Origin of the sequence: Paludibacterium yongneupense DSM 18731 (genome assembly GCF_000422925.1) — a bacterium.
Classification (GTDB): domain Bacteria; phylum Pseudomonadota; class Gammaproteobacteria; order Burkholderiales; family Chromobacteriaceae; genus Paludibacterium; species Paludibacterium yongneupense.
Map to the genome: position 1 here is coordinate 1 of NZ_AUGZ01000008.1, position 114,176 is coordinate 114,176.

Annotated in this window: 105 protein-coding genes, 1 tRNA gene, 1 pseudogene and 1 riboswitch (1 of these 108 running past the window's edge); of the genes and pseudogenes, 52 read left to right on the top strand and 55 right to left on the bottom strand. The window is 63.5% G+C overall.

The genetic code is table 11. The features are described 5' to 3' along the window. Window positions 1-238 (top strand): annotated as a pseudogene (locus G520_RS24825) (hypothetical protein); the annotation flags it as partial. Between the two features lie 382 nt (window positions 239-620). Here the strand turns inward: G520_RS24825 and tnpC are convergent. The 11 genes from tnpC to rsmI form a co-directional block, all read right to left on the bottom strand. Next, on the bottom strand, window positions 621-2,168 hold the full coding sequence (tnpC, locus tag G520_RS0104440) for an IS66 family transposase (RefSeq protein WP_028534590.1): 1,548 nt from the start codon (window positions 2,166-2,168) through the stop codon (window positions 621-623). Between the two features lie 44 nt (window positions 2,169-2,212). Next, window positions 2,213-2,557, bottom strand: coding sequence for an IS66 family insertion sequence element accessory protein TnpB (tnpB, locus tag G520_RS0104445; RefSeq protein ID WP_028534591.1), 345 nt, complete (start codon window positions 2,555-2,557; stop codon window positions 2,213-2,215). Next, window positions 2,554-2,919 (bottom strand): IS66-like element accessory protein TnpA, encoded by a 366-nt coding sequence (gene tnpA / locus G520_RS0104450; protein WP_028534592.1) that lies wholly within the window; start codon window positions 2,917-2,919, stop codon window positions 2,554-2,556. Before tnpA ends, tnpB begins: the two co-directional genes overlap by 4 nt. Window positions 2,920-2,956: 37 nt before the next feature. Further along, window positions 2,957-3,145 (bottom strand): RES family NAD+ phosphorylase, encoded by a 189-nt coding sequence (locus G520_RS25800; protein WP_211222764.1) that lies wholly within the window; start codon window positions 3,143-3,145, stop codon window positions 2,957-2,959. A gap of 143 nt (window positions 3,146-3,288) precedes the next feature. Then, window positions 3,289-4,508 (bottom strand): IS3 family transposase gene (locus G520_RS24315; protein WP_211222765.1). Its coding sequence is split into 2 segments (ribosomal slippage): window positions 3,289-4,166 and window positions 4,166-4,508, totalling 1,221 coding nucleotides; the frame shifts between segments, so codons are not numbered across the junction. A gap of 47 nt (window positions 4,509-4,555) precedes the next feature. Beyond that, a complete protein-coding gene (locus G520_RS24830) occupies window positions 4,556-4,969 on the bottom strand; it encodes a hypothetical protein (protein WP_156876875.1) in 414 nt (137 codons plus the stop codon). Between the two features lie 7 nt (window positions 4,970-4,976). Then, window positions 4,977-5,924, bottom strand: a complete 948-nt coding sequence (locus G520_RS0104470; protein WP_248620849.1) for a sce7725 family protein — start codon at window positions 5,922-5,924, stop codon at window positions 4,977-4,979. Further along, window positions 5,924-6,817 carry a sce7726 family protein gene (locus G520_RS24320; RefSeq protein ID WP_084637475.1) on the bottom strand — a complete coding sequence of 298 codons (894 nt, stop codon included), beginning with the start codon at window positions 6,815-6,817 and terminating at the stop codon, window positions 5,924-5,926. The genes G520_RS0104470 and G520_RS24320 overlap by 1 nt, the downstream gene beginning before the upstream one ends. A 232-nt stretch (window positions 6,818-7,049) precedes the next feature. Continuing rightward, entirely contained in the window at window positions 7,050-8,363 is a 1,314-nt protein-coding gene (locus tag G520_RS0104475; protein ID WP_028534597.1) for a tyrosine-type recombinase/integrase, read from the bottom strand. Between the two features lie 162 nt (window positions 8,364-8,525). Next, a tRNA-Leu gene (locus tag G520_RS0104480) sits at window positions 8,526-8,610 on the bottom strand. 55 nt (window positions 8,611-8,665) lie between these two features. Beyond that, window positions 8,666-9,499, bottom strand: a complete 834-nt coding sequence (gene rsmI, locus G520_RS0104485; RefSeq protein ID WP_036665374.1) for a 16S rRNA (cytidine(1402)-2'-O)-methyltransferase — start codon at window positions 9,497-9,499, stop codon at window positions 8,666-8,668. A gap of 45 nt (window positions 9,500-9,544) precedes the next feature. On the opposite strand from rsmI, the gene G520_RS0104490 reads away from it, so the two are divergent. The 4 genes from G520_RS0104490 to G520_RS0104505 are packed head-to-tail and all read left to right on the top strand — an operon-like array spanning window position 9,545 to window position 12,249. After that, complete coding sequence (locus tag G520_RS0104490) at window positions 9,545-10,705, top strand: penicillin-binding protein activator (protein ID WP_248620850.1); 1,161 nt, start codon at window positions 9,545-9,547, stop codon at window positions 10,703-10,705. 1 nt (window position 10,706) lies between these two features. Continuing rightward, window positions 10,707-11,042, top strand: coding sequence for a YraN family protein (locus tag G520_RS0104495; RefSeq protein WP_028534600.1), 336 nt, complete (start codon window positions 10,707-10,709; stop codon window positions 11,040-11,042). Window positions 11,043-11,071: 29 nt separating this feature from the next. Continuing rightward, a complete protein-coding gene (locus tag G520_RS0104500; protein ID WP_028534601.1) occupies window positions 11,072-11,662 on the top strand; it encodes a phosphoheptose isomerase in 591 nt (196 codons plus the stop codon). Next, the gene (locus G520_RS0104505; RefSeq protein WP_028534602.1) at window positions 11,662-12,249 is read left to right on the top strand and encodes a BON domain-containing protein; all 588 of its coding nucleotides are present in this window, start codon (window positions 11,662-11,664) and stop codon (window positions 12,247-12,249) included. Before G520_RS0104500 ends, G520_RS0104505 begins: the two co-directional genes overlap by 1 nt. A 54-nt stretch (window positions 12,250-12,303) precedes the next feature. Here G520_RS0104505 and G520_RS0104510 read toward each other — a convergent pair whose 3' ends face one another. The 5 genes from G520_RS0104510 to G520_RS0104530 form a co-directional block, all read right to left on the bottom strand. Continuing rightward, on the bottom strand, window positions 12,304-12,894 hold the full coding sequence (locus tag G520_RS0104510) for a malonic semialdehyde reductase (protein WP_028534603.1): 591 nt from the start codon (window positions 12,892-12,894) through the stop codon (window positions 12,304-12,306). Window positions 12,895-12,985: 91 nt separating this feature from the next. Then, window positions 12,986-14,185, bottom strand: coding sequence for an EAL domain-containing protein (locus tag G520_RS0104515; RefSeq protein WP_028534604.1), 1,200 nt, complete (start codon window positions 14,183-14,185; stop codon window positions 12,986-12,988). A 172-nt stretch (window positions 14,186-14,357) separates the two neighbouring features. Beyond that, the gene (locus tag G520_RS0104520) at window positions 14,358-15,278 is read right to left on the bottom strand and encodes a Tim44 domain-containing protein (RefSeq protein ID WP_036665376.1); all 921 of its coding nucleotides are present in this window, start codon (window positions 15,276-15,278) and stop codon (window positions 14,358-14,360) included. 58 nt (window positions 15,279-15,336) lie between these two features. After that, the gene (gene tsaA / locus G520_RS0104525) at window positions 15,337-16,059 is read right to left on the bottom strand and encodes a tRNA (N6-threonylcarbamoyladenosine(37)-N6)-methyltransferase TrmO (RefSeq protein WP_246542715.1); all 723 of its coding nucleotides are present in this window, start codon (window positions 16,057-16,059) and stop codon (window positions 15,337-15,339) included. Between the two features lie 21 nt (window positions 16,060-16,080). After that, window positions 16,081-16,830 (bottom strand): GNAT family N-acetyltransferase, encoded by a 750-nt coding sequence (locus G520_RS0104530; protein ID WP_028534607.1) that lies wholly within the window; start codon window positions 16,828-16,830, stop codon window positions 16,081-16,083. 197 nt (window positions 16,831-17,027) lie between these two features. Between G520_RS0104530 and mnmG the strand changes: the two genes are divergently transcribed. The 15 genes from mnmG (at window position 17,028) to glmS (ending at window position 31,573) form a co-directional block, all read left to right on the top strand. Next, the gene (gene mnmG / locus G520_RS0104535) at window positions 17,028-18,920 is read left to right on the top strand and encodes a tRNA uridine-5-carboxymethylaminomethyl(34) synthesis enzyme MnmG (RefSeq protein ID WP_028534608.1); all 1,893 of its coding nucleotides are present in this window, start codon (window positions 17,028-17,030) and stop codon (window positions 18,918-18,920) included. Further along, a complete protein-coding gene (gene rsmG / locus G520_RS0104540) occupies window positions 18,917-19,543 on the top strand; it encodes a 16S rRNA (guanine(527)-N(7))-methyltransferase RsmG (protein WP_028534609.1) in 627 nt (208 codons plus the stop codon). The genes mnmG and rsmG overlap by 4 nt, the downstream gene beginning before the upstream one ends. Next, the gene (locus G520_RS0104545) at window positions 19,540-20,331 is read left to right on the top strand and encodes a ParA family protein (protein ID WP_028534610.1); all 792 of its coding nucleotides are present in this window, start codon (window positions 19,540-19,542) and stop codon (window positions 20,329-20,331) included. Before rsmG ends, G520_RS0104545 begins: the two co-directional genes overlap by 4 nt. A gap of 1 nt (window position 20,332) precedes the next feature. After that, complete coding sequence (locus tag G520_RS0104550; protein ID WP_028534611.1) at window positions 20,333-21,187, top strand: ParB/RepB/Spo0J family partition protein; 855 nt, start codon at window positions 20,333-20,335, stop codon at window positions 21,185-21,187. A 127-nt stretch (window positions 21,188-21,314) separates the two neighbouring features. Next, window positions 21,315-21,644 (top strand): ATP synthase subunit I, encoded by a 330-nt coding sequence (locus G520_RS0104555; protein WP_246542716.1) that lies wholly within the window; start codon window positions 21,315-21,317, stop codon window positions 21,642-21,644. Between the two features lie 2 nt (window positions 21,645-21,646). Continuing rightward, window positions 21,647-22,453 (top strand): F0F1 ATP synthase subunit A, encoded by an 807-nt coding sequence (atpB, locus tag G520_RS0104560; RefSeq protein WP_028534613.1) that lies wholly within the window; start codon window positions 21,647-21,649, stop codon window positions 22,451-22,453. A gap of 63 nt (window positions 22,454-22,516) precedes the next feature. Continuing rightward, complete coding sequence (atpE, locus tag G520_RS0104565) at window positions 22,517-22,804, top strand: F0F1 ATP synthase subunit C (protein WP_028534614.1); 288 nt, start codon at window positions 22,517-22,519, stop codon at window positions 22,802-22,804. A gap of 50 nt (window positions 22,805-22,854) precedes the next feature. Continuing rightward, window positions 22,855-23,325 carry a F0F1 ATP synthase subunit B gene (locus G520_RS0104570; protein ID WP_028534615.1) on the top strand — a complete coding sequence of 157 codons (471 nt, stop codon included), beginning with the start codon at window positions 22,855-22,857 and terminating at the stop codon, window positions 23,323-23,325. Window positions 23,326-23,331: 6 nt separating this feature from the next. Beyond that, window positions 23,332-23,868 (top strand): F0F1 ATP synthase subunit delta, encoded by a 537-nt coding sequence (locus G520_RS0104575; RefSeq protein WP_028534616.1) that lies wholly within the window; start codon window positions 23,332-23,334, stop codon window positions 23,866-23,868. A gap of 8 nt (window positions 23,869-23,876) precedes the next feature. Continuing rightward, window positions 23,877-25,421 carry a F0F1 ATP synthase subunit alpha gene (gene atpA, locus G520_RS0104580; RefSeq protein ID WP_028534617.1) on the top strand — a complete coding sequence of 515 codons (1,545 nt, stop codon included), beginning with the start codon at window positions 23,877-23,879 and terminating at the stop codon, window positions 25,419-25,421. Between the two features lie 45 nt (window positions 25,422-25,466). Then, complete coding sequence (atpG, locus tag G520_RS0104585) at window positions 25,467-26,336, top strand: F0F1 ATP synthase subunit gamma (RefSeq protein WP_028534618.1); 870 nt, start codon at window positions 25,467-25,469, stop codon at window positions 26,334-26,336. Between the two features lie 43 nt (window positions 26,337-26,379). Next, on the top strand, window positions 26,380-27,774 hold the full coding sequence (atpD, locus tag G520_RS0104590) for a F0F1 ATP synthase subunit beta (RefSeq protein ID WP_028534619.1): 1,395 nt from the start codon (window positions 26,380-26,382) through the stop codon (window positions 27,772-27,774). A gap of 15 nt (window positions 27,775-27,789) precedes the next feature. Then, complete coding sequence (locus G520_RS0104595) at window positions 27,790-28,212, top strand: F0F1 ATP synthase subunit epsilon (protein ID WP_028534620.1); 423 nt, start codon at window positions 27,790-27,792, stop codon at window positions 28,210-28,212. Between the two features lie 81 nt (window positions 28,213-28,293). Next, a complete protein-coding gene (gene glmU / locus G520_RS0104600) occupies window positions 28,294-29,658 on the top strand; it encodes a bifunctional UDP-N-acetylglucosamine diphosphorylase/glucosamine-1-phosphate N-acetyltransferase GlmU (protein WP_028534621.1) in 1,365 nt (454 codons plus the stop codon). An 85-nt stretch (window positions 29,659-29,743) separates the two neighbouring features. After that, entirely contained in the window at window positions 29,744-31,573 is a 1,830-nt protein-coding gene (gene glmS, locus G520_RS0104605) for a glutamine--fructose-6-phosphate transaminase (isomerizing) (protein ID WP_028534622.1), read from the top strand. A gap of 149 nt (window positions 31,574-31,722) precedes the next feature. Here glmS and G520_RS0104610 read toward each other — a convergent pair whose 3' ends face one another. The 4 genes from G520_RS0104610 to G520_RS21565 all read right to left on the bottom strand — a co-directional run bounded on the left by G520_RS0104610 (window position 31,723) and on the right by G520_RS21565 (window position 34,938). Next, window positions 31,723-31,932 carry a hypothetical protein gene (locus G520_RS0104610; RefSeq protein WP_156876877.1) on the bottom strand — a complete coding sequence of 70 codons (210 nt, stop codon included), beginning with the start codon at window positions 31,930-31,932 and terminating at the stop codon, window positions 31,723-31,725. Window positions 31,933-31,991: 59 nt separating this feature from the next. Further along, on the bottom strand, window positions 31,992-32,297 hold the full coding sequence (locus tag G520_RS0104615) for a hypothetical protein (protein ID WP_028534624.1): 306 nt from the start codon (window positions 32,295-32,297) through the stop codon (window positions 31,992-31,994). A gap of 326 nt (window positions 32,298-32,623) precedes the next feature. Next, complete coding sequence (locus G520_RS0104625) at window positions 32,624-33,715, bottom strand: aldose epimerase family protein (protein ID WP_051229043.1); 1,092 nt, start codon at window positions 33,713-33,715, stop codon at window positions 32,624-32,626. A 32-nt stretch (window positions 33,716-33,747) separates the two neighbouring features. Further along, window positions 33,748-34,938 carry a XylR family transcriptional regulator gene (locus tag G520_RS21565; RefSeq protein WP_036665380.1) on the bottom strand — a complete coding sequence of 397 codons (1,191 nt, stop codon included), beginning with the start codon at window positions 34,936-34,938 and terminating at the stop codon, window positions 33,748-33,750. A 357-nt stretch (window positions 34,939-35,295) separates the two neighbouring features. Here G520_RS21565 and xylA point away from each other — a divergent pair, with 357 nt between their 5' ends. The 5 genes from xylA (at window position 35,296) to G520_RS0104655 (ending at window position 42,134) form a co-directional block, all read left to right on the top strand. Beyond that, window positions 35,296-36,612 carry a xylose isomerase gene (xylA, locus tag G520_RS0104635; protein WP_028534626.1) on the top strand — a complete coding sequence of 439 codons (1,317 nt, stop codon included), beginning with the start codon at window positions 35,296-35,298 and terminating at the stop codon, window positions 36,610-36,612. A gap of 13 nt (window positions 36,613-36,625) precedes the next feature. Next, window positions 36,626-38,128 carry a xylulokinase gene (gene xylB / locus G520_RS0104640; protein WP_028534627.1) on the top strand — a complete coding sequence of 501 codons (1,503 nt, stop codon included), beginning with the start codon at window positions 36,626-36,628 and terminating at the stop codon, window positions 38,126-38,128. A gap of 143 nt (window positions 38,129-38,271) precedes the next feature. Next, window positions 38,272-39,285: a D-xylose ABC transporter substrate-binding protein gene (xylF, locus tag G520_RS0104645; RefSeq protein WP_028534628.1), complete on the top strand. Its 1,014-nt coding sequence runs from the start codon at window positions 38,272-38,274 to the stop codon at window positions 39,283-39,285. Between the two features lie 123 nt (window positions 39,286-39,408). Continuing rightward, window positions 39,409-40,998 (top strand): D-xylose ABC transporter ATP-binding protein, encoded by a 1,590-nt coding sequence (gene xylG / locus G520_RS0104650; RefSeq protein ID WP_028534629.1) that lies wholly within the window; start codon window positions 39,409-39,411, stop codon window positions 40,996-40,998. Further along, entirely contained in the window at window positions 40,995-42,134 is a 1,140-nt protein-coding gene (locus G520_RS0104655; protein WP_028534630.1) for a sugar ABC transporter permease, read from the top strand. Before xylG ends, G520_RS0104655 begins: the two co-directional genes overlap by 4 nt. Window positions 42,135-42,238: 104 nt before the next feature. Here the strand turns inward: G520_RS0104655 and G520_RS21570 are convergent, their stop codons facing one another. The 3 genes from G520_RS21570 to G520_RS0104670 are packed head-to-tail and all read right to left on the bottom strand — an operon-like array spanning window position 42,239 to window position 44,520. After that, a complete protein-coding gene (locus G520_RS21570) occupies window positions 42,239-43,432 on the bottom strand; it encodes an MFS transporter (protein ID WP_036665384.1) in 1,194 nt (397 codons plus the stop codon). Next, the gene (locus G520_RS0104665; RefSeq protein ID WP_156876878.1) at window positions 43,429-43,791 is read right to left on the bottom strand and encodes a hypothetical protein; all 363 of its coding nucleotides are present in this window, start codon (window positions 43,789-43,791) and stop codon (window positions 43,429-43,431) included. The genes G520_RS21570 and G520_RS0104665 overlap by 4 nt, the downstream gene beginning before the upstream one ends. A 3-nt stretch (window positions 43,792-43,794) precedes the next feature. After that, on the bottom strand, window positions 43,795-44,520 hold the full coding sequence (locus G520_RS0104670) for an isochorismatase family protein (RefSeq protein ID WP_028534632.1): 726 nt from the start codon (window positions 44,518-44,520) through the stop codon (window positions 43,795-43,797). A 701-nt stretch (window positions 44,521-45,221) separates the two neighbouring features. On the opposite strand from G520_RS0104670, the gene G520_RS0104680 reads away from it, so the two are divergent. Beyond that, on the top strand, window positions 45,222-45,650 hold the full coding sequence (locus G520_RS0104680; protein WP_028534634.1) for an Rrf2 family transcriptional regulator: 429 nt from the start codon (window positions 45,222-45,224) through the stop codon (window positions 45,648-45,650). A gap of 326 nt (window positions 45,651-45,976) precedes the next feature. Beyond that, entirely contained in the window at window positions 45,977-48,076 is a 2,100-nt protein-coding gene (fusA, locus tag G520_RS0104685; RefSeq protein ID WP_028534635.1) for an elongation factor G, read from the top strand. 54 nt (window positions 48,077-48,130) lie between these two features. On the opposite strand, the gene G520_RS0104690 is transcribed toward fusA, so the two are convergent. From G520_RS0104690 to modD, 3 genes are read right to left on the bottom strand one after another with little or no spacing between them, the layout of a single operon-like run. Then, window positions 48,131-49,546: an NAD(P)/FAD-dependent oxidoreductase gene (locus G520_RS0104690; RefSeq protein WP_028534636.1), complete on the bottom strand. Its 1,416-nt coding sequence runs from the start codon at window positions 49,544-49,546 to the stop codon at window positions 48,131-48,133. Between the two features lie 60 nt (window positions 49,547-49,606). Further along, a complete protein-coding gene (locus tag G520_RS21575) occupies window positions 49,607-50,437 on the bottom strand; it encodes an AraC family transcriptional regulator (RefSeq protein ID WP_051229045.1) in 831 nt (276 codons plus the stop codon). 52 nt (window positions 50,438-50,489) lie between these two features. Next, entirely contained in the window at window positions 50,490-51,350 is an 861-nt protein-coding gene (gene modD, locus G520_RS0104700) for a ModD protein (protein WP_028534637.1), read from the bottom strand. Window positions 51,351-51,582: 232 nt separating this feature from the next. On the opposite strand from modD, the gene G520_RS0104705 reads away from it, so the two are divergent. The 6 genes from G520_RS0104705 (at window position 51,583) to G520_RS21590 (ending at window position 58,882) form a co-directional block, all read left to right on the top strand. Next, window positions 51,583-52,317, top strand: a complete 735-nt coding sequence (locus G520_RS0104705; protein WP_211222766.1) for a GntR family transcriptional regulator — start codon at window positions 51,583-51,585, stop codon at window positions 52,315-52,317. A 79-nt stretch (window positions 52,318-52,396) separates the two neighbouring features. Further along, window positions 52,397-53,680, top strand: coding sequence for an MFS transporter (locus G520_RS0104710; protein ID WP_028534639.1), 1,284 nt, complete (start codon window positions 52,397-52,399; stop codon window positions 53,678-53,680). Then, window positions 53,677-54,519 carry an amidohydrolase family protein gene (locus G520_RS0104715; protein WP_051229047.1) on the top strand — a complete coding sequence of 281 codons (843 nt, stop codon included), beginning with the start codon at window positions 53,677-53,679 and terminating at the stop codon, window positions 54,517-54,519. The genes G520_RS0104710 and G520_RS0104715 overlap by 4 nt, the downstream gene beginning before the upstream one ends. A gap of 89 nt (window positions 54,520-54,608) precedes the next feature. Continuing rightward, window positions 54,609-56,234, top strand: a complete 1,626-nt coding sequence (locus tag G520_RS21580; RefSeq protein WP_051229049.1) for a methyl-accepting chemotaxis protein — start codon at window positions 54,609-54,611, stop codon at window positions 56,232-56,234. A gap of 276 nt (window positions 56,235-56,510) precedes the next feature. Further along, window positions 56,511-58,454 carry a patatin-like phospholipase family protein gene (locus G520_RS21585; protein ID WP_051229050.1) on the top strand — a complete coding sequence of 648 codons (1,944 nt, stop codon included), beginning with the start codon at window positions 56,511-56,513 and terminating at the stop codon, window positions 58,452-58,454. Between the two features lie 29 nt (window positions 58,455-58,483). Further along, window positions 58,484-58,882 (top strand): type III secretion system chaperone family protein, encoded by a 399-nt coding sequence (locus G520_RS21590; protein WP_211222767.1) that lies wholly within the window; start codon window positions 58,484-58,486, stop codon window positions 58,880-58,882. Between the two features lie 4 nt (window positions 58,883-58,886). On the opposite strand, the gene G520_RS0104735 is transcribed toward G520_RS21590, so the two are convergent. The 4 genes from G520_RS0104735 to G520_RS25195 all read right to left on the bottom strand — a co-directional run bounded on the left by G520_RS0104735 (window position 58,887) and on the right by G520_RS25195 (window position 66,005). Next, window positions 58,887-61,454, bottom strand: coding sequence for an EAL domain-containing protein (locus G520_RS0104735; protein ID WP_028534641.1), 2,568 nt, complete (start codon window positions 61,452-61,454; stop codon window positions 58,887-58,889). Next, a complete protein-coding gene (locus G520_RS0104740) occupies window positions 61,451-64,477 on the bottom strand; it encodes a response regulator (RefSeq protein ID WP_028534642.1) in 3,027 nt (1,008 codons plus the stop codon). The genes G520_RS0104735 and G520_RS0104740 overlap by 4 nt, the downstream gene beginning before the upstream one ends. A 45-nt stretch (window positions 64,478-64,522) precedes the next feature. Continuing rightward, window positions 64,523-65,383, bottom strand: coding sequence for a type 2 periplasmic-binding domain-containing protein (locus G520_RS0104745; RefSeq protein WP_211222768.1), 861 nt, complete (start codon window positions 65,381-65,383; stop codon window positions 64,523-64,525). Window positions 65,384-65,651: 268 nt separating this feature from the next. Beyond that, the gene (locus G520_RS25195; RefSeq protein WP_028534644.1) at window positions 65,652-66,005 is read right to left on the bottom strand and encodes an arsenic metallochaperone ArsD family protein; all 354 of its coding nucleotides are present in this window, start codon (window positions 66,003-66,005) and stop codon (window positions 65,652-65,654) included. A gap of 322 nt (window positions 66,006-66,327) precedes the next feature. On the opposite strand from G520_RS25195, the gene G520_RS0104755 reads away from it, so the two are divergent. Then, a complete protein-coding gene (locus G520_RS0104755) occupies window positions 66,328-66,903 on the top strand; it encodes a hypothetical protein (RefSeq protein ID WP_156876879.1) in 576 nt (191 codons plus the stop codon). 69 nt (window positions 66,904-66,972) lie between these two features. Here G520_RS0104755 and G520_RS0104760 read toward each other — a convergent pair whose 3' ends face one another. Further along, the gene (locus G520_RS0104760) at window positions 66,973-68,193 is read right to left on the bottom strand and encodes a beta-galactosidase (RefSeq protein ID WP_028534646.1); all 1,221 of its coding nucleotides are present in this window, start codon (window positions 68,191-68,193) and stop codon (window positions 66,973-66,975) included. Window positions 68,194-68,598: 405 nt separating this feature from the next. On the opposite strand from G520_RS0104760, the gene G520_RS21595 reads away from it, so the two are divergent. Continuing rightward, window positions 68,599-69,201, top strand: coding sequence for an ABC transporter ATP-binding protein (locus G520_RS21595; RefSeq protein ID WP_036665427.1), 603 nt, complete (start codon window positions 68,599-68,601; stop codon window positions 69,199-69,201). Further along, window positions 69,194-69,997: an ABC transporter permease gene (locus G520_RS0104770; protein WP_028534647.1), complete on the top strand. Its 804-nt coding sequence runs from the start codon at window positions 69,194-69,196 to the stop codon at window positions 69,995-69,997. The genes G520_RS21595 and G520_RS0104770 overlap by 8 nt, the downstream gene beginning before the upstream one ends. 12 nt (window positions 69,998-70,009) lie before the next feature. On the opposite strand, the gene G520_RS0104775 is transcribed toward G520_RS0104770, so the two are convergent. From G520_RS0104775 to G520_RS24835, 10 genes are all read right to left on the bottom strand, one after another. Continuing rightward, window positions 70,010-71,761: an ABC transporter ATP-binding protein gene (locus G520_RS0104775; RefSeq protein ID WP_028534648.1), complete on the bottom strand. Its 1,752-nt coding sequence runs from the start codon at window positions 71,759-71,761 to the stop codon at window positions 70,010-70,012. Beyond that, window positions 71,751-73,502, bottom strand: coding sequence for an ABC transporter ATP-binding protein (locus G520_RS0104780; RefSeq protein ID WP_036665429.1), 1,752 nt, complete (start codon window positions 73,500-73,502; stop codon window positions 71,751-71,753). Before G520_RS0104780 ends, G520_RS0104775 begins: the two co-directional genes overlap by 11 nt. An 83-nt stretch (window positions 73,503-73,585) precedes the next feature. Next, entirely contained in the window at window positions 73,586-76,726 is a 3,141-nt protein-coding gene (locus G520_RS0104785) for an efflux RND transporter permease subunit (RefSeq protein ID WP_028534650.1), read from the bottom strand. Then, window positions 76,723-77,892, bottom strand: a complete 1,170-nt coding sequence (locus G520_RS21600; RefSeq protein ID WP_051229054.1) for an efflux RND transporter periplasmic adaptor subunit — start codon at window positions 77,890-77,892, stop codon at window positions 76,723-76,725. The genes G520_RS0104785 and G520_RS21600 overlap by 4 nt, the downstream gene beginning before the upstream one ends. A 261-nt stretch (window positions 77,893-78,153) precedes the next feature. Beyond that, window positions 78,154-78,426, bottom strand: coding sequence for a hypothetical protein (locus G520_RS0104795; protein ID WP_028534651.1), 273 nt, complete (start codon window positions 78,424-78,426; stop codon window positions 78,154-78,156). A gap of 34 nt (window positions 78,427-78,460) precedes the next feature. Then, the gene (locus G520_RS0104800) at window positions 78,461-81,592 is read right to left on the bottom strand and encodes an efflux RND transporter permease subunit (RefSeq protein ID WP_028534652.1); all 3,132 of its coding nucleotides are present in this window, start codon (window positions 81,590-81,592) and stop codon (window positions 78,461-78,463) included. Next, on the bottom strand, window positions 81,589-82,899 hold the full coding sequence (locus G520_RS21605; RefSeq protein WP_051229056.1) for an efflux RND transporter periplasmic adaptor subunit: 1,311 nt from the start codon (window positions 82,897-82,899) through the stop codon (window positions 81,589-81,591). Before G520_RS21605 ends, G520_RS0104800 begins: the two co-directional genes overlap by 4 nt. Before the next feature lie 10 nt (window positions 82,900-82,909). Continuing rightward, on the bottom strand, window positions 82,910-84,142 hold the full coding sequence (locus G520_RS0104810) for a TolC family protein (RefSeq protein ID WP_028534653.1): 1,233 nt from the start codon (window positions 84,140-84,142) through the stop codon (window positions 82,910-82,912). A gap of 16 nt (window positions 84,143-84,158) precedes the next feature. Then, the gene (locus tag G520_RS25500) at window positions 84,159-84,602 is read right to left on the bottom strand and encodes a DUF411 domain-containing protein (protein WP_028534654.1); all 444 of its coding nucleotides are present in this window, start codon (window positions 84,600-84,602) and stop codon (window positions 84,159-84,161) included. 140 nt (window positions 84,603-84,742) lie between these two features. After that, window positions 84,743-85,048 carry a DUF2946 family protein gene (locus G520_RS24835; RefSeq protein WP_156876880.1) on the bottom strand — a complete coding sequence of 102 codons (306 nt, stop codon included), beginning with the start codon at window positions 85,046-85,048 and terminating at the stop codon, window positions 84,743-84,745. Between the two features lie 74 nt (window positions 85,049-85,122). Then, window positions 85,123-85,233, top strand: a riboswitch (TPP riboswitch). A gap of 59 nt (window positions 85,234-85,292) precedes the next feature. Here G520_RS24835 and thiM point away from each other — a divergent pair. Beyond that, window positions 85,293-86,144 carry a hydroxyethylthiazole kinase gene (gene thiM / locus G520_RS0104825; RefSeq protein ID WP_051229058.1) on the top strand — a complete coding sequence of 284 codons (852 nt, stop codon included), beginning with the start codon at window positions 85,293-85,295 and terminating at the stop codon, window positions 86,142-86,144. Further along, the gene (gene thiE, locus G520_RS0104830) at window positions 86,137-86,766 is read left to right on the top strand and encodes a thiamine phosphate synthase (RefSeq protein WP_028534657.1); all 630 of its coding nucleotides are present in this window, start codon (window positions 86,137-86,139) and stop codon (window positions 86,764-86,766) included. The genes thiM and thiE overlap by 8 nt, the downstream gene beginning before the upstream one ends. Here the strand turns inward: thiE and G520_RS0104835 are convergent. Continuing rightward, window positions 86,761-87,684, bottom strand: coding sequence for a LysR substrate-binding domain-containing protein (locus G520_RS0104835; RefSeq protein ID WP_028534658.1), 924 nt, complete (start codon window positions 87,682-87,684; stop codon window positions 86,761-86,763). The two genes, thiE and G520_RS0104835, sit on opposite strands and share 6 nt — an antisense overlap. A gap of 103 nt (window positions 87,685-87,787) precedes the next feature. On the opposite strand from G520_RS0104835, the gene G520_RS0104840 reads away from it, so the two are divergent. Beyond that, a complete protein-coding gene (locus G520_RS0104840) occupies window positions 87,788-88,396 on the top strand; it encodes an FMN-dependent NADH-azoreductase (RefSeq protein ID WP_028534659.1) in 609 nt (202 codons plus the stop codon). A gap of 26 nt (window positions 88,397-88,422) precedes the next feature. Beyond that, entirely contained in the window at window positions 88,423-88,785 is a 363-nt protein-coding gene (locus tag G520_RS0104845) for a DnaJ family domain-containing protein (RefSeq protein ID WP_028534660.1), read from the top strand. Between the two features lie 8 nt (window positions 88,786-88,793). Here the strand turns inward: G520_RS0104845 and hemF are convergent, their stop codons facing one another. The 4 genes from hemF to G520_RS0104870 form a co-directional block, all read right to left on the bottom strand. Continuing rightward, window positions 88,794-89,708 carry an oxygen-dependent coproporphyrinogen oxidase gene (gene hemF / locus G520_RS0104850; RefSeq protein WP_028534661.1) on the bottom strand — a complete coding sequence of 305 codons (915 nt, stop codon included), beginning with the start codon at window positions 89,706-89,708 and terminating at the stop codon, window positions 88,794-88,796. Between the two features lie 77 nt (window positions 89,709-89,785). Then, window positions 89,786-90,613 carry an alpha/beta hydrolase gene (locus tag G520_RS21610; RefSeq protein WP_051229059.1) on the bottom strand — a complete coding sequence of 276 codons (828 nt, stop codon included), beginning with the start codon at window positions 90,611-90,613 and terminating at the stop codon, window positions 89,786-89,788. Window positions 90,614-90,734: 121 nt separating this feature from the next. Next, a complete protein-coding gene (locus tag G520_RS0104865) occupies window positions 90,735-92,090 on the bottom strand; it encodes an ATP-binding protein (protein WP_028534662.1) in 1,356 nt (451 codons plus the stop codon). A gap of 3 nt (window positions 92,091-92,093) precedes the next feature. After that, on the bottom strand, window positions 92,094-92,789 hold the full coding sequence (locus G520_RS0104870) for a winged helix-turn-helix domain-containing protein (protein ID WP_028534663.1): 696 nt from the start codon (window positions 92,787-92,789) through the stop codon (window positions 92,094-92,096). Between the two features lie 164 nt (window positions 92,790-92,953). Between G520_RS0104870 and G520_RS0104875 the strand changes: the two genes are divergently transcribed. Next, entirely contained in the window at window positions 92,954-93,691 is a 738-nt protein-coding gene (locus G520_RS0104875; protein WP_028534664.1) for a DNA/RNA non-specific endonuclease, read from the top strand. Window positions 93,692-93,719: 28 nt separating this feature from the next. On the opposite strand, the gene G520_RS0104880 is transcribed toward G520_RS0104875, so the two are convergent. Further along, window positions 93,720-94,727, bottom strand: a complete 1,008-nt coding sequence (locus tag G520_RS0104880; protein WP_036665388.1) for a YeiH family protein — start codon at window positions 94,725-94,727, stop codon at window positions 93,720-93,722. Between the two features lie 103 nt (window positions 94,728-94,830). Between G520_RS0104880 and G520_RS0104885 the strand changes: the two genes are divergently transcribed. Then, complete coding sequence (locus G520_RS0104885) at window positions 94,831-95,718, top strand: LysR family transcriptional regulator (RefSeq protein ID WP_028534666.1); 888 nt, start codon at window positions 94,831-94,833, stop codon at window positions 95,716-95,718. Between the two features lie 30 nt (window positions 95,719-95,748). Here the strand turns inward: G520_RS0104885 and G520_RS0104890 are convergent, their stop codons facing one another. The 3 genes from G520_RS0104890 to G520_RS0104900 are packed head-to-tail and all read right to left on the bottom strand — an operon-like array spanning window position 95,749 to window position 97,796. Beyond that, the gene (locus tag G520_RS0104890; RefSeq protein ID WP_028534667.1) at window positions 95,749-96,687 is read right to left on the bottom strand and encodes a homoserine kinase; all 939 of its coding nucleotides are present in this window, start codon (window positions 96,685-96,687) and stop codon (window positions 95,749-95,751) included. A gap of 10 nt (window positions 96,688-96,697) precedes the next feature. Continuing rightward, complete coding sequence (locus G520_RS0104895; RefSeq protein WP_028534668.1) at window positions 96,698-97,048, bottom strand: DUF2782 domain-containing protein; 351 nt, start codon at window positions 97,046-97,048, stop codon at window positions 96,698-96,700. 19 nt (window positions 97,049-97,067) lie between these two features. Beyond that, window positions 97,068-97,796, bottom strand: coding sequence for an LOG family protein (locus tag G520_RS0104900; protein ID WP_028534669.1), 729 nt, complete (start codon window positions 97,794-97,796; stop codon window positions 97,068-97,070). A 13-nt stretch (window positions 97,797-97,809) separates the two neighbouring features. Here G520_RS0104900 and polA point away from each other — a divergent pair, with 13 nt between their 5' ends. After that, window positions 97,810-100,575 carry a DNA polymerase I gene (gene polA / locus G520_RS0104905; protein ID WP_028534670.1) on the top strand — a complete coding sequence of 922 codons (2,766 nt, stop codon included), beginning with the start codon at window positions 97,810-97,812 and terminating at the stop codon, window positions 100,573-100,575. A 92-nt stretch (window positions 100,576-100,667) separates the two neighbouring features. Beyond that, window positions 100,668-101,708 carry a glycosyltransferase family 9 protein gene (locus G520_RS0104910; protein ID WP_028534671.1) on the top strand — a complete coding sequence of 347 codons (1,041 nt, stop codon included), beginning with the start codon at window positions 100,668-100,670 and terminating at the stop codon, window positions 101,706-101,708. A gap of 38 nt (window positions 101,709-101,746) precedes the next feature. Here G520_RS0104910 and bcaP read toward each other — a convergent pair whose 3' ends face one another. Next, window positions 101,747-103,150 (bottom strand): branched-chain amino acid transporter BcaP, encoded by a 1,404-nt coding sequence (bcaP, locus tag G520_RS0104915; protein WP_028534672.1) that lies wholly within the window; start codon window positions 103,148-103,150, stop codon window positions 101,747-101,749. Window positions 103,151-103,724: 574 nt separating this feature from the next. Between bcaP and G520_RS0104920 the strand changes: the two genes are divergently transcribed. The 8 genes from G520_RS0104920 (at window position 103,725) to G520_RS0104955 (ending at window position 108,702) form a co-directional block, all read left to right on the top strand. Continuing rightward, window positions 103,725-104,246, top strand: a complete 522-nt coding sequence (locus G520_RS0104920; protein ID WP_028534673.1) for a pilus assembly FimT family protein — start codon at window positions 103,725-103,727, stop codon at window positions 104,244-104,246. Beyond that, complete coding sequence (locus G520_RS0104925) at window positions 104,213-104,626, top strand: hypothetical protein (RefSeq protein WP_028534674.1); 414 nt, start codon at window positions 104,213-104,215, stop codon at window positions 104,624-104,626. The genes G520_RS0104920 and G520_RS0104925 overlap by 34 nt, the downstream gene beginning before the upstream one ends. Continuing rightward, a complete protein-coding gene (locus G520_RS0104930) occupies window positions 104,623-105,321 on the top strand; it encodes a hypothetical protein (RefSeq protein WP_028534675.1) in 699 nt (232 codons plus the stop codon). The genes G520_RS0104925 and G520_RS0104930 overlap by 4 nt, the downstream gene beginning before the upstream one ends. Beyond that, a complete protein-coding gene (locus G520_RS0104935; RefSeq protein WP_028534676.1) occupies window positions 105,290-105,889 on the top strand; it encodes a hypothetical protein in 600 nt (199 codons plus the stop codon). The genes G520_RS0104930 and G520_RS0104935 overlap by 32 nt, the downstream gene beginning before the upstream one ends. A gap of 5 nt (window positions 105,890-105,894) precedes the next feature. Then, complete coding sequence (locus G520_RS23875) at window positions 105,895-106,284, top strand: type IV pilin protein (protein ID WP_051229060.1); 390 nt, start codon at window positions 105,895-105,897, stop codon at window positions 106,282-106,284. Window positions 106,285-106,405: 121 nt separating this feature from the next. Continuing rightward, complete coding sequence (locus tag G520_RS0104945; protein WP_084637483.1) at window positions 106,406-107,473, top strand: NAD(P)-dependent oxidoreductase; 1,068 nt, start codon at window positions 106,406-106,408, stop codon at window positions 107,471-107,473. Between the two features lie 124 nt (window positions 107,474-107,597). Further along, a complete protein-coding gene (locus G520_RS0104950; RefSeq protein ID WP_028534678.1) occupies window positions 107,598-108,257 on the top strand; it encodes a hypothetical protein in 660 nt (219 codons plus the stop codon). Between the two features lie 61 nt (window positions 108,258-108,318). Further along, window positions 108,319-108,702 carry a hypothetical protein gene (locus G520_RS0104955; RefSeq protein WP_028534679.1) on the top strand — a complete coding sequence of 128 codons (384 nt, stop codon included), beginning with the start codon at window positions 108,319-108,321 and terminating at the stop codon, window positions 108,700-108,702. A gap of 23 nt (window positions 108,703-108,725) precedes the next feature. Here the strand turns inward: G520_RS0104955 and G520_RS0104960 are convergent, their stop codons facing one another. The 4 genes from G520_RS0104960 to G520_RS0104975 all read right to left on the bottom strand — a co-directional run. Next, window positions 108,726-110,051, bottom strand: a complete 1,326-nt coding sequence (locus tag G520_RS0104960) for a phenylacetate--CoA ligase family protein (protein ID WP_028534680.1) — start codon at window positions 110,049-110,051, stop codon at window positions 108,726-108,728. Between the two features lie 120 nt (window positions 110,052-110,171). Continuing rightward, the gene (locus G520_RS0104965) at window positions 110,172-111,710 is read right to left on the bottom strand and encodes a DHA2 family efflux MFS transporter permease subunit (RefSeq protein WP_028534681.1); all 1,539 of its coding nucleotides are present in this window, start codon (window positions 111,708-111,710) and stop codon (window positions 110,172-110,174) included. Between the two features lie 55 nt (window positions 111,711-111,765). Beyond that, window positions 111,766-112,917, bottom strand: coding sequence for an HlyD/EmrA/EmrK family protein (locus tag G520_RS0104970; RefSeq protein WP_028534682.1), 1,152 nt, complete (start codon window positions 112,915-112,917; stop codon window positions 111,766-111,768). Between the two features lie 13 nt (window positions 112,918-112,930). Then, window positions 112,931-114,176 carry the 3' portion of an efflux transporter outer membrane subunit gene (locus tag G520_RS0104975; protein WP_028534683.1) on the bottom strand. Its footprint extends 206 nt past the window's final position, so 1,246 of the gene's 1,452 nt are visible here — the last part of the coding sequence; its start codon lies beyond the right edge, outside the window — the gene reads right to left on this strand; its stop codon occupies window positions 112,931-112,933.

Sequence of the window (114,176 nt, forward strand, 5' to 3'; positions counted from 1 at the left end):
CTGGTATTGCCACGCCCATCGTCACAGCGGCATCCAATTCGTGACCCCGGCTCAGCGGCACCAAGGGCTGGATAAAATCTTGCTGGCGAAGCGCCATCTGGTCTATCAAGCGGCTCGCACCGCACGGCCAGAACGCTGGCAAGGAGAGACACGAAATTGGGCCTGGAACGATGCGGTTCAGCTCAATCCGGATCGACCGATTACGCAGGAGAAAACCGATAATTTATTGGCTGCATAAATCGTAAAATTATCTCAACACCTTTGACAATCGCCGGAGCTTCGATATACAACTCCATTGTACCCACTTTTTTTGATGAACTCACACAAGTACTGACTCGGTATATAGTCGAGAGCAGCTCTACGTGGGAGGACTGGTCTGGTCAGCTCCTCCCCTAGTTTTTCAAGAAAAGGGATATCTGCCCTCATCTGTCCAATCGCACTGGCATCGGCAAGAACAAATGGTGAAACTAACCGTCGTGGATCACGGAGATCGACTGCAGTTAAAGGTTTTTCAATTATAAACTCTGCAACACATGCAATTTCACCCGTATGTGGTCTGATCGTAAGCACCCGGCCAAGACCGTCTTGCCGGGTGTTTTCATTTACGGCAGGGTGTCAGGTCAGGCTGCGGGCGGGGGCTGCAGGGATAGATTCCAGGGCAGCAGTTCGCAGACCCGATTGACGGGATAGTCGGCAATCTTGCTCAAGACGGCCTTTAGCCAGGCTTCCGGATTGTGCCCATTCAATTTGGCGGTGCCAATCAGGCTGTAGATCGCAGCGGCGCGTTCGCCGCCCGCATCAGAGCCGAGGAACAGATAGTTCTTGCGGCCGAGCGCCACACCGCGTAGCGCTCGTTCGGCCGCATTGTTATCGATCTCCATGCGTCCGTCGTCCACGTAGCGCGTCAGCGCTTGCCATTGATTCAGCGCGTACTGAATGGCAGCAGATGCCGTGGATTTGCCCGATCGCTGATTCAGTTGCGCCTTCAGCCAATCATGCAAGATGGCCAGACGTGGTTGGCTGTGTTCTTGCCGTACCGCTCGGCGTCGTTCTGGCGGGCTGCCACGGATGGCGGTTTCGATGTCGTATAGCGCACCGATTTGTTCGAGTGCTTCACGGGTCAGGTCGGAGGCGCGACTGATGTGCAGATCGTGGAACTTCCGTCGCACATGCGCCCAGCACGCCACTTCTACAATGTCGCCATCCTTGTAGAGTTCGTTGAAGCCCGCATAGGCGTCGGCCTGCAGGATACCCTTGAAGTCCTTCAGGTGCGTTTGCGGGTGAATGCCCTGCCGGTCGGGCGAGTAGGCAAACCAAACGGCAGGAGGGGTGTCGTCGCCGGAGGGACGGTCGTCGCGAACGTAAGTCCATAGGCGTCCGGTCTTGGTTTTGCCCTTGCCTGGCGCCAGAACTGGCACCGTCGTATCGTCGGCATGCAATTTGTCGCCGCTGAGCACATGCTGGCGCAGGGCATCAGTCAGCGGGCGCAGCACGCGACTGCAGCCGCCGACCCAGTCCGCCAGCGTGGCGTCATCCAGTTCGACGCCTTCCCGTTGGTAAATCTGGCTCTGCCGATAGAGCGGCAAGTGGTCGCCAAACTTGCTCATCAGCACATGGGCCAGCAGGCCGGGACCGGCGAAGCTACGTGCAATGGGGCGAGAGGGGGCTGGGGCTTGGCCCATGCATTCGCAGCCACGGCAGGTGTATTTGGGCCGCACATGGCGCACGACCCGGAAGCTCGCCGGCACATACTCCAACACTTCCGCGACGTCTTCACCGATCTGGCGCCAGTCGCCGCCGCACGCCGGGCACACCGGCGCCTCGGGTTGATGGGTGAGCACCTCGCGCGGCAGGTGTGGCGGCAAGGGCTTCTTCACCGGAGGCCGTGTCGTTGCCGTGACCGGGGGCGCTGCGACGGACGGCGTTTCGGCCTCGTCGGCCTGCAGTTCTTCCAGCTCCAGCTGCAACTGCTCGATCTGGCGCACCAGCTTCTCGGAGCTGCGGCCGAACAGCATGCGGCGCAGCTTGGCGATCAGCAGGCTGAGGCGTTCAATTTCGTGCGAGCGGGAAGAAACCGCCTCTTGCAGTTGCTGGACCTGTGCCGACATGGACCGTACCAACGCCTTGAGGGCGTCGATGTCGTCGGGAAGTTTGGTGGCGGTCAGCATGTCGACATGCTGCCAGAGCGAAAGGCCGGAGCGAAACTGTCTGCTCAGACAGTCTCGGGCGCCCAACTGCGCCGGGGCTGGCGCCAGTCGATGCCCTCGAGCAGCATCGATAGCTGTGCCGTGGTCAGATAGACACTACCGGAATCGGCGGCGGGCCAGACGAAGCGCCCCTGCTCAAGACGCTTGGCGAGCAGGCACAGCCCATCGCCACTCCACCACAACAGCTTGACGCGGTCCCCGCGTCGCCCGCGGAACACGAACACATGGCCGGAGAACGGATTCTTCTCGAGCGTATCCTGGACGATGCTGGCCAGCCCGTCGAAACCACGACGCATGTCGGTGTGGCCGGCGATCAACCAGACCCGGGTACCGGCCGGCAGGCTAATCATGGCGCAAGCTCCCGCAACAGTAAACGCAAGGTATCCGGGTCCGGTCGCCCTTGGATGCGTAGCCGGCCCTTCGGCAAGAACAGTTCGATCTCGCTGGATACGACCGCGGCAGAAACCGGTGCGTCATCGCGGATCTGCACGGGCAACACTATCGGCGATGCAAGCTGAGGCAAGGGAAGCAGCTTGCCGGTCTTGTACTGGTGGCGCCAGTTGAACAGCACATTGGCGTTGAGGTCATGCTGGCGAGCCAGCATCGCCACGGAGACGCCAGGCTGCAGGGAGGCCTCGACCAGGCGCAGCTTGAAATCGAGTGGGAAGTTCGGCCGACGGCGGGGCTTCTTCCTTGGCGGAGAGGTATCCAAAAAATGATGTCCATTAAAAATTTGATGGACATCATTCTCACTGAATTATGGCGGAAATCCAGACGGTGCTGAGCGGGTGCTTACGTCTGATCTCTGCGATTGCAGTAGCTGGGTGAGAGCCTAAATAAAGATAAGGAATGCCAGTGGGATTCGCACGGCCATGAGTTGCTAACTGTTTTGGAGGGGCTCCCATCTTATCTATTGGGTAGGGGGCATCCTCTGTCATTATTCGAGCCCTGTACCAGAGTTCCGGTAAACTGTCGGCAATTAGGTGATCTAACAGCTCTTTGAGTCTGTCTGTATCAAGATCAACGTCCAGAAAATATCTGTTGTGGATTTGCCCCCGTATAACAGGACACCGATCAACGCTTAAGTTGATGAAGCCGCCAGGCGTCGAAACTCTCGTGGAGAGCGGTATTTCAACGCACTATGCGGGTGAAACTCGTTGTAGTGCTCAATGGCAATCGCCAGATTCCGGTAGGCCGTGTGGGCATCCGGTTTCGGCATATGGCCGACGTAGTCCCGCTTCAGCGTCTTGACCATGCTTTCCGCCATGCCGTTACTCTGCGGGCTGCAGACGGGCGTGGTTAACGGCTTGAGGCCGATTTCTCGCGCAAACAGCCGCGTGTCGGCGGCAATATAACTCGAACCATTGTCGCTCAGCCATTCCACCTCGGGCGAGATGCCCAACTGAATGCCGCGTTTCTCAACAGCTTCCAACATGACATCTCGAACCATGTCGCCCGTGTAGCCCCCGGTCGAGGCTGTCCAACTGATGATTTCACGGTCGCAGCAGTCCTCCGCAAACACGACACGCAGCTTTTCGCCGTTATCGCAGCGAAATTCGAAGCCGTCAGAGCACCAGCGGCGATTACTGTCGGCAACAGCAACCCTACCATCATGGCGCCGCGGGGTGCCTGGTTTCTTGATCCGCCGCTGAAGCAGCAGACCATGCTGGCGCATGACGCGATAAACGCGCTTCACGTTGACCGGCGGCAAGTGACCGGCCTCTCGCTGCCGGCGAATCACCCCCCAAGTCCGGCGGTAGCCGTAGCTGGGCAACGGAGAAATGGCAGCTCGGATCTCCTCGACCAACTCGCTATCATCGGATGGTCGACAAGAACGACCATCCCGCCAATCGACAGGACGCGACACACGGCGAATCACATTCGAACGCGCCAACCCAAGCGAAGCACAGACCGGTGCTACTGGTCTTCCCCCGGCAATAAGGGTGAGCGCGCAATCCACTTTTTTGCGCGGGCGATTTCCACGGCTTCTTTGAGGATTTCGTTCTCCATCGTCTTCTTGCCGAGGAGTCGCTGTAGTTCGCGTATTTGCTTGATGGCAGAAGCCAATTCAGAGGCGGGCACGACTTCTTCTCCCGCGGCAATCGCCGATAGGCTGCCTTCCTGATAAAGCTTGCGCCACTTGAACAGCTGATTGGGATTGAGCCCATGACGGCGGGCAACGAGGGAAACCGACTGGCCGGGCATGAAGCTCTCGGCAACGATGGCCTGCTTCTCTTCGATGCTCCAGCGGCGACGACGCTCGGGTCCGAGCACGTCTGTCTTGTTGTTGGTGTTAGTCATAAACATAGCCTTAAACCTATCCCTTATTCTAAGCGGGAATCGGTGTCCTATGTTTCAGGGGGCTCGTCCATGTTGTGATACATGAGCTCATCACGCAGGGTTTCCCAGCGAGCAAGCCCTTCACTCTGATATGTTTCTGATGGAGAAAATTTCTTACGAACAATTTCGCCATCATCAAGAATCTCACCCAGCAGTTCTTTTGCATGAGCGTTGTCCATGCTTTCATGCGAAAATATCCGCCAGTCATCCCTCATCCATTCAACGAGAGATTTTCCTGTTTCATCCTGCTCATATATTCCAATGAGCATTTCGAACACATCTGCAAGTTTTCTGGGTTCAATCAAATCAACATTTGATGATCCACAAAAGCTGCATTTACCATAATCTGGGTCAAGAGATGGAATAATACTATTTCGTAAACCTCGGTCACCAAAGCATTCAGGGCAACATAATGTAGACATGATCAAATCATACGAGGGAGAAAAAGTTTGCTAAAGTCTCGATATGATGCTTCATCGATAGTTTCTTGATATGACCGAGGCCAGGGAAATGCCTTTTTGCATGGAGCTCTCTAAACTCTTTGATTGCTTCCCCTTCAAATATTTTAGATGAGCCAGAGTCTAGTTTAGTTATTAGCTTGTCAAGGGCTTGGCTAAACTTACCTGCGGGGTCTGTTGGGGTATTATTGCTTGTCGAGACGAAGTGATAGATATACATCACGTCATCCTGATCAGGATCAATAAAAGTGAGGTGAATTGCTACCGCATAAGCAGGCCCGCCTCCCTCTCTAAAATCGTCGCCAACAATAAGAAAATCACCGAATCCATCCATGCCCTCATCTTCATATGTAATGTGAAGATCCGAGAATTTCTCAATGGACGGATAATCCGAGTTTTTCATTTTGTTGAAGCCGTCATAAAGGAGAACTCGTTGCGCCCCTTTAAAATGCTTTCGATAAGGTTTGCTACAATATTTTTCGAAAAAAATATGGCGCGTTTCAGCGAGTTTGTCGCCAATTGCCTCAGATAATAAACGCCCTTCAGTGAAGCCCGCATGCACGAAGGACGGGCTGTGCGTGGCGTGCTCTTCGTAACATTGGATGGCCTGACCCACTGTCATATCATCTGTCAATAGAATGCCAGCGGTAATGTTATCTTTCTCTAGGAAGCTATCATCTAGTAACTTTGATATGCCATTGCCGTTTCCTGCATGGTCGCCGTAAGCTGGATTGACAATTACAATCGCTTGACCATGCGCATCGCATATAGATTTTAGAGCGCGTTCAAGGCCATTCAGTGAGTCCTTCACCGGCTCGATAATCGGCACGAAACCAGATATGGTCAATAATTCTGCGGTTTCACGAATCGCAATTAACTCAAATTGCTTGCTCCGAAAGTATGGATGGTACATGTTCATTATGTCCAATTAAGCGCTTCATCTAAAGGCGTATTTATTGCCATAATTAACCGTTCATGGTCTGCTCGTCGTAGCTGAGTAGTGAGGACTGCTGGCTGCAATGACTTTGGCATTTTGTCAACGAGGCTACTAAGCGACACAAGTTTCCGTGTCTTTTTTAACGTTTGAACCATTTGTTGGTGTACATCTTCTGGCGCTAAGCGGGAAAAACACTCTCGCATCACACTATACAGCATAGTGTTCGGTACATCAGGTACATCAATTCCTAGGTTTCTAAGTATCATCGATGCTTCAGTAGATCTTAGAGACTCAAAGATCGTGACAGGACAGATAGAATTAATTTGCTCAGTTGCTTCGCGTTTAGTGCTAATTCGATTTCTGCATCCTAAACTCATTACACCAATATCACTCGATGTGCAGTTAATTATATCTTGCACATGTGACTCTGCAGCTATCACGTAAATTTTTGCAAATACTTTACGGTAGTTGAAAATCTGGTTTTCGAGCCGTGCTAATGAATCTCGCTCGGATTTTATTTCATATACTGTACTGGTGCCATTCAAGATGACTACGTCTGCTTTTGAATTGCCAACTCTAAATTCAGTTAGCATGCTAGCAGTGTTGAGTGAATGAATCCCCAGTAAAATTTTGTGGGTCAGGGCTGCACGATAGACATACTCGTCGCGCTTGCCAAGTTGGTTTAAATCAGCAAATGCCGCCTCAAAGGCTGCACTGACTGTTTGCATAGCTGTTTGTGCTTGGCGAGTCAGAAGTCCCGTGTCTACAAGCAACCGCGCGAACAAGGGCGAATTGCCTTTTTTCGCCATCTCTCGAAGCACGCTTGCCGAAAACAGGCGAGATAGTGCTGAAAGTTGGGTTGCATTAAGTGCCATATCTCTCCTAAGCCCTCATTTCAAAAACAAATATTAAAAGTAGGGCAACAATACGTTTAACTATACAGCATTTATGCCCGGACAGGCACTTTGAGGAGATCTTCCTGATTGGAACGGTGATGCTTTGGCCAGATACTTCACGCGCACACCAAAGGTTTGCCGTATAGGAAAACTTCATGATCTAAGGTGGTTGTGTAGTTGAGCATATCCCTTATCAAGAGCGTCTAGGCTCTCAACGCAATGGGCGAGCAAACTCAACCGCCTGAACATACTCCCCGCCCCGTTGCACATCCAAGAAATCCGCCCACCACTGCATCATCTGGCTGCGTTGGGTCAGGTACTCCGCCTTGTGGATGTACGCCGCCCGCACGCCGTTGCGTTCCTGATGGCTCATCTGCCGCTCGATGATGTCCTGCGCCCATAGCCCGGATTCGTTCAGTGCGCTGCAGGCCATCGCCCGGAAGCCGTGGCCACAGATGTCCTGTTCGGTGTCGTAGGCCATCAGCCGCAGGGCTTTGTTGATGGTGTTCTCCGACATCGGCTTGTTGGGGTTGTGGTCGCCGGCGAAGACGAACTCACCATGCCCAGTCATCAGTTTGATTTCCTCCAGCACGGCCATGGCCTGCCGCGGCAGTGGGACGACATGCGGCGTGCGCATTTTGGCGCCACGTTGTGAGTGCTTGATGCCGTCGATGGCTTCGCGCTCGGCAGGAATGGTCCAGGTGGCGCGTTTCCAGTCGATTTCGTTCCAGCGCATGAAGCGCAGTTCGCTAGAGCGGACGAAGGTCAGCAGGGTGAAACGTAGCGCTGCTTGGGTCAGTTTGCGACCATTGAATTGGTTGATGCGGCTGATCAGTTCGGGCAAGCGTGCCAGCGGCAGGGCCGGGCGGTGTTTTGCTTTTGCGACCGTCAGTGCGCCTTGCAAGTCAGCGGCCGGGTTGGACTCGATACGGCCGATCTGCACGGCATAGCGCATGATGGCGGTGATGTATTGCTGCAGACGGCTGGCGACGTCCAGGTGTCCACGTTCTTCGACGGGGCGCAGCGCCATCAGCAGGTCGCGAGTTTTCAGTTCGTTGACTGATCGTTTGCCTAGGGTAGGGAACAGCTCAACTTCAATGCGACGCAGGATTCTGGCCGCATGGTCGGCGGACCAGCGTGCGGCGGATCGGGTGTGCCATTCACGCGCCACAGCTTCAAAACAATTTTCGGCATCGAAGATCGCTTGTTGCTTTACCTGCTGTTTTGCCTGGTTGGGGTCGATGCCGTCCTTGATCTGCTTCCTGGCTTCATACGCCAGGTCACGGGCTTCGGTGAGCGAGACCTGAATCTTCTCAGTCTTGGCTTTGCCGTTTTCGTCGTACTGGGTGGGGCCGCAGTAAACGCCGATCGCCAGCAATTTTTCTTTGCCGTCGATGCGGTATTTCAGGCGCCAGTACTTGGAGCCGTTCGGGTTGATCAGCAGGAACAAGCCTTTTTCGTCGGCAAGCTTTCTCGGCTTGTCCGTAGGCCTGGCATTCTTGATGGCTAAGGCTGTCAGGGGCATTTGGGGGTAACTCCCTAATCGAACCGGGTATACCCCCAATTCTACCCCCAGGTACCCCCGGATTCCTATGGATTTGAGTGGACGACTCTGGAAACAAAAAACCCGCAGAGCTTTGTGCTGTGCGGGTTTTAGGTCGATATCGGATCACCTTGGACTTGGTGATGGTGCCCAGGGCCGGACTCGAACCGGCACACCTTGCGGCGGGGGATTTTGAGTCCCCTGCGTCTACCAATTTCGCCACCTGGGCCAAGTCAGAGGAGGGCAGTTTACCCAAAGCGCGGCGGCTTGTAAACGGGGACGGCTTATTCGCGTTCGGGTTTCAGGCTCAGCGCGAGGTCGTACAGCTTTTTCTTGTTGGCGCCGGTGATGCGGGCGGCCAACTGCGCGGCCTGGCGGGTCGGCAGTTCGGCGGCGAGGATCTCGAGCGTCTTGACCGCGTCCGGCGGCAGCGCCTCGTCGTCGTCGACGCGCGGGACGGCATCGATGATCAGCACGATCTCGCCGCGGCGCTGGTTGGCGTCGGAGCGGACCCACTCGAGCATCTCGCCGGCCGACTGCGCGCGCAGGGTCTCGAAAGTCTTGGTCAGCTCGCGGGCCAGCAATAGCGGGCGGTCGGCGCCGAGTTCGGCTACGATGTCGCTCAGGCTGTCCTCGATGCGGTGCGGGGCTTCGTAGCACACCACGCAGTAGGGGGCCGCGCTCCATTGCGCGAGCGTGCGCCGCCGCTCGCCGGACTTGGGCGGCAGAAAGCCGTGGAACAGAAACGACGGCGCGGTGAGCCCGCTCGCGGACAGCGCGGCGATCACGGCCGAGGGGCCGGGAATCGGGCAGACGCGCAGGCCGGCGGCGCGCACCGCCTGCGCGAGGCGCGCGCCGGGGTCGGACACGGCCGGCGTGCCGGCATCGGAGACTTGCACCACGATCTGGTCTTCCCTGAGCCAGTTGATCACCTGTTCGGCCATGCTGCGCTCGTTGTGTTCGCGCAGGCTGACCAGGCGGGTGGCGTGGATGCCGTAGGACTTCAGCAGCTGTCCGGTGACGCGCGTATCCTCGGCGCAGACCACATCGGCCACGCCGAAGGCGGCGAGTCCGCGCGCGGTGATGTCAGCCAGATTCCCAATGGGGGTGGCCAACACATATAATGTCCCGCGAGCAAAACTTTCTCGGGAAGATTCAATCAAGTGAGCAAACGACGTATGCAAAAACTGGCTCCGCTGGTGGTTGGCATCGTGTTGACATGGCTGGGCGCACATGCGGCCGCCCAGCAACCCGACTATATCATTCAACTCAACGCGGCGCCGCTGCAAAGCCTGAATGAGCCGCCGCTGCCGCGGCCGGCCGCGGCGGCGGCAGCAGCGGCGGTGACGTCCCTGCCTGCCAGCGCACCGCAGACGGTGCGGGCCGGGCATACGCCCGCGCATATCCGCATCGGTCTGTTGCTGCCGACCGAGTCGCGGACGCTGGGCGAGGCGGCCCAGGTGGTGCGCGCGGGCTTCGAGGCCGCGGCCGCCACCGAGCAGAATGCCGAGGTGGTGTTTGTCGACGAGCAGGAAAACAATGTCGCCGCGCGTTATCGCGAGGCGGTCGCCGGCGGCGTCAACGTGATGGTCGGTCCGCTCACGCGGCAGGGCATCGCCGCGGTGGCGCCTTTCGTCAAGGTGCCGACGCTGGTGCTCAATACGCTGGAGCCGGGGACGCCGGCCAGCCCGCGCTTGCTGAGCCTGTCGCTGTCGGTCGAGAGCGAGGGGCGCCAGATCGCGCGCCAGATGCATGAGGATGGTCGCATGGCCCCGCTGGTGGTCAGCGACGACGAGGCCTTGTCGCGCCGCTTGCAGCAGGCTTTCGCCGACGAATGGCGGCGCCTGGGCGGGCACGCGCCGGCTGCGCTTGTCTGGAACGGCGGCGCGCCGGCCGGGCTCGCGGCGGCGGTGGCGGCCAGCGATGGCGTGTTTGTGGCGCTGGAGCCGCATGCGGCCGCGGTGCTCAAGGCCGGCCTGTCGCCGGATCTGGCGGTGTACGCGACCTCGCAGCTCAATACGCGCTCCCCGGAGGCGGGGTTGGCCGGTATCCGCTTCATCGATATGCCGTGGTTTCTGATGCGCGAGCAGTCCGAGGTCAAGCGTTACCCGCGGCCGCAGAGCACGCTGACGTTGCAGACGGAGCGTCTGTACGCGCTGGGCATCGATGCCTACCGTCTGGCGGTGATGATGGCGCAACCGCGCTGGACCGCGTCCGGTCTGCGACTGAATGGCGTGACCGGCGACTTGAAGCTGGGCCGCGACCGCCAGTTCGAGCGCAATCTGCCGTTGTCCATCATGACGGCGGATGCGCCGGCGAAATGAGATGAATAGCGCCGGTCGCGCGGCGGAGGATCGCGCGCTGGTTTTTTTGCAACAACACGGACTACGGTTGGTCGAACGCAATTGGTGCTGCCGCGGCGGCGAGATCGATCTGGTCATGCGCGACGGGGCGGTCTGGGTGCTGGTCGAGGTTCGTCACCGCAGCGCCTCGCGTTTCGGCGGGGCGCTGGCCAGCATCACCCCGGCCAAGTGTCGCCGGCTGCGGCTGGCGGCGAACGCGTATTGCCAGGCTCGCGGCGTGACCGACAACTGCCGCTTCGACGCGGTGGTCAGCGACGGCGAGTCGGGGCCGGTCTGGCTCAAAAACATTCAGGTGTAGCAATATGCCGCATCACACAAGGAAGAATCATGGATCTCATCGATCGCGTTAACGGGCATTTTCTGGAAAGCATCGCCGCCAAACAGACCTCGATGGAGGCACTGTCGCCGGCCGTCGCGGCGGCGGCGGAGCGCATGGTCTCCTGCTTCATGAACGAAGGCAAGGTACTGGCCTGCGGCAACGGCGGTTCGGCCGCCGATGCGCAGCATTTTGCGGCCGAGATGGTCGGCCGTTTCGAAAAAGAGCGCCCGGGTCTGGCGGCGATCTCGATGGCGACCGACACCTCGGCCTTGACCGCGATCGGCAACGATTACGATTTCGACATGGTGTTTTCCAAGCAGGTGCGCGCGCTCGGCCATACCAACGATCTGTTGCTGGCGATTTCGACCTCGGGCAATTCGGCCAATGTGATCGAGGCGATCTATGCGGCGCACGAGCGCGGCATGGGCGTGATCGCGCTGACCGGCAAGGATGGCGGCAAGATCAGCGAGATTCTGTCGCCGGAAGATATTCTGCTCAATGTGCCGGTGATGCGGACCGCGCGTATCCAGGAGGTGCATATCCTGCTGATCCATGCGCTGTGCGACGCCATCGACTACATGCTGCTGGGAGGCGAGTGATGCGACGGGGCTGGCTTGCTCTGGGCTGCGCCGCGGTGCTGGCCTCGACCTTGTCCGGCTGCCTGTTCCCGCTGGTGGCGGGCGGTGCGGTCGGCGCGACGCTGGTCGCCAGCGACCGTCGTTCGACGGGGACCTATGTCAACGACCAGACGATAGAGTTGAAGGCGGGTAACCAGATCTCGACGCGTCTGCCGACGGCGCATGTGAATGTGACCAGTTTCAACCAGACCGTGCTGATGACCGGCGAGGTGCCTAGCGACGAGGCGCGGCGCGAGGCGGAAACCATCGTGCGTGCGCTGCCGAATGTGCGCCGGGTGCAGAATTACACCGTGGTGGATGTGGCATCGACCCTTGGTCAGCGCAATAACGACGCCTGGATCACGGCCAAGGTGCGCGGCCGCCTGCTGGACGGCAAGTATGCGTCGCAGGCGCTCAAGGTGGTGACCGAGCGCGGCGTGGTGTACCTGCTGGGTCTGGTCTCGCACACCGAGGGCGATGCCGCGACGACCGTGGTCAGCGAGACGTCGGGCGTGCTGAAAGTGGTGACGCTGTTCGAATATATTTCGGACGTCCCGTCCGCGCAGTAAGGCGCGGCGGCAAGGGACAGGAAGCGAGGCGACCGTGGTCGCCTCGCCGTGCCGTCACAGGACCTTGACGGCGGTGTCGAAGGGCAGGCGCGGGCCGCGCGGGTGGTTGCCCGAGGCGTCGCCGTAGCCGAGGTTGACGATGAAGTTGCTCTTCCATCCGCCATCCGGAAAGAATTCGGCATCGACGCGCGCGTTGTCGAAGCCGCTCATCGGGCCGGCATCCAGCCCGAGCATGCGGGCGGCGATGATCAGGTAGGCGCCTTGCAGCGTGCCGTTGCGCAGTGCGGTCAGGCTGGCCAGCTCGGCGTTGGCCTCGAACATCGGGCGGGCGTCGTAGGCGGGAAACTGAGTCGGCAGCTGGTCGTAAAAGCGGGTGTCGTGGGCGATGATCACGGTCAGCGGCGCGAGCCTCGTCTTGTCGACATTGCTGGGGCCCAGCGCCGGCAGCAGGCGCGCGCGCGCTTCGGCGCTGCGCAGCACCAGGTAGCGCCCGGGCTGGGCGTTCATCGAGGTCGGGCCCCATTTCAGCAAGTCGTACAGGCGTCGTACGGTTTCGTCGTTGACGGTGCGGTCGGTGAATTTGTTGAAGGTGCGTGCAGAAACAAAAATCTGTTCTTGCGCGGCCTGATCCAGTGATGCTGCCATTGTCGTCGTCCTTTCATTGGGCTCGTTCCACGGGAGCGAACCTGCAAGCCTTGCGGCACGATTCATTACGGTACTCGATGCTGCACCCTGTTTAACGGGTGACGGTCGGCGTCAGCATGTCGGCGCACAACACGTGCATGGCTTCGTTGATTTCGATGGCCATGGACAGGGTGACGCAACTGCGGGTGTCGGTCATCGACAGATAGGGATCGCTCATATACAGCACGCCCGGCTGATCGATGGCGTGTTGAAAATACGGCCGCCGCGACCAGACGGCGCCGGTGGTGTCGGCCAGCGGCGCAAAGCGCGGGCTGATCTTGCGCGCCTGGCGGGTGTTGAGGTTGCGTCCGATCTGGCGGCCTTCGCTGTCGAGCAGAAAACAGCGGATCACGTCGGGGATGGCCAGCATCGGTTTGGCGGCTTCGTCGAAGGCGGTGTTCTGCATCAGCGAGATCGCGCTTTGTACGAAAGACTGGCGGGCGAGTTCGAGCTGGCGGCGCGTGAGCTTGCGCTTGAGCAGGTCGCGCACCATCAGGTCGTCCCAGCGTGCGTCGATGCGCGGCGTAATCAGCGCATCGGAGTCGGGTTTGAGCGCGGGGCGGGCGACGTAATAGCCCTGTACCAGATCGCACCCCGATTCCAGGGCCAGCAGCACGTCCTGTTCGGTTTCCACCCCTTCCTGCACTACCATGGCCCCGGTTTCATGCATCAGGTGCACCAGCCGCTGCAGCAGGTCGCGCATGCGCGGCTGGGTGGCGGCGCCGCGCAACAGGTGGCGGTCGAATTTGACCATGTCGGGCATCAGCTCGCACACCCGGTCAAAGTTGGAGTGGCCGACGCCGAAGTCGTCGATGGCGAGCGAGAAGCCCTGCGTTTTCAGATGCCGGATGCCGGATACGAGTCTGTCGTCCAGTTCCAGGACATGTTCGAGGACTTCGAGCACCACGCTGCTCGGTTCCACCCCGCTGGAGGTGATGATGTCGGCGAGTTCGGCCGTGCGCTCGGGTTCGGTCAGCGAGGCGGCGTCGATATTGAGGAACAGCCAGCGCGGTTCGTGCTCCTGCGTCGCGAAGCGCGCGGTATGGGCGGCACAGACCACCATGTCCATATGGTGGCGCTGCTCGGCTGTCGACATGCGCAGAAACGCATCTTCGGGTTCCAATGGCTGGCCATCGACGCTGGCTCTGAGCAAGGCTTCGACGCCGACCGTGCGCCGGTGCGCGAGGCTGTAGACAGGCTGGAAATGACTACCGAGCACCATCCCGGCATACGTTGGCGATGCAAGCGTCATTGATGAATCCTTGGAGAATATGGCGTAAATAGGGGAGTATTACCCCGTACCGCAGTGCAAGCAATAGGCATTCCAGTTTAGTTCAAGCGGGACAGCTAGCCGACTTCAATATGCAAAAAGCCCGGTCAGGCCGCGAGTGCGGCGTAACCGGGCCGGGTCGTTCCAGGCGGGATCAGTCTTGCTGGATGCCGGCGACCAGCCATTTGGTGCCGGCCGGATCCTTCACGTAGTGCCAGGTCTCGTTGAACGGAACCGGGGACGCGTTGACCGACTCGCTGACTTGCCCGCTGAAGCGGACGCTGGCGATATAGCGCCCGGCTTCGGCCGCCGAATCGATCAGCCTGCAATCGAGGTTCTGGAAGTCGGCCACGTCGCCGTTGCCGGCGATGGTGCCGCGCAGTTCGTCGAACAGCTCGGGCGTCATGTAACGGCGGACTTCTTCGACGCTGTCAGGCGTGTTGAGGCTCTGCAGGTGCAGGAAGGTCGCCTTGGCCTGGCGCAGGAAATACGGCGTTTCGGTGCCGTCCGGCAGGCGCGAGACCGGTGCTTCGGCCGTCGCGAAACCGCCTGCGGCCGGGAAGCCGGAGCCTATCTTGGGGATGGGTTCGAAGCGGTTCTGGCCGGCGGCCGGCGATTGCAGCGGCTGCGTGCGCGGGTCTTCAGGGGTGCCCGCACGGCGGCGGAACCACATCAAGCCGACTGCCAGCAGGGCGACCAGACCGGCGATCAGGCCCCAGGGTATGCTGCGCTCGGGTTCCTGTACCGGAGCGGCCACCGGTTGCGAGGCATTGGCCGGCGCCGGCGCGGCGTTGGCCTGGTTGCCGTGCGAGGAGCCTATCATGTAGCCGACGGCGGCGCCTGCAGCACCGGCCGCAACGGCGGTGCCGATGCCGGGGCCGCGACGCGGGGCGGCTTGTGCGGGGGCCGGTGCCGGCGCCGCCGGCGCGGCCGGAGCCGGAGTATAGGTCTGGGTCGGCGCAACGCGGCGCATGCCGGCACTACGTCCGCCGCCAAGGCGTGCGGCCTCGGCCAGGGGGGCTGCCAGCACCGAAACCATGGTGAAGGCGAGCAAAATCGTCTTCGCGCGAATCATAAGGGGGTTTTCTCCATTGAGAGGTCAGAATGCCACGGTGTGACTACTGGCCTGCCTGTTAGTTCAGGCCGATTTCTGTTATTTCAAGTATTTCCGCGCATTCGTCTGCAATGCGAAACCGAATGTTGTAATTCCACAGCGCGATTCCATATTCGCGTGCCGGATCGTCCTGGTAGGCCGGACGCGGGTCCTGCGCGAGCATCTGTTCGATCAGCGGCTGCAGCTCGGACGGCGGCGAGGCCAGGGCCACGCATTGTCGGCGCGCGGCTTCGCTCCAGCGCGTCGCCAGCGTGGGCGGCGGTCCGTCGACGAATCCGCCGCGCGCGTCGGGGCGCGATTCGACAAACGGAATATAGGGCTTGATATCGAGCACCGGGGTGCCGTCGAGCAGATCGGCGCCGCCGAGGATCAGGCTGAGCCCGTGTTCGCGCTCTATGCCTATCAGTTCGACCAGCGACAGGCCGAGCGGGTTCGGACGGTGGGATGAGCGGCTGGCGAACACCCCGACGCGCGTATTGCCGCCGAGACGGGGCGGGCGCACGAGCGCGCTCCAGCCGCGGGCGGCGGTCTCGTGAAAGACGAAGCTGATCCAGACATGCGAAAACGCGTCGAGGCCGCGCACGCAATCCGGGTGGTCGTAGGGCGGCAGCAGTTGCAGGCGCAGGCGTGCCGCCGGCGCCAGCGCCGGCTGGCGCGGGATGCCGAATTTTTCCCGGAACGGGGAGTGGATGATGCCGATGGTGTCGAAAGAATGGCGCATGGCGATATTGTATACCGCCATGCGGGCCGGCCGGGTGTCGCGTCAGGCGACAAAATGCCGGTTGTAGCGGCCGTTGAGGCGCGACATCGGCAGCAGCATGAAAAAATCGGCGCAATTGAAATCGGGGTCCCAGGCCGGCTCGCCGCAGACGTAGGCGCCGGCGCGCAGATAGCCCTTGATCAGCGGCGGCATCGGGGCCGGGGCCGCATCGTCCTGGATGCGATCCAGCGGCAGCGGCAGATGCGGGAAGACGCGCCAGTCGGTCGGCGACAGATGGCTGGTTTCGAGCTGGCGGTACAGGCTGACGGCCTGGTGGCCGCCGTCGGCGAGGCTGACGCTCGCGCAGCCGGCCAGGTATTCGCCGCCATGCTGGTTGACGTAATCGGCGAGTCCCGACCACAGCAGGGCGATCACGGCGCCGCTGCGATATTTCTTGTGCACGCAGGAACGACCGACTTCGATCAGGCTGTCGCGCAGGTGGCCGAGGCGGGCGATATCGAATTCATGCTCCGAGTACAGGCTGGGCGCGCGGCGCGCGGCGGCCGGGGACAGCATGCGGTAGGTGCCGACCACGCGGCCGGTGCTGCGGTCTTCCACGATAAGGTGATCGCACAGCTCGTCGTACTCGTCGCGGTCTATGCCCTGCGCGGCCGAGGCGAGCTGGGCGCCCATTTCGCCGGCAAAGACCTCGAAGCGCAGCTTTTGCGCGCGCTGTACGTCTTGTGCCGTTTCGGCGACACGGACCGTGAGCCGCTGTTCGCGACGGGGGGCAATGCCTTCTGTGAGCTGCATGATCTATCCTCCGGCGTAATTTGTGACCAAATGTTAACGGCGGGGCTTGAAGGTTCTATGTCCGCAGCGTGACTTTGTCGTGACGCGGCGATGACGGCGTGGTTACGGTGCGATGGTTTGTAAATCAACGACTTACAAAAATTGTCGTTTTGGCGTAAAATAAGCTGTTTTTTTGCTGCGATTTTTCAGGCCAGACCATGATTTATCCGACTCGCTTTGACGTGATAGTGGTGGGCGGCGGCCACGCCGGTACCGAAGCGGCCCTGGCGGCTGCGCGCATGGGGCGTTCCACCCTGCTTCTTACGCATAACATCGAAACGCTGGGGCAGATGTCGTGCAATCCGTCGATAGGCGGCATCGGCAAAGGTCATCTGGTGCGCGAGGTCGATGCGCTCGGCGGCGCGATGGCGCTGGCCACCGATATCGGCGGCATCCAGTTTCGCACGCTCAATGCGTCCAAGGGACCGGCGGTGCGCGCGACGCGCGCCCAGGCCGATCGCGTGCGTTATAAGGCCGCCATCCGTCATATGCTGGAAAATCAAGAAAACCTGATGCTGTTCCAGCAGCCGGTTGACGATCTGCTGGTCGAAGGCGATCGCGTCGTCGGTGCGGTCACGGCCATCGGCCTCAAGTTTTACGCTTCCAGCGTGGTGCTGACCGCCGGGACCTTTCTGTCGGGCAAGATCCACGTCGGTCTGGAGAACTACAGCGGCGGGCGTGCCGGCGACCAGGCCGCCTCGTCGCTCGGCGCGCGTCTGCGCGAGCTGGATTTGCCGGCCGGCCGTCTCAAGACCGGGACGCCGCCCCGCATCGACGGTCGCAGCATCGACTTTTCGGTGATGGAAGCGCAGCCGGGCGATACGCCCGAGCCGGTGTTCTCGGTGCGCGGCTCACGCGAAATGCATCCGCGCCAGCTGCCGTGCTATGTCACTCACACCACGCTCGAAACGCACGCGATCATCCGTTCGGGCTTCGATCGCAGCCCGATGTTCACCGGCAAGATCGAGGGCGTCGGCCCGCGCTACTGCCCGTCCATCGAAGACAAGATCAATCGCTTCGCCGACAAGGACAGCCACCAGATCTTCCTGGAGCCGGAAGGGCTGGATACGCACGAGTATTACCCCAATGGCATTTCGACCAGTCTGCCTTTCGATATCCAGCTGGCGCTGGTGCGCAGCATTCCGGGCATGGAAAACGCCCACATTCTGCGCCCCGGCTATGCCATCGAGTACGATTTCTTCGATCCGCGCGGTCTGAAGTCGACGTTCGAAAGCAAGCATATCCGCGGTTTGTTCTTTGCCGGCCAGATCAACGGCACCACCGGTTACGAAGAAGCCGCCGCGCAGGGGCTGTTCGCCGGTCTGAATGCCGCACGCTATGCTTTCGAGGAAGAAGGCTGGTGTCCGCGTCGCGACCAGGCCTATCTCGGCGTGCTGGTCGACGATCTGATCACCAAGGGCGTCGCCGAGCCCTACCGCATGTTCACCAGCCGCGCCGAGTTCCGTCTGCAGCTGCGCGAGGATAACGCCGACCTGCGGCTGACCGAAGCCGGACGCGAGCTGGGGCTGGTCGGCGACGCGCAGTGGGATGCGTTTTGCCGCAAGCGCGATGCGGTGGAAGCCGAGAAGGCACGCCTGAAGGCGACCTGGCTGCATCCGTCCCGCGTCGATATGGCCGCGGTCGAGCGCCTGCTGGGCCGCGCGATCGAACGCGAGTACAGTCTGCACGATCTGCTCAAGCGCCCGGATGTCACTTATCCCGGCCTGATGGCGCTGGCCGAGGCCGGCGCCGGCGTCGATGACGCAGTGGTTGCCGAGCAGGTGGAAATTCAGGTCAAATACCAGGGCTATATCGACAGGCAGAATGACGAACTCGCGCGCCGCGACGATCTGGAGCAGGTCCGCCTGCCTGAGGATATCGACTACGCTCTCGTCTCCGGCCTGTCCAAGGAAGTACAGCAGAAACTTAATACGCACCGTCCGGAAACATTGGGTCAGGCGTCGCGCATCCAGGGCGTCACCCCGGCCGCCGTGGCGCTTTTGATGGTCCATCTGAAACGTGGCTTCACCGACGCCAAGAAAATTGCATGACTCATATCTCCGAATTGACCCACGGGCTCGCCGGGCTCGGGCTGGATCTCTCCGCCGCGCAGGTCGCCCTGCTGGATGGCTATCTGGCGCTGCTGGCCAAATGGAATCAAACCTATAATCTGACCGCCGTGCGCGACGAAGAGCGCATGGTCAGCTATCACTTGCTCGACAGCCTGAGCCTGGTGCCGCGGCTGGACGGCGGCGAGCGTCTGCTCGATGTCGGTTCGGGCGGCGGCATGCCCGGTATCCCGGCGGCCATCGCGCGTCCCGATCTGCAAGTGGCGGTGCTCGATTCCAATCACAAGAAAACGACGTTCCTGCGCCAGGCCGTGATCGAACTGGGCCTGTCCAATGTGGAGGTGGTCACCTCCCGCGTCGAGCTTTATCGACCGGATTTTCGTTTCGACCGCATTACCAGCCGCGCTTTTTCCGAATTGTCGGAGTTCGTGAAGCTGACGCGCCATCTGCTGGCCGAGGGTGGCCAGTTCCTGGCGATGAAGGGGGTCTACCCCTACGAGGAAATCGCCTCCTTGCCGGCCGACGTCCGCGTCGCGGCGGTCGAGACGCTCGTGGTGCCCGGTCTCGAGGCCGAACGGCATCTGGTGAGAGCGGTACTGCAATGACCACTCGCATCATCGCGGTAGCCAATCAGAAAGGCGGCGTCGGCAAGACCACCACCGTGGTCAATCTGGCCGCCAGCCTGGCCGAGCTCGGCCGCCGCGTGCTGATCGTCGATCTGGATCCGCAGGGCAATGCCACCATGGGCAGCGGCATCGCCAAGCAGAAGCTCGAACGGACCGTGTATCAGGTGCTGCTCGGCGACGCGACCGCCGCCGAGGTGCGCCAGCCTGCGCGCGAGGGCGGCTACGATGTGTTGCCCGCCAATCGCGATCTGGCCGGGGCCGAGCTCGAGCTGGTGCACGAACTCGCGCGCGAGCAGCGGCTGAAGACCGCCCTGTCCGAGGTGGCCGGCGCCTATGACTACATTCTCATCGACTGCCCGCCGTCGTTGAATCTGCTGACCCTGAACGGTCTGGTGGCGGCCGAGAGCGTGCTGATTCCGATGGTGTGCGAGTACTACGCGCTGGAAGGGCTGTCCGATCTGGTGACGACGCTGCGCAAGGTGCGCGCCGCCGTCAACCCGTCCATCGAGATCGTCGGCTTGTTGCGCACCATGTTCGATGCGCGCAGCAATCTGTCGCAGCAGGTGGCCGCGCAGCTGGCCCAGCATTTTCGCAATAAAGTGTTCGACACCGTCATTCCGCGCAATATCCGCCTGGCGGAGGCGCCGAGCCATGGCCTGCCCGGCCTGGCGTACGACCGTGGCGCGCGTGGCGCGCAAGCCTACCTGGCGCTGGCGCAGGAATTGCTGGCCCGTCTCGAAACCGCAACCGTAGCTGACACCCACTGACATGGCCAAACTCAAAGGACTCGGGCGCGGTCTCGACGCGCTGCTATCCGCCTCCGACGGAACGGACGACCGTCTGCAGACTCTGCCTCTCGACTCTATCCGCCCCGGCAAGTACCAGCCGCGCACCCGCATGGACGAGGCCTCGCTCGACGAACTGGCCGCCTCCATCCGCGCCCAGGGCATCATCCAGCCCGTGGTCGTGCGCGAGATCGGCCTCGGCGAGTACGAACTCATCGCCGGCGAGCGCCGCTGGCGCGCCGCGCGCCGCGCGGGCTTGAGCGAGATTCCCGCCGTCGTCCGCGTCGTGGCCGACGAGGCCGCGCTGGCGATGGCGCTGATCGAGAACATCCAGCGCCAGGAACTCGATCCGCTCGAGGAGGCGCAGGGCATCAAGCGTCTGATCGACGAATTCGGGCTCACGCATGAAGCCGCCGCCTCTGCGGTCGGCCGCTCGCGCAGCGCGGTATCCAATCTGCTGCGCCTGCTGGCCCTGCCGCAGGCCATCCAGCAGATGGTGCACGAGGGCCGGCTGGAGATGGGGCATGCGCGCGCCGTGCTGCCGCTGCCGGCCGGGCGTCAGCTCGCGCTGGCCGAAGAGGCGGCCGAGCAGGGCTGGTCGGTGCGCGAGGTCGAGCGGCGCGCTCAACTGGCGCCGGCGGAGCCGCCTGCGCCGCGCGCGGCCAAACGCGTCGACCCCGATGTGGCGCGGCTGGCGGAGACGCTCGCGCAACGGCTGGGCGCACGGGTCGGGATCGCCCATCGTCCGAACGGCAGCGGCCGGATCAGCATCGATTATTCGAGTCTGGATGAACTGGATGGCTTGCTGGAAAAATTCGAAGTAGAATCAGACAAATAACCAACATAATAGGCTATTGGCATAACGGGAGTTTGGTTGACTGAAATCAATGCGTCTGACTATAATCAAATGATTTGGCGGCGTCCCTATGGCTAAATCCCCGGTTGGGCGCATACTGCGTTTGCAAATGCAACTAATTCTGGGTGCGGTATTGTTGGGGGCAATACTGAGCAGGGGTTCCACGAGCGTTTGCGTGGCTATCCTGCTGGGCGGTTTCATTGCCTGGATCCCGGCGTTCGCGTATAGCCGGGTTGCTTTTGCCCACCGTCATGTTCCGCCTGGCCAGTTGCTGCTGGCTCATTTTAAGGCCGAAGCGGTCAAGATCGCATTGACCGCGCTGTTATTTGGTGCGGTTTTGATGTGTTTCAATGGTTTGTCGGTTGCCGGTTTGTTCGGGGGCTATATCGCTTCCGCTTCCGCATACTGGCTCGGGCTTCTTAACAAGATTGAGAAATAGCAATGGCAAGCAACGCCTCTGAATATATCAAGCACCATCTGACGCACTGGAATTCGTCCACCGGATTCTGGAGCCTCCACGTCGATACCTTCACTGTCTCCCTGATTCTCGGTTTTGTGTTCGTGGCCGTTTTCGCGACGGTTGCGCGGCGCGCTCGCGTCGAGAATCCGGGGCGCCTGCAATTGTTCGTCGAGATGATCTTCGACATGGTCGACAATCAGGTCAAGGAGACCTTCCACGGCAAGAGCAAAGTGCTCGCGCCGATGGCGTTGACGATTTTCTGCTGGATCTTCCTGATGAACGCGATGGACATGCTGCCGGTCGATTTTCTGCCGATGATCGCGCAGTGGATCGGCCACACGGCGTTCGGCGCCGATCCCGAGCATGTGTTCCTGCGCGTGGTGCCGTCGGCCGACGTGGATGCGACGTTCGCGATGTCGCTGTCGGTGCTGGTCTGCATCATCGGGTTTTCCATCACATCCAAGGGCCTCGGCGGCTGGGGCAAGGAGCTGCTGACCGCGCCCTTCCATGCCTCCGGTGCCGTCGGGACCGTTATTCTGGCTCCGGTCAACCTGTTGTTCCAGCTGGTGGAACTGGTGGCCAAGCCGATTTCGCTTTCTTTGCGGTTGTTCGGCAATATGTACGCCGGCGAGCTGATCTTCATCTTGATCGCCTTGCTGCCGTGGCAGGTGCAATGGATTCTGGGGGCGCCGTGGGCGATTTTCCACATCCTGATCATCACGCTGCAGGCTTTCGTGTTCATGATGCTGACCATCGTGTATATGAGCCTTGCCGCCGAGAATCATTAATTCAGTCGTAGTCGCGTTACTTTTTTTCTAACCGTCTTTTGTATGAAGTTTTAGGAGACATAAATGGAAGCATTCGTTTCTCAGATTCAGTCGATGACCGCTATCGCTGCAGCCCTGATCATTGGCCTTGGTGCACTGGGTGCCGCAATCGGCTTTGGGATCCTGGGGGGCAAATTCCTCGAGTCGTCGGCTCGTCAGCCCGAGATGATTCCAGTTCTGCAAACCAAGCTCTTCATTATCGCCGGTCTGCTCGACGCGATCGCCATGATCGGTGTGGGTATCGGCATGCTGTTCATCTTCAACAACCCGTTCCTGTCCGCTGCCCTGGCAGCTCTGAAAGCGGCTCACTAAGCTGTTGGCCGTAATGCGGTAGTTGCAGATAAAACAGGAGGGAAACAAACGTGGAATTCAACGTATCACTACTGGGGCAGGCGCTGACCTTTGCCATCCTGGTATGGTTCACCATGAAATTTGTTTGGCCTCCGCTTACCAATATGATGGACGAGCGTGCCAAGCGCATCGCCGACGGATTGTCGGCGGCCGAGCGTGGCCGTCAGGATCTGCAGGCTTCCGAAAAGCGCGTTGCCGACGAGCTGCGCAAAGCTCGGCAGCAGGCTGCGGAAATCGTCGCGGGGGCGGAAAAGCGTGCGAACCTGATCGTGGACGAGGCCCGCGTGGCCGCGGACTCGGAAGGCGCGCGCATCATCGCCGAAGCCAAGGGCCGGATCGATCTCGAAGTCCTGCGCGCCAAGGATGTCTTGCGCGAACAGGTTGCCATGCTGGCGGTGTCCGGCGCAGAGAAGATCCTGCGCAGGGAGATCGACCCTGCCGGGCACGCCGATCTGCTGGCCTCCATCAAAGCGGAGTTTTAACTATTCATGGCAGAACTCATTACCGTCGCCAGGCCCTACGCCGAAGCGGTATTCAGCCTGGCCACCGAAAAAGGGCAGCCGGATCGCTGGTCTGATGCGCTCGTTTGGTTGGCTGCCATGGTGAACAACCCCGACGTGGTCGAGCTGATCACCAGTCCCAAGCACACGGCTGAAGAAGTCGAGTCCTTGTTGCTGGACATGGTCGGCAGCCAGGTTGACGACGATGTCAAAAACTTCATCGTCCTCCTGGTCGAAAACCACCGTCTGTTGCTGTTGCCGGAGATCGCCAGCCAGTTCGAGCAGCTCGTGGCTCAGGCGGCCAACATCCTCGACGCCAAGGTGGAAACGGCTTTCGGGCTGAGCGATGAGCAAAAAGCCGAGCTGACCGCGACGCTTTCCAGGAAGTACGGCAAGACCGTGCGTCTTGATGTGCGCGAGAATCCTGACCTGATCGGCGGGGTGCGGGTGCTGGTCGGTGATGACGTCATCGATGCCTCCGTGCGCGGCAAACTGCAAGCCATGGCGGCAAGCCTCAAGAATTAGGAGAGAACATGCAGTTGAACCCCTCTGAAATCAGCGATCTGATCAAGGCCAAGATCCAGAATCTGGCTGAAGGCGCTGAAACCCGTACCAAGGGTACGGTGATTTCCGTGACCGACGGTATCGTTCGAATTCATGGTCTTGTCGATGTGATGCAGGGCGAAATGATCGAGTTTCCGGGCAATACCTTCGGGTTGGCCATGAACCTCGAGCGCGACTTTGTCGGCGCGGTCATTCTGGGCGAGTACGAACACATTTCCGAAGGCGACGAAGTGCATTGCACCGGGCGCATTCTGGAAGTGCCGGTCGGCCCGGAACTGATCGGTCGCATCGTCAACGCCCTGGGTCAGCCTATCGACGGCAAGGGCCCGATCGATGCGAAGCACAGCGCCCCGATCGAAAAGATCGCCCCGGGCGTGATCGCGCGTCAATCGGTGTCGCAGCCGATGCAAACCGGGCTGAAGTCGATCGACTCGATGGTGCCGATCGGCCGCGGTCAACGCGAACTGATCATTGGCGACCGCCAGACCGGCAAGACCGCCGTGGCCCTGGATGCGATCATCAACCAGAAGGGCACCGGCGTCGTCTGCATCTATGTGGCGATCGGCCAGAAGGCCTCTTCGGTCGGTAACGTGGTGCGCAAGCTCGAAGAGCACGGCGCGCTGGCCCACACCATCGTGGTGGCCGCGACCGCTTCCGAAGCCGCGGCGCTGCAATACATCGCCCCGTACTCGGGTTGCACGATGGGCGAATACTTCCGCGACATCGGCGAAGACGCTCTGATCATTTACGACGATCTGTCCAAGCAGGCTGTCGCCTATCGTCAGATTTCGCTGCTGCTGCGCCGTCCGCCGGGCCGCGAAGCCTACCCTGGCGACGTGTTCTATCTGCACTCCCGTCTGCTGGAACGGGCGGCCCGCATCAATGAGGTCGAAGTCGAACGTCTGACCGGCGGCGCCGTCAAGGGCAAGACCGGCAGTCTGACGGCCTTGCCGATTATCGAAACGCAGGCCGGCGACGTGTCCGCCTTCGTTCCGACCAACGTGATTTCGATCACCGACGGCCAGATCTTCCTGGAAACCGACTTGTTCAACGCGGGTATCCGTCCGGCCATCAACGCCGGTATTTCGGTATCGCGCGTCGGCGGTGCAGCCCAGACCAAGGTCATCAAGAAGCTCGGCGGCGGTATCCGTCTGGCTCTGGCGCAATACCGCGAACTGGCGGCGTTCTCGCAATTTGCCTCCGACCTCGACGAAGCGACGCGCAAGCAGTTGCTGCATGGTGAAGTCGTGACCGAACTGATGAAGCAGAAGCAGTTCGCGACGCTGTCGATCGCCGAAATGGCGTTGACGCTGTGGGCGGTCAACAAGGGCAGTTACGAAGACGTGCCGGTCAAGAAGGCGCTCGATTTCGAAGCAGGCTTCCTGTCGCATGTACGCACGAACCACGCGGACCTGCTGCAAGCCGTGAACGAGAGCGGCGAGCTGGGCGGCGAGCAGGAAAAAGTGCTTGTTGGCGCGATGGATGCGTTCAAGAGCGGCTTCAGCCTCAACTGAATCTTTTGACTCACTAAATCATCAGGCAAAAGAAAGGTTCAGGATATGGCTGTCGGGAAAGAGATACTGACCAAGATCCGAAGCGTGCAAAACACGCAGAAGATCACCCGCGCTATGCAGATGGTGTCGACGTCCAAGATGCGCAAGACGCAGGAGCGCATGCGCGCGGCGCGTCCGTACGCGGAAAAGGTACGTACCGTCATGTCGCACCTGGCTCACGCCAATGCGGCCGAGACGGCGCATCCGCTGCTGGTGCGGCGCGATGTGGTCAAGCGCGCCGGCATCATCCTCGTTTCGTCGGACAAGGGCTTGTGCGGGGGCCTGAACGCCAACGCGTTCAAGCGCTTCTACGCCAAGGTCAAGGAACTGAACGAGCAGGGCGTCGAAGTGGACGTGTGCTGCCTCGGCCAGAAGGCGGTGGCTGCCTGCCACCGCACGCGACTGAACATGGTCGCCAGTGCGGTGCAGCTGGGCGACCTGCCGGTGATGGAGCGCCTGATCGGGCCGTTGACGGTGTTGTTCAAGCAGTATGCGGCGGGCGAGATCGATGCCGTTTACCTCGTCTACAACCGCTTCGTGAATACGATGAAGCAGGAGCCGACGCTGGAACAACTGTTGCCGCTGCCGGCCGAGCACATGGTCGTCGAGCACAATCACGCCTGGGACTACATCTACGAGCCGGATCCGGCCTCGCTGCTGGAGTTCCTGGTGCGACGCTACATCGAGTCGGTGGTGTATCAAGCCGTCGCGGAAAACATGGCCGCCGAGCAAGCCGCCCGGATGGTCGCCATGAAGTCCGCCACCGACAACGCGGGTAATGCCATCAAACAGTTGCGCCTTGTGTACAACAAGTCGCGGCAGACGGCGATTACCACAGAGCTGACCGAAATTGTGGCCGGTGCCGCCGCGGTATGACCGCGTGCAGCCGGCACCCGTTTATTGAGTTTAGGAACCGATAATGAGCCAAGGCAAAATCGTACAAATCATTGGCGCGGTCGTCGACGTGGAGTTTCCGCGCGATGCCATGCCGAAGATTTATGATGCCCTGAAGCTGGTCGACACCGATCTGACGCTCGAAGTCCAGCAACAGTTGGGCGACGGCGTGGTGCGTACCATCGCCATGGGCAGCTCGGACGGCCTGAAGCGCGGCCTGGCCGTGAGCAACACCGGCGCGGCGATTTCCGTCCCGGTCGGCACCGCCACGCTGGGTCGCATCATGGACGTGCTGGGCAACCCGGTTGACGAAGCCGGTCCGGTTGCGACCGACAAGCGTCGCGCGATCCACCAGACCGCGCCGAAGTTCGACGAGTTGTCGAACTCGACCGAGCTGCTGGAAACCGGCATCAAGGTGATCGACTTGCTGTGCCCGTTCGCGAAGGGCGGCAAGGTTGGCCTGTTCGGCGGCGCCGGCGTGGGCAAGACCGTGAACATGATGGAGCTCATCAACAACATCGCCAAGGAACACTCGGGTCTGTCCGTGTTCGCGGGGGTGGGTGAGCGCACGCGTGAAGGCAACGACTTCTACCACGAAATGAAGGACTCGAACGTTCTGGACAAAGTGGCCATGGTGTACGGCCAGATGAACGAACCGCCGGGCAACCGTCTGCGCGTGGCGCTGACCGGTCTGACCATGGCCGAGCACTTCCGCGAAGAGAAGGACGAAAACGGCAAGGGCCGCGACGTGCTGTTCTTCATCGACAACATCTACCGCTACACGCTGGCCGGTACCGAAGTGTCGGCGCTGCTGGGCCGGATGCCGTCCGCGGTGGGCTACCAGCCGACGCTGGCGGAAGAAATGGGCCGGCTGCAGGAGCGGATCACCTCGACCCGCGCGGGTTCTATCACCTCGATCCAGGCGGTTTACGTGCCGGCGGATGACTTGACCGACCCGTCTCCCGCGACGACCTTCGCCCACCTGGACGCGACCGTGGTGCTGTCGCGCGACATCGCGTCGCTGGGTATCTACCCTGCGGTGGATCCGCTGGACTCGACTTCGCGTCAGCTCGATCCGCTGGTGGTAGGGGAAGAGCACTACAACGTGGCTCGCGGCGTGCAGTCGACGCTGCAACGCTACAAGGAACTGCGCGACATCATCGCGATTCTGGGTATGGACGAACTGTCCGACGAAGACAAGCTGGTGGTGTCTCGTGCGCGCAAGATTCAGCGCTTCCTGTCGCAACCGTTCCACGTGGCCGAAGTGTTTACCGGTTCGCCCGGCAAGTACGTGTCGCTGCGCGAAACGATCAAGGGCTTCAAGGCGATTCTCAACGGCGAATACGACCACCTTCCGGAGCAGGCGTTCTACATGCTCGGCGGGATCGATGAAGCTGTTGAAAAAGCCAAGACCCTGTAATCAAGGAGAGGGTCTATGGCCAAGATGCGTGTGGAGGTGGTTAGCACCGAGCAGCTGATCTTTTCGGGCGATGCGGAGTTTCTGGTCGCACCGGGACAAGAGGGCGAGCTGGGTGTCTACCCGCGGCACGTGCCGCTGCTGACCCGCATCACGCCGGGCGTGCTGCGTTTGAAGGTACCCGGGCAGAAGGAAGAAGTGCTGGTTGCGGTCTCGGGCGGGATGATCGAGATCCAGCCGACGCACATCACCGTTCTGGCCGATACCGCTGTGCGCTGGGAAGATCTGGACGAGGCTCGTGCGAACGAAGCGAAGCGTTCTGCCGAGACGGATCTCAAGCACGCGACCGACGATATGGGAATGGCAAGAGCGCATGCGGCACTGGCGCTGGCGATTGCCGAACTCAAGGCGCTGGACTACCTGAAAAAGCGTGTCCACTAAAAGCGCGACAGCGAATCGTGTATAGTTCAGGCTGCCACTTTGATGTGGCAGCCTTTTTTACATATTGACTCCAAATAAATCATGGATCGCCTCAGCGTCGTAATTCTCGCAGCCGGTAAAGGCAAGCGAATGTATTCGTCCCTTCCCAAGGTCTTGCATCCCATCGGCGGCGAGCCGATGCTGGCGCGCGTGATTCGCGGCGCGCGCGAGTTGTCGCCCGAACGCCTGATCGTGGTCTACGGCCACGGCGGCGAGGCCGTGCGGCAAGCGATACCGGACGAGGATATCGTCTGGGTCGAGCAGGCCGAGCAATTGGGCACCGGCCATGCTCTGAAAATGGCGCTGCCGGCGCTGCCGGCCGAAGGCAGCACGCTGGTGCTCTACGGCGACGTGCCGCTCACGCGCAGCGAGACGCTGCGCGATCTGGTCGCGGCCGGCGGCGAGGGCATGGCGGTGCTGATCGACACGGTGGACGATCCGACCGGCTATGGGCGCATCGTGCGCGGCATGGACGGCACAGCGGTTGCCATCGTCGAAGAAAAAGACTGCACAGCGGCCGAAAAGGCGATTCGCGAAATCAATACCGGCATGCTGGCTTTGCCCAATTCGCAACTGGCGGGCTGGCTGCACGCCCTCGGCAATGCGAATGCGCAAGGCGAATACTATCTGACCGATGTCCTCGCCCTGGCCGCCCGCGACGGCGTGCGCACCGCCACGGTCGATGTGGCTCACGGCTGGGAGGCTGCCGGCGTCAACAACAAGCGCCAGCTGGCCGAACTCGAGCGTATCCTGCAGCGCAACAATGCCGAGGCCCTGCTCGATGCCGGCGTCACGCTGGCCGATCCGGCGCGCATCGATATCCGTGGCCGGCTCGAGCACGGCCGGGATGTCGCCATCGACGTCAACTGCGTGTTCGAAGGCCGGGTGACGCTGGGCGACGATGTGCAGATCGGCGCCAACTGCATACTCAAGAACGTCACGGTCGCGGCCGGTACCCGGATCGCGCCGTTTTCCCTGCTCGAAGACGCGACGGTCGGGGCCGACTGCCGCATCGGACCGTATGCGCGCTTGCGCCCGGGTGCCGAACTGGCGGCCCAGGTCCATATCGGCAACTTCGTCGAGATCAAGAAGAGCCGGGTCGGCGTCGGCAGCAAAGTCAATCATCTGACCTATATCGGCGACACGAGCATCGGCAGCAAGGTCAATGTCGGCGCGGGTTGCGTTACCGTCAATTACAACGGCGTCGACAAATTCCGCACCACGATAGGGGATAATGTCTTTGTCGGTTCCGGCACCTTGATGGTGGCGCCGGTGACGCTCGAAGACGGATCGACCGTCGGCGCCGGCTCGGTGATTACCCGCACCGCGCCGGCCGGCGAACTCACGCTGTCGCGCGCGCGCCAGGTGACGATTCCCGGCTGGCAGCGTCCGCTGAAAAAGAAATGATCGTGGCGGCTCCCCTCGTCCGGGGCGCCACTCACCGGTAGACGGCATCGGCAACACGCCGGGTGCCCTGAGCAAGGAAGCAACTATGTGTGGAATCGTTGGCGCCATCGCCTCGCGTAATGTGGTCCCGGTCCTGGTCGACGGGCTCAAGCGTCTTGAATATCGCGGCTACGATTCGGCCGGCATCGCCGTGCTGGTCGATGGCGCGATTCGCCGCGTGCGGCGCGTCGGGCGTGTGGCCGAGATGGAGAACGCGGCGGCGGCCGAAGGCCTGTCCGGTTTTCTCGGCATCGGACATACGCGCTGGGCGACTCATGGCGGCGTGACCGAACCCAATGCCCACCCGCATGTGTCGCATGACAGCATCGCGGTGGTGCACAACGGCATCATCGAGAACCATGAGCAACAGCGCGAAGCGCTGCGCGCGCTCGGCTATCGCTTCGAATCGCAGACCGATACCGAAGTCATCGCCCATCTGGTGCACTACCACTATCAACAGGACGGCGACCTGTTCGCCGCGACCCGGCGCGCGGTGTCGGAACTGACCGGCGCCTACGCCATCGGCGTGATCGCCATCGACCGCCCGCAACAACTGGTGTGCGCGCGCATGGGCTGCCCGCTGCTGATCGGCCTGGGCGAGGGGGAAAACTTCATCGCATCCGATGTCTCGGCCGTGATCTCCGCCACCCGCCGCGTGATTTTCCTGGAAGAGGGCGATCTGGCCCTGCTCACGCGCGACGAAGTCAAAGTTTTCGACCGCGACGAGCGCGCGGTGGAGCGCAAGATTCACGTCTCCGACGTGTCGCTGGCTTCGCTCGAACTCGGGCCGTACAGCCACTTCATGCAGAAAGAGATCCATGAGCAGCCCAAGGCCTTGTCCGACACCATCGAGGCGGTGCTGGAAGACGGCTTCGTGGCCGGCCTGTTCGGGCCGAATGCGCCCGCCCTGCTGCCTACGCTGACCGGGGTCAAGATCCTGGCCTGCGGCACCAGCTACTACGCCGGGCTGACCGCCAAGTACTGGATCGAGAGCATCGCCGGCATTCAGTGCGATGTCGAGATTGCCAGCGAATACCGCTATCGCGAGGCATGGGCCGATCCCGACCATCTGGTCGTCACCATCTCGCAGTCCGGCGAGACGCTGGACAGCATGGAAGCGCTCAAGTACGCGAAGAGCCGCGGCCACAAGACGGCGCTGTCGATCTGCAATGTGCGCGAGAGCGCGATCCCGCGCGCGTCCGAACTCGTGTTCTACACCCGCGCCGGCGCCGAGATCGGCGTGGCGTCGACCAAGGCCTTTACTACGCAGCTGGTCGCGCTGTTCACGCTGGCGGTGACGCTGGGCAAGATGCGCGGCCGCGTCGATGCCGCCGCCGAAGCGGGTTACCTCGACGATCTGCGCCACCTGCCGGGCAGCGTGCAGCATGCGCTCAATCTGGAGCCGCAGATCAAGACCTGGTCGGAGCGCTTTGCCAGCAAGAGCGATGCGCTGTTCCTCGGACGCGGTCTGCACTATCCGATCGCACTGGAAGGCGCGCTCAAGCTGAAGGAAATCTCCTATATCCACGCCGAGGCCTATCCGGCCGGCGAGCTCAAGCACGGCCCGCTGGCGCTGGTCGACAGCGATATGCCGGTGGTCGTGATCGCCCCCAACGACAGCCTCCTGGAAAAAGTGAAGTCGAACATGCAGGAAGTCCGCGCCCGCGGCGGCGAGCTGTTCGTGTTCGCGGATCTGGACAGCCACTTCAGCGAATCGGACGGCGTGCACGTGATCCGCACCCCGCGCCACGTCGGCGTGCTCTCGCCGGTCGTGCATGCGATCCCGGTGCAGTTGCTGGCCTACCATGCCGCGCTTGCGCGTGGCACCGACGTCGACAAGCCGCGCAATCTGGCGAAGAGTGTGACGGTGGAGTAAGGGCGGTCGGTGTTTTTGGCTAGAGTAAATAAAGTCCGTCTGATCCGAATAAAGTTGGTCGGAGTCTGATCAAGTAAAAGGGGCCGTTGGCCCCTTCTTCTTTGTCATGTCGTATCAATTCATTAGATGCCCGCTTTTTCCGGCGTTGCTCAAGCCGGGCGATCGCAGGCTCCATCCGTCCGTCGGAACGTGCCGCACGCGCGGCCGGGAGCTTCGCTGGCAATGACGCCTGGCATCAGGGCCTGGCCACATCCGGAACGGCAGGTCGGCAGGGGCCAGTCGTCGCCGAACTCCTCGGCGGGATCAAGCAGGATCACCCCGCGCGGCATGCGCGACACGCGGTGTCCCTTTTGTTCCATACCGTTCTCGTACCGGCGCCATCGCCGGTCCGGGCGCGCGTCGTCGCCGATCCCTGCCTTCATGCGACACGCATCGTGGTCGATGCGAAAGCCGATTTCGCTCGCGTCGCGCCCCGGCATCGCCCCCGGCATGGGGGCACCCGGTTGCCGTGCTCCTCCATGCATTGATAGAACAGGCGAGGGTAGACGGCGTCGATGTGCGCCCAACTGCCGGCCTTGTCAGTACACAACCGGACGTCGATATCGAAGGCAATCTCGCTCTTGTCGGGCCCGGGCTCGGCCAGATGGGTTGCCCCTGCGGCTTCGGCGTTGAATGCGAGCAGCAGCAGGGCGCACAGCGGATTCTCGTGCGGGGTGACGGACATTGCGGGCTCCAGGTCGGACCGGGGCAAGGCGCATGGGGTCACGGACGCTAGAATGTCACGGCCCGGCAGAGAGGACTCTCCGTTTTTGCTCACCAGGCCGATGCTCGGACGCAGCGTCAGTGTTTCGTCCGATCGCGGCGGGAAGTCCCCTCGCCGCGTTCGTGCACGCGAGGATTGCCGCGCAAAACCGGTCGCTGTTCATCGTCCGGGCTGCGGCGCCCGCGGCCGCGCCATTGGCCTGCCCGGGCGCTGCGCAGCGCCTGATTCATCCGCACCCCTCCCCGCCGCGCCGGCGAGCCGAACCCGGTCGGACGCGGCGGACGCCGTCAATTCTGAATGCCCAGCGTATAGGTCGTGGTCTGGCGGTAGATCTGCCCCGGACGCAGGATGACGTCCTCGGCATGGGGACCGTTGATCTGGTCGGGATAGGCCTGGGCTTCCAGGCAGAAGCCGTCGTGCTTGCGGTAGGGCGTCTGGCCGCGCCCCTGGATGCCTGCGAGATAGTTGCCGCTGTAGAACTGCAGTCCGGGCTCGGTCGTGGCGACAGTGAGGCGGCGGCCGCTGCCCGGGTCGAACACGGTGGCGGCTTCGCGCAGCACGTGTTCGGACGTGGCGCCGGTGCGCAGGGGATTGAGGCAGAAGCAATGGTCGAAGCCGTTGCCGAGCGCCAGCTGCGGGTCGGGCCAGGTGAGCCGGGGGCCGATGGGGGCCGGCTGGCGGAAGTCGAAGGCGCTGCTGGCGACATCGGCGATGCCGGTCGGAATCGCCTGCGCGTCGATGGCCAGGTAGTGGTCGGCGTCGATGGACAGGATGTGGTCGTAGATGTCGCCGGTGCCGCCGTTGAGGTTGAAATAGCCATGCGAGGTCAGGTTGATGGGGGTCGGGGCATCGCTGGTGGCGGTGTAGTCAATGCTCAGGCAGCCATTGTCGTCGAAGCTGTAGAACACCGCGACCTGCAGCGTGCCGGGAAAGCCGGCGTCGCCTTCGGGCGAGGTATGGGTCAGGCGCAGGCCGCCGCTTTCCACCCGGGCTTGCCACATCGCCAGATGAAAGCCGGTGTCGCCGCCGTGCAGGTGGTTCTCGCCTTCGTTGTGGTCGACCCGATAGTCGAGGCCGTCGAGCATGAAGCGGGCGCCGGCGATGCGGTTGCCCCAGCGGCCTATCAGCCCGCCGAAGAAGACCGGATTGCGTTCATAGCCGCCGGCGTCCGGATAGCCGAGCATGATGTCGGCCACCCGGCCGTAGCGGTCGGGGGCGAGCCAGGACACCAGTGTCGCTCCCCTGTCGCTGATGACGACGCGCGCATCGTGCGCGTTGCGCAGGGTGTAATGGGTGCAGCCCGGGCCGGCAGGCGTGCTCGTGATCGGGTAATGGATCGCGCCGGCCAAAGCGGCGTCTTCGTGTCGGGAGGGGGTCATGGTTTCTGCCTGTAGTGTGGGCTGTGTTTCGTTCAAGGCTGGGCGATGGCCGTCGTTCTTTCCTGGTATCCGCGCGGAGTGCAACCCAGTTCGCGTTTGAAAACCGCATGCATGTATTGCACCGAGGTGAAGCCGCAGCGCACGGCGGTATCGGCGATGCTCTGTTCTTCGTGTTCGAGAATGTGTTTGGCCGCTTCCAGCTTGAAATGCAGTATTTCGTTATGCACGCTGTGTCCGCGGCTGCGCCGGAAGTAGGTTTCGAGCGAGGAGCGTGAAACGCCGACGTAGTCCGCGACTTGCTCGGTCTTGATGCCCTGGCACGCGTACTGGCGGATGAAATGCAAAGCCTGCATCACATAGGGATGGTTGGGGGTTTCGTGCCGGCTCGAGGCCTGCACATTGATGCCGGCCGGCGGCACGATGATGCGCGTTCCGGCCAGTCGGGCGCCATGCAGCATCTGGTGCAGCAGGTGGCCGGCCGTGCGTCCCATTTCCTGGGCGCCCTGCGCGACCGAACTGAGCGGGATCCGGGTCAGGGTCCGGGCCAGCGGGTCGTTGTCGATGCCGATCAGTGCCACCTGCTCCGGCACGGTGATGCCGGCGCTCAGGCAGGCTTGCAGCAGCTGGCGGGCGCGGGCGTCGGTGACGGCGACGATGCCGATGGGTTTGGGCAGGGCCTGCAACCATTCGATCTGCTGCTTCACTGCCGTGTCCCATGAGGGCGCGCTGGTCCTGACGCCACGGAAGATTTCACACGGCATTCCGTCCTTGCGCATCAGCAGTTCGAACGCTTTTTCCCTTTCCTGGGCCCAGCGGTTGGTCGGGTCTTCGGGCAGGCTGAAACAGGCGAAACGTTCCAGCCCCGCTTCGATCAGATGGTCGAAGGCCAGCTTGACCAGCTTGAAGTTGTCGGTCGCGACATAGGGGACGTCGGCTGGATAGTCGCTCTCGTCGGTGTAGGAGCCGCCGACCGCCACCACCGGCAGGCGGCTGTGCGACAAGGCGGTGCGTACGTCGGGGTCGTCGAAGTCGGCGATGATGCCATTGCCCTGCCAGCGTTCGATGCCGTTGAGCCGGCAGCGGAAGTCTTCCTCGAGAAACAGGTCCCAGCTGGCGCGCGTGCTGCTCAGGTAGGAGCCTATGCCGGTGATGATTTCCCTGTCGTAGATCTTGTTCGCGTTGAACAGCAATGCGACCCGGTAGGCGGTGGGTGCTTTGGTCATCGTTCTTCTCCCCCTGTCCTGTTCGACCTTGCCCGGATATCGATCGCGCGGCATCCGGGCCCGATCTCGTGACTGTGGGGTGATTGTAATCAGCTTCCGAAGCTGTCGTCTGCGGGCAAAAGGCGAAGTTTGCACACCTTGCCAAGAATCGCTACGAGGGTTGGCGGATTTCGTAATTGTGAGGCCGATCAGGGGGTTGCTAGTATGGCGCAACTTCAATGCACCAGGGCGGCGGCGCGACCACGGGGGTAGCGCCATCGCCGGATGATGCGACGGAAGCCATGGCAAACGGACAGCCGGGCAAGCCGGTTGACCGCCGCAATTCGACACGATTTCGACACGATCAGGAGCTGCCAAATGAGTTACTTCCCCACTGTGACACCGATCCGCTTCGAGGGCGTCGACACGACGTCCTCTCTCGCCTATCGCCATTACGATGCCGATAAAATCGTGTTGGGCAAGCCCATGCGCGAACATCTGCGCCTGGCGACCTGCTACTGGCATACCTTCGCCTGGGGCGGCGGCGACATGTTCGGCTCCGGAACCTTCAAGCGTGCCTGGCATCAGGGTGGCAACGAGATGGAGATGGCGCGCATGAAGGCGGATGCGGCGTTCGAATTCTTCTCCAAGCTGGGCGTGGATTTCTACACCTTCCATGACGCCGATGTCGCGCCGGGCGGAGCGAACCTGAACGAGTACCGCAGCAATATGGCGGCCATGGTCGATGTTCTCGAACGCAAGCAGGCCGAGACCGGGGTGCGTCTGCTGTGGGGCACGGCCAACTGTTTCAGCCATCCGCGTTACGCTGCTGGCGCCGCCAGCAATCCGAATCCCGAAGTCTTCGCCTATGCCGCGACGCAGGTGTTTACCGCGATGAACGCGACGCAGCGCCTGGGCGGCATCAATTATGTCTTGTGGGGCGGCCGTGAAGGTTATGAAACCCTGCTCAATACCGATCTGAAGCGCGAACGCGAACAGCTCGGCCGTTTTCTGGGCATGGTGGTCGAGCACAAGCACAAGATCGGCTTTGGCGGGACCTTGCTGATCGAACCGAAGCCGCAGGAACCGAGCAAGCATCAGTACGATTACGATACGGCGACCGTCTATGGTTTTCTCAAGCAATTCGGCCTGGAGAACGAGGTCAAGGTCAATATCGAAGCCAATCACGCGACGCTTGCCGGGCACAGCTTCCAGCACGAAATCGCGACCGCGGCCTCGCTGGGGCTGCTGGGCAGCATCGACGCGAATCGCGGCGATCTGCAGAACGGCTGGGACACCGACCAGTTCCCCAATAGTGTCGAAGAACTCTCCCTCGTCGTGTACGAAATCCTGAAGGCCGGCGGCCTGAGCACCGGCGGCTTCAACTTCGACGCCAAAGTGCGGCGCCAGAGTCTGGACGGGGTCGATCTGTTCCACGGCCACGTCGGCGCCATCGACGTGCTGGCGCTGGCGCTGGAACGCGCGGCCGTCATGATCGAAAACGATGTGCTGGGCCGCTTCAAGGCCGAGCGCTACGCCGGCTGGGGCGACACCTTCGGCCAGGATGTCCTCGCCGGCAAGCTGTCGCTGAGCGATGTCGCCGATTTTGCCTTCGCCGGGCAGATCGATCCGCAGCCGGTCAGCGGCCGTCAGGAAATGCTGGAAAACGCCGTCAATCGCGCCATTTTCGGTTGATCCGGGAGCTGCCATGTTCATTGGTATCGACCTGGGAACCTCAGGCGTCAAAGCGATCCTGCTGGATCGCAGCAACAGGGTGCTGGCCAGTGCCAGCGCACCGCTGGCACTGCTCGCGCAGACACCCGGGCACAGCGTATGGCGCGAACAGAATCCCGACGATTGGTGGACCGCGTCCGAGCAGGCTATCGTCGGCCTGCTCGCGCAGGCGCGGGAGCGGGGCATCGATCCCGCCGCGATCGAAGCGATCGGCCTGACCGGACAGATGCACGGAGCGACCGTGCTGGATGCCGGGGGCAGGGTGCTGCGCCCGGCCATTCTCTGGAACGACGGCCGTTCTTTTGCCGAGTGCGCCGAGCTGGAACGGCGGGTGCCGACCTCGCGCCAGATCACCGGCAATCTGATGATGCCCGGCTTTACCGCACCCAAGCTGTTATGGCTGTCGCGGCATGAGCCGGAGATCTTCGGCCGCATCGCCATGGTGCTGTTGCCCAAAGACTGGTTGCGCTACCGGTTGACCGGCGTCTATGCCAGCGATGTTTCCGATGCCGCCGGCACCTTGTGGCTGGACGTCGGCCGCCGCGACTGGAACGACGCGTTGCTGGCGGCCACCGGGCTCACGCGCAGGCAGATGCCGGCACTGTTCGAGGGAACGCAGGTGACCGGCACGCTGGCCGCCGATCTCGCGCAGCGATGGGGGCTCAAGCCGGTTCCGGTCGTGGCGGGGGCGAGCGACAACGCCGCCGGCGCGATCGGCGCCGGGGTCGTCAAGTCGGGACAGGCGATGCTGTCGCTGGGGACCTCGGGCGTTTATTTCGCCGCCTGCGACGGTTTTCATGCCAACCCCGAGCGGGCCGTCCACAGCTTCTGCCACGCGCTGCCCGGAACCTGGCATCTGATGTCGGTCATGTTGTCGGCCGCGGCCTGCCTCGACTTCAGCGCCCAGCTGACGGGCTACCACGATGTGCCGGCGCTGCTGGCCGATGCCGAGGCGCTCGATGCGCAGGGGCTGGTCGCCGGGGCTCCGCTTTTTCTGCCCTATCTGAGCGGGGAGAGAACCCCGCATAACGATCCCCATGCGCAGGGCGTGTTTTTCGGTCTGCACGCGGCGACCACGCGTGCCGATCTCGCGCGCTCGACGCTGGAGGGGGTCGGCTTCGGTCTGTGCGATGGTATCGACGCGGTGGAGGCCGCAGGTTTCATTGCCGATGACATCACGCTGATCGGAGGCGGGTCACGCAGCGCGTATTGGGCGCAGATGCTGGCCGATATCAGCGGCCGCAGGCTCGCGCGGCGGCAGGGGGGCGATGTCGGCCCCGCTCTGGGGGCCGCGCGTCTGGCCTGGCTGGGCATGGTCGACCCGAGCGCAGGGCATGACGTGCTGGCAGAGATCTGCCCGGTGCCGGAATGCATCGCGGTGTATGAGCCGGATGCCGCGCGCCATGCGGTCTACGGCGTGCGACGGCAGAAATTCCAGCAGCTGTACCGGCAATTGCAGTCCCTGTTCGCGCAGTGAGGCATGCCGCTCCGGGGTCGGGGGGCCGTTTCCCGGGGGCATGAGGCAAGGCGGTATGCAGGGGCTGGGCCGGATCGTTTCCGCTGTCCCCGCGCATTCCGCCACGCCATGTAGTGATAACCAACACACAGGAGTCACAACAAATGAATACGTTCATGAAAAACGCGGTGCTGGCGGTGGTAGCGACAGCCAGCCTGATGCTATTGGGCAATGCGGCCCAGGCCGATGCCAAGAACCCGAAAATCGGTTTTTCCATCGACGATCTGCGCCTCGAACGCTGGGCGCGAGATCGCGATTTCTTTACGGCGGCAGCCGAAAAACTGGGGGCCAAGGTCTATGTGCAATCGGCCGATGCCAGTGAGCAGCGCCAGATCTCCCAGATCGAAAACCTGATTTCGCGCGGCGTCGATGCGATCGTGATCGTGCCGTTCAATGCCACTGTGCTGACCAATGCCGTCAAGGAAGCGAAAAAGGCCGGTATCAAGGTGCTGTCTTACGACCGCTTGATTCTGAATGCCGATGTCGATGGCTATATCTCGTTCGATAACGAGAAGGTCGGCGAGATGCAGGCCGCGGGCGTGGTCAAGATCCGCCCGAAGGGCAACTACTATCTGCTTGGCGGTTCGCCCACCGACAACAATGCCAAGATGCTGCGCGAAGGGCAGATGAAGATACTCAAGCCCCTGATCGACAAGGGGGACATCAAGGTTGTCGGGCAGCAATGGGTGCGCGACTGGAACCCGACCGAGGCCCTGTCCATCATCGAGAATGCGTTGACGGCCAACGGCAACAAGATCGACGCCATCGTCGCCTCCAACGACGGGACGGCCGGCGGCGCGATTCAGGCGCTGGCGGCGCAGAAACTGGCCGGCAAGGTGCCGGTGTCCGGGCAGGATGCCGACCTGGCCGCGGTGAAGCGCGTGATCGCCGGGACGCAGGCCATGACCGTCTACAAGCCACTGAAACTGATCGCCTCGCAGGCCGCGAAGCTGGCTGTCGACATGGTTCGCAAGCACAAGCCGGGCTTCAATTCAACCTATGACAACGGCTTCAAGAAGGTCGACACTTTGCTGTTAAAGCCGACAGCGCTGACACGCGGCAACGTCAATCTCCTGGTTCAGGACGGCTTTTACAGCAAAGCCCAGATCGGCGAGTGATCGCAGGGTAGAAGAAGACCGGCCTGCCGTGCCGCGGTCCGCCGGCGCCCTCTCCGGGCGCGGCCGGATCGCGGCCGGGGGCGGATCGATTCTTTGTCTGGATGAATGACTGCGAGAACAAGCATGTCCGATTATCTGATGGAAATGAAGGGCATCGTCAAGGCGTTCGACGGTGTCCGCGCCCTGAATGGCATCGATATCAAGATCAAGGCCGGCGAGTGCATCGGTTTGTGCGGCGAGAACGGCGCAGGCAAGTCGACGCTCATGAAGGTGTTGTCGGCGGTTTACCCGTACGGTAGCTGGGAAGGGGAGATTCTGTGGGAGGGCAAGCCGCTGATGGCGAGTTCGGTGCGCGATACCGAGGCCGCGGGCATTGTGATCATCCACCAGGAATTGATGCTGGTCCCCGAGCTGTCGGTCGCCGAGAACATCTTCATGGGGCACGAGCTGACCTTGCCGGGCGGGAGGATGAATTATCCGGCCATGTACCGGCGCGCAAGCGAGCTGATGCAAGAGCTGAACATGCCGGATATCAACGTCGCCTTGCCGGTCATGAATTATGGCGGGGGCCACCAGCAGTTGGTCGAGATCGCCAAGGCGCTCAATAAAAAAGCCCGTTTGCTGATTCTCGACGAGCCGTCCTCATCATTGACCTCGTCCGAAATCGTCGTATTGCTCGGTATCATCCGCGACCTCAAGGCCAAAGGCGTGGCCTGCGTCTATATCTCGCACAAGCTCGATGAGGTGGCCGCCATCTGCGACACGGTCGCTGTCATCCGGGATGGCAGACACATCGCCACCACGCCGATGGACGAAATGAATATCGACCGCATCATCACCCAGATGGTCGGTCGCGAACTCACGGCCCTGTACCCGAAGCAGGAACACGCTATCGGCGAACGGGTGCTCGATGTCCGCCACGTCACCTGCTACGACGTCGACAATCCGCAGCGCAAGCGGGTCGACGACGTGTCCTTTTCCTTGCGCAAGGGCGAGATCCTGGGCATTGCCGGGCTCGTGGGCGCCGGGCGGACCGAGCTGGTCTCCGCGCTGTTCGGCTCCTACCCCGGCCGCTACGAGGCCGAGGTCTGGATCGAGGGCGAACGGGCCGATACGCGCTCGCCGCGCAAGTCGATCCGGCAGGGCTTGTGCATGGTGCCCGAGGACAGAAAACGGCACGGCATCGTGCCCGATCTGAGTGTGGGGCAAAACATCACGCTGGCCGTGCTGGACGATTTTTCGCGCTATACCCGCATCGATTCGGCCGCCGAGCTCAAAACCGTCGGCGATGAGATCGCGCGCCTGCAGTTGAAGACGGCCAGCCCCCATCTGCCGATCACCAGCCTGTCCGGCGGCAATCAGCAAAAGGCGGTGCTCTCGAAAATGCTGCTGGCGCGGCCCAGGATCCTGATCCTGGACGAGCCGACGCGGGGGGTCGACGTCGGTGCCAAGGCCGAGATCTATCGCCTGATCGCCGAGCTGGCGCGGCAGGGGGTGGCCATTATCATGGTCTCATCCGAAATGGCCGAGGTGCTCAGCATCTCGGACCGGGTCCTGGTCATGGGCGAAGGCGTCCTGCGCGGCAATTTCATCAATAAGGATCTGACCCAGGAAGCCGTCCTCGCTGCGGCCATCAATCCGCAGGCGCGGGCCGATGGCGACAGTCCCGCGAGCGATGCCGCGGGAGCGCATGAACACATGGAGTTCATATGAAAAACATCAATTTCAAACAGCTGTTCAGCCAGTACAAGCTCATGGCGCTGCTGATCGCCATTGCCATCATCTGGGCCTTTTTCAGTTGGGAAACCGAGGGCGGTTTCGTGTCGGCGCGGAATCTGTCCAATCTGCTGCGCCAGATGTCGGTGACCGGCATTCTTGCCTGTGGCATGGTGCTCGTCATCATCGCCGGCGAGATCGACCTGTCGGTGGGGTCTCTGCTCGGCTTGCTCGGCGGGGTGGCCGCGGTCCTGGACGTCACCCGCGGCATGCCGCTGCCGCTGAGCCTGAGCATCGTCATGGTCATGGGCCTGGCGCTGGGTCTGTTCAATGGCTATCTGACCGCCTATCTGCGCATCCCTTCGTTCATCGTGGGGCTGGGCGGGATGCTGGCGTTTCGCGGGATCCTGCTCGGCGTGACCGGGGGCCAGACCATCGCACCGGTGTCCAGCGGCATGGTCTACCTCGGACAAGGCTACCTATCCGCCGGGGTCGGCAGCAGTGTGGGCATTGCCCTGTTCATGATCGCCGTCCTGCTGACCTGGCGCCAGCGTACCAACCGTGCGCAGCATGGTCTGCCTGTCGCGCCGATGTGGCGCGCCGTCGCCCGTATCCTGATCATCGGTCTCGTCCTCTCCGGTTTTGTCCGGACCTTGAACAGTTATGACGGCATCCCGGTTCCGGTATTGCTGCTGCTCGCCCTGCTCGGACTGTTTTCCTATATCGCTTCGCAAACCGTGTTCGGTCGCCGCATCTACTCCGTCGGCAGCAATATGGAAGCGACACGCCTGTCGGGGGTGAATGTGAAGGCGGTCAAGCTGTGGATCTTCGGCATCATGGGCACCATGTGCGCGCTGGCCGGGCTGGTCAATACGGCACGGCTCGCGGCCGGTTCGCCTTCGGCCGGCACCTCGGGCGAACTGGATGCCATCGCCGCCTGTTTCATCGGCGGCACCTCGATGCGCGGCGGTTCGGGTACGGTCTATGGCGCCCTGATCGGGGCGCTGGTGATGGCAAGCCTGGATAACGGCATGTCCATGCTCGATGTGGATACCTTCTGGCAGATGATCGTCAAGGGCAGCATCCTGATTCTGGCGGTGTGGGTGGATGTGAGCACGCGTTCCGGTCGCTGAATCGTCGTCCCGGCCGTCAGGAAAGGCGGCCTGGCGCGATTTCGACGTTCCGGACGCGCGCCGCCGCCAGCCGGGGGCTCCGGTTTGGAAAATATCGGCTCATGCTAATGGCTACGCGGACGCATGCTGAACAACAGACAGGTCAAAACAGCGCCGGTCAGGAACAGCCAGCGTGCCGCGTTCCAGTTGCCGCCGCCGTCGATCAGGGCGGCCAGCAGCAGTGGCCCGAGCAGTTGCCCGAGATTTGCCAGTAGCATGAAATAGCCTTGCAGTATGGCCAGCTGCACTGGACCTTGGCTCAGCCCGTGCGCCGAGGACAGTACGGCGGGCGGTAACGCCCCGCCCAGCAGCGATAGAGCGATGCACAGTAGACAGGCGGCATCCGTCGCGACGCCGGGCCAGAAAGCGAGCAGGCCACAGAGGGCCATCAGTCCCAGCGTGCTGCAGACCAGTGCCTCGCGCCCGATATTGCGGTGCAGCAGCCAGGCTCCAGCCAGATTGCCAGGAATGTTGACCACCACCGCCATGGCCGACAGCAGGGCGATGCGGCTGCCTGTCAGTCCCGAACGCGCCTGCAGCATCGTCGGCAGCCAGACCAGGGTTGCCCATAACATCAGCGTGTACAGCATGAAGGCAAGCCCGTGACGCCAGACGGCAGACTGGCGCAGCACGCCCAGTCCGTTCCAGAAGCCATGCCCGCCTGCTGGCGCTGACAGACCGCCGGCCCGGTCGAACACCTCGCGGCAAGACCGCAGCAGGAGCAAGGCCAGCAGCTGGATAGCCATGAAAACCAGCCACGCCAGGCGCCAGCCCCCCAGCGTGGCAAGCCAGGGAGTCAGCAGCATGCCGACAGCCGCACCCAGCGGCAGGTTCAGCGCCCACAAGCTGAGCGCAAGCCGCTTGTCCTGATCGCTGCTTATGGCGCTGATCATGCTGGGCATGGACACGGAAACCAGCAGAAAGCCGATGCCCTCGATGACACGCGACGCCAACAGCAGCCCCAGCCCGTGTGCGGGTAAGGCCAGAGCGGCGCCAAGCAGCAATGACACCAGACCGGCCACGCCGGTCTGCAATGCATTCCAGCGTGCCAGCAACAAACCCGGAAACAGGGCCAGCGCAATGGCCAGGCTATTGAAGGCCGATGCAATCCAGCCGCCTTGCACCAGACTCAGCCCCATCTCGTCACGCAAGAGCCCGAGTACGGCGGGAACCTTGCCCAGACAAACCGCTCCGGAGGCGCCGGCAAAAACGGCGATCAGCAGAGTGGGCCAATGCGTCTTCTGCGCGATGCCGCTCATGATGGTTCATGACCATTGTGCCGCCAGTCGTCATTCGATGGGCCGAATTCGCCGCGTTGACAGGCACGGATGCGATCATTGATTTGCTCACGGTTGTTCAGCGCGAAGGGGCCGTGCCTGACTCGTGGCTCGTCTGGCGCCGGGTCGGGCAGCCGCACGGAATCATTTCTGGCCGCCGCGTGCCGTTGCAGGTTTTGGGCCTGTCCGGCCGCTGCAGGCAAGCCGAAGCCCAGGGTACGGCCGGACGTCGGCATATGGTCGCGCACCGGCGTCGAAATTTTCGATCGCGTGTTCATGGCTTCGTCCCGATGGCGGCCGGGCCAGGCGGTCTCAGTGTTCCTCGCGCCCTGGCGGCCCACGGCTTATTTCTTGCTGAAGCCACTCTGGATCTGCCATACCAGGGTGGCAAAAGGCATGTCCAGATCGGCATAGACTTCATTCGCCTTGGGGTCGACATTGCTGCGCAGCATTTCCACTGCGGCAGTGGCATAGTCGGTCACCGGGACGCCGGCCCCCTGCAGGCGCTGCAGGCCGGCGGTGCGCTTGGCCTCATTGAAGGTTCCCGAGGCATCCAGCACCACGCGGGAGTCGTAGCCGGCGGCCTTGGCCGACAAGGCCGGGAAGCCGGCGCAAATTTCCAGGGACACCCCGGCGATGATGATCTGTTTGCGGCCCGTCTTTTCGATCGCAGAGCGGACTTCGGGGTCTTCCCAGGCATTGATCACGGTGCGGCTGATCACGCGCACGCCAGGCAAGGCTGCTGTCAGTTCCGGCATCGTGGGTCCCCACATGCCATCCGGCATGGTGGCCGTAACGATCACCGGCACGCCAAGACTGCGCGCAGCCTTGGCCAGCGCGACGACATTGTGTTTGAGATCTCCAACCGTGGTGTCGCGTACGCCGCTGATCAGGCCCACCTGATGATCGACCAGTAGCAGCACGGCTTTGTCACGCGACAGCATATCGAGATACGCATTTTTCTCGGTGCGCTCGGGGGCGGCGGCGGCGGCCGGCATTGCCGCCACTGCAACGGCAGACAGGGCGACGAGGCCGAGCAGGGCGGGGCGTACTCGTTGACTGATTTTCATGGTTCTGTCCTTGGGGTAAATGGATTGCGCAAATGGGCGGCGGCAGGTGGGGTATTCATGGCCTGATTGCAAGGGGATGTTATGACTAAGGCCGGGGCGGTGAAAATACAGGAAAATCCCTATTCATCGCTCAAATCCGGTATAAATTCAGTCAAGATGACGTAAGATTTTGGCCAGGGACGTCTGCTCCGGTTTCCGCTTGCCGCCTCCGCCGTCAGTGCCGCGCGCCAGGCAAACGCTACCCGGGATGCGCCTGGCTGGCGTCAGATCCACGGGGGGGCACTACCCCCGTCTCTCTCTCTTTCGATGATGGCGCCCGCCATGCGGGGGCCTCCGATTCGGCTACTGGCGGGGATGGCGCTTCTGGCGCTCGCGCAAGTCGCCCGGTCGGGTTTCGGCCTGCCCGGTGCGCACGGGTTCGGCGAAATGGCCCGTGCCTTCTCCCTGGCGCCCGGCTGTGACGGCCGCGCTCCCTCCGGGTTGTCGGTCGATATGCCTACTGCAATGGAATGCTGGCGGCTGCGCCGTGATTTGGCCGCTTTCAGGTGATCGGCTATGGCCCGCGTCGCCGGTCTTGCTATGTGTAACAGAGTCTGTTACACTGTTGCACAGTAACCGCCCGCCTGAACCGGGCAGGTGGCAGCACACATGACGCGGGGGAGCCGGCTTGCCGGCATGCCCCCGGGCCGGAGACCCCGCAGGTGTCGACATCTACTCGTTTCGCCGTGGCGATACATATTTTGACCAGCCTCACCTTGCGCGAGGGGCAGGCGGTGCGTTCGGAAGACATCGCCCACAGCGTGAACACCAACCCGACCGTGGTGCGCCGTATTCTCGGTGCACTGGCAAGCGCCGGGTTGACCCAGGCGCAGCTCGGGGTGGGCGGCGGAGCCTTGCTTGCCAGGCCGGCCGGGCAGATAACGCTGCTGGATATCTACCGTGCGGTAGAAGAACCGCCGTATTTCGCGCTGCACCGTGTGCCGCCGAATCCGGCCTGCCATATCGGGAATCGCATCACGCCAGTGCTGGAGCAGGAATTCGCCCGCCTGAGCCGCGATCTCGAACTGTCGCTCGGGCAGACCACCATGGCCGATATTGCCTCGCGGGTCGAAGAGCGTCGCGGCGCGTGAGTCGCCGCCGGTCCGCTGGTGTCGGCTGGCGTGGACCGGACGGTTTTTTTGAGGGTAGTGTGTATTTGTGTTTGTTACACGATTACTTTTGTCATGTCACCGCCGAAGCGGCCGCAATCAGTGGCGGCCAAAACGGCAACCAGCACGTATTGTTAAAGGAACTCCGATGCACGATGACGCCATCGCACAGCACGCGCGGCCGGGCCGCGCAGACGCAAACCGCTTGAGGATTGCGCCAGGCACGCCGACACCGCCTCACGGAGGCGGGCGGCACAGATGAATTGAATACCCCGGATCCGGTATCCGGACCCCTGGAGACACCCATCATGGATCGTAAAACACCACTCGACCGTTACCGCAATATTGGCATCAGTGCTCACATCGACGCAGGCAAGACCACGACGACAGAGCGCATCCTGTTCTACACCGGCGTCACGCACAAGATAGGCGAAGTGCATGAGGGCGCCGCCGCCATGGACTGGATGGAGCAGGAGCAGGAACGCGGCATAACGATCACCTCGGCCGCCACCACGGTTTTCTGGCGTGGCATGGCAGGCAATCGGGCCGAGCATCACATCAATATCATCGACACGCCCGGGCACGTCGACTTCACGATCGAAGTCGAACGCTCGATGCGCGTGCTCGATGGTGCGGTGATGGTGTACGACGCCGTGGGTGGGGTTCAGCCGCAGTCGGAAACCGTCTGGCGGCAGGCCAATAAATACGCGGTACCGCGTCTCGCCTTCGTCAACAAGATGGATCGCGTCGGCGCCGATTTTTTCCGGGTGCAGGCGCAAATCGAAGAACGTCTGCATGGCAAGGCGGTGCCGGTCCAGATACCGCTTGGCGCGGAAGAAGACTTTCACGGCGTGATCGATCTGGTGACGATGCGCGCGATCGTCTGGGACGATGCGAGCAAGGGCGTGCGCTTCAGCTATGAGGCGATTCCCGCCGATCTCATGCCGACCGCGCAGCTGTGGCGCGAGCGGATGGTAGAGGCTGCCGCCGACGGCAGTCGCGAGCTGCTGGATAAATACCTGGACGGTCAGGCGCTGAGCGAAGACGAAATCAGGCGCGGCCTGCGTGCGCGCACGGTGCGCAACGAGATCGTGCCCATGCTGGCCGGCAGTGCCTTCAAGAACAAGGGGGTGCAGGCTTTGCTGGATGCGGTGCTCGACTATCTGCCTTCGCCGCTCGATGTGCCGGCGGTCGGCGGCCACGATGAAGACGATCAGCCGGTCCTGCGCCATCCGGGCGATGACGAGCCGTTTGCCGCGCTGGCGTTCAAGATCATGACCGATCCCTTCGTCGGCCAGCTGACGTTCTTCCGCGTCTATTCCGGCGTGGTGAAGTCGGGCGATATCTTGTTCAATCCGCTCAAGTCGCAAAAGGAAAGGCTGGGCCGCATCCTGCTGATGCATGCCAACGAACGCACGGAGATCAAGGAAGTGCGCGCCGGCGATATCGCGGCTGCCGTCGGGCTGAAAAGCGTGACGACCGGTGACACCTTGTGCGCGCCCGAGCATGTGATCGTGCTGGAAAAGATGAACTTCCCGGAACCGGTGATCGCGCAGGCGCTGGAGCCGAAGAGCAAGGCCGACCAGGAAAAGATGGGGGTTGCCCTGAACCGTCTGGCACAGGAGGATCCGTCCTTCCGCGTCCATACCGATCAGGAGTCGGGGCAGACCATCATCGCGGGCATGGGCGAGTTGCACCTGGAAATCCTCGTCGATCGCATGCGGCGCGAGTTTGGCGTGGAGGCCAATGTCGGCAAGCCGCAAGTGGCCTATCGCGAGACGCTGGGTCAGGCGGTGGCGGAGGTCGAAGGCAAATTCATCAAGCAGACCGGCGGCAAGGGCCAGTACGGCCATGTGCTGCTGAAACTGGAGCCGCTGGCTGCAGGCAAGGGGTATGAGTTTGTCGATGCCATCAAGGGAGGCGTGGTGCCGCGCGAGTTCATTCCCGCCGTGGACAAGGGCGTGCGCGAGTCGCTGCAGAACGGCGTGCTGGCCGGTTATCCGGTCGTGGACGTGCGGGTGACGCTGACTTTCGGTTCCTACCATGATGTGGACTCGAACGAGAACGCCTTCCGCATGGCCGGATCGATGGCTTTCAAGGAAGGCATGCGTCGCGGCGCCCCGCAGTTGCTGGAACCGATCATGCAGGTCGAAGTGGAAACGCCCGAGGTTTTTCTCGGCAATGTGGTCGGCGACCTCAATACGCGGCGCGGTTCGATCCAGGGCATGGATGATATCCCGGGCGGGGTCAAACAGCTGCGCGCGCTGATGCCGCTGGCCGAGATGTTCGGTTATTCCACCACGCTGCGCTCGATGACCCAGGGGCGTGCGACTTACACGATGGAGTTCAAACACTACGCCGCGGTGCCGAAGGCTGTGCTCGCACAGGTACAAAGCAGCGCACGCTGAGTGCCGAACGAAGCATGGCGCCGAACCCGCCCGCATACTGCGGGCGGGTTTTTTTCATGGCGCCGGCACCGGCGGTTCCATCAGTCTTTCCATCGCATCTGCCCAGTGTTGCGACAGCCGCCGCAGCCAAGGCGGGGTGGCGGGCCGGCTCAGCAGGAAATCCTCCACGGCGAAACTGCGGCTGATCGCATGGTAGGCGAGCCAGCGCAGCGGCTCCGGTTCCCAGTTTCGCAGTGCGTCCGCCGGCACGACCCAGGGCTGGCGCACTAGCCGGCTGTCGCGCCCCAGTATCAGATCGGCCAGCGTTCTGCCGGCCAGATTGCTCGCGCCGACGCCTTCGCCACCATATCCGCCGGCCCAGGCGAGGCGGCGCTCCGGGTCGCAGACCATATGCGGGTGAAACTCGCGCGCCACCCCGAGATTCCCGCCCCAGGCATGGGTGATGCGTGCGCCTGCCAGCGGCGGAAACAAGTCGACCAGCAGGCGCCGGCGTTGCTCGACCTCGTCCGGCGTCAGGACGAAGTCCTGACGCAGCCTGCCGCCATAGCGATAACCGCCGCGCGCGCCAAAGACCATGCGGTTGTCGGCGGTGCGCTGGCCATAGCTGACCAGGCGGCTGCTTTCGCTGAACGCTTGTCCCTGCTCGAGTCCGATCTGCCGCCAGAGCCCGGGCGGCAGGGGTTCGGTCGCAATCATCAGACTCTGCACTGCCAGCTGGCAGCGGGCAAGCGGCGGCAAGCCGATGGCATGGGCCTCGATGGCCGGAACGATCCAGTCCGCGCGCAGCATGCCTGCCGGAGTCCGCACGCAAGCCGGGGTCAGTTCCAGGGCCGGGCTGTGTTCGTACAGATCCACCCCGAGCCGCTCGAGACAGGTCGCCAGCCCGCGCACCAGCCGGGCCGGGTGAATCGTGGCCAGATGCGCAAAGTGCACCGCACCGTAGGCGCCGGCGATATGCAGCTGTTGCGCGAGCTCGGCCGGATCGAGCCAGGCGTAATCGCTCGTGCCGTGCCCGGCCCGGTGCCAGTCGTCCAGCTGCCGGCGCAGGCGCGTTTGCTGTTCCGGGTAGCGGGCGGCGCAATAGAGGCCGCCGCCCTTGCGGAAGTCGCAGGCGATCGCTTCGCGCGCCACGACCCGCCCGACCTCGTCCGGGATGTCCTGCAGCAGCACGCGGCTTTCCTTGCGCTGTTGTGCTTCCAGCCTGGCCAGCAACCTGTCTTCGCCGGCCAGTTCGCCTATCAGCCAGCCGCCGTTGCGGCCGGATGCGCCAAATCCGGCGATCTGTGCTTCCACTACGGCGACGCGCAACTGCGGCGCCTGCCGTTTCAGGTAGTAGGCCGTCCATAAGCCGGTGTAACCGGCGCCTATGATGGCGACGTCGACCTCGCGCTCGCCGCTGAGCGGCGCCCGCGCCGGCGGCGGGGCGCCGAGCTGGTCCATCCACAGGCTGACGGGGGGGAATGCGGTCATGTGGAACCTCCTGCGCAGGGTCGGGCTGGCACCGGCAGGCGCCGGTACTCCGCCGCCAGACTAGATCGGAGCGCTGTCGTCTGTCGTGCCGGCGGACCCGCAGGCAAGCGCGCGCAGATAGGCCGTCGGCGACTGCCCTGTATGGGCGCGGAAGCTTCGGTAAAAGGCCGATAGCGAATTGAAGCCGGCGGCAAATGCCAGGCTGTCGATGCGGGAACCGGGCGGCTCATGCGGCAGGCGCGCGAGCAGGTAGTCGAGGCGCGCCTGATTGATATAGCGGTAAAAGCTCTGCCCGAATACCTGGTTGAGCAGATAGGAGATCTGGTTGCGGCTGTAGCCGGTCTGTGCGGCGACGCGCTGCAGCGTGCAATCGGGATCGAGAAACGGGCGCTGCTCGGCGAAATAGCGCTGCAGATCTTCGACCATGCCGCCCACCTGCCTGGCCGAGAGTCCCAGCCGTTGCAGCGGGCTGCGGCCGCCGTCGGCGGCGAGCGGGTCTCGACTTTGCAGCGTTGCGTATTCCCTGATCTGCCAGATCAGGCCGTCGCGCACCGTGATGGCTTCGCTGCTGCAGAACGATACGGCGCGGGCGCCGTCCGAGAGTATCAAGCGGTACTGGATGAATGCCGTATCGCCATCGACGCGTATGCGGTCCGTGTGTTCGATCCGGTCCGCTTCTCCGTGCGGCAGCGCAGAGCGTACATAACCGGCCAGTTCCGCATGCCGGAAGACCCGGTTTTGCAGAAAGTCGTGGTAGGCGATCTGCGGGTGATACAGCGCCAGAATGGCATCCGGATCGCGGTTTTTCCAGGCCAGGTGGTAGCGCAGCACCACCTCGTGCGTGTCGGACCGGGCGCCGGGCGCCGGTTGGGATTCGGGGCGGTTCGTCATCGGCGTCGAACGCTCCCGTCGCCGATGACGGCATAGGCGAGCGGTTTCATCTTCATCCGTGTCCGGGGAGTGCGTAAAACCTTACCTGAACGTCGGCCGGCGCGGCAAGGTAGGGCGAGGAGCTAACCAGCAGATCCGCCCCTGCTGCCGCATAGTCGACCGCATTGCCGGCATGGATTCCGCCCGTGGCGGCGAGCAACGGGCGCTTGTCCCCCATGGCCGCGATCAGCCGCATCCTGCAGTCGCGCAGCGCGGCAGGGGTGAATTTATCCAGCTGCAGCACATCGATGCCAGCCTGAGCCCATTCCAGCGCGCTGGCCTCGTCCCTGGCTTCGACGACGATTTTTTTCTCCGGCTGGCGCGCGCGGATGGCCTGTACCGTGGCCGCCGGGCCGGTTTCGAGAAACATTCTGTGCTCGGCAAACAGCAGCAGGGTTTCCGACAGGCCGAGACGGTGTAGTGTCGCTCCGCCCGCCTTGACCGCCTTGATCGATAAGGCCTTGGTTCCCGGGAAATTCTTGCGGGTGCAGGCGAGGGGAACCGTCATGCCGGCGGCGTGCAAGGCCGCCGTGATCGCACGGGCGGCGCCGGCGATGCCGGAGGTCGCTTCCATCAAGGTCTGCGCGACTTTATAGGTCTGATGCAATTGTTGCGCCGAGCCATTCGCTTCCAGCAGCACGGTGCCGGCCGCGACCGTGTCGCCGGATTCGGCGCGAACATCGACCCGGGCGCCGTTGAGCGCGAACAGCCTGGCCGCCTCTTCGCTGCCGCACACGGTCATCGCTTCGCGTGCGCAGAAGGTCAGCCGTGCGGCCCGCTTGCCTATGCCCAGCGTTTCTGTGGTCAGATCGCCGCCTGGACAGTCTTCCTGCAACAGCGCATGGAGGGCGGCGTCGGAGAGAACGCAATTCATGTTTTTACTCCGCGTGTTGGCATTTCGCCATCCTATGCCATTCGGTTGCCGGCATGCAGCAGGTTTCGCGTTTTTCTTCTCCTCGCCCGTGGCCGGTGCTTCGGCTGGGCTCGACCTGCGCGTGCGATGGGGCCCGGCATCCGGATTTAATGTCATTTGTATTTAAAATTGACAGCTGATCGATAACAATGGGAAACTAAATGTATATTCATATATATGAATAGAGGATGAGATGAGTTATTCCATGCCCCATGACGACCGCTTGCCCTTGTACCAACGCCTGCGCGACGAGTTCGCCGCGCGCATTGCCGGACAGCAGTGGCGGCCGGGGGATGCGATTCCCACCGAAGCCGAACTGGTCAAAGCGTTCGGGGCCTCCATCGGCACGGTGCGCAAGGCCATCGACATGTTGGTCGCCGACGGCATGCTTGAGCGCTTCCAGGGGCGGGGAACCTTTGTGCGCCGCAAGCGCTTCGAGTCCACGATGTTCCGTTTTTTCCGTTTCCAGAACGAAGCGGGCGAACGCCGCATCCCGCAGGCGCGCATTCTGCGGCGCGAGTGCGTGGTCGCGCCTTCCGCCGTGGCCGCCGCCCTGCGTCTGCCTGCCGGCGCCGAGGCCATCCAGATGACCCGCTTGCGCTTGCTCGATGACACGCCGCTGCTGGTGGAGTCGATCTGGCTGCCCAGGGAGCGCTTTGCCGCTTTGCTCGATATCGACACCCACGACTTCGGCGACCTGTTGTACGCGTTGTACGAGGAGCGCTGCGGTCAGGTGGTGGCATCGGCCGAGGAAACGCTGACCGCCGAGTCGGTCGATGCCATGCATGCGCGGCTGCTGCAGATACAGGCCGGAGCGCCGGTGATCGTGGTGGAACGCCTCGCCTATGGCTACGACCGCCAGCCGCTCGAGTGGCGGCGTTCGCGCGGGCCGGCCGATCAGTTCCGCTATCACGTCGAAATTCGCTGAGTGCAAGCCCGCAGCGCGGCAAGCGCTGCTTTTCCGGGTGCGTGCGCCCCCCCGTCGAATGCGTTTACAGGAGAATCAAATGTTCAGTTGGTATCGCGAAATCTCGGCAGTCGAACGCAAGACGTTCTGGAGTTGTTTCGGCGGTTGGGGTATCGATGCGCTTGCCACGCAGATGTTCAGTCTTGCGATTCCGGCCCTGATCGTCGCCTTGAGTCTGAGCAAGGCCCAGGCCGGGATGATCGGCGGAGCGACCATGGTGGCGTCGGCGCTCGGCGGCTGGATCATGGGTGCGATTTCCGACCGGATCGGTCGAGTGCGCGCCTTGCTGTTTTCGATTGCCTGGTTTGCGATTTTTGCGCTGCCATCGATGTTTGCGCAGGACTTTCAGCAGTTGCTGGTTCTGCGTGCCTTGCAGGGGTTCGGCTTCGGGGGCGAGTGGGCGGCCGGAGCCGTGCTGCTGGCCGAAGTGATCCGGTCCAACCACCGCGGCAAGGCGATGGGCATGGTGCAAAGCGCCTGGGCCGTGGGCTGGGGCGGTTCGGTCGTGCTGTACCTGGTGCTGGACCGGCTGATCTCGCCTGACATGGCGTGGCGCGTGATGTTCGGCGTCAGTTTTATCCCCGCCTTGCTGGTCGTTCTGTATGCGCGCACGATTCCCGAGCCGGACAGCTTTGCCCGGCGCAAGACCGTAGCCAGTGCAAGCCGCTTCAGCGAGCTGTTCAGTATCTTCAGGCCGGAAGTCGTGCGCATGACCGTGATCGGGGCCTTGATCGGCGTCGGCGCCCACGGCGGCTACTACGCCTTGATGACCTGGCTGCCGACGTTTCTCAAGACCGAGCGTCACCTGTCCGTACTGAGTACGGGGGGGTATCTGGGCGTGATCATCATCGCCTTCTGGTTCGGTTGCATGGCCAGCGCGCATCTGCTCGACCGGATCGGCCGCCGCTATACCGTGGTCCTGTTCGCGGCCTGCTGCGTGATAACCGTGCTCGGCTACGTCTTTCTGCCACTGAACAATACCGCCATGCTGTTCCTCGGCTTCCCGCTGGGCTTTTTCGCCGCCGGCATTCCGGCCAGCCTCGGGGCGCTGTTCAATGAGTTGTATCCAAGCGGTATGCGCGGTACCGGGGTCGGTTTCTGCTACAACTTCGGCCGCATCGTCTCGGCCGTCTTTCCCGCCCTGGTCGGCTTGATGAGCGATCGCATGACCCTGGGGGCGGCCATCGGTCTGGATACGGCGCTCGCTTATTCGCTGGTCGTGCTGGCCGTGCTGGCCTTGCCGGAGACCCGCGGCAAGGATCTGGCACACGACGCCCCGGTGGCCGCCGGGGCCGCGCGCACGCTTGGGAATGTGGCGGAATGAGCGATACCCGGCCTGTGGATGGGGGACGGATCGTGCTTGCCGTCGATACGCACGCGCATATTTTTTGTCGCGGCCTGCCCTTGGCCGCCGACCGCCGCTACGCTCCCGACTATGACGCTCTGCTGGAAGACTATTTGTCCCAGCTCGACCGGCATGGCATTGCCTATGGCGTGCTGGTGCAACCGAGTTTTCTCGGCACCGACAATCGCTATATGGTGCGCGGGCTGCGCGAGGCGCAGGGGCGACTGCGCGGCATTGCCGTGCTCGAGCCGACCACCGCGCCGGAGGAACTCGAGCGCTTGAACGGCGAGGGCGTGGTCGGGGTGCGTCTCAATCTGATCGGCATGTCCGTGCCCGATCTGGAGGCCGGGCCCTGGCCGGTTTTTCTGCAGCGCCTGGCCGCGCTGGACTGGCAGGTGGAAGTGCATTGCGCGGCCGGTTGCTTGCCCCTCTTGCTGCCGCCCTTGCTCGATGCCGGGCTGAAGGTGGTGGTCGATCACTTCGGCCGCCCCGATCCGCAACGCGGCATCGGCGACCCCGGTTTCGATTTTTTGCTGCAGAGCGCGGGCAGCGGCCGCGTCTGGGTGAAGCTGTCCGGCGCCTACCGCAACGGGGGCGACGGCGAGCTTATCGCACAACGAGCCATGCCGGCCTTGCTCAGCCATTTCGGCGTCGGCCGGTTGCTGTGGGGCAGCGATTGGCCGCATACCCAGTTTGAAACACGAGTGGACTACGCTCATGCACATGCACTGAGCGTGAGTTGCCTGCCCGAAGCCGCTGCACGATTGTCTGTCCTGGCGGAGACGCCGGCGGCCTTGTTCCGTTTTACCCACGCCTGAGATTGTCGGGCGTCCGAGCCGAGTCGGGTCGTGCCGGGATTTCATCCTCCCGGCCTGCCCGCTCTGTCCGAATCCTTGGAGAATGTATCGTGCCTGCTCGATTTACCATCAAGCTTCGCATTGCCGTACTGCTTGCGTTGTCGATCTTTTCTTTTTTTGCCGTCGGGGCGCTCGGTATTTCGCGCTTGCTGCAGGTCCAGCAGCAGCTGCGGTTTATCGATGAAGTGTCGCTCAATGCCGTCGATCTTTCGCGCCGCATGAATACCGAACTGATCGAGATGCGTTTGCGCGTGGTGCGCCACAAAGCGGTCACGGTGCTGCCGGCCAAGCTGCAGGCGGAGAAGGAGCTCAAGCAACACGCCGATGCCTTGCTGGCGCTCGTCGATAGCTATGACAAACTGCCTGTGTCGGAGGGCGACCGCCAGCGCGTCGAATCGCTGCGCGGGCTGGTCGGCGAATATTTGAGTGCGGCGGAGCCCATTCTCGCACTGTCGCGGCAGATGGATCCCAATCACCCGCCTCCCAACGCCGACCCGCGTTCGGCCGCCGTTGCCAAACAGGTGGATGCCACGGTCAATGACATTGTCGCCACGACCCGGGCATCGGCGACAGCCAAACGCGCGCAAGCCGAGGACGCGTACGCCTCCGCCCGCAATTTGCTGATCGGGCTGATCGCCGGTGGCGCCTTGCTGGAGCTCGTTGTCGGTCTGTACCTGATGCGCTCGGTCACGCGTCCGCTCGACGCGGTGCGCCTGAGCATGGGGACGATCGCCGAGAAACTGGATTTTACCCACCGTACACGGCTGGGGGGTAACGATGAGCTGACCGATACCGCGCGGGCCTTCGACCACTTGATCGAGACTTTGCACGGCAGCTTCAGCGAATTGGGTCGCGCGGTGGCCGGTGTCAGCGAGTCGTCGCGCGCGATGAGCGGGACGTCGGCCGATATGGCCGCCAGCTCGTCGGGAACCGCCGATGCCTCGGCCAGGATCGCCAGCACGGTCGAGCAATTGACGGTCAGCATCAGCCATGTCGGCGATCGCGCTCACGAGGCGAGCGAACTGACCCAGGATGCCGGGCGTCTGGCTCGCGACGGGGAAAAGGCGATTCTGGAAACCGTCCAGCGGATTGAGCATGTGGTCGAGGTGGTGCAACTGGCGTCAAAAGATGTGAATGCCTTGCGCGACCAGGCGGCTGCCATCGGCGCGGTCACCAATGTGATCAAGGATATTGCCGACCAGACCAATCTGCTGGCATTGAATGCCGCCATCGAAGCCGCGCGCGCGGGCGAGCAGGGCCGCGGTTTTGCCGTCGTGGCGGATGAGGTCCGCAATCTAGCCGCACGGACGGCGCACGCGACGCTGGAGATCGACACGATGATCCAGGCGGTGCAGAGCGGCGCGATGCAGGCGGTCGGGCGCATCGATGTGGTGGTGGCGGATGTGACCGACAGCGCCGAGAGCGCCACAGGCGCCGGCGGCACCATCGTGCAGATCCGCAGCCGTACCGACGAAGCGGTGACCCTGGTGGCCGATATCGCGATGACCATCGGCGAGCAGGCCGCTGCCAGCACGACCATCGCCCAGCAGATCGAACAGATTGCCCAGATGTCGGAAGAGAACCATGCGGTGGCGGGCACGGCGGCGGAGTCGGCGACCCGGCTGGCCGCGCTGGCCGGCGGCATGCACCAGGCGATGGAGCGTTACCGCGTGTAGGCGGGTGCGCGCTGCCGTCGCCCTGCCGGTGCGGTCGTCCGAGAAATTCATGACTCGCGCAGAAAAACCGTAAGACAGCCCCGTTCCGGGTCTCCTATGATCGCCGCACCACTGACGAATGCGGCAGGATACGAAGGAGGCGGACGGAATGACAATACGCGTTGCAGAACGAGAGCAGGCAAGCTTCAAGTCCGTGGAGGAGGCGGGCAGGGTGGCGCCTGGCGACAGGCCGAAAACACGGCGCAAGCGGCCGTCGGGAGCAAGCCGGGGATACGTGTGACGCTGGTCGAGGGCTTGAAGGTCGATCTGGCGGAGCGTGCGGCGCAGGGCGATGTTCCCGTTTCTGTCTTCGGCCCGCTGCCGGCGCAACCGTGCGGGCAGGGAGCCGATCTCAATCTCCCGGCCGGTTCGCGCCAGGTGGTGTTGCGGCGCTATGAAAACGGCGTGGTCGAAGTCGAGTTGAGCAAGCCCCCGGTCACCAGTCTGGTGCTCAGCGGGGGCGGTGCCAAAGGCGTTGCCTATCCGGGTGCGATCAGCGTGCTCGAACAGCGCAAGGTGATGGATGGCATTCGGACTCTCTCCGGTTCGTCGGCCGGCGGCATCACGGCGGCATTGCTGGCCTCGGGAATGGATGCCGCGTCTTTCAAAACGCTGTCCGACCGGATGAACCTGATCAGCCTGCTCGACAGCGATCGGCCCGCGCAGCGTTTTCTACAGAATATCGCATCGCGGCTGGGGACGTTCTTCCGCAATCTGCTGGGGGGCAAGGTGGGGAACCTGGCCGAGGTGATATGCAATATCGTGCCGCGTCTGCAGTCGGATGCCGTGCCGCTGCAAACTCTGATCCGCAATGAGATGCGCAGGTCGGTGCTGGAGCGCATCGCCGCCAGCCCTGCCGCCATCGATGCCGGGGTGGCGGCGATTGAGCAGCGGCTGCTGCAAGGCGGGGGGGTGACCTTCGGCGACTTGGATATTCTCGGCCGGAGCATCCCGCAGATCAAAGCGCTGAATATCACCGGGACCGCCATGTTTGCCGGACGGCCGCAACTCGCGCTGTTCAACGCCAGCAGCACCCCGGACATGGATGTTGCCACGGCGGCGCATATTTCAGGCGCCTTTCCCATCGTGTTCAAGCAAGTCGAACACCGTCTGCCGTTCATGAAACAGGATGCGGGCGGCGGGGAGGCGACCCGTTTCCAGGACGGCGGGGTGATGCTGAATGTGCCTGTGCCCGAACTGATCGACAGGCCGTTCGTTCCGGGGCCGATCGCAGAAGGGGAGAATCTGATTCTGGTGTTCGATGGGGCGACCGATCCCGTCCCGGAGCGAGTCGGCATCGGCGGGGCCGCGATCGACTGGATCGCCGGCGCGCCACAGCAGGCGCGCGAGGCGTTGCAGGCCGCCGGCCTGAAAGAATTGTCCGCCCAGATCGTCAAGGTTCCGCTGAAGTGCAAGAGCGGCGACTATGGCGGGATGCTGTCGGGAACCCTGAATTTCACCATGAACGACGCGGTCAAGGCCGAGTTGCAGCAGGGCCTGGCGGCGGCGGTGGATACGCATCTTTCCCTGCGTCAATCGGGGAGGGAGCACCATTATTTCAAATCGCTGGACGATGCGCTGCTGGCTCTCGACGATGCCAGCGTAAGCGCGCTGGCGGCCGCGTGTCCCGACCCCGAGGGGGTCCGGGCCGTCATTCGCTTCCGCGAGGCCGCGCTGGCCGAGCTGTCGCAGCTGACCGCAGCCATTGAAACCGCCGAAGCCAGGGGAGAGGGCACGCAGCCTGGCACTGCGGCGCAGCCGATCCTTGTCCGGCTCGATGCCTTGGCCGATACCGATGCCAAGCGCGGATGGGTCGTCGGGCAACTCAACCGTTCCGGCAACACCGATCATGCGCGCCTGTTGAATCTGGCCGCCGGCTGGCCGGAGAACGGTTCGGCCGTGTTTCGGGATGCCCTCTCCTGCCGCGAACGGCTGGATGTCGCGACGATCGCCGGCCACATCCGCCAGGAGTTGATCTTCCCGGCCATTTATACGCGCGGGCAATCCGAGGCCAATATCGCCGTACTGCGCCGCACGCACTATCAACTCGAGAATGCGATGACCCGGCAGCAGATCAATCTGGCGCTGGAGGGACTGGCCAGCCATTATGTCGCGCGCAGCCGCACCGACGGCTTTGCCGATCTGGCCCGCTCCTACGTGCTGCCGGCGAGGTCCGCCTGATGGTACGCGATTGGTTGCAAAGGCGGGGCGTGTCCGCCGCCGCCGGCCCGCGCGGCGAGTTCCGGCTGCAGAGTCCGGACGGGCGGTCGCTGGCTTTGCTGCCAGGAGCGCAGCAGGGCGACTGGGTGTTGCTGATGCGGCTCGGCCCTTGCCCCTCCACGCCGGGACAGGGGGTCGTCCTGCTGTTGCTGCAGGCCAACAGCCCGTTCTCCGATCTGGCGCCGGTACGCTTGACGGCGGATGGCGCGGGCGAGCTCGCGCTCTGGGTCGGCGTCCGGGACGGACCGGGCAGTGCGGCGGCGCTGGACGACGGATGCCGCAAGCTGTCCATCGCGCATGCCTATTTTGCGCGCGTCCTGAACGCGACTGCCGCGGCGAAGGCGGCGGAGTCGGCGCGGAGCCGGCATCGCCGTCTGGGCTGGAGCTGAACGTTCACTCCCCCGTTCCTGCCCCGATCGCCATGGGCACGAAGTCCCGCAGGAAACGCGTCATGTCGTCGGCCGGCAACGGCTTGCTGATCAGATAGCCCTGCATCACATCGCAATCGAGCGAACGCAGGTACTGCGCCTGCTCCTGCTCTTCCACCCCTTCTGCGATGATCTCCAGCCCGAGCTTGTGCCCGAGCGCGATGATGGCTTTGACCAGCGAAGCGTTGCCGCTATTGGTGGTGACGTCGCGGACGAAGGAGATGTCGATCTTGAGTTTGTGGACCTTCAGCTTCTGCAGATAGGCGAGCGAGGAATAACCGGTACCGAAATCGTCGATGGACAGCCGCACGCCAAGCTGCCGCAGCTCGGCCAGCGAGCGGGACGACTGGTCGGTGTCGCCCATGGCAATGCTTTCGGTGATTTCGAGTTCCAGCCTGTCGGCGGCGATGCCGGTGCGCGCGAGCGCGTCTTTGACCGACCCGAGCAGCTGGCCGCGGCTGAGCTGGACCGTCGACACATTCACCGCGGTCTGGCGTGGCGCCAGGCCGGCATCGGACCAGGCCCTGATCTGCAGGCAGGCGGCATTCAGCACCCAGTCGCCGAGCTGGACGATCAGGCCGCTCTCTTCCGCCAGCGGGATGAACTCGGCCGGCGACACCAGTCCCCGCGACGGATGCTGCCAGCGCACCAGTGCTTCCAGCCCTACGATACGGCCGCTGCCCAGGTCGATCTGAGGCTGGTAATGCAAACGCAATTCCTGCCGTTCGAGCGCGTGGCGCAGATCGGCTTCCAGCGTCAGCCTGTCCTTGGCGCGCCGGGTCATCTCCGGCGAAAAAAAGCGCAACACGCCGCGCCCCTGCAGTTTGGCTTCGTGCAGCGCCGAGCCGACGCTGCTCTGCAAGGTGCCGGCATCGCGGCCATCCGTCGGGTAGAGCGCGACACCGATGCTGGCGCCGATGTAGACATTGTGCCCGTCGATGGTGAAAGGCTCGGCCAGCGTGTCGATCAGGCGCTGTGCGACCAGATCGATACCGAGCGTGTGCACGCCATCGTGCTCGACGATCAGGTTGAACTGATCTCCGCTGATACGCGCCATGACGTCGACATCCGGCAGGCTCTGTCGCAGCCGCTTGACCACTTCGATCAATAAGTGGTCGCCCACGCGATGTCCGAGCGTCTCGTTGACGGTGGTGAAATTGTCGAGGTCGAGCGACAGCAGGGCGAAGCGTTGGCGCGAATGCTCGGCCTGCCCTATCGCGTGACTCAGCAGTTCGCTGAACAGGGTGCGGTTCGGCAAGCCGGTCAGGAGGTCGCGGTGGGTGATGAAATCGAGTTGGCGCTCGGTTTCGCGCCGGGCCGTGATGTCGCGATTGGAGCCGCGGCGACCGAGATACCGCCCTGCGGCGTCGAATACCGGGCGACTGACGTGCTCGATCCAGCGTTCTTCGCCGCTGCGTGTCCGGATGCGGATATCGAGCCGGCACGGGTCTGCCGCTGGCGGCGACTGGCCGTAGGCCCGCCAGTCGGCGATATCGTCCGGGTGGATGATCTTGTCCATCAGCTGCGGGTCGGCGAAGAAATCATCGGGCGAGTAGGCCGAGACATCGAAGCTGGCCGGCGAGACGTAAAGGTATCGACCGTCGGGTGCGATCCAGTATTCCCAGTTCGGGGAGTAGTCGGCCAGAATGCGGTATTTCTGCTCGCTCTGCTCGAGCAGGGCGGTGCGCTGTGCGACCAGACCCTCGAGAATCGAGCGCAGATGCGCGAGTTCGAGATGAGTGCGCACACGGGCGCGGACTTCGTCGATATCGAACGGTTTGGTGATGAAGTCGGCCGCACCGGTGTCGAATCCTTTGACCTTCTGCACCGACGCATCGATGACGGTGACGAAAATCACCGGGATGCGCTTTCCGATCGGGGTCGACTTGATGCGGCGGCAGACCTCGTAGCCATCCATTTCCGGCATGACGATGTCGAGGAGGACCAGGTCCGGCGGCGAGTCGCCGGCTATCATCTCGAGTGCCCGGCTGCCGGAGCGGGCAACCGTCATCTGGTAGTCGTCCTTGAGCGCTTCGAGCAACTCGTGAATATTCTCCGGAATGTCGTCGACGACCAGCAGCGTCGGGCGGCGGCAGGAGTCGTCATATTCGGCGACCGAAAACAGCGCCGGGTTCTGGCGGTAGCCGCGCAGTTCGAGTTGGGTGCGGACGCGCAGACGCACCAGCTCCGGGCTGACCGGCTTGGTGATGTAATCGGCGGCGCCGAGTTTGAGACCGCAGGCCTCGTCGGTGGCTTCGGCCAGGGCGGTGACGAAGATCACGGGAATACCCGACGTCGCGGGGTCCGCTTTCAGCCGGGTGAGTACCTCGTAGCCATCCATATCCGGCATCTTGATATCGAGCAGGATCAGATCGGGCCCCGGATCGCGCCGGGCCAGTTCCAGCGCCTTGTCGCCGCTGGTGGCGGCAACGATGGCGTAGTCGTCGCGCAGGATATTCATCAGTGCGTGCAGGTTTTCATGCACGTCGTCGACGATGAGAATACGGGGGCGTGCGGCGGCGATGGCTGTCATGGCGAGGTGATCCGGGTGGTGTTTTTCAGTTGCTCTTGCAGCGCGGCGATATGTGCGAGGGCTTCGTCGATGGCAAAAACGTCTACGAGGGCGGCAATGGCGTCGATTTCGTTTACCAGCTCGCCGCCGCCGCGCAACTGGACGAGCAGGGGTTCCGCCGCGCCGAGGTCATAGGACAGCGCGTGTGCGAGTTGCCCCAGCAGAGCGAGCACCGCATCGCGATCGAGTGCGGCGACAGCCGCGGCCTGAGCCCCGCCGGCCGGCAGGGCGTCGATCTCGCACAGCACCTCCTGCAGCCGCTTGCCCATGCTTTCAAGGGCCGTGCCATCCGGGCGCTGCCCGAGTTTGAGACTGGCATCGATATCGTTCACCCGCTCGAACAGGGCCGTGGCGCCGATATTGCCGACGACGCCCTTGAGTGCATGGCAATAGGCTTCGGCCTGGACCAGGTTCTGCTGCCCGATCAGAGCACGCAGTTGATCCGTCGCACCGGCATAGTGTTCGCGAAAGCGTCGCAGTTGTTTGCGGTAGGCCTCGACCCGGCCACCGATGCGGCGGACGCCGGCGGCGGCGTCGAGGCTGAGCAGCCGGGCGAGCTCGGGCGGCAACCTCGACGCCGCCGCCGGCGCCGGTAGGGGTGGGGCGGGCCGGCGGGCGGGCTGCCACTTGGCCAGAACCTCCATCAAGTAGTCTGGCAGCACCGGCTTGGTCACATGATCGTTCATGCCGGCCAGACGGCTTTTTTCGGCGTCCTGTTCCATTGCCAGCGCCGTCATGGCGATGATGGGCAGGCTGGCGAAACGTTCCGCGCCGGGGGCGGCGGCCAGGGCGCGGATCTGACGCGCGGCCTCCAGACCGTCCATGACCGGCATCTGGATATCCATGAGAACGATGTCGTAGTCTTTTTCCTGTACCCGTTCGACCGCTTCCCTGCCGTTCACGGCCTGGTCGACCACGATGCCTTCGCTGTGCAGCAATTCGGTGGCGAATTCGCGGTTGATGCTGTTGTCTTCAACCAGCAGCAGGCGCAGGCCGACGAAACGCCCCGCCAGCGTGTCGCGCGCTTCCGGCAGCTGCGATGCATCGTCCAGACCCCGCAGGCGTCCGCGCCCGAGCGCGGACAGGATGGCATCGAGCAGCGTCGATGGCGAAACCGGCTTGATCAGGAATCCGTCGGCATCGGCCTGCCGGGCGAGCCGGATCACGTTCTCGCGGCCATAGGCGGTCACGATCACCACTTTGGGCTTGTGGGGGATCAGCGGGTCATCCTGGATGCGCAAGGCCGCTTCGTCGCCGTTCATGCCGGGCATATGCCAGTCCATCAGCACCAGGTCGACAGCAGGGCTCGCTTCGGACAGTTTTTTCAGCGCGGCGGGTCCGCTGGATGCGATGCTGACCCGGATATGGAAGAAGCGCAGCATTTCGGCGAGGATTTCGCAGGAGACCTGATTGTCGTCGACCACCAGGACATGCACGTCGCGCAGCATCGGGCCGACTTGCGCCAGCAACTGGTGGCGGCGGGCCTGCGCCTGGCGGGCGATCTGCAGGCGGATGGTGAAGCAGATCGTCGTTCCTTTGCCGGGCTGGGAGTCTTCGACCCAGATGCGCCCTCCCATCAGTTCGACCAGATTCTTGCTGATGGCCAGGCCGAGGCCGGTGCCTCCGAAGCGGCGCGTGGTGGACTGATCGGCCTGGGTGAATTTCTCGAACAGACGTCCCTGTGCTTCCTCGTTCATGCCGAGTCCCGAGTCGCGCACGCTGATCTGCATGGCGATATCGTCGCCGCGGGTGGAAATATGCTGAAATGCGAGTTCGATTTCGCCATTTTCGGTGAACTTGACGGCATTCCCGCACAGATTAAGCAGAATTTGCCCGAGCCGCAGCGGGTCGCCCACCAGCATCGTCGGAATGCTGGTGTCGTAGCGGATGAGGAATTCGACGCCCTTGCGTTCGGCCTGCAGGCTGATCGCATCGGTCAGCTGTTCGAGCACCGCATCGAGACCGAATTCGATGTGTTCGATTTCCAGTTTACCGGCTTCGATTTTCGAAAAATCCAGAATGTCGTTGATGATGCCGAGCAAGGAGTGTGCGGCTTCCTGCGCTTTCAGCATGTGCTTGGCCAGCTCGGGCGGCGGATTGTTCTTCAACGCAAGGTAGAGCATGCCGAGAATCGCATTCATCGGCGTGCGGATTTCATGGCTCATATTGGCCAGAAACTGGCCTTTGGCCTGGTTGGCCGCCTCGGCCGTTTCCTTGGCCAGCTGCAATTCCTGTGTACGCAGGGCGACGACGGCTTCCAGATCGAGATTCAGGATATTGAGTTTCTGCAGGGAGTCGACCAACTGGGCGCGGTTTTCGTTGAAAGCGAGGACCAGTTGGCCCAATTCGTCGTGATAGGGGTAATCGATCGCTTCGACCGGCGCGTCCGGCGACTGGAGCCGCCAGCTTTCCACCGCCCCGGCGATGCGGGTGACAGTGCGCGACAGGCGGTAGCGAATGGCCCAGGAAAAAATCAGCCACGAACCGGTGCTGACTAGCAGCGAGTTGAGCAGCACCAGCCAGAAGCCGTACCGGGTACGGTCCCACACCACATCGCTGTCCGCGTAAAGCTTGAGGGTGCCTATGATGCGGAGATCGCCGCGGGGAGTGATATGGGTGAGCACCAGAGAGGACTGTTTGGACGCCGCCTGGCTGAGAGGCTGCTCGTCGTCGGCCGCGGAGAGGCTTCCTTCCGTGATCAAGGCATCGCCGCGGGCGGTCTCGATGCGGACGGCGGAGACGATGGCGTTCTGTTTCAGTCCGTGCGCGATCGAGGCGAGCTGAGCCGTATCCAGTTCCCACAGGGACTCGGCGATTCCCGGCTGTACCGTCCGGCCCAGCGACTCCAGATCGCGGCCGATGTCGCGGCTGGTGCCGAGGTACTGGATGCCGAATTGCAGCACGATCATGCTGAGAGTCAGCAGCAGATACAAGGGGAACATCGTATACAGCAGTCGTCTGGAAAGCGTCTGCGTTAAAAACATCGATCACCCTTCCCGTCTGTGTGCCTTACTTGCCCGGCCGACGTGTCACTGCCACCACCAGCTGGTGTCCACCATCGGCGTTCCGGCCGGCAGCATCGGGTTCTCCAGTCGGATTACATGGCGTTTTTCGGCTTTCATCATGGAGATTTCAGCCGCGTAGTAATGCTGAAACAGCGTACGCATCGATCCGTCTGCCATGGCCAGCCGCATGCCGCGATCGATTCGGCGCGCGAGCTCGATATTGTGGCGGTTGACCCAGAAGTAAATCGGGTACGGGAAGTACAGCGCCTTTGTCTGCTCTACGGCCAGTCCCTTGTAGTGTTGGCGAAGCGGCGCCTCGTGCCGTATTTCGTTGATTCCGCGCGGAAGGGCATCGAAGCGCTGATCAGCCAGCATGCCGAACAGATTTTCGTAACTGGTGGCCGTTTCGACGGTATAACCGGCCGCCTGCATGACGGCGAGGTCCGCCCACTGGGCATTCGAACCGAAAATCAGCCGCTTGCGCAGCTCTGCATCGCTCATGGCCGAGATTCGCGCCTGCTCCGCAGCGCGGATGATGAAGATGCGATAGCCGACCATGCCGCGCAGGATGTCGATTTTCACCGGCAACATATGCGCTTCGCGAACGGCATTGGTCCCGAGCGCTATCACATCGATCGCTCTCGATTCCAGCAACTGCTGCGCCCTGTCCTGGGTGACATCTTCGGCATAGGGCTCGAAGCGGACTTCCCTGCCGCTATCGCGAGTATGAGCCATCGCCAGTTCAAGCACCTTCCAGCGATAGTCGTATATCGGTCCGCTCGGATAGTAATGGATCGTTACACTGGCGGGCGGAGGGGGGGCGGGCCATGCGTTCGGGAACATGGCGCTGAGGATGATGCCGACGCACAGGCCGAGTCGGCGCATGCGCGGGGCCGGGCTGTCCCCGCGCGCGGACCGACCAGGGCTAGCAGTCGTTCGGCGGCGAGCCGGATCAGCCAGTGACGATCGCATGCTCATTCTCGGGCTTCCCTCCCGGCGCGGAATCTCGATTCGGGCGGGATACGATGATAATAGAAGACAGCTTACCTGTAATTTATGTCAGCTGTGTTCCGTCAGCAAGCCGGGTTGCGGGACCGGGGCCGGCATCTGGCGAAAACGCCGGGTTTGCGCCGGACCTGCCCGCCGACGACTCTCAGCCGCAGCCCAGGCCGCCGCAATTGTCCTGTTCCGACGGTCGTGCGGCATCGGTCAGTGCCAGCTGGCGCCAGCCCATCCAGTCCATCAGCTCGATGCGCTTGGGAAAGCGGCCGCTCAGAGCGACGACACCATCGATCAGGGTCAGCGGCAGCCCCGCCAATCCGTGTTGCGCGACAAAGGCGTTCGCGGTCGCATTTTTGAAGAAACCTTTGTGCTGCGGGTCGAAGCGTTCGATCTCGCAGCCATTCTTGCGCGCCCACTCCAGGTCGGCGGCGAAGGCGATGCGTAGCGGATCGGTTTCGGTTTCTGTTTCAACCGTAACCGGGTCGAAGATTTCGATCTTGCTCATGGTGCGGCTCCTGTTTACTGGCATATCTGCCCATTTTACGGCGGAAGTCGGCAGGCGGGGGGCGGATTTTCCGTCGGCGCGCCGGGTGTGGCTGCCCCGATTGCCGGGGGCGGCAATGTCGATTGAATACGATAATGCACCTTGTGACACAAACGTAGATCCCTTGGCCTGGGTGGTCGCCCAGGAGGGAAGGCCGGGGGCGGGGGGCTGTCGCCCTGGTTCAATCGGGATGCGAGCGGCCGGTGGGCCAGGGGGGAGGCCTTGACCACGCCTGTGCATCCCTGGGGGCGGCGGTGGGCGCAGAAGATCACAGGGAGCCGCGATGAGAATGAAATCGGGAGGGGAGCCGATGCTCGCCTTGCGTAGTTTTACCCTTGAAGACGAGCCTGCGCTGGCGCAGCGCTTTCTTGTCCTGCGCGAGGCCGCCCTGGGGCGCCATGCGTGCGCAACGGCTCAAGGCGAGGTCGGCGGCGCCGCACTGAGCGTGCGTTTTCTGGCCTGCTTCGCCGCTCAAGAGCATGAACCGGTCGGTGGCTTGATCCTGACTCTGCCCGAGCATGAGGGCGCGCGTCTGCCGGTCGAGAGCATACTGGAGTCGCGCGGCATGCTGGCGCCTGGCGAACGCATCAACCGGTCCACATGGCGCACCGGTTACGTGGGGGCACTGTGGCTGGCGCCCGGCATCGCCGGCAGCGGCGCGCTGCGCGCGGTGATGGATGCCGGTTTCGAACTGTGTTGCGCGGCGGGGATGGAGCGCATGGTCGGGCTGTGCTCGCCGCCTATGCTGACCGCTACGCTGCAGTATGGTTTCCGGGTCGACTTGCGCTTTGGCTGCGAGGGGTTTTTTCCGTATCCGGACGCACGCTATATGACGTCGGTGGTTTACCGGGACATGTAGGGACGGCGACATGAAAAAGGCCGGTCGGGAGGCGGCGATTCCGCCCCCCGACCGGCTGTCGCGTTTGATTTACTGAATGATCAGCGGCTGATAGCCAAGGGTGACCGTCTGCCCGGCCGCCATCGTCGACAGCAGGCCGACCTGGTAGACGCGGCTTGCGGTAGCGGGAATGGTGTAGCTGAGCGAGCCGACCGCCGAGTCGGCCCAGACTACGGTTTGCGGGCTGCCGGTCGCCGTGGCCAGCGTGCATTTCCACAGATAGTTGGTTTCTGTGCAGCCGGTTACCGTTTTGCCGGACAGGAAGGCGATGACACTGCTGATGGCCGGTTTCGCGCCCTGCGATGCATAGCTGGTCGGTTGTGCCATGCCGAAGGTTCCGTCGTCCCAGGCATACCAGAAGACGCGGCTGACACCGAAGGCGGCATCGATCAGGTAGCTGCGCAGCAGCAAGGCGTAGTCGAGATTGCTCGGGGTCTGTGTCTGGGCCACCGTGGTTTCAAAGATGGCGAACGGGACTCCGACTTCACTGTTCCAGATCGGCTTGGTCGTCAGGCCGTAGCTGTTGAGAATGCTGCGCAGACGTTGAATGTGTCCGGCCGATTTTTCCGGCCAGGCCGGGGCGTAGTACAGATGCCAGCTCAGAACGTCGAAGGTGCTTCCGCCGCCTGCATTGAGGAAGGACTGCAGCTTGAGGAACCAGTCGCCGGTGACATGGAAGGACGGAGACAGCACGCAGGCGCTCGGATCGGCTGCCTTGATTGCCTGGTAGGCCAGACGCGACAGCTGAACCAGGTCGTAGGGCTTGCCGGAGAAGAAGGACGTGCTGCCGCCGCCGTATACGGTCGGGAAGCTGACTTCGTTCCAGACTTCATAGCATTGGATCCGGCCGCGGTAGCGCAGGGCAACCTTGGTCACATAGTCGGTCCAGTCCTGAAGATTGGCCGGCGGCGCGGCGCAGCCGCTGCCGTAGGCACAGGATTCTGTCGGGCGGGAGGAAGCCCAGGCCGGGGTGCTGCCCAGCGTCAGGGTGATGCCTTGTCCTTGGCCTTGCGCCCGGGTTACCAGGGTGTCGAGCGTTGTGAAATTATAGACGCCGCGCTGGGGCTCGAGATCGGCCCAGCGCGTATAAGTGTCCCAGAACCGAACCTGCCCGAAGCCCATGCCGTTAGCTTGCGACTGTTGCGCGGACGCGTGGAAGTGGTAACCAAAGAAGGTGCTGTTGAACACCGGGTTGGCGTGAGCGGCGAGGCTGATGCACAGTGATGCGAAGAAGAGGCGAAGCACAGACATTTGAATCTCCAGTACCAGGGCTCCAGACGGCCCGAGAGTCTGTGTGTTCCGATATCCAGCGCTCCGCAGAGTGGCCGGGGATCAACAGGTTTAAACACACAGTCACTGTATAGGACACTTATTTTAAATATGTAATTGAATATGATTTAGTTTGAGGCGCGATGCGGCATCCGCAATGCATAAACCGTTGCGCTGCAAGGGTTGCGGCTTGGCGACGCCGGCGAGGAGGGCAAGATTTTATTTGTGAAGTTTTTGTGACACAACATTTGTCATGGATAAAATATTAAAAATTTCCTTTTGTGCTGAATTGTTCCCTTGGGAGGCACCGTGGCAGGAAGGACGCCAGGGCTTATAATGCCGCCAATCATGCCGGGCGGTTTGCAGCGGCGTTTCGATGGAGTGGTCATGCTGGAAGTCCGAAATTTGACGCGCTCCGGAGTGCACGGCGCCAGTTTCCGCGTTGCTCCGGGGGAGTGTCTGCTGATTCAGGGGCCTTCCGGGGCTGGCAAGAGCCTGCTGCTGCGCGCGATCGTCGATCTCGATCCCAATGCAGGCGAAGTGTGGCTGGACGGGGTGGAGCGCGCACGTTTTCCCGCGCCCCAATGGCGGCGCGCCGTCGCGTATCTGCCGGCCGAGCCCGGCTGGTGGGGCGATACGGTCGGGGAGCATTTTGCTTCTCCCGCCGCCGCATTGCCCGGTCTTGCGGCCCTGGGTCTGCCCGATGCCGCACTGACATGGCCGGTGGCGCGGGCTTCCACCGGCGAGCGCATGCGGCTGGCATTGGTGCGTGCACTGGCGGGCGCTCCGCGCGTGTTGCTGCTGGACGAGCCGACGGCGGCACTCGACCCGGCGTCGGTCGCGGCGGTGGAAGCCCTGATCGCGCAGTACCGGCAACGGGGTTTGACGGTGATCTGGGTGAGCCACGATGCCGCCCAGGCGCGGCGGGTCGCCACGCGCACCCTGTATTGCCGCGATGGCCGTTTCAGCGATGAGGACGAAAATGAATAGTTATATCTCACTCGGCTACCCCGAACTCGGATGCGCCAGTGTGCTGGTGTTGGCCAACGCCGGCCTGTCGCTGTGGCTGGAGCTCGGCATCGAACGCCAGCTGCTGCTCGCCGCCCTGCGGATGGTGGTGCAGCTGACCCTGATGGGGCTGGTGCTGGCGACGCTGTTTCGTCATGCCTCGCCGCTGTGGACGGCGGGAGCGGCGCTGGGCATGGTGGCTTTTGCCGGCTACGAAGCGGCAGCGCGGCAGGAGCGGCGTCTGGCAGGCATCTGGGCTTACGGGCTGGGTACATCCTGTCTGCTGGCCGCCGCGACACTGGTGACGACGTTTGCGCTGACCGGAGCCTTGCGCCCCGATCCGTGGTACGACCCGCGCTATGCGATACCCCTGCTGGGCATGATTCTAGGCAATACCATGACCGGCATCGCGCTCGGGCTCAATGGCCTGAGCAGCGGGCTGGTGACGCGCCGCGTGGCGATCGAGGTTCGCCTGCTGCTCGGCCACGACCGGCGCTCGGCGCTCGCGCCTGTCGTGCGCACCGCGTTGCGCAGCGCATTGATGCCCATCATCAACACCATGTCGGCATCCGGCGTCGTGGCCCTGCCCGGCATGATGACCGGGCAGATCCTGGGCGGCGTCGCGCCGGCCGACGCGGTGAAATACCAGATACTGATCCTTTTCCTCATCGCCGGCTCCTGTGGTCTGGGGGCGCTGGCGGCGGTGATGGCGGGCGTCTACCGGCTGACCGATGCCCGCCACCGGCTGCGACTGGACCGGCTGGCGCCCGCGCGCTGATGCCGGCTGGCGCTAGCGCGATGCCAGCGGTTCTTCGAGTTGCTGCAATTGGTAGAGCCGTTGATAGACCCCTCCCTCGAGCGCCAGCAATTGCTCGTGCGTACCGCGTTCCACGATGCGGCCGCGCTTGAGCACGATGATGGTGTCGGCACTGCGTATCGTCGCCAGCCTGTGTGCAATGGCGACCAGGGTGACCTTGCCGTGCAGCGCCGCGAGTGCGAGTTGCACTTTCTGTTCGGTTTCGGTGTCGATGTGCGAAGTGGCTTCGTCGAGCAGCAGAATGCGCGGCTCGCCGGCCAGCGCGCGCGCGAATGCCAGCAACTGCCGCTGCCCGCCCGACAGCCGGGCGCCATCGGCACCGAGCTCGGTGGCGTAGCCTTCGGGCAGCGCAGCGACGACCTCGTCCAGTCCTGCCGCGCGCGCCGCGCGCTCAATCGTCTCGCGCGCGAGGCCGCGCCCCATGTCGATGTTTTCCAGTACGCTGGCGGATAGCAGGAAAGGCTCCTGCGCAACCAGGCCGACGTCGCGGCGGAACGCGGTTTCGGCGATGGCGTTGATATCGACGCCATCGAACTCGATATGGCCGCTCTGCGGCGAATAGAAACGCAGCAATAGCGACAGCAGCGTCGATTTGCCGCTGCCGGTATGGCCGACGATGCCGACAAAGCCGCCGGCCGGAATCTCCAGGTCGATGCCGTTGAGCACCGCCGGGCCAGCATGGTAGGCAAAACCGAGCCCGCTCAGGGATATGCGCCCGGCGCCGATGGTGGCGGCAGCGCTCGGTGCCGGGGCGGAGGGTTCCTGCAGCAGGGTGTTCAGGCGCGCACTGGCGATGATGGCTTGTTGCAGCTGTCCGAATTGCATCGTGATCTGGATCAGGGGTTCGACCACGCGCGCGATATAGCTGACGAAGGCGTACAACACGCCGATCTCGAGCCCGCTGAGGTGGCGCAGGCCGAAACGGTAGAGCACGCCGGCCAGCAGCAGTACATTGAGCAGGTCCAGCGCCGGCCGCAGCAGCCAGGCGTTGGCGGCAAGTTCGACCCGGCGCGAGCGGTAATGGTCGCGGTTGGTGGCGGCGAACTGTTCGGCAAAGCGTGTCTCGGCATTGCTGGCTTGCAAAACGCTCATGCCGGCGATGCTCTCCGCCATGCGGGCATTGATATCGCTGCGCAGTTCCCGCGTTCGCGACACGGCCGGTGCGCTCAGCCGCTGGTAGCCATAGACGATGGCGAGAACGGCCGGAAACAGCGGCAGAACGATCAGCATCAAGCTCCAGTCCAGCCAGGCCATCGCCCCCAGCGCGCCGGTCAGCACGATGCTGCTGTCGAGCAAAACGAACAGGACCTGCACGTAGAGGGTCTTGGCGGCTTCCGTATCGTTGGTGACGCGGCTGATCAACTGGCCGGTGATGGCGCGGTCGAAATAGGCGAGCGGCAGGCCGAGCACGTGGCGGTAGACTTGCTCGCGCAGGCGGCGGACCGAGCGCATGGCGATGGCGGCCAGACGCACCAGTTGCAGGTAGCGCAGGCCGGACGCCGCGTAACCGCTGCACAGGGCGACGCCGAGCAGCAGCGCCATGGCGGCGAAATCGCTATGGCGCGGCAGAAGATAGCTATCGATATAGCGTTTGCTCAGCACCGGGCCGACCACTTCCAGCAAGGCCGCCAGAATCAGCCAGGCCAGGCTGGCGATCAGACCGCGCCGTTCGGGCGCGGCCGCATGCCCGAGCAGGCGCAGCGCCGAGCGGGTATCAGTTTGCATCGAGGCTGGCCTCCAGTTGTTGATAGCGCCACTGGCGCGCATACCAGCCGTCCGCGAGCAGTAGATCGTCGTGGCTGCCCTGGGCCGCGATGCGGCCATCCTTGAGTACGAGTATCCAGTCGGCATCGGCGACCGCACTCAGACGATGGCTGACAATGATGGCGCGCCGCCCGCGCCGCGCTTCGCGCAAATGCGCGAGGATGCTGGCCTCGGTTTCGGTATCGACGGCGGACAGGGCGTCGTCGAGCATGAGCAGCGCGCTGTCGGCCAGCAGCGCCCGCGCCAGCGCGATACGCTGCCTCTGTCCGCCGGACAGGGTGACGCCGCGCTCGCCGACCGGCGTGGCGTAGCCTTGCGGAAAGCGTTCGATATCCTGATGCACGGCGGCCAGCCGCGCGGCCTGCTCGATTTCGTCGCGGCGCGCGCCGCGGCGGGCCAGTGCGATGTTCTCGGCGATGGATGCCGAGAACAGGAAGGATTCTTGCGGCACCCAGGCGATGGCGGCACGCAGCTCGGATAGCGGGTAAGCCTGTATCGGGTGCATGCCCCAGCACGCGTGTCCTGCATCGGGATGGTAGTGCCGCAGGAGCAGACGCAGCAGGGTCGATTTGCCTGAACCGGTGGCGCCGACCACGCCCAGCGTCCGGCCGGCGGCCAAGGTGAAGCCGATTTCGCTCAGGGTCGCTTGTGCGGCGCCCGGGTAGCGGAATCCCAGCCCATCGACGCGGATATCGCCGTCCAGCGGCAACGGCGTTTCCAGCCCGCTATCGTCGACGCCGTCCGGCGCCGACAATACCGGCTCCAGCCGCGACCAGGCGGCGCGGCCGCGTTCGAACAGGGTCAGCACCCAGCCGGCGGCGAACATCGGCCAGATCAACTGGCCGAGGTACATCGAAAAACTCGTCAGTTGCCCGATGCTGATATAGCCATGCCATACCAGCCATGAGCCCGCGCCCAGCGCGAGGACGGCGGCGCTGGTGAGCGCCACGCCGACGACCGGCTCATAGGCGGCCTCCCAGCGCTGAGCCTTGAAACTGGCGTCGGCGGCGTCCTCGGCCAGCGCCGCGAAGGTGGTGGCGGCGCGTTCGCATTGGCCGAGTGCGCGCAGGGTCCGGATGCCGGTCAGGCTCTCCTGGACCTGGGCGTTGAGCGCGCCGAAACAGTTCAGCGCGCGATGCGAGGTACGAAATACCTGGCGCGAAATGCGGTTAAACGCGAGCGCCATCAGCGGGAAGGGCAGCAGCGCGCACAGGGTCAGCCGCCAATCCACCCCCAGCGTCATCATCGCCAGCACCATGAGCAAGGTGAGTATGCCGTCGAAGCCGGCGAGAACCGCCTCCCCGGCGGCCATTTCCACCGCATCGATATCGTTGGTCGCCAGCGCCATCAAGTCGCCGCTCGATTGACCGAGGTAGAAGGTCGGGCCTTGAAGCGTCAGGCGCAGGTAGAGACGTGTGCGCAAATCCATGCCGAGCTGGTAGGCGGCGCCGTAAAGCCGCTGTCGCCAGCCTACGCGCAGAAAGTAGATGGCGAAGCCGGCGGCCACGAGTTCGGCCAGCGCGATGCCGAGCGCGGCATGGGTGAGGCGGTGCGAGGCCAGCGCGTCGACGACGGCGCCGACATGGCGCGGGATCCATACGGTCAGCGCGGCGACACCGGCGAGCATCAGGGCCGATGAGGCGTAATTGCGCCATTTCTGGCGGATAAAACGGGCGACCAGGCCGAACAGGGACGTATGCATGCTCTCTTCGCCGGAAAATGGAAATGGCGGACACCCGGTATCCGCCATCGAAAGAGCGATGATGACTTAAGACGCTGGCCGGATCAAGCCGCCGTCTTGCGCCGTTCGGCGCGGGCGGCCTTGCGGCTCATATACCAATAATGCGCGCGGTCGAGGTAGAGGTAGACCACCGGCGTGGTGAACAGTGTCAGCGCCTGCGATACCACCAGCCCGCCGACCATGGCGTAGCCGAGCGGCCGGCGCAATTCCGATCCGGCGCCATGGCCTAGCATCAGGGGCAGCCCCGACAGCAGTGCGCACATCGTGGTCATCATGATGGGCCGGAAACGCAGCAGGCAGGCCTGGTAGATCGCTTCGCGCGGGGACATGCCGCGCTCGCGTTCGGCATGCAGCGCAAAGTCGATCATCATGATGCCGTTTTTCTTGACGATGCCGATCAGCAGAATGATGCCGATCAATGCGATTACCGACAGGTCGTAGCCGCCCAGCATCAATATCAACAGCGCGCCTATCCCGGCCGAGGGCAGGGTGGACAGAATGGTCAGCGGATGGATATAGCTCTCGTATAGCAGGCCGAGCACGATATACACCGCGATCAGGGCGGCCAGGATCAGATAGGGCTGGGTCGACAGCGAGTCGCCGAAGGCCTTGGCGGCCCCCTGGAAATCGCCTGTCAGGGCCATGGGCACGCCCATTTTCGCCTGTTGCTTGTTGATGGCGTCGACCGCGTCGCCGAGTGCAACGCCCGGGGCCAGGTTGAACGAAATCGTCACTGCCGGGAACTGGCTCTGGTGACTGATGGACAGATAGGCCGTTCGGGAGGTATCGAGCTTGACGAAGTTCGACAGCGGAATCTGGGTGCCGTTCAGGGGAGACGTCACGTAGATCTTGTCGAACAGTTGCGGGTCCTGCTGGAGCTTGGGCGTGGCTTCCAGTACCACATGGTAGCTGTTGACCTGGGTGAAGAACTGCGCGACCTGACGCTGCCCGACCGCGTCGTAGATCGTGGCGTCGATCAGCGCCGGGGTGATGCCGAAACTCGAGGCGCGCGCACGGTCTATGGTGAACGATGCGGCGGCCGCCTGGTTCTGCTGGTCGGAGGCGACGTCGGTCAGCTGCGGCAGGGTGCGGAAGGCATCCAGCAGTTTCGGGGCCCAGGTGTTGAGCTCGTCCAGATTGGCGTCGGTCAGCGTGTACTGGTACTGGGTCCGCGCGAGGCGTCCGCCGACGTTGATGTCCTGGCCGGCCTGCAGGAACAGGTTGACGCCGGGGACTTTGGCCAGCTTCGGCCGCAGGCGGGCGATGACTTCATCGGCGCTGGCGGTGCGTCCCTGGTCCTTGGGCTTGAGGCTGATGTAGAAGTTGCCGGTATTGTAGGTCGTCTGTCCGCCGGACATGCCGAAGGCCGTCACATCGGGGTCGCGTCTGACCACGTCGGCGAGCGCGATCATGCGTGCATTCATCGCCGCGAAACCCGAGTCTTGCGCCGATTCGGCAAAACCGAAGACAAAGCCGGTGTCCTGCTGCGGGAAGAAGCCTTTGGGAATGAACCAGAACAGCAGGACGGTCAGCGCGAGCGTCGCGAAAAACACGCACAGTGTGACGAACTGGTGGCGCAGCACGACATTGAGACCGCGCTTGTAGCCGTCGAGCATGATGTCGAAACCGCGCTCGAACCACTGGTAGAGCTTGCCGTGGTGCTCGGCGTGGTGATCCTTGAGAAAACGCGAGCACAGCATGGGCGTGAGTGTCAGCGAGATCAGCACCGATACGCCTATGGTCAAGGTGACGGTGATGGCGAATTCGCGGAACAGCCGACCGACGATGCCCCCCATCAACAACAAGGGGATGAAGACCGCGACCAGCGATACCGAAATCGAAATGATGGTGAAGCTGATTTCGCCGGCCCCCTTGAGAGCCGCTTCCATCGGCGACATGCCGTCTTCGACGTGGCGGTAGATGTTTTCGAGCATCACGATGGCATCGTCGACGACGAAACCGACCGCGATGGTCAGCGCCATCAATGACAGATTGTCGAGACTGAAACCGGCGACGTACATGGCGGCGGCGGTGCCGAGCAGCGACAGCGGAACCGTGGCACTGGGGATCAGCGTGGCCGGAATATTGCGCAGGAACACAAAAATGATCATCACCACCAGCGCGATGGTCAGCACCAGGGTGAACTCGACGTCGGTGACCGAAGCGCGGATGGTCTGAGTGCGGTCGATCAGGGTATTGACGTGCACGGTCGGCGGAATCGCCGCTTTCAGCTTGGGCAGGGCCGCGTTGATGCGCGCGACGGTTTCGATCACGTTGGCACCCGGCTGCTTGGTGATGGCCAGTACGATCGAGCGGCCGTTGGTGATGTTGCTGTCAGGCGGCGCCGCGCGCCCGGCGAAGGCCCAACCGGCCTGTTTCATATTCTCCGGCGCATCGACGGCGACCCCGACGTCGCGCACCCTGATCGGTGCGCCGTTCTTGTAGGCGAGCACCACATCGTTCCACGGAGCGGCTTTCAGCAACTGGTCATTGGTGTAGACGGTGAAACTTTGCCGCGGTCCGTCCACCGTGCCCTTCGGCGAATTGACGGTCATATTGGCGATGACCGGCCGGATGTCTTCCAGCGACAAGCCGAGCGAGGCGAGCTTGGCCGGGTCGACCTGGATGCGGACCGCCGGTTTTTGCGCGCCGCCGATATTGACCAGCCCGACGCCGGGGATCTGCGAAATCTGCTGCGCGAGAATCGTGTCGGCGTAGTCGTTGACCTGAATCAGCGGCAGGGCATCGGACTGAACCGACATTACCATGATGGGCGAGTCGGCCGGATTGACTTTGCGGTAGGTCGGCGGGTTGGGCATATTGCTCGGCAACTGCCCGGTCGCCGCGTTGACCGCCGCCTGCACGTCGACCGCCGCCGCGTCGATATTGCGGTTGAGGTCGAACTGCAGGGTGATCTGGGTCGACCCCAGCGTGCTGGTCGACGTCATCTGCGACAGGCCGGCGATCAGCGAGAATTGCCGTTCCAGCGGTTGCGCCACGTTGGAGGCCATGGTCTCCGGGTTGCCCCCCGGCAGGCTGGCCGAGACCTGGATGGTCGGGAAATCGACTTGCGGCAGCGGTGCGACCGGGAGCAGCGGCCAGACCGCGGAACCGATCAGCAAGATGGCAAAGGCCAGCAGCGAGGTGCCGATCGGACGCTTGATGAAATTGGCGGAGATACTCACTTGCCGGCCCCTTGCGTCGATGGTGCGGCGATTTCAACGCTGCGGGCGCCCGGTTTCAGCTTGTACTGGCCGTCGACCACGACCCGCTCGCCGGGCTTGAGGCCGGATTCGACCAGAGCGAAGCCGTCCTGGATCTGGGCGATTTTGAGTGCGGCCATGCGTACGCGGCGGTCCGGATTCAGGACCCAGGTGTAAGGTCCGTTCTGGTTGCGCACGACGGCGGCGGCGGGGATGGTCAAGGCGTGGGCGCGGGTGCCGAGGCTCAGATGGACATTGACGTACTGGCCCGGCCACAGCGTGTGGCCGGCATTGGCGAAGGTGGCCTTCAATTGAATCGTGCCGCTGCTGCTGTCGATCTGGTTGTTGACGAGCGTGAGCCGTCCGCGCGCCAGCACCTGATCGCTGATGCGATCGATGGCCTCGACCGCGAGCGGGGTGGGGCTGGCGGCCTGCGCCTGATTGATCGCGCCGATCTTTTCGCCGGGCAGGGTGAAAGTCAGGGAAATCGGATCGATCTGATTGATGACCACCAGACCGGTCGTATCCGAGGCATGCACGATGTTGCCCGGGTCGACCAGACGGGCGCCGACGCGTCCGGACAGCGGCGCGGTGATGGTGGTATAGCTCAGTTGCACCTTGGCGTAGCTGACGGCGGCTTCGTCGTTCTGCACCGTGCCCTCCAGCTGCCCGACCTGAGCACGCTGCGTGTCGTAAGTCTGTTGCGTGGTCGAATTCTGCTTGAGCAGGGTGGCATAGCGTTGCAGGTCCAGTCTGGCATTTTCCAGCGTGGCGCTATCGCGCGCGCGTTGCGCCTCGGCCTGTTGCAATTGCGCCTGCAGCGCGCGCGGATCGATCCTGGCCAGCAACTGGCCGGCTTTGACGGTCTGGCCTTCGCTGAACGCGACCTGCTGCAGCTTGCCGTCGACCTGGACTTTGACCGTGACCGTGGCATTGGGCTGTACGGTTCCGACCCCGGTCAGATACAGCGGCACGTCGCCCTGCGTCACAGCGGCGGTGCTGACCGGAACCGGGGCATTGGCGGGATTGCCGGCGGCCGGTTTGCCGGACTTGTGGACGTTGTTCCAGACAAGAAAAACCGCCAACAGAGCCAGGGCCAGGCCCAGCCAGTGGACGGGGCGCCATGTCGACAAATGCTTGCTTACCATCGTGCTGTTCTCACCGTGATCATCGTCGCTTCGGGGGAAGTGTGTCTTAAGCGGCCGGCCATAAGCGGGCGGCAGACATCAACCTGGGGGAGCATACCGTCATTGACGTGAACTGAGCGTGTGTTTTTATTAGTAAATATGTCATCGCCGTGTTCCGAGCTGCGACGGCGTTACAGGAAGCGGCTCTCCGACCTGGCAAAATTTGGGAAAATACCGTTTTCGCGCGTTATCGGCGCGAAAACGGCAGTCGGCAGAATGTGTTTAATTGGCCGGTGCCATCGGCATCATTTTGCCATCCTTCATCGGCATCATTTTTCCGTCTTTCATCGGCATGGACGCCATCATTTGCTGACATTGGGCCGAATAGCTCTTCATATGCTGCAAGTGTTTTTGCAACAGGGCGTCGCGCTGTTTGGCATCGGTCGTGTGTGCGATCTGCGTCATTTCCTGCTGCATGCTTTGCAGGTCCGGCGCGGCGGCCTGCGCGGCGGCGGTGCCCAGCAGGGCGACGAAGGCAAGTTTTGAAATAAGCATGATGTTTCCTTTTCTACGGGGTGGATGAAGCGGGTCAGTGCTTCAGGGAGCGGCCATGCCACAGCAGATAGATCGTCGGCATGACAAACATTGAAAGCAGGGGGGCGGTGATCATGCCGCCGACTAGCGGGGCGGCGATGCGCTGCATCAGATCGTTGCCGGCGCCGCTGCCGGCCATCACCGGCAGCAGGCCGGCGACCAGCATGAGTACGGTCATGGTCTTGGGGCGCACGCGAAGCACGGCGCCTTCGACGATGGCCTGCTTCAGTGCCGTGCGATCGGTGAGGCGACCTTCCGCCCGGAAACGGGCCAGCGCCTGGTCGAGGTAGAGCAGCATGATCACGCCGAATTCGGCGGCGATGCCGGCCAGCGCGATAAAGCCGACCGCGACCGCCACCGACATGTTGTAGCCGAGCAGATAGATCAGCCACAGCCCCCCGACCAGCGCGAACGGCAGCGAGGCCATGATCAGCCCGGCCTGTGCGGCGCGGCGGAAGGTCAGATAGAGCAATAGAAAAATGATCGCCAGCGTGGCGGGAACGACCAGCGTCATCCTTTCTACCGCGCGCTGCAGATACTCGAACTGGCCGGACCAGGTGATCGAGTAGCCCGGAGGCAGCTTGACCGTGCCCGCAACGCGCGCCTTGGCCTCGGCGACATACGAACCCAGATCGCGGCCGTGGATATCGACGTAGACATAGGCGCTTGGTCGCGAGTTATCGCTGCGTATCATGGCCGGTCCGTCCGCGACGCGAATATCGGCCAGCATGGACAGCGGTATGCTGCCGCCGCCGGGGGCGATGACCGGTAGCGCTCTCAGCGCCTCGAGGCTGTCGCGCAATTCGCGTGGAAAGCGCAGAGAGATCGGGTAGCGTTCCAGGCCTTCCACCGTCGAACCGATTTGTTCGCCACCGATCCCGCTGGCGATCGTTTCCTGGATTTCGGCGATGTTCAGCCCGTAACGCGCCGCAGCCGCGCGGTCGATATCGACGGTGACATAACGGCCGTTGCCGAGACGCTCGGCGCTGGCCGAAGACGTGCCCGCCACGCCTTTGACGCTGCGTTCTATCTCTTGCGCCAGGCGGCCGATCACGCCCAGATCCGGTCCCGATACCTTGATGCCGACCGGGGTCTTGATCCCGGTCGCCAGCATATCGGTACGGTTGCGTATCGGTTGCACCCAGACATTGGAGAGTCCGGCGACGCGGACCTTGCCGTCGAGCTCGGCGATCAAGCTGTCGGTCGTCATGCCGGGACGCCATTCGCTTTTCGGCTTGAGCGCGATCGAGGTTTCGAACATCTCCAGCGGTGCCGGGTCAGTCGCCGTCTCGGCGCGTCCGGCCTTGCCGGTCACGCGTTCGACTTCGGGCACGCTGGCGATCAGGCGGTCGGTGATCTGCAATAGCTCGCGCGCCTTTCCCGCCGACAGCCCTGGCTGCGCGGTGGGCATATACAACAGGTCGCCCTCGTCCAGCGGGGGCAGGAATTCGCTGCCCAGGCGGTGAAGCGGCCATGCGGTGGCCAGCAGCATCGCCGCCGCCAATGCGAGCGTGCCGATCGGGTGCTTCAATACCCAGTCTATGGCTGGCCGGTAGAGGCGGACCAGGATCCGATTGATCGGGTTGTCATGCTCGCTGCGGATTTTGCCGCGAATGAACAGTGCCATCAGCACCGGCACCAGGGTCACCGACAAGCCGGCCGACGCCGCCATGGCATAGGTCTTGGTGAAGGCGAGCGGCGAGAACAGCCGCCCCTCTTGCGACTCCAGGGTGAAGATGGGCACGAAGCTGACGGTGATGATCAGCAGGCTGAAGAACAGAGCCGGCCCGACCTCGGCTGCCGCCTGCGACATCAGGCGCAGGCGGGTGGCGGTGTCGGGTTCGTGCGGTCCGTGCCGATGTTTCCAGGCTTCCAGATGCTTGTGCGCGTTCTCCGTCATCACGACGGCGCCGTCGACCATGGCGCCGATGGCGATGGCGATGCCGCCGAGCGACATGATGTTGGCGTTGATGCCCTGGTATCGCATCACGATGAAGGCGATCAGGACCCCGAGCGGCAGCGACAGAATGGATACCAGGCTGGAGCGCAGGTGGAACAGAAACAGTACGCAAACCAGCGCGACGGTGACGAACTCCTCGATCAACTTGTGCGACAGATTGTCGACAGCGTTTTCGATCAGGCGCGAGCGGTCGTAGACCGGCACCAGCTCCACGCCCGGCGGCAGGCTTTTCTTGAGCTCCTCCAGCCGCTCCTTGACCCGGCGTATCGTGCCATCCGCGTTTTTGCCGGCGCGCAGAATCACCACGCCGCCGACCGTCTCGCCGTTGCCGTTCATTTCTTCGATGCCGCGGCGCATCTCGGGGCCGACCTGGACCGTGGCGACGTCGCCAAGACGGATCGGTGTGGCGTTTGCCGTGGTCTGCAGCACGATGTTGCGGATGTCGTCGAGCGATTTCAGATAACCGCTGGCGCGCACCATATACTCGGCTTCGCCCATTTCCAGCACCGAACCGCCGACTTCGTTGTTCGACTTGCGAATCGCTTCGGCGACGGCGGACAGGCTGATGCGGTAGGCGCGCAGGCGCTCGGGTTGCAGCACGATCTGGTACTCGCGCACCATGCCGCCGACGGTGGCCACTTCGGCGACGCCGGGCACGCTGCGCAGCTCGTATTTGAGGAAAAAATCCTGAATCGAGCGCAGTTGCGCGAGATCGTGTCCGCCGCTGCGGTCGACCAGCGCGTACTGGTAGATCCAGCCGACCCCGGTGGCATCGGGGCCTATCCCGGGCTTGACGTCGGCAGGCAGCCTGGCCGCCGCCTGGTTCAGGTATTCGAGCACCCGCGAACGCGCCCAGTACAGATCGGTGCCGTCGTCGAACAGGACATAGACGTAGGAATCACCGAAAAATGAAAAGCCGCGCACCGCCTTGGCGCCCGGTACCGACATCATGGTGGTGGTGAGCGGATAGGTGATCTGGTCCTCGACCACGCGCGGCGCGCGGCCGGGCGCGCTGGTCTTGATGATGACCTGTACATCGGACAAATCGGGTAGCGCGTCCAGCGGCGTGGTCTTGACCGCCCACACGCCGAGACCGGCGAGCAGGATGGCGACGATCAGCACCATGAAGCGGTTGCGTATCGACCAGTGGATCAGGCGTGCGATCATGGTTTCACCCCTGCGCTGCCGGCGGCGTCGAGTGTGTCGAGGCCGTGTTGCAGATTGCTTTCCGAATCGAGCAGGAACTGGCCGGAGGCGACAATGCGCTGACCGGCGGCAAGCCCGCTCAGGATTTCGGTGCGTCCGCCCGCTTCGCGCCCGGCGACAACGGCGACCGGCGCGAACTGCCCGTTCTCGCGCGCCAGTACGACCAGGGTGCGGCGACCGGTGCGGATCACCGCCTCGCTCGGCACGAGCAGATGCGGCCGGCTGTCCGAGTTGAAGGCCAGTTTGGCCAGCATGCCGGGCTTGAGCTGCCCGCCGGGGTTGGCCACGCTGACGCGCAGCGGCAGGGTGCGGCTGTCGGGGTTCAACTGCGGCAGCACCGCTTCGACCTTGCCGTGCAGGGTTTGCCCCGGCCATGCGGGGAATGTCACGGCCACGCTGTCGCCGCTCTTGACGCGAGCGCTATCGTTTTCCAGCAGTTCGCCGACAATCCACACCCGGTCCAGATTGGCCAGCGTCAGCAAGGGTTGGCCGGCTTCGAGCCGGGCGCCGGGGCGGGTGAACACTTCGGTGACGGCCCCGCTTTGCGGCGCGGTGACGCTGACTTGTCCGCCGGCGGCGACGCCCCAGGTCGCCAGCCTTTGCCGTGCGGCCCGGCTCAGCGCCGCATCGCCTTGCGCGAGCGCCAGTTCGGCGGCCATCTGCCTCGCTTCCGGCGAGGCAATGCTGGCGATGGTCGTTCCGGCGCGCACCGTTTCCGAAACGGCGCGTATCGGCATGGAGCTCACCCAGCCTCCCATTTTGCTGATGACGGTCACAACGCGGCGGTCGTCGATCTTGACTGTCCCCACCACCGCGAGCGTGTCGTCAAGGCGGGCGGATTGCACCTCGGCGTAACGGACTGCGCTGTGCTGCAGCGTCGCCGGTGCAATCGCCACCTCGCCCGGCAGCGCGGTCGCGCTGTCCTGGGCATAGACGGGCACCAGATCCATGTCCATCAGCGGCGATTTGCCGGGTTTGGCGTAGTGCGAACCCGCTTGCATCGGATCGGTCCAGTAGGCGATGCGGCGCGCGGGCCGGCTTTTCGCCGCCGCGGTTTCGTCATACTTCGGCAGCAGGTCCATGCCCATATCCGGCGATTTCCCTGCATGGTCGTAATGCGTGTCCGGGGCCATCGGGTCGTACCAGTACAGTATCTTGCGTGCCGGCGCGGTCTGTGCCGGTGCGGCGGCAGGGAACGCGCGCCAGGCGATGACGGCGGACGCGGCGACAGCGGCGGCCAGCGAAGCGGCCAGAATTTTCTTGTTCATCTTCGTATCCTTAGCGGTCGTTGCCGGCCGGGTCGAAATAGTCCAGCGCCAAGCGCGCCCGCTCGCGCTGGTAGCGCATTTCCAGCAGTTTCATCGCGTCGTCGATGGCGTTTTCGCGCGCCTCTTGCACCTGGGCCAGGGCCCCCGCTCCGCTGGCATAAGCGGCGAGGCGGGTGTCGACCAGGCGTGCGGAGCGGGCGTTCAGACCCGGTTCGAGCAAGGCGAGTCGGCTATCCAGGCTCTTCCAATCGGCGTAGGCCGCGAGCAGGCCGGCGCGCAGTTCGCGCCAGGCGGCTTCGCGCTCTGCTTCCGCCGCCGCGGCATCCAGCGTGCGCGCCTGGTATTGGCGGTCCTGGCGCCGGACGGAGAGGATGGGAAGGTTGAAGCTGACCAAGGCGGTGAGGGTATTGGGCATGCCGGGAGTCCGCGCTCGTCCGTAGGACAACTCGACATCCCAGTCCGGTTTTTTGGCTTCGCGTGCGAGTTCGGCCGCTTTGGCGGCGATGGCGATGCCGACGTCGCGGGTCTGTATGGCCGGGTGGCGCGCGAGCCGGCTCTCCAGGGCGAGCAAGGAGGGGGGCGGCGCTTGATGCGGCAAGCTGTCTGGCAGGTCGACCGTGCCGAACCAGCGTTCGGCCTGGGCGTCGGCGCGGACCTGATCGGCGCGGGTCGCGGCGATGCGATCTTCCAGCAGCAGGCGTGTCCGGGCGACGAGCTCGCTGTCGACCAGACCGGCGCGGCCGGCGGCCAGTGCCAGGCGTTGCGCGCCGGCGCGCCGATCGAGCTCGCCCAACTGGCGCGCCAGCAGCTTGAGTTGAGCGCGCGGATAAACGGCATCGAGCCAGGCCTGGGCCGCATCGCGGCTCAGGGTCAGACGCATCAATTCGCCGTCGCGCCGCATTTTTTCGGCGCCGAGACGGCCGCTTTGCGCGGCCAGTTCGGTTTTGCGCCCGCCGGGCACCCTCTGTTCGATGCCGATTACATCCATGGTCTGGTCGTTGGCGCGCAAGGTAGCGATCGGCAGCTTTTCTTCGCCGAACCTGAGCTGGGGATCGGGCCATTGCCCTGCGGCGATGGCGTCCTGCTCCTGGGCCTGGCTAGCCGAATCGAGTGCCGACAGCTGCGGCGCCCGGCGCAGCGCAAGGGTGCGGGCCGTGTCGAGATCGAGGGGCGCGGCGGATGCCTGCAGTGCGAGCACGGCCGCGCCGCATGCTGCCGCGAGCAAGCGGTATGAAGTCTTCATGTCGTCTCCCGTCGCGTCAGCGTTGTGCGTAGAGCGAGGTCTTGCCGTTGCGCTCGAAGGCAATGACTTGCCACGGTCCGGCTTTGACGCCGGGGACTTCCATGCCCGGTGCCCCGGCCGGCATGCCGGGGACGGCCAGCCCGGCGATGGCGGGCCTGTCGCGCAGGACTTTCGCGATCAGCCCGGACGGGACGTGTCCTTCGAAGACATAGCCGCCGATCACGGCGCTGTGGCAGGAGCGCAGAGCGGCCGGGACGCGGTAGCGGTTTTTGATGGGGCTGGTATCGTCCATCTCCACGGTGTGGAGGACACGATTTTGCCCGCCGAGGGTGGCGGACCATTTTTCGCAGCAGACGCAGCCGCGATTTTTATAGACAGTGATGTCGTCGGAAGCAGCGTAGACGAGGGGGGTGAGCGTCAGCAACAGGCTGACGCTCGCAATCGTTTGCAGGCGTGGCATGGTGATATCCGATCCGGAGTCGGTTGCACGTATCCGGTGCCGCCGGCGCTTGCCGGCGGACCGATCAAGGGACGGAGGGCGAACGCAGGGCGCGCGCGCAGCGCGCGAGCGGGCTCGCAGCTACCGTCGGATGAATGCGATCAGACTCTGGGTGGACGTTCGGGAGGAGCCCGGGTCGGCGAAGGGGGCGTCGCTACGAGCGCGATCAGCGGCGTCGACACGGCGGGCACGACAGACAATGCCTGTGCCGGCAGCGTACCGGGGTGCAACTGGCAGCAATCGCCATCCATGTGGCCGGGGGCGGTCTGGTCATGGCCGGAAGTGCCGTGCGTGCTGCAGGAAGCATGGATCTGCGTCTGAAGATGCGCGAACTCCATCGCTCTTGCGTGCAGGGGCAAAAGGGCGACGGCGAGCAACAGATAGAAAACACGCAGACACTTCAGCATGGGCCGATTATAGGCTGCGGCTGCGGCGTGCAGCAAGCGCCGGATTGACAGCGCCGGGAGCGCGTGCCAAGGTGGCGCTTCGCTCGGGGTGCCGGATCGTTCCGGCTGAGAGTCGGCGTCTTCGTCGTCAACCCGTTGAACCTGAACTGGGTCGTGCCAGCGTAGGGAAGCGGTGTCTCCGGCGCCGAACGGCGCCCGCCCCGACCGCCCCTGGTCCGTCCCCTTCCTGAACAGGAACCTGGACATGTCTGACGTTTCATCCGTTTCATCCCGCGCCATCGATGCGATCTGGCAGGATATCTGCGCCGTGCGTTCCGGCGCGCCGCTCGTGCACAGCATCACCAATCTGGTTGTGATGGCGGTCAACGCCAATGCCCTGCTGGCTGCCGGCGCCGCGCCGGTGATGGCGCATGCCTTGCCCGAGGTCGGCGACATGGCTCGCCTGGCCGGTGCGCTGGTCGTCAATATCGGGACCCTGGAGCCGGAGTGGGTGGACTCGATGGAAGCGGCCATGTGCGCGGCCCGCGATGCGGGCAAGCCCATCGTGCTCGACCCGGTCGGGGCAGGCGCCACCGCCTACCGCAACCAGGTTCTGGCACGGCTGCTGGCTGCCGTATCGCCGACGGTCATCCGGGGCAATGCCTCCGAAATCATGGCGCTGGCCGGGCAGGCTGCCGCCGCGCGCGGCGTAGACAGCCAGGATGCGTCGAGTGCGGCGCTGGAAGCTGCGCGAGCGTTGGCGCAGGCGCATAATGCCGTGGTCTGCGTCAGCGGCGCCACCGACTATGTGCTCGACGGCAGCGGCCGTTGCGCCGCCTTGTCCAACGGCGACGTGTGGATGACGCGCATGACCGGCACCGGCTGCTCCGCCAGTGCCCTGGTCGGCGCGTTTTGTGCGGTGCAGGGCGACCCCTGGCGCGCCACGGTCTCGGCGATGAGCCTGACCGCGCTGGCGGGCGAGCTGGGCGCGCGACGCGCGCGTGCTGCCGGGCTCGGGGTCGGCAGCCTGCAAGCCTTGTGGCTGGATGCGCTGCAGGGTCTTTCTCGCGACGAGCTGGTCTCGTTGCTGCGTATGGAGGGTTTTCGGAATGAGTGAATTGATGGCCGCGACAGGTTTGTACCTGGTGGCCGCGCGCAACGCCTGTCGCGGGCGCGACCTGCTCGATGTCGTCGGTCAGGCGGTGCTGGGCGGCGTCGGTTGCGTGCAGTTGCGTGAAAAGAATCTGGCGACACGCGATTTCGTCGAGTGCGCGCGCGCGCTCAAGGCCTTGCTTGCGCCTTGCAAGGTGCCGCTGATCATCAACGATCGCCTCGATATCGCACTCGTCTGCGGTGCCGATGGCCTGCATATCGGGCAGCAGGATCTCGCCGTCGAGGATGCGCGGCGCTGGCTGCCGCCGGGAAGCTGGCTGGGATTGACCGTGAATTCGGTCGCCGAGGCCCAGGCGGCCACCGCTCTGGATGTCGACTATCTCGGCGTCGGCCCGGTTTTCCCCACGGCGACCAAGACCGATGCCAGCCCGCCGCTGGGGCTGGAGGGCTTTGCCGCGGTGCGTGCGGCCAGCACCCTGCCGCTGATCGCCATCGGCGGCATCGACCGCGATAATGCGCGCTCTCTGTTCGCCGCCGGCGCCGACGGCCTGGCGGTGGTCAGTGCGATCTGCAGCGATTCCGATCCCCGCGCTGCCGCCTCGGCATTGCTGGCCTGCCGCCTATAAGCGCCGGTAGCCGGGGTGGTCCGGCGGCACCAGCTCGAGTGCGAGAAAGTCGATGAAGCGGCGCACGGACGGGACCAGGCCGCGGCGCGAGGGGAAGGCGACATGCAGGATGCCGCCCGGAATGCGGTAGTCGGGCAGCAATACCTCGAGGCGTCCGTCCTGCAGCGCGTCGTTGCAAACCAGTCGCGGCAGGATGGCGGCGCCGATGCCGCCGAGCGCGGCGTCGCGCAAAACCAGCAGGTCGTCGGTCATCAAGCGCGGGGCTTCGATTTGCAGGTGGGTCTCGTGACCGTCCGGATCGAGAAATGCCCAGTGTCCGCGGCCGTCCGGGCGGGACATCGACAGCCAGGGCATGTTTTTCAGATCCGCCGGCAAGGCCGGTCGGCCGTGGGCGGCGATCAGGTCCGGGCTCGCGACCATGACCTCCTGGGCCACGCCTAGCGGCCGGGCCACCAGATGTCCGCTATCCTCGATCACCGTCCGTACGCGCAGGGCGACATCGATGCCTTCCTCGATCAGATCGATGCGGCGGTTGCTGGCTTCCAGGGTGATGCGCACGTGCGGATTCGCGCTCATGAAGCGCGGCAGAATCGGACCGAGCAGATTCTTGGCCAGCAGTTCCGGGCAACTGACGCGCACGAGGCCGCGCGGTTCGGCGCTCGCGCGCGCGATGGTTTCTTCAGCCGCTTCCGCTTCGGCCAATACCGCCTGGCAGTGCTGATAGTAGGCGCTGCCGACTTCAGTCAGTGCCAGCTTGCGTGTGGTGCGATGCAGCAGGCGCACGCCCAGGCGTTCTTCCAGTTCGGCGACCCGGCGCGACAAGCGGGATTTGGGAATGCCGAGCAGACGGCTGGCCGCCATGAACCCCGAATGTTCCACAACTTTGGCGAAGAAAAAGAGGTCGTTGAGATCTTGCATAAGATTGTCTCACCAGTAGGACAATAAGTTCGATTTTAGCCGTCTAGTGCGATTTTAGTCGCAGATTTATAGTGCATTCCATTGTGACTGAAAGGACATGCACATGAAATTACTTCATATCGATTCCAGCATTCTGGGCGACAACTCGGTATCGCGCCAGCTCTCCGCCAGCGTGGTTGCCGCCGTGGCCGCCCGCCATCCCGGCCTGACGATCATCCACCGCGATCTGGGACGCGATCCCATCGCGCACCTCTCGGCCGAGATCCTCGGCGCCGCCTTCACGCCCGAGCAGGATTGGAACGAAACCCAGCGTCGCGAGCGCGAGCTGACCGATACGCTGATCGACGAGTTCCTGGACAGCGACGTGGTCGTGATCGGCGCACCGATGTACAATTTTTCCATCCCGTCGCAGTTGAAAAGCTGGATCGACCGCATTGCGGCGGCCGGTCGCACTTTCCGCTATACCGAGTCCGGTCCGGTCGGGCTGGCTGGCGAAAAGAAAGTGGTGGTGCTGTCATCCCGCGGCGGCGTCTATTCGACGCAGCAGGGGCAGTTGATGGATTTCCAGGAAGATTATTTGCGTGCAGTGATGGGATTTGTCGGCATCGCTGCTGTCGAAGTGGTTCGCGCCGAATCCGTGAGCAAGGGCGATGAGGCGCGTGCCGACGCGATCGCCGGCGCGCAAGCGGCGATAGAGGCGCTGGCGCTGTAAGGTCGCGCCGGGACGAGGGAGGGGCGATGGACTTCATGGAGCGACTTGGCGAGGCCCGCCTGAACGAGGCTGTCGAGCAGGGGGCGTTCGATCATCTGCCCGGAGCGGGGGCGCCGCTTGAAATCGACGACTATGCGATGATCCCGCCCGACGAGCGCATGGCCTATCATATTCTCAAGAATGCGGGTCTGCTGCCGCCGGCGCTGGAGGCGCGCCGCGAGGCGGTGGCGTTGGCCGGCCGCCTGCTGGAGGCCGATGCGGACGACGCCGACAGCGCGGCTGCGCTCAAGCGACTGCAATTGCTGAACGTGCGGCTGGCCGAAGCCGGCCTGCCGACTCTCGCGCTCGACGGCGTTTATGGTGCGCGCGTGCTCGAGCGTTTCAAATAGCCTCCGCTTCAGGCCAGCCAGTCGCGCGCGGGCAGGAAGTCGCGGTACAAGGCGGCCTCGGGTGAGCCCGGTTCGACCTGATGTCCGTATTCCCAGCGTGCGAGCGGCGGCATCGACATCAGTATGGATTCGGTGCGGCCTCCGCTCTGCAGTCCGAACAGGGTGCCGCGGTCCCACACCAGATTGAATTCGACATAGCGTCCGCGCCGGTAGAGCTGGAACTCGCGTTCGCGCTCGCCCCACGGCGTCGCCTTGCGCCGCTCGACGATGGGCAGGTAGGCTGCGGCGAAGCCGTCTCCGACCGCGCGCATGAAGGCGAAACTGTTTTCGAAGCCCCCCGCGTTCAGGTCGTCGAAAAACAGGCCGCCGATGCCGCGCGCCTCATTGCGATGCTTGAGAAAAAAGTACGCGTCGCACGCGTGCTTGCAGCGTGGATAGACGTCGGCGCCGAAGGGGGCGCACACATCGCGCGCCACCGTGTGCCAGTGGCGTGCATCTTCCTCGTAACCATAACAGGGAGTGAGGTCGAAGCCCCCGCCGAACCACCATACCGCCTCCTCGCCCTCGTCGCTCGTCGAGAAAAAGCGCACATTGGCGTGGCTGGTCGGAACATGGGGGTTGAGTGGATGGATCACCAGCGAAACGCCCATCGCTTCATAGCGCCGTCCGGCGAGCCCTGGGCGCAGCGCGCTGGCCGAGGGCGGCAGAGTCTCGCCGTGGATATGCGAAAAATTGACTCCGGCTTGTTCGAATACCGAGCCCTGCTTGAGCACCCGGCTGTCCCCCCCCCCTTCGCCCCGTTCGCGGCGCCAGACGTCGGCGACGAAACGCGCGCTGCCGTCCGCGGCTTCCAGCGCATGGCAGATGCGGTTTTGCAGATCCAGCAGGTAGGCGCGGACAGAGGCGGCATCGGTGGAAGGCAAGGCGGACTCCTGGCGGCGGTAGGGAGCCGTGATTGTACCCGGAACGCGATCCGTTTTCATCGCGCCCGCGGCCCTGCTCAGACGGCGAGGGCGCTGTCCACCCAGTGCGCCTGCGGCGACGGTGCCGCCGGACGGGCGCCTCCCGCGCACAGGAAGCGCTGCGTGCGCTCCAGCACCCGCTGACGCTCGTTGTCGACCATGATCATGTGATAGCTGTCGTTCAGCTCCAGCAGGTCGACGTGGCCGCCGAGGTGGCCGGCGATATAACGCGCCGAGCGCAGACTGGTGACTTCGTCTTCGCGTGCGTGCACGATCAGGGTGTCGCAGTCGAGGCGGCCGAGATTCTTCTTGATCTTGGTGCGCAGTTCGTCGACGGTGCGGATCGAGCTGAGCGGGACATAGGGGTAGTGAAAACCATCGCCGCGCGAGAAGCGGGCGCGAATCAGACCACGCACGCGTTCGTTCTTGATGCCGAAAGGCTCGGCTTCGGGCAGACGCATGCGATCGGCCAGCGAGCCCATGCGATAGACGACATGGCGCAGGAATTTATTGCGCGGCAGGGACCAGCCATCGAGAAACAGCGGCGGCGAGAGCAGGACCAGCCGGTCGCGGTGCTGCTCGCGTTTGGCGACTTCGAGTGCGATCAGGGCCCCCAGGCAGAAGCCGGCCAGGTGCACGACGCGGTGCTTGCGACGCAGCTCGCGATAGGCGGCGGTCACGGTCGCGATCCAGGCCTCGTGCCCTATGCCGAGCAGATCTTCCGGCTTGCCGCCGTGCCCGGGCAGCAGGGGAATCCGGGTGACGATGCCTGCGTCGCTCAGATGGCGCCCGAGATTGCCCAGGTCGTACTCGGTGCCTCCCAATCCATGGACGAGGAGGGCGGCTGGCTGGCTGGACGGGAACATGGGGGGCTTTCTGCGGCATCGTTGACAGGCTGCCATTATCCCGCTTTGCGCCGCGCGATTCCGTCGTCAAACTGTCGTCTAATTGTGACGGTTTATGACGATTGTCGCGTGAATGTTGCCGCTATGGCTTGGCGGCGCGCGGTGCGAAGCGGAAGCCGAAGCGGGCGCCCCCGAGAGGCGAGGTTTCCACCCAGGCCTCGCCGCCGTGGTGGGCGGCGATCAGGCGGACAAAGGAGAGGCCGAGGCCATAGCCGCCGGTATTGCGGTCGCGGCTGTTGTCCAGCCGGTGAAACGGTTCGAAAATGCGGTCGTACTCTTCCACCGGCACGCCGCGGCCGTCATCGTCGACGAAGATTTCGAATCCGGCGGCCTGGCATTGCGCGGTCACGTCGATACGGGTCTGGGCATATTTGACCGCGTTGAGCAGCAGATTGCGCACGGCGATATACATCAAGCGGCGGTCGAAGGCGACGTTGCGGCATGAGCAGCACAGTCGCAGCGTCATGCCCGGCGGCATCAGCGGGCGCACCCGCTCGGCGAGTTCTTCCAGCCAGGGCGCGACGTCGGTGTCTTCCAGCTCCGGCACCACGTCACCGCGGTTCAGGCGGGCATAGCCGAGGCTGGCGTTGACCAGCTCGTCAAGCTCCAGCATGTCTTCTTCCATCCCGCGGCGGTAGTGCTGCCTGTCCTCCTCGGTTTCCGCTTCGTCCAGCATGGTCAGGCCGAAACGCAGTCGGGCGATCGGGGTCCGCAGTTCGTGGGCAACGGCGTGTCCTATGGCCTGATGCCCCTTCATTTGCTGCCATACGCGATCGGCCATGCTGTTGAGGCCGTGCGACAGCGGCTGCAGCAGCCAGCTGCGCGCCTGCGGCGCACGGGCATCGAAGTCGCCATCGGCCAGGCGTGCGGCCGTCTGCCGTATGGCGACCAGATCATTCCAGAGCGGTCGCAAGGCGAGAAAGACCAGGATGCCGAAGCCGAGTCCGGTCAAGGTCCACCATAGAATCTGGGCGTGATTCTCGTCGGTGAGCATCGAGTCGGAATTCGGGTCCAGGCTCAGCGGACCGAGCACCAGCACGCGCTGGCTGGAGGCGACGCGCGCATAAATGAGAAGATTGTCGATATCGAGCGCGTAGTCGCCGTTCATGACCTGATGACGCTGCTCCGGGCTCAACTGCGTCAGAGTGGGGAGGGCCAGCAGGCGGACCGGGAAGGAGAAATGACTTCCCAGACGGTGGATCTCGTCGTCCCAGCGCGCGGGAGGATGGCGTGCAAGATCCTCCAGCACCAGCAGGACGGTCCCGCGCATGAAATTGCGGCCGTTGGCCTCGTCCACGCTGTTGTAGAGTTTGTCGATGACGATGCCCACGCCGGTGATCAACAGCACCAGCGACAGCAGCGCCACCAGGTAATAGCGGAAGAACAGCGTGGTCAGTGTCGGTTTCTGAAACAGGGCCAGGGGATGCCAGGGGCGCATGGTTTACTCCCAATCGCTGCGCGAGAACAGATACCCTTTGCCGCGCACGGTCTTGACGCGTTTCGGCGCTTCGGGGTCATCCTGCAGTTTCTTGCGCAGGCGCGAGATGCGTGCGTCTATCGAGCGGTCGCAACCGTCGAAACCGATGCCGCGCAGATTTTCCATGATCTCGTCGCGCGACAGAATGGAGCCGGCGTGGCTGGCCAACAGCCACAGCAGATCGAATTCGGCGGTCGTCAATTCCAGCGCGCTCGAGGCAAGTTGTGCTTCGCGCGTCGTCTGGCTGATGGAGAAGGTGCCGAAGGTCAGCGTGCCCGGCGTGCCTTCGTCTTCGCCCTGGCCGCGGCGCAGCAGGGCGCGGATGCGGGCCAGCAGGCGTCGCGGCTCGACCGGTTTGGCCAGAAAATCATCGGCGCCCAGTTCAAGGCCGAGGATTTCGTCGACATCCTCGTCACGGGCGGTCACGATCAGAATGCGGCCGCCATAGCGTGCCCGGACATCGCGGCACACCTCGAAACCTTCCTTGCCCGGCAGCATCACATCCAGAATCACCAGATCGGGGCGCAGGCTGAGTATGGCCTCTTCGGCGGTATCGCCGCGCATGTGCAGGCTGACTTCGTAGCCTTGCTTGCGCAGGTAGGCGATGACGAGATCGGCGAGGCGCTTGTCGTCTTCGACCAGCAGGATATGTTCCGGCATCGTTCGCACGTCAGAATGGATTGCCGGGAATCATATCATCGCCCGCGGCCCGCCGCTTGGTGGTAGCCGCCCCGCCCCGGGCCGCGGCGTGCGCGCACCGGTAGCGGGTCAGGGCGGGAAACGCGCAGTATACTGTTGCCCTCTTGTATGAGGAGGCCGGCACGATGCGGTTCCAGCTGATTTTCGCTGTCGCGGCGCTGGCGTGGTCTGCGGCGGCCACGGCCCGGACCGTGACGCTCGATCACGGCGGATTCAAACTCGAATACGACTGTGACAGGCGGACGGCCGTGCGTTTCGAATACCGCGCCGGCGCCGACCATGGGGCCGTGCCGCGCCCGAGCCGCTTTACGGCGGACCCGGACCTGCCGGCCGGGTGCGGCCGGCAATATGCGACCACGTCGTATGCGCGTGTGGCCAGCGGATGGGACAGGGGGCATCTGGTCCCGGCAAACCATATGGATCATGATGTCGGGCTGATCCGGCGCACCCACTACATGAGCAATATCGTGCCGCAGAATGCGAACTTCAATCGCGGCCTGTGGGCGCGGACCGAGGCACTGATCGAATGCTACCGCGATCTGTCGCCGGTGACGGTCTATGGAGGCGTGGTCTTCAGCGATCCCGGCAACGATCATTTTCTGGCCAGCCACGGCCTCCCGACGCCCGATTTCTTCTGGAAAACGCTGATCACCGCCGACCCGGCGACCGGTGCGGTGAAGACCATCAGCTGGTATCTGCCGAATACAGGCGAGGCCGGTCCGCTCGACCGCCATCTGGTCAGCATCGCCGAACTGGAGGAACGCCTGGGGACGCAGCGGGTGGCGATCGATGCCGCAGCGGCGGTGAAGGCATACAAGCCCGCCGTCTCCTGGGCCAGGCCGGCGGGCTGTCGCAGCGCTTGATCCAGCGGTCCCGGTGCGGCGGGACCTTCTAGCCGAGCCAGCGGCCGAGCCCGTAGTTGATCAGCGCGCCGCCCAGCACCAGCCAGCAGAAGGCAAACCCTGCCAGCAGCAGCGGGCGGGTTCCTGCACGGCGAATGGCTGCGATTTCGGTGCCCAGTCCCAGCGCCGCCATCGCCATGGCGAGAGCCAGGTTGTCGAGCGTCAGCAGGGCGCCGCGCCATGAGGCCGGCAGCGGCAGGGCGCCGTTGACCGTCGCGAGCAGCAGGAAACCGAGCGCGAACCAGGGAATCGTGATTTTCCGGCCCCCGACCGCGCCGCTGCGCCGTCCCATCCACCATGACAGTCCTACCAGAAACGGTGCCAGCATCATCACGCGTATCATCTTCGCAATCACCGCGACATCGGTGGCGGCCGCATTGACGCCACGGCCGGCGACGACGACCTGGGCGACTTCATGGATGGTCGAGCCCGCGTATTGCCCGAACTGGCGCGCATCGAACAGCGATTGCAGCGGGTAGAGCAGCGGGTAGAGGAACATCGACAGGGTGCCGAACACCACCACGGTGGCCACGGCGACCGCCACTTTTTCCGCGCCGCCGCGTGCGACCGGCTCGGTGGCCAGAACCGCCGCCGCACCGCAGATGGAGCTGCCCGCGCCGATCAGGATGGCGCTGGCCGCATCCAGCCGCAGCCAGCGGGTGCCGACCCAGCAGCACAGGGCAAAAGTGCTGCCGAGCGTCACGGCATCGATCAGGATGCCGCTCGCGCCGACGGAGGCGATGTCGTGCAGCGACAGCCGCAAGCCATACAGAATGATCCCCAGGCGCAGCAACCTCTGTTTGGAAAATTGCACGCCGTCGCGGCAGCGCACGCGCGGCCAGCCGATATTGCCGAGTACCATGCCGCCGACGATGGCCAGTGTCAGCGCAGACACGCCGTAATGGGCGAACCAGGGAAGCGTGGCGAGTCCTGCGGCGCCCAGCGCCAGCACGAGGGTCAGTGCGAGGCCGGGGAGCAAATTCATCATTTTTTGCATAAATAAAGCGCCATAAGTTATATCAACCTTGCCGCTACTCTATGCAGTGCCTGATAATGAGTAAAACGAATTAAATCGATCTTAATCATTAAAAAAACCGATTATGACTCTGCGATTCAGCTTGCGTGAACTCGCCGTGTTCACGGCGATTGCCGATGCCGGTGGTGTGACGCGCGCGGCCGATACCCTGTCGATGACCCAGTCGGCGGCGAGTCAGGCCCTGGCCGTGCTGGAGCAGGCATTGGAGACGACCTTGTTCGACCGTGCCGGCCGTCGCCTGCTGCTCAACGAGCAGGGGCGTCTGCTGCTGCCGCGCGCGCATGCCCTGCTGGAGCAGGCCGCGGATATCCAGTCGCTGTTCGACGGCGTGGCGGCCAGCTTGCGGCTGGGAGCCAGTACCACGATCGCCAACTATTTGCTGCCCGAATGCATGGCGCGCTTTGCCGGGCGTCATCCCGGCGCCCGCGTCGAGCTGGAGGTCGGCAATACCCGCGACATTGTCGCCGCCGTGGCGGCGTTTCGCGTCGATATCGGTTTCATCGAAGGGCCGTGCCACCAGCCCGGACTGCAGCTGAGCCCGTGGCGCGACGATGCGCTAGTGATTTTCGCGGGCCGCGGTCATCCCCTATCCTGTCGGCCGGCGAGCCTGGCCGAACTGGCGGCGGCAGCCTGGATTCTGCGCGAAGTCGGTTCCGGCACGCGCGAGGTCGTCGAGCAGGGCCTGTTGCCGTGGCTGGGCAGTCTGAATCTGACGATGGAACTGGGAAACTCCGAAGCGATCAAACGTTCGGTGGCGGCCGGTCTGGGAGTCAGTTGCCTGTCGCGCAGCGTGGTGGCCGAATTGCTGGCGAGCGGGGAATTGTGCGAACTCGATGTGGTCGGGCTGCCGCCGTTGCGCCGCACGCTCTATCGCGTGATGCGGGGCGAGAAGGCGCTCACGCGCAGCTTGCGCGCATTTCTGGACGAAACACGCCCGCAGTACGGCGCCTGAGCGGCGCGCTCCTGCGGGCGGCGGCGCGGGCTACAGCCAGAAGTCGCTGCGCGCGCGGTGCGCGGCGAGCAGGCGCTGAAAGACCCCGGGGTCCTTGATGAAGGTCATCTCGCCTTCTTGCGGCCGGTGGAAGTCGAGCAGGCGCGAGGTCCAGAAGCGCAGCGCGCCGGCGCGCAGCATGGTCGGCCAGGCCTGGCGTTCGGCATCGGTCAGCGGGCGCACCGATTGGTAGCCGGCGAGAAAGGCCCGCGCGAGCGCAGCGTCTATCTCGCCGTCCGCCTGGCGCGCCCAGTCGTTGACCGCGATCGCCACGTCGTACAGCAGCACGTCGTTGCAGGCGTAGTAGAAGTCGATGAAACCGGCTATGGCGTCGCCGCGCAGCAGGACATTGTCGCGGAACAGGTCGGCGTGGATCACGCCGACCGGCAGGTGCGCGAAGCGGTGTTGCTCCTGATGGCGGACTTCCTCGCGCAACATGGCGGCATCGGCCGGATCGAGCAGCGGATATAGCTCGCCGGCAGTCTGGCTCCACCAGGCCGGGCCGCGCGGGTTGGCCATGCGCAGCGGGAACGTCGCGCCGGCGCGATGCATCTGCGCGAGCATTTCACCGACCGCCCGGCATTGCGTCACGGTGGGCTCGGCCACGTCGCGACCGTCGAGGCAGGTAACCAGGCAGGCGGGCCGCTCCGCCAGCAGCGATGCGAACTGATCGTTCTGGTCGGCCAGCGGCGCCGGGCAGGCGACGCCATGCCGCGCCAGGTGGCTCATCAATTGCAAATAGAAGGGCAGCTCTTCCAGGCGCAGGGTTTCGAACAAGGTCAGCACATAGCGGCCATGCGTGGTGGTGACGAAGTAATTGGTATTGGTGATGCCCGCGGCAATGCCTTCCAGCCCGGTCAGTTGGCCAAGCTGGTAGCGTTGCAGCCAGGCGGCAAGCATGTCGTCGTTGACGACGGTGTAAACCGACATGAATCCCCCGTCAGAAGCGCAGCAATACCCAGCGCGGTGTGATCAGACGCTGCTGGGACGAGGCCGGTTTCAACTGGCCGCTGCCGTCGTCGTCGATCAGGTAGTAGGGCAGGCCGACGCTGGGCGTGACCTTGACCATATACAGCTTGCCGTTGAGGCGGTATTCCTCGATCTTGGCATCCTTGCGCTCGATGATGCGCACTTCCGGTTCGGCCTGGGCGCCGCTTTGAGCGGAGACGGTCGGCGGCGGCGGAACCTCGGCGCGAGTGGCGGACGAATCCTTGATCACGGGCGGCGGGATGTCGGCGGCCGCCAGGGCCGGCAAAGTCACGAGAGCTAGCAGGGCTATGGCGCGACGCATGGTATTCTCCTCGGGCGGTTCACAGATTGAGCAATTGCTCGCGTTCGGCAGGCAAAGCTTCGAAGCCGCGGGTTTCGTAGTGCTTGAATATGGTTTCTACGATTTGCTGCGGTTCGTCAATGATACGCAGCAAATCGAGGTCGCCGGGATTGATCATTTTTTCTGCAACCAGCCGGTCGCGGACCCAGTCGACCAGACCTTGCCAGAAAGAGCGTCCGCACAGGATGATGGGGATGCGCCGACTCTTACCGGTCTGCACGAGGGTCAGTGCCTCGAACATTTCGTCCAGGGTGCCGAAGCCGCCCGGCATGACCACATAGGCGATCGCGTGCTGAACGAACATCACCTTGCGCGAGAAAAAGTGGTTGAATCGGAGACTGAGGTCCTGATATTCGTTGGGTTTCTGCTCGTGGGGCAGTACGATGTTCAGCCCGACCGAAGGGCTCTTGCCATAAAAAGCCCCTTTGTTTGCCGCCTCCATGATGCCGGGACCGCCGCCCGACAGGACGGAAAAGCCGGCATCCGATAACAGGCGGGCAACTTCTTCCGTCAGCTTATAATAGGGGTGGTCGCGCGCGGTACGCGCGCTGCCGAAGATGCTGACGGCAGGTGTGATGGTCTGCAGTTCTTCGGCAGATTCGACAAATTCGGATAAAATTTTCAGCACATGCCACGCTTCGCGCGAACGGAAGCGCTGCATCATCGCGTAACGGTCACTCGTCTGCGGCAATTTATCGGACAAGCTCATATTCTCTGCCTATATGAAAACATTGTTATTGATTGACGGCTCTTCTTATCTTTACCGCGCCTTCCACGCGATGCCCGACTTGCGCTCGCCCCAGGGCTTGCCGACCGGGGCCATTTACGGCGTCGCCAACATGCTGCGGCGCCTGGAAAAGGAAGTGGCTTTCGATTATAGCGCCTGCATTTTCGACGCAAAAGGCGGGACTTTCCGCGATGAAATGTATCCGGAATACAAGGCCAACCGACCGTCCATGCCCGATGAGCTGGCCAGCCAGATTACGGCGGTTCACGAGGTGGTGCAAGCGTCCGGCTGGCCCATGCTGGTGGTCGGCGGCGTCGAGGCCGACGATGTGATCGGCACGCTGGCCCGTCAGGGCGAGGCCGCCGGAATGCGGGTCGTCATTTCCACCGGCGACAAGGACATCGCGCAACTGGTCACGCCCAATGTTTCGCTGGTCAATACCATGACCAACGAAAAGCTCGATGTCGACGGCGTGCGCGAGAAATTCGGTGTCCCGCCGGAAAGGATCATCGACTACCTGACGCTTGTCGGCGACAAGGTGGACAACGTCCCCGGCGTCGACAAGTGCGGCCCCAAGACTGCGCTGAAATGGCTGGAGGCGTATGGAACGCTGGCAGGCGTGATGGAGCATGCGGGCGAGATCAAGGGGGTCGTCGGCGAAAAACTGCGCGAAGCGCTCGCACATCTGCCGTTGTCGCGGCGACTGATCACGATCAAATGCGATGTCGACCTGGCCGCCGACATGCCGGCCGGGATGGAGTCCTTGCGGCACCGGCCGCGCGATAGCGAGCGGCTGGCCGAGCTGTTCGCCGGTTTCGGTTTCCGCAGCTGGCTGGCAGACGTCGCCATGCCGCTGCCTGGCGCCCAGGCGGCAGATGCGGCAGATGCGGCAGATGCGGCAGATGATCTGTTTGCGCCTGCGGCCACCGCCGCGCCCCTCCCGGCGCCAGCCATCGAACGTCATTACCAGACCCTGCTCGACGATGATGCCCTCACGGCCTGGATCGCCCGTCTGGATGCGGCCGACGAAGTCTCGCTCGATACCGAGACCACCAGCCTCGACCCGTTGTCGGCACGGCTGGTCGGCATCAGTTTTTCGGTGCGCCCGGGCGAGGCCGCCTATCTGCCGCTTGCGCATCGCGCGGCCGGCGCGCCGGAGCAGCTCGACCTGGAAAAGACACTCGCACGGCTCAAGCCGTGGCTGGAGGACGCAAGCAAGAAAAAGCTCGGCCAGAACCTCAAGTACGATTGCCATGTCTTCGCCAACCATGGCATCGCTCTGGCCGGCATCCACGACGACACCATGCTGGCATCCTATGTGGTGGAAAGTCACCTTACGCACAATATGGATGATCTCGCGCAGCGCCATCTCGGCGAGAGCACCATCCACTATGAAGACATTTGCGGCAAGGGTGCGCGCCAGATCGGATTCGACGAAGTCGATGTCGATACCGCAACGCGCTATGCAGCCGAGGATGCCGACATTACCCTGCGTCTGAAACAGGCCCTGCAGCCCTTGCTCGAAGGGGGGCTGGAACGGGTCTATCGCGAGATCGAACTGCCGGTGGCCACGATTCTGTTCGCGATGGAGAGGCGCGGAGTATTGATCGACCGTCAGCGCCTGGCCGAGCAGAGCCACCAGCTCGGCAGCCGCATGATAGAGCTCGAACAGACGGCTTACGCCCTGGCCGGGCAGCCCTTCAATCTGAATTCGCCCAAGCAGCTGCAGGAAATCCTGTTCGGCAAACTTGGCATCGATACGCGCGGCGTGCGCAAGACGCCATCCGGCGGCTTTTCCGTGGATGAAGAGGTGCTGGAAAAGCTGGCGCTGGACCACCCGCTGCCTAAGTGTCTGCTCGAGTATCGCGGCCTGGCCAAGCTCAAGTCGACCTATACCGACAAGCTGCCCTTGTTGATCAATCCATCGACCGGACGCGTGCATACGCACTATGCGCAGGCGGTCGCCGTCACCGGGCGGCTCGCGAGTTCCGACCCCAATCTGCAGAATATTCCGGTGCGTACCGCCGACGGACGCCGCGTGCGCGAAGCTTTCATCGCGCCGCCGGGGCATGTCATCGTCAGTGCCGACTATTCGCAGATCGAGCTGCGCATCATGGCGCATCTGTCCGGCGACAAGGGCTTGCGCGATGCTTTTGCGCGCGGCGACGATATCCACCGCGCCACCGCGGCCGAGGTCTTCGCGGTCGAACTCGACGCGGTCAGCTCCGAGCAGCGTCGTTACGCCAAGAGCATCAATTTCGGTCTGATCTACGGCATGAGCGCCTTCGGCCTCGCCAGCGCGCTGGAAATCGACCGCAGCACCGCCCAACAATTCATCGACCGCTACTTTGTCCGTTATCCGGATGTCGCCGAATACATGCGCACGACACGCGAGTCGGCGCGCGAACTCGGCTATGTCGAAACCGCTTTCGGCCGCCGGCTGTACCTGCCGGACATCCGTGCGTCCAATCAGGGCAAGCGCACCGCCGCCGAACGGGCCGCAATCAATGCGCCGATGCAGGGTACGGCGGCCGACTTGATCAAGCTGGCGATGATCAAGGTGCAGAACTGGATCGACGGCGAAGGCCTCGGGGCGCGCCTGGTGATGCAGGTGCACGATGAACTGGTGCTGGAAGTCCCGCTGGCCGAAGTCGATCTCGTCAAGCAGCGATTGCCGCAGCTGATGGCTGCCGCCGCCGATCTGTCGGTACCGCTCTCGGCGGAAGTCGGCGTCGGAAGCAGTTGGGAATCGGCGCATTGAGCGTTGCTTGCGGGGCGCTGCTCCTTGATCGAATCGGAAATGACTAGCTGACCATGAAATTCGGGACACTTCATAAACGCAGAAAAGCACTATTGAATTACGTAAAACGTTGTTGCGCGCGGCTGATCCTGCCGCGCAAGCGGCCGGGCGAGTTCGACGCTGCCACGGTCCGCAAGATCGTGTTCTTGCGCGACAACAGGAAATTCGGCGACCTCATCGTTTCGACGGCTTCGTTTCGCGAGGCCAAGCAGTACGGCATGGAGGTCAGTGTGATCGTGGGGGGGCAGGCATTTGCTTCCCTGCTCGAATTCAATCCGAGCATCGACCATGTCTACTCGCACGGGCCCGAACTGTGGGAGTCGATCAGGCTGGGGTGGCGCTTGCGGCGCGAGCACTACGATCTGGCCGTCGATTTCCTCGATGCGCAACCGACTTTCAAACGCATCGTGCTGCTGCATCTGATGAATCCCCGTCATGCCCTGAGCTTCAACAAGAAGCCTGACCGGAGCTACGACGTGAGTCTGACGGACGAGCACAGGCTCAACCGGCATGCGTCGCTGCGCAATGTCGATGTCCTTGCGCGGCTGGGGATCACCGCTTGTCCGTCGCCGCCGAACTACGATCTGCGTATCGACCCGGCGCGGGTGGCAGAGGCGCGGCGGTTTCTGGAATCGCTGCCGCACAAGCGGACGCTGTTGCTGAATCCGGCGGGCGAAGGGCCCTTGCGCAGCCTGAGCGCGAGCCAGATCGAAGCCATCGTCGCCAATGCCTGTCATCGCGGGGAAAAATTCAATGTGGTGCTGACCGGACGGCGCGAAGTCATCGACGCGATCCCTGTCGCAGGGGCGAGCAAGTCGCCTTTTGTCGATTACGTCGGCGCGATTGCGCTCGCGCAGGTGTCGGATCTCATCGTCACGCCCGATACTTCCATGGTTCATGTGGCAGCGGCATTCGGCAAGCCGGTCCTGGCCCTGTACCAGCCTGACAACGACGTCTGGTATGTCAACAGCAAGGTATGGGGGCCGAACAACCCCAAGGCGGTCCAACTGCTTTCGCGTGACGAGCGCGTCGCATCGATCGAAAACCCGCGCATCATCGAAGCCTTGAAACACCTGTCGGACACGTACCTGTAGCGGACCGCCCGCGCCGTAGCGGGGCGGGCGGTCGCCGATCAGGCGCGGGCGCCCGCGTTCGCGAGCAGCGCGCGACTGCGAGCGTAGCCGAAGTAAACCAGCAGGCCGATGCACAGCCAGATCAGGAAGCAGGTCCAGGTCAGGGAACCGAGCTGGGCCATCAGAAAGACACAGAACAGGATCGCGAGCGCCGGAATCCAGGGGACGCCCGGACAGAGGAACTTGCGTGGCAGATCCGGCTGTTGCTTGCGTAGCACGATGACGGCGATGGCGATCAGCGAGAAGGCGGCCAGTGTGCCGATATTGACCAGTTCCGCCAGCGTGCCCAGCGGTACCAGACCGCCGATCAGCGCAATCACGATGCCGATGATCCAGGTCGCACGGTACGGGGTCTGATACTTGGGATGCACTTCCGAGAACACCTTGGGTAACAAGCCGTCGCGCGACATGGCGAAGGTAATGCGGGTCTGGCCATAGGTCATCACCAGGATGACCGTGGTCATTCCGAGGATCGCGCCGAGATTGACGATGCCGGCGACCCAGTCGAGTCCGGCCACCTCCAATGCTTTCGAGACAGGATGGTCGACGCCTGCATACTGGGCGAAGGGAACGATGCCGGTCATGATGGCGGACACGACGACATAGAGCACGGAGCAGATGGCGAGTGAGCCGATTACGCCACGCGGAATGTCGCGCCCGGGGTTTTTGACTTCTTCTGCGGCGCAGGTGACGGCATCGAAGCCGAGGAAGCTGAAGAACACGATCGCTGCGCCGTGGAACACGCCGCCCATGCCATAGGGTAGCAGCGGATGCCAGTTGGCGGGTTTTATATGCCAGACTCCGAGTGCGATGAACAGCAATACCACGGCGATTTTGACGGCGACGACAATATTGTTGAAGCGCTTGGATTCGCGGATGCCGAACGCCAGCAAGGCGGTAATGGCCAGTGCGATCATGAACGCGGGCAGGTTAAACAGGGTGTGCATGCCGGGGCGTGCACCGTAAGCGGCAGTCAGTGCGTCGGGCAGCGTGACGCCGAAACCGGCAAGCAGATTCTGGAAGTAGCCCGACCAGCCGACGGAAACCGCCGAGGAGGCCAGCAGGTACTCCAGCATCAGATCCCAGCCTATGATCCAGGCGATCAGTTCGCCCAGCGTGGCGTAGGCGTAGGTGTAGACCGAACCCGAAACCGGCAGCATGGACGCGAATTCGGCATAGCACAGCGCGGCAAACCCGCAGGCGAAAGCGCCGATGACAAAGGACAGCATCAGTCCCGGGCCGGCGACCAGTGCACCGGTGCCCGTCAGTACGAAAATACCGGTGCCGATGATGGCGCCGATGCCCAGCATGGTCAGGTCGAAAGCCCCCAGCTCTTTGCGTAGGCCAGATTTTTTGCTTGTTTCTAACATGCCATGCACATTTTTCTTGCGCATTAAACTCATTGTCTTTGTCCTGTTCCCACCGTTGTCAACGGTGTGTCTTTAGTCGATTCGCGCCATTTCCGACCCGCTCTACCCTTGTTTGCCCCCGTTCCGTTCTCTGCTGCGTACGGGCCTGTCCGGCGAGCGCAATCGCGCCGGCGCCGATACGTCCGCTGCGGCAAAGGGGGGCATCCAGGTACCGTTATGAATTTCGATAGAGTCGATCCGGAAGAAGCACGGGGTGCCGACGGCGCATCAGATGTGCGCTCGCGGTCGAAAACCGGGGCGACAAGGGTCGCTCCGATGGGAGTGGCACTGCCTTGATGCAAAGCAAATCATTGCCGGTTACTGCACGTTGCCACGGCCGATTATTTGGTTATATCCACTGTTTATTTCTACTTTACATTGTGATTTAACTGGCATCTATCGTTTATATGGTTGAAATTTCTGTTTTTTACGGAAACTACCTTGAGTCGGGGGAAATTCCCCTGTCCTTTCAGCCTGCGGCGGCATGCGCGAGTCCGTTTTCCTGTTTTTCCGCCTTCCATGCCGTTCTATCGTGACGGGAAGTCGGTGCTCGAAAACGGAGGATGAAATGCCGGCATTCAGCTTGGTGGAAGTGCTGGCCGTGCTGGCCATGGTCGCGCTGCTACTGGTGTCGGGGCTGCCTCCTCTGCTTGTGCAGTGGGATGGCGCACGGCTGGAAGCGACGCTGACCGGCCTTTCGGGCAGCATCCTGTTTGCGCGCGGCGAAGCCATGCGCTTGCGACAGATCGTTCAGGTCTGCGCCGCGAATATCAGTCGGCGCCGGGAGCTGGTCACCTGCCGTGAACGACCCGGTGGCGGAGGCTTCCACTGGAGCGGCGCCGTGGTGTACTTCAATGCCGACGGCGAAGACATGCATTACCACGGCGGTAGCGCGCTGAGGCTCAAGCTGTTCGACCCGGCGGTCACTGTCCTGTCCGATGTCTCCCCCTTGCGCCTCTACCCTGACGGCCATGTCGCCCGCAAGGCCCTGTTCATCCTTCATTCCCGCTATCGCTGCGCTTCGCTGAGCGTCGATGGCAACGGGCGAGCGACCGCATGCCGCGGGGAACGCTGCACTGGCTGCCGCTGATGTCGGCACGCGGCTTTCTGCTGCTGGAGGTGGCGTTGGCGGCCGGAGTGCTGGCGGTCGCCATCAGCGCCTTGCTGCAGTTGCAACTGCACAGCCGGCAGTGGGCGGACGAGGTCGCGCGGCGGGTGCGGATTTCCTTGTTTGCCGCCAGCCTGGCCGAAGCCTGGCTAGCGGGAGAAGGCGGTTCAGCCCGTCTGGCGCAGGCGCGACGGGAATTGCCCGCGCTTGCCGGGCATGACGTTGAGGCGAGCGTGCGGATCTGCCGTCCCGGGGCGGACGGCGAATGTCGCGATCAGGACGCAGGGCCGTACGCCATTGTGATCGACTGGCGCGAACACGGCGCGAAGCAGCAACTGCGGTTACTGCTGGTTCCGCCATGACGACGCGCGGCTTCACCGTTCTGGAGAGCATGCTCGCACTGAGTCTTGGCATGGTCGTGTTGTGGGCGGGGATACGCGCGGATTCGATTTTCCGGGGGCCGCTCCGACGCGCCGGCGAGCAACTGCAACAAATGGAGGAGGCGCGTCGCGTCATGTGGCGTCTGGGCATCGAGCGCCGCAGCGCGGGCTTTGCCGGCTGCATGCGCTTGTCGCATGCCGGCTCGCCCGGCTTGGTCTGGCGTTATGGGGCAGGTGCTTACCGCGTGCGCTGGACGCGTATCGAGGCCTACCGCCTCTCTGCCCTGCTGCTTGATGCCGGTGCCGATATCAAGCAGGGCGATCGGCTGCTGGTGTCGAGCTGCGGCAGGGTCGATGCCCTGCGCGTCGGGCGGCATGTGCATCTGCAGCGGACGGCGGAGGGTCTGTTGCTGGAAATGGACCCGGGTTTCCGGCCCCCGCTGGGGGAGGGCGGGCACCGGATTGCTTCGCTCGAGGTCAACCGCTTCGAGGCGCGTGCCTATCGTGTCGATTTCGCGCGGCATCAGCTGCGCGATGCACAGGGTGATGTCGTCCTGGAGCATGTTGCCGCCCTGAGCCTTGAGTCGCTCGCGCCGGGGCTCGAGCGTATCCGTCTGGTGCTGGAAGACGGCGCGGAGTTGAGCCTTGACCTGGCCTTGCCTGCACGCGCGTCCTGACGGCGGCGCCATTCTGGCCCTGCTGCTGGCCTTGCTGGCCATGATGACGCTGGCGACGCTGGCCACGGTCAGGACGACGCTCGAATTGCGTCGGCTTCAGTTCAATCAGGAGGGCGAAATGCGGCATTTTTATCTCGCAGCGAGCGCGCTGGCTCAGGCCGAGCGGCGGGTCAGTGAGCTGGACCGGCTGCTGCTCGAACTCCCGCTGGCGTCGCGCAGCCGCTGGTTCAGCCGTGAATGCACCTCGGAGCAGGCGCCCCCCGAGTGGCGCGACGGACTGTGCCTGGATGTGCGCGGAGGCGACGCATGGCCGCCTTGCCGGCATTCGGCCCGGGTGGCGTTGTTCCCGGGAGAGGCCGGCGACTGCCGCCGTCCGTCGTCGGCCTTTGGTCCCGACCCGTTGTTCCGTGTCGAGCTGGTCGATGCGGGGGGCGAGCGGGCGGACATCGCCCGCGTGTACCGTATCAGCGTACGCGTGCGTGACCGTTTCGGACAGATCACCCTGCAGAGTTACTGGCAGGTGGGAGCGGCGACGGGGGGACGTTCGGGATGGGCCGTGCTGCCATGAGACGCATGGGATTCTCGCTGCTGGAGGCGATGCTGGCCCTCTTGCTGCTGGCCCTGTTGCTCAGTCAGGCCTGGCCGTCCTATCGCCAGCCGCTGCGCCGCATCCGCCTGGCCGAAGCCCGCGTAGCCCTGATGGAAAACGCCAATTTCCTGGAAGACTGGTATCAGCGGCAGGGGCGCTACCAGGACGAAGCGCGCTGGCCACCGTTGCCGCATCCCGCGACACCGCATTACCGGCTCGAATTCGAAGCCAGGCCGCACGGGCACCCGCATGGCAAATACCGCTTGTACGCGCGTGCGCGCGACGGTGACGCGACTTATCTGGTGCTCGACGAGTATGGCGCGCTTCGTCAGTGCGAACCGCACGACGGGCGCTTGCGTTGCGAAGGTTTCTGAGCGGCATGCGCTGCCCCGGACGCTGTCAATACGGACAGGGCAGCGTTTTTGTAAATCACCTACAACATTTGAGTAGTTGTTTTGATTTATTGATGACAAATTTCAATCGATTGAGCATCGAATGCCGAGTGGCGGGATGGAAGGCGAGGCCGCGTGGTCCGGCGGTATTCTGTCCTGCCCGATTCGGCAGATCGTCGCCGGCGCCGCGGCGCGATTGTGCTGCGGATGGCGCCTGGGCCGCGAGAAAGGGGAAGCGATGAATGGACCTTGTGTCCTGGTACTGGGCGATTTCGAGGCGCGGTGGCTGACCCGGCTTGGCGACCGTTACCAACTGCTGAGGCTGGGCGGAGACGACGTGGGCCGCTGCGAGGCGGTTCTGCTGCGTAGTCCCTATCGCATCGATGCCGGATTGCTGGCGACTCTGCCCGCATTGCGCCATATCATCCGCGCCGGCAGCGGCATCGGCACGGGCGATCTCGATGCGGTATGCGGGCGGGACATCGCCGTGCATAGCACCCCGGCGGCGGAGCGGTCGGTCGCCGAGCATGCCTTCGCCCTGTTGTTTGCGGTCGCGCGCGACATTCCCTATCTGCATCAGCAGACCATGGCGGGTTTGTGGAGCAAGAACCCGGCGCGCGGCATCGAACTCAAGGGCAAACATCTCGTCGTGGTCGGCTTCGGTCGCGTCGGCCGCGAAATCGCGCGCATTGCATCGGCATTCGGAATGTCGCTGACGGTGGTCGACCCGTCGCCGGAGAAACCGGAAAAAATGGCCGCGCTGGCTGCGCTGCCCGAGTCACGCGTTCTGGCACTGGACGAGGCCCTGCCGGATGCCGATGTGTTGATGCTCAGTTGCCCCGGGTCTCCCGGGCAGCTGGAACTGCTCGACGCGCAGCGGATTGGACGGCTGCCTGCGGGTTCCATCCTGATCAATGTCGCTCGCGGTTCCCTCATCGATCACGGGGCACTGGAAGACGCCTTGTTAAGCAGGCGCCTCGCCGGCGTCGGCCTCGATGTGCATCGGAGTGAATCGACGGGAAGGCAAAGCTGGCATCTGCTGCCCGGCGTCGTGGTAACACCCGATATCGCCGCGCAGACGCGGGAGACGGAGTCGCGGGTAGGGGAGAGGGTCGAGGCCCTGCTCGACACCGTGCTCGGATGCCGGCGGGAGGCTGGCGCCCATGCTTGAATGCGATCGTTGGTGCAGGACATGACCGGTAACGGCCGCAAGCGCTCCCGGGCTGGCCCGGATGAGATGCGTATCGCCATCCATTACCGCCGCAGTACCACGACTTGAAGCGAGGACGATCAGAATGACGCAAGATATCGATGATTTTATCGAATCGTTGACGCAGGAGAACGGGGAGTTCTTCGCCCTGCACGCCGAATGCGAGACCCGCTACTGGGTGGGATGTCTCAGTGGGGAGGCTGCGGCCGAGGAACTGCTTCCGCGCTGGTTCAACGAGCTGCGCGGCGTCGAAGTCATCGGTCGCTTTGTCGAACGGGTGCCGGACCTGACGCTGAAAGTTCTGGTCGGACGTCAGGTGGGGGATGAAGCCAAGCATGCGCTCTACTGCCGGCATCGAATCGAGCAGTTGGGGGGATCGGTGCTCGACTACCGTCCGACGCCGGCGCAGATGGCGCTTGGCGACTATCTCGACAGCCTCGCCTATCCGGAGGAGTTTTTCGCGGCGCAACAGTTCACTGTCGAAGCACAGTCTCTCAAGCGCGACGAGGAGGTGCTCGACGGCTTCGATCCGGCTACGGCCGAGATGTTCCGGCGCCACATCAATCCGGACGAGAAGTTTCATGTGCGATTGGGGCTGCTCGGTTTGCGCACCTTCGCGCGCTCGAGTGCCGCGCAGCGGCGAGCGCGAGCCGCCGCGCGGGGCGCACGCGAGCTGCATGTCCACCTGATGCGCAGTCACCGGGAAGCGATGGAGAAGCGCGGCTTGCCGGGGGGCGCCCCATGACGGCCCATCGGCTGGCGATCCGCCGTGCCCGCGTCGGCCCGGCTATGGCCGGAGATGCGCGATGAGCTTGCGTGAGTTCTACCATTTGCGGCGCCCGGCGGGGGGAGCGGGGGGGCGCATCCGCGCCCGGTTGTTTTCGCGCATGCACGAACTGCTGGCCCGGCTGCCGCTGGATTGTGATCGTGGTCCGTTGCTCGGCGATCTTGGACCGCAGCTCGAGTACCGGATGAGGGATGTCGCGTTGGCGGTCAGGCGTCTGGAGTGGGTGCTGGAAGGGCCATGCCTGCCCATGGCGGCACCTGGTGCACGGTCGGGGGGCGAGCTCGACCCGTGGAGCATCGAGCAGGCGGGCATCGACCTCGCCCGCGAGGAACAGCGGCTGGACGCCCGCAAGGCGGCCTGCCTGCTTCGTGACGCGCCAGCCGGAGGCGAGACGGCAGGCTGAGCGGACGCCGCCGGGAAAGCCCTTCATTCGGCGTGAGCGATCAGGTCGGCTCCGATACGGGCGCGGGCCTGCGAGCTGATGACGGCTTCGCCGCGCTCCAGCGCATCCGCGAGTCTGGGGCAGGCAGCGACAAGCCGGTCGATGATGAGCGCGGCTTGCGAGGGGGCGTCCTGCAAACGGGGCGAGGCCTGCCAGGCGATGGAAATTTCGGTGCGCCCGGCGCACTCGCGCCCCTGCAGCTGATAGCGCGGGTGGCCGATCGCGTACGGGTCGCGCACGTCGGGACTGTCGAGGAAGCGTGGTAGCCGTGCGACCGAGGGCAGTTCGTCCATGATTTCGAACAGTGCGGCCGGTGTGATCAGCCAGTCGTCGCTGCCCGGCTGCCGGATGCCCGCCCGGCTGCGTCCCAGCGGTTGAAAGGCGAAGCGCCCCTCCTGCCCCGGCAGCGAATGGGTCACCGCCACCAGATCCCCCGTCAGGTAGCGAACCAGAGGCTGCGCCTGCTGGAAAGGATAGAGCGCGGTCAGTGCCAGCAGGCCGACGCCTTCGCGCAGTACCTGCCCGCTGTGAGCGCCTATGACTTCCGGAATCAGTTGCGGGTCCCAGTGCCACCAGCCGCTGGCGTTGTCGCGGCTCGCCCCGCCGAAGACCTCGCCGGGAGTGAAACGGTCGTTGACCTGACAGCCCCAGAAGGTCTCGTGCCGGCGGCGCCAGGCCGGCGTCAGATAATGCGAGTAGGAGACGATGCTGTGCAGCGTGTGCGAGGGACGGACATGGTTTTCGCAGTCGGCGGTAAACGCGCGCAGCATGCGTTCAAGCCCGATGAGGAGTGTAACGCGGCTTTCCACGCCTTGATCTTCGAGGCGTGAACCGAGCAGGGTGCGGGCATAGCTGAATACGCCGTGATCATACAGCCCCAGTTCGTGGGCATGCATGGCCGCGGGCAGGGCGCTCAGGTGGCCCTGGTCGATATTCTTGAACCGGATGGCGCGGGGCAGGTTCTCGCCTTGCCCTGCGGGACGCTGGCGGGCGAAGAATTCATGCAGGAAGGCCTGCTCCCGCACGCTGCGCACCGTGACGAAAGGAATGCCGCTGGCATCGCTGGTAAAGGTTTCGTGGCATGTGTCGCCAAGGCGGTTCTGCGCATCGCGTCCGGCCTGCCGTATCATTGTCTTGTCGGTCAGAGGCAGATGCGCCAGGCCGCCGGGACCGATGGCGGCGGTATCGATCCCGCTCCAGTGGCGCTGGTAGAACGGCGTTTTCAGGGCGTTGGCGAGGGTTTGCGGCAGCAGCAACTGGTGCAGTTCGCTTAGTGCCTGCATTTGCGTCTGCGCGGCGGTGGCGGACATGGCGTCTTCTCCCGGCGACTGACCGCAGCACGATGCCGCGGCCAGTACAAGAGTGGAAGATCAGCCGCTGATTTACAAGAAATAATGTATTAAAGTGAAAATCTATATAACACCTGCCGCTTAATGCGCACCACCGCCCGCATCGCTACCCGCCGGTCGGAACGGCGGTCGGGCGAACCAGACCACCGCGATCAGTATCAGAAACAGCAGACCGGAAGCCCAGAAAATCTCGTTGGCGCCGATGATATAGCCCTGCCGGGTAATCTGCAGCGCGGTGTAGGCGTGCTGCTGCGACGTCGACATGCCCAGGCTGCCGAGCAGATCGAACCAGCTGCCGGCTTCCGGATGCGATGAGGTGACCGATTCCGTCAGGACGGCGTGGTGGAAGGACTCGCGGTTGTCCCACATCGTTTCGGTGATCGACGCTCCGATGCTGCCGGCCAGTACCCGCATGCAGTTGGACAGACCGGATGCGCTGGCAATGCGGCTCGGATGGAGGCCTGCCAGTGAAATCGTGGTCAGCGGCATAAAGAAGCAGGCAATGCCTACGCCTTGAATCACCTGGGGCAGGACGACGAAGCGGAAATCCATATCCTGCGTGAAATGGCTGCGCCAGAAGAAGCAATAGGCGAACACGCTGAAGCTGATGGTGACCAGCCAGCGCATGTCGATGCGATGGGCAAACTTGCCGATGATCGGCGAAAGAATGACGGGCAGGATGCCGATCGGTGCTGCGGCGAGGCCGGCCCAGGTGGCGGTGTAGCCGAGTTGGGTCTGCAGCAGCAGAGGCAGCAGGACGAGCGAGCCGAAGTACACCATGTAGCCGAGGCTGATGCCGACGGCACCGACGGTAAAATTGCGCGACGCGAACAGCGACAGATCCACGACGGGGTGTTCCGCCGTCAGTTCCCATATCACCAGAAAGGTCAGTGTCACCGCCGCGACGGCAGCGAGCACGACGATGGTGGACGAATGGAACCAATCCAGTTCCTTGCCGCGATCGAGCATCACTTGCAGGCAGCCGACGCCGACGGCCAGGAGCGCGAGGCCGATTCCGTCGATGGGCAGCGGCCGGGTTTCAGTCTCGCGACCGCGCAACTCTTTCCATGCGACCCAGACGGCGAACAGGCCGATCGGAATATTGATGAAGAAGATCCAGCCCCAGTGCCAGTTATCGCTGATGATGCCGCCGAGAATCGGTCCGAAAATCGGCGCCACGATCACGGTCATCGACCACAGTGCCAGCGCCATCCCCTTTTTCGCATTGGGATAGCAGGCGAGCAGCAGGCTCTGGGACAGGGGAATCATCGGACCGGCGACCGCGCCTTGCAGTACGCGAAATACGATCAGCGTGCCAAGGCTTTGCGAAATGCCGCACAGCCAGGAGGCGACGACGAAGGCCAGCGTCGAGAACAGGAACAGGCGGACTTCGCCCACGCGCTTGGCCAACCATCCCGTCAGCGGAATGGAGATGGCGTTGGCGACGCCGAACGAGGTGATGACCCAGGTTCCCTGGGAGGTGGCGGCGCCGAGGTTGCCCGAAATCGTAGGCAAGGCCACGTTGGCGATCGTCGTGTCCAGCACCTGCATGAAGGTGGCCAGAGACAGGGCCAGCGTGATCCAGACCAGACGCGCCCCGGACAGCGGAGGTTGAGTCATATGACGGGCGTCCTTTCAACGTGAGGCGCCCGGGCGCGTGGCCCGGGCATGGCGGTCACTCGCCTTTTTCGATATTGGCATCGATCAGCGAGTTTATCAGCGCGTCCGCCTGCTTCAGATCCGGCGTCAGCGCGCGTGTCTCCTGCGACGAGGTGGAGGCGGCTTCGGCCAGCATGGGGCCGTTCTGATTGCGGGTATTCACTTCGACGTCCATGGACAGGCCGATGCGCAGCGGATGCTTTTTCAGTTCGGCGGCATCGAGTGCGACGCGGACCGGCACCCGTTGCACGACCTTGATCCAGTTACCGGTCGCGTTCTGCGCGGGCAACAGCGAGAAGGCGCTGCCGGTCCCGGCGCCCAGACCGGCGACCTTGCCGTGATAGCTGACCCTGCTGCCGTACAAGTCGGCGACCAGGGTCACCGGTTGCCCGATGCGGATCTTCTCGAGCTGGACTTCCTTGAAGTTGGCATCGACCCAGACCGATTCCAGCGGGATGATGGACATCAGTGCACTGCCCGCGGCAATGCGCTGACCGACCTGCACGCCGCGGCGAGCGATATAGCCGCTTGCCGGGGCCTTGACTTCGGTGCGTTGCAGTGCGAGCCAGGCGTCTTTCAGCGTGGCCGCCGCGCTTTGAACCTTGGGGTTCTGCGCGACGCGGTCCCGTCCGATCAGGACGGTGGTCGCCTTGTGTTGTTGCGTGCTTGCCGCCAGGGCCGCGCGCGCGTCTTCGACGGCCTGGCGCGCGTGGCCGAGTTCTTCCGCCGACATGGCATCGCTGCCCGCCAGCGCCTGACGCCGCTTGTAGTCTTCGGTCGCGCGGTCCAGCTCGACCTTGCGTTGTTCGATCAGCGCCTGCTGCTGCTCGGCATTGGTCATCAATTGCCGGGTTTCACGCACGGTCTGCACGAATTGCGCACGCGCACGTTCGAAGGCCAGGCGCGCGTCGTTGGCGTCCAGTTCGACCACGGTTTGCCCTGCCTGCACCAGATCGGTGTCGTCGGCGGAGATTTTGACCACGGTACCGCCGACTTCCGGCGTGAGCTGGACCAGATGGCCCGACACATAAGCGTCGTCGGTCGATTCTTCGAAGCGCAGCACCGTTCCCCAATACACTCCGTAGCCGATGGCGACTGCGGCGAACAGACTCGATGCGATGATCAGATTGCGTTTGCGGCTCTTGGCCTTCTGTACTTGGCTATCCATTCTCATGTATTCCTTAGCGTTGGGCCGGGCCGGCGAGCAAGCCTCCGCCCAGTGCGATATTCAGGTTGGCCCAGCTCAAGCGGGAGTAGGCCTCGGCTTCGATGCGCGAACTCTGCTGCGTGAGTTCCGCGTCCTGGGTGTCGAGCAGGTTGAGCTTGTTGACCATGCCGACACGGAAGCGCGACAGCATCGCGTCGCTGGCGCGGCGGCTGCTCTCGACGCTCGCGTGCGCCTGATTCAGCTGTACTTGCGCCTGACGCTGTCCGGACAGGGCGTCGGCCGCATCGCGCAAGCCGTTGACCACGGACTGGTTATAGCCGGCCACCGCCATATCGTAGGCCGCCTGCTGCTGACGCAGATTGGAACGCAGCTCGCCCGAGTGGAAGATGGGCAGGGTGATGGCCGGGGATACGTCGAACATTTTCGACGAACGGTTGATGAAATTGCTCCAGGCCAGCGATTGCAGCCCTATCAGGCCGCTGATCTCGACGTTGGGGTAGAACTCGGCGCGCGCTTCTTTCACGCTTTCGCTCATCGCTTCTACCTGGGCGCGACGGCTGGCGATGTCGGGACGCCGGCCTAGCAGGTCGGCGGTGATGCCCTCTTCGTCGAAAGCCGGTGCCGGGCCGAGTTCGGCCGGGGTCAGACCGTCGAGCGAATCGGGTGCCTGTCCGGCCAGCGCGGCCAGCGCATGACGTGCGCGCTGTGCATCGGCGGCCAGCGAGGCTGTCTGCGCGCGCAGGCTCGCGAGTTGCATCTCGATCTGGCGCTGAGTGTCCGCGCTTTGCAGGCCGGCGCTGACACGGGCATGGGTGAGCGCCAGGCGTGTCTCGGCCAGACGTATCCTGGCCTGGTTGATCTTCTGCTGCGCGAGCTGGCGTTGCAGCGTCGTGTACTGCACGATCACCGACTGACTCAGCACCAGGCGGCTCTGGAGGGCGTCGAATTCGGCGGAGCGGGCCGCGCCGAGCGCAGCGCGGGTTGCCGCGGCGTTCTTGCCCCAGATGTCCAGGGTCCAGGCGGCCGAGATTTGCGCCGTGTACGTGTTCTGAATCAGTTTATAGCCGGCGCCCCGCAGCTCCGAACCGGTCAGACTGTTATCCGAGAACTTCTGCCGGTCTGCCGCCAGTGCGGCGTCGACTTGCAGTCCATCGCGGCTCTCTACGATGCCGGCGGCCTGCACCGCCTGCCGGATGCGTGCGTCGGCTTGCTGCAGGGACGGCGAGTTTGCGACGGCGTTATCGATCAATTTATTCAGT

Bases quoted from the DNA above. Each gene is read 5' to 3' on its own strand.
- tnpC (WP_028534590.1), bottom strand. From the start codon at position 2,168: ATGCTGACCGCCACCAAACTTCCCGACGACATCGACGCCCTCAAGGCG.
- tnpB (WP_028534591.1), bottom strand. From the start codon at position 2,557: ATGATTAGCCTGCCGGCCGGTACCCGGGTCTGGTTGATCGCCGGCCAC.
- G520_RS25800 (WP_211222764.1), bottom strand. From the start codon at position 3,145: ATGACAGAGGATGCCCCCTACCCAATAGATAAGATGGGAGCCCCTCCA.
- G520_RS24830 (WP_156876875.1), bottom strand. From the start codon at position 4,969: ATGTCTACATTATGTTGCCCTGAATGCTTTGGTGACCGAGGTTTACGA.
- G520_RS0104470 (WP_248620849.1), bottom strand. From the start codon at position 5,924: ATGAACATGTACCATCCATACTTTCGGAGCAAGCAATTTGAGTTAATT.
- G520_RS24320 (WP_084637475.1), bottom strand. From the start codon at position 6,817: ATGGCACTTAATGCAACCCAACTTTCAGCACTATCTCGCCTGTTTTCG.
- G520_RS0104475 (WP_028534597.1), bottom strand. From the start codon at position 8,363: ATGCCCCTGACAGCCTTAGCCATCAAGAATGCCAGGCCTACGGACAAG.
- G520_RS0104495 (WP_028534600.1), top strand. From the start codon at position 10,707: ATGAATAGCGCCGGTCGCGCGGCGGAGGATCGCGCGCTGGTTTTTTTG.
- G520_RS0104500 (WP_028534601.1), top strand. From the start codon at position 11,072: ATGGATCTCATCGATCGCGTTAACGGGCATTTTCTGGAAAGCATCGCC.
- G520_RS0104505 (WP_028534602.1), top strand. From the start codon at position 11,662: ATGCGACGGGGCTGGCTTGCTCTGGGCTGCGCCGCGGTGCTGGCCTCG.
- G520_RS0104510 (WP_028534603.1), bottom strand. From the start codon at position 12,894: ATGGCAGCATCACTGGATCAGGCCGCGCAAGAACAGATTTTTGTTTCT.
- G520_RS0104515 (WP_028534604.1), bottom strand. From the start codon at position 14,185: ATGACGCTTGCATCGCCAACGTATGCCGGGATGGTGCTCGGTAGTCAT.
- G520_RS0104520 (WP_036665376.1), bottom strand. From the start codon at position 15,278: ATGATTCGCGCGAAGACGATTTTGCTCGCCTTCACCATGGTTTCGGTG.
- tsaA (WP_246542715.1), bottom strand. From the start codon at position 16,059: ATGGCGGTATACAATATCGCCATGCGCCATTCTTTCGACACCATCGGC.
- G520_RS0104530 (WP_028534607.1), bottom strand. From the start codon at position 16,830: ATGCAGCTCACAGAAGGCATTGCCCCCCGTCGCGAACAGCGGCTCACG.
- mnmG (WP_028534608.1), top strand. From the start codon at position 17,028: ATGATTTATCCGACTCGCTTTGACGTGATAGTGGTGGGCGGCGGCCAC.
- rsmG (WP_028534609.1), top strand. From the start codon at position 18,917: ATGACTCATATCTCCGAATTGACCCACGGGCTCGCCGGGCTCGGGCTG.
- G520_RS0104545 (WP_028534610.1), top strand. From the start codon at position 19,540: ATGACCACTCGCATCATCGCGGTAGCCAATCAGAAAGGCGGCGTCGGC.
- G520_RS0104550 (WP_028534611.1), top strand. From the start codon at position 20,333: ATGGCCAAACTCAAAGGACTCGGGCGCGGTCTCGACGCGCTGCTATCC.
- G520_RS0104555 (WP_246542716.1), top strand. From the start codon at position 21,315: ATGCAACTAATTCTGGGTGCGGTATTGTTGGGGGCAATACTGAGCAGG.
- atpB (WP_028534613.1), top strand. From the start codon at position 21,647: ATGGCAAGCAACGCCTCTGAATATATCAAGCACCATCTGACGCACTGG.
- atpE (WP_028534614.1), top strand. From the start codon at position 22,517: ATGGAAGCATTCGTTTCTCAGATTCAGTCGATGACCGCTATCGCTGCA.
- G520_RS0104575 (WP_028534616.1), top strand. From the start codon at position 23,332: ATGGCAGAACTCATTACCGTCGCCAGGCCCTACGCCGAAGCGGTATTC.
- atpA (WP_028534617.1), top strand. From the start codon at position 23,877: ATGCAGTTGAACCCCTCTGAAATCAGCGATCTGATCAAGGCCAAGATC.
- atpG (WP_028534618.1), top strand. From the start codon at position 25,467: ATGGCTGTCGGGAAAGAGATACTGACCAAGATCCGAAGCGTGCAAAAC.
- atpD (WP_028534619.1), top strand. From the start codon at position 26,380: ATGAGCCAAGGCAAAATCGTACAAATCATTGGCGCGGTCGTCGACGTG.
- G520_RS0104595 (WP_028534620.1), top strand. From the start codon at position 27,790: ATGGCCAAGATGCGTGTGGAGGTGGTTAGCACCGAGCAGCTGATCTTT.
- glmU (WP_028534621.1), top strand. From the start codon at position 28,294: ATGGATCGCCTCAGCGTCGTAATTCTCGCAGCCGGTAAAGGCAAGCGA.
- glmS (WP_028534622.1), top strand. From the start codon at position 29,744: ATGTGTGGAATCGTTGGCGCCATCGCCTCGCGTAATGTGGTCCCGGTC.
- G520_RS0104610 (WP_156876877.1), bottom strand. From the start codon at position 31,932: ATGGAACAAAAGGGACACCGCGTGTCGCGCATGCCGCGCGGGGTGATC.
- G520_RS0104615 (WP_028534624.1), bottom strand. From the start codon at position 32,297: ATGTCCGTCACCCCGCACGAGAATCCGCTGTGCGCCCTGCTGCTGCTC.
- G520_RS0104625 (WP_051229043.1), bottom strand. From the start codon at position 33,715: ATGACCCCCTCCCGACACGAAGACGCCGCTTTGGCCGGCGCGATCCAT.
- G520_RS21565 (WP_036665380.1), bottom strand. From the start codon at position 34,938: ATGACCAAAGCACCCACCGCCTACCGGGTCGCATTGCTGTTCAACGCG.
- xylA (WP_028534626.1), top strand. From the start codon at position 35,296: ATGAGTTACTTCCCCACTGTGACACCGATCCGCTTCGAGGGCGTCGAC.
- xylB (WP_028534627.1), top strand. From the start codon at position 36,626: ATGTTCATTGGTATCGACCTGGGAACCTCAGGCGTCAAAGCGATCCTG.
- xylF (WP_028534628.1), top strand. From the start codon at position 38,272: ATGAATACGTTCATGAAAAACGCGGTGCTGGCGGTGGTAGCGACAGCC.
- xylG (WP_028534629.1), top strand. From the start codon at position 39,409: ATGTCCGATTATCTGATGGAAATGAAGGGCATCGTCAAGGCGTTCGAC.
- G520_RS0104655 (WP_028534630.1), top strand. From the start codon at position 40,995: ATGAAAAACATCAATTTCAAACAGCTGTTCAGCCAGTACAAGCTCATG.
- G520_RS21570 (WP_036665384.1), bottom strand. From the start codon at position 43,432: ATGAGCGGCATCGCGCAGAAGACGCATTGGCCCACTCTGCTGATCGCC.
- G520_RS0104670 (WP_028534632.1), bottom strand. From the start codon at position 44,520: ATGAAAATCAGTCAACGAGTACGCCCCGCCCTGCTCGGCCTCGTCGCC.
- fusA (WP_028534635.1), top strand. From the start codon at position 45,977: ATGGATCGTAAAACACCACTCGACCGTTACCGCAATATTGGCATCAGT.
- G520_RS0104690 (WP_028534636.1), bottom strand. From the start codon at position 49,546: ATGACCGCATTCCCCCCCGTCAGCCTGTGGATGGACCAGCTCGGCGCC.
- G520_RS21575 (WP_051229045.1), bottom strand. From the start codon at position 50,437: ATGACGAACCGCCCCGAATCCCAACCGGCGCCCGGCGCCCGGTCCGAC.
- modD (WP_028534637.1), bottom strand. From the start codon at position 51,350: ATGAATTGCGTTCTCTCCGACGCCGCCCTCCATGCGCTGTTGCAGGAA.
- G520_RS0104705 (WP_211222766.1), top strand. From the start codon at position 51,583: ATGAGTTATTCCATGCCCCATGACGACCGCTTGCCCTTGTACCAACGC.
- G520_RS0104710 (WP_028534639.1), top strand. From the start codon at position 52,397: ATGTTCAGTTGGTATCGCGAAATCTCGGCAGTCGAACGCAAGACGTTC.
- G520_RS0104715 (WP_051229047.1), top strand. From the start codon at position 53,677: ATGAGCGATACCCGGCCTGTGGATGGGGGACGGATCGTGCTTGCCGTC.
- G520_RS0104735 (WP_028534641.1), bottom strand. From the start codon at position 61,454: ATGACAGCCATCGCCGCCGCACGCCCCCGTATTCTCATCGTCGACGAC.
- G520_RS0104740 (WP_028534642.1), bottom strand. From the start codon at position 64,477: ATGTTTTTAACGCAGACGCTTTCCAGACGACTGCTGTATACGATGTTC.
- G520_RS0104745 (WP_211222768.1), bottom strand. From the start codon at position 65,383: ATGCGCCGACTCGGCCTGTGCGTCGGCATCATCCTCAGCGCCATGTTC.
- G520_RS25195 (WP_028534644.1), bottom strand. From the start codon at position 66,005: ATGAGCAAGATCGAAATCTTCGACCCGGTTACGGTTGAAACAGAAACC.
- G520_RS0104755 (WP_156876879.1), top strand. From the start codon at position 66,328: ATGAGAATGAAATCGGGAGGGGAGCCGATGCTCGCCTTGCGTAGTTTT.
- G520_RS0104760 (WP_028534646.1), bottom strand. From the start codon at position 68,193: ATGTCTGTGCTTCGCCTCTTCTTCGCATCACTGTGCATCAGCCTCGCC.
- G520_RS21595 (WP_036665427.1), top strand. From the start codon at position 68,599: ATGCTGGAAGTCCGAAATTTGACGCGCTCCGGAGTGCACGGCGCCAGT.
- G520_RS0104770 (WP_028534647.1), top strand. From the start codon at position 69,194: ATGAATAGTTATATCTCACTCGGCTACCCCGAACTCGGATGCGCCAGT.
- G520_RS0104775 (WP_028534648.1), bottom strand. From the start codon at position 71,761: ATGCAAACTGATACCCGCTCGGCGCTGCGCCTGCTCGGGCATGCGGCC.
- G520_RS0104780 (WP_036665429.1), bottom strand. From the start codon at position 73,502: ATGCATACGTCCCTGTTCGGCCTGGTCGCCCGTTTTATCCGCCAGAAA.
- G520_RS21600 (WP_051229054.1), bottom strand. From the start codon at position 77,892: ATGGTAAGCAAGCATTTGTCGACATGGCGCCCCGTCCACTGGCTGGGC.
- G520_RS0104795 (WP_028534651.1), bottom strand. From the start codon at position 78,426: ATGCTTATTTCAAAACTTGCCTTCGTCGCCCTGCTGGGCACCGCCGCC.
- G520_RS0104800 (WP_028534652.1), bottom strand. From the start codon at position 81,592: ATGATCGCACGCCTGATCCACTGGTCGATACGCAACCGCTTCATGGTG.
- G520_RS21605 (WP_051229056.1), bottom strand. From the start codon at position 82,899: ATGAACAAGAAAATTCTGGCCGCTTCGCTGGCCGCCGCTGTCGCCGCG.
- G520_RS0104810 (WP_028534653.1), bottom strand. From the start codon at position 84,142: ATGAAGACTTCATACCGCTTGCTCGCGGCAGCATGCGGCGCGGCCGTG.
- G520_RS25500 (WP_028534654.1), bottom strand. From the start codon at position 84,602: ATGCCACGCCTGCAAACGATTGCGAGCGTCAGCCTGTTGCTGACGCTC.
- G520_RS24835 (WP_156876880.1), bottom strand. From the start codon at position 85,048: ATGCTGAAGTGTCTGCGTGTTTTCTATCTGTTGCTCGCCGTCGCCCTT.
- thiM (WP_051229058.1), top strand. From the start codon at position 85,293: ATGTCTGACGTTTCATCCGTTTCATCCCGCGCCATCGATGCGATCTGG.
- thiE (WP_028534657.1), top strand. From the start codon at position 86,137: ATGAGTGAATTGATGGCCGCGACAGGTTTGTACCTGGTGGCCGCGCGC.
- G520_RS0104835 (WP_028534658.1), bottom strand. From the start codon at position 87,684: ATGCAAGATCTCAACGACCTCTTTTTCTTCGCCAAAGTTGTGGAACAT.
- G520_RS0104840 (WP_028534659.1), top strand. From the start codon at position 87,788: ATGAAATTACTTCATATCGATTCCAGCATTCTGGGCGACAACTCGGTA.
- G520_RS0104845 (WP_028534660.1), top strand. From the start codon at position 88,423: ATGGACTTCATGGAGCGACTTGGCGAGGCCCGCCTGAACGAGGCTGTC.
- G520_RS21610 (WP_051229059.1), bottom strand. From the start codon at position 90,613: ATGTTCCCGTCCAGCCAGCCAGCCGCCCTCCTCGTCCATGGATTGGGA.
- G520_RS0104865 (WP_028534662.1), bottom strand. From the start codon at position 92,090: ATGCGCCCCTGGCATCCCCTGGCCCTGTTTCAGAAACCGACACTGACC.
- G520_RS0104870 (WP_028534663.1), bottom strand. From the start codon at position 92,789: ATGCCGGAACATATCCTGCTGGTCGAAGACGACAAGCGCCTCGCCGAT.
- G520_RS0104875 (WP_028534664.1), top strand. From the start codon at position 92,954: ATGCGGTTCCAGCTGATTTTCGCTGTCGCGGCGCTGGCGTGGTCTGCG.
- G520_RS0104880 (WP_036665388.1), bottom strand. From the start codon at position 94,727: ATGCAAAAAATGATGAATTTGCTCCCCGGCCTCGCACTGACCCTCGTG.
- G520_RS0104885 (WP_028534666.1), top strand. From the start codon at position 94,831: ATGACTCTGCGATTCAGCTTGCGTGAACTCGCCGTGTTCACGGCGATT.
- G520_RS0104890 (WP_028534667.1), bottom strand. From the start codon at position 96,687: ATGTCGGTTTACACCGTCGTCAACGACGACATGCTTGCCGCCTGGCTG.
- G520_RS0104895 (WP_028534668.1), bottom strand. From the start codon at position 97,048: ATGCGTCGCGCCATAGCCCTGCTAGCTCTCGTGACTTTGCCGGCCCTG.
- G520_RS0104900 (WP_028534669.1), bottom strand. From the start codon at position 97,796: ATGAGCTTGTCCGATAAATTGCCGCAGACGAGTGACCGTTACGCGATG.
- polA (WP_028534670.1), top strand. From the start codon at position 97,810: ATGAAAACATTGTTATTGATTGACGGCTCTTCTTATCTTTACCGCGCC.
- bcaP (WP_028534672.1), bottom strand. From the start codon at position 103,150: ATGAGTTTAATGCGCAAGAAAAATGTGCATGGCATGTTAGAAACAAGC.
- G520_RS0104920 (WP_028534673.1), top strand. From the start codon at position 103,725: ATGCCGGCATTCAGCTTGGTGGAAGTGCTGGCCGTGCTGGCCATGGTC.
- G520_RS0104925 (WP_028534674.1), top strand. From the start codon at position 104,213: ATGCCGCGGGGAACGCTGCACTGGCTGCCGCTGATGTCGGCACGCGGC.
- G520_RS0104930 (WP_028534675.1), top strand. From the start codon at position 104,623: ATGACGACGCGCGGCTTCACCGTTCTGGAGAGCATGCTCGCACTGAGT.
- G520_RS23875 (WP_051229060.1), top strand. From the start codon at position 105,895: ATGGGATTCTCGCTGCTGGAGGCGATGCTGGCCCTCTTGCTGCTGGCC.
- G520_RS0104945 (WP_084637483.1), top strand. From the start codon at position 106,406: ATGCCGAGTGGCGGGATGGAAGGCGAGGCCGCGTGGTCCGGCGGTATT.
- G520_RS0104950 (WP_028534678.1), top strand. From the start codon at position 107,598: ATGACGCAAGATATCGATGATTTTATCGAATCGTTGACGCAGGAGAAC.
- G520_RS0104955 (WP_028534679.1), top strand. From the start codon at position 108,319: ATGAGCTTGCGTGAGTTCTACCATTTGCGGCGCCCGGCGGGGGGAGCG.
- G520_RS0104960 (WP_028534680.1), bottom strand. From the start codon at position 110,051: ATGTCCGCCACCGCCGCGCAGACGCAAATGCAGGCACTAAGCGAACTG.
- G520_RS0104965 (WP_028534681.1), bottom strand. From the start codon at position 111,710: ATGACTCAACCTCCGCTGTCCGGGGCGCGTCTGGTCTGGATCACGCTG.
- G520_RS0104970 (WP_028534682.1), bottom strand. From the start codon at position 112,917: ATGGATAGCCAAGTACAGAAGGCCAAGAGCCGCAAACGCAATCTGATC.